Source organism: Pseudomonas sp. GZD-222, from assembly GCF_049310525.1.
In the GTDB taxonomy this organism is placed as follows: Bacteria; Pseudomonadota; Gammaproteobacteria; order Pseudomonadales; family Pseudomonadaceae; genus Aquipseudomonas.
On record NZ_JBMOWO010000054.1, the window covers coordinates 1 to 110,261 of the forward strand.

Genomic DNA, 110,261 nt, shown 5'->3' on the forward strand with positions numbered 1-110,261 from the left:
AAGACATGGCCAAAACCTCTTAGACTCAACGAGTGAGAGAACTTTGGCTTGGCCCACGCTTGTGATTCGAGATTTGGCCCTCATCCAACTGTTCGGGCTCTCGCCAAAGTGGAACGGTGAATGGCAGCTTGTGCTCCTACACGTGCTCTAGGCACCCCGGATTAGCAACTTGCCATTCACCGCTCTCACCTCAGATTCTATTCCTACCTCAAGACACAAGCGGATTCACCGGGACGCCGGACCGCCGCGATGGACTGCGTAGCAGTCCCGATTTTTAGGGCCGCGCTGCGCCCCATCGCGGCGGTCCGGCGCTCCGGTGAATCCTACAGTCAGCCCGCAGCTTCACGCCCATCTTCGAAAAACGCCTTGCGTCCATCTACCTGACTGGACGCCCTGGGCAGGTTGGCTGCCTCTGCGTTCGGCTTCTCCACATACCAATAGCAATGCTTGGCCGCACGCGTAATGGCCACATAAGCCAGACGCAGCACCTCATTCTTCTGGGCGTTATCAAACGCCAGCGGATCGCCCGCACGCCCCAGACCCGCCTGACGGTACACCTGGTTCTTGTACGGCGAACTGGTCAGGTGCTGACAATCACCCAGCATGAATACCGCGTCTGCCTGCAGTCCTTTGGCACTGTGGTAGGTCAGTTGACGGAACCGCCGCTGACCGGCCGGCAGCCCCGCCTCATGATTAACGAGTGGCTTTATATGCTCTGAAATCAATAGCTTATCGCTACTTTTTCGAAACAACATCATCACCGACTCACCACGCCGGTAGTGTTCCATCAGCGTTTCTGCCAACGCCGCTTCATCCCGCTCCAGCACTTTGACCGGTATCGGCTCCTCGGCCGCCGGCCCGCAGGCCTTGGCCTTCTTGCCACTGATGGCCGGTGCCGACTTCACGATATGTTCGGCCGCATCGATGATGTGCTGATGACTGCGGTAGTTGTCGGCGAGCATCACCCGGGTAGTGCTCGGCGCCACAAACTCCTTGTTGAATTCCATGAAGTACTTGGGCGAACTGCCCCGCCAGCCGTAGATCGACTGCCAGTCATCGCCCACACACAACAGCGACGAATGCTGGGCTACCCGTCCGACGTTCAGGGCCGGGCCGCGTCGGCGGATCTCGCGCAGGCACGCCCGTAGCCAGGAGACAATCTGCGGCGAGACATCCTGGAACTCGTCAATCATCAGGTGTGCCAGCGGGCGCAGCAACGGATCAGGCAGCAGGCGCAGGTTCTCCGGATTGTTCTCGCCGAACAAGGCGAACATGCGGTTGTAGCTCATGATCGGCGGCGACTGGCCAAGCAGGTGCGCCTCCAGCGCTTTCCAGTACAGGCTCAGGGCTTCGAAGAACTGCGCATCGCTGTCACCTGCCGGGAAACTCATGGCGCCCACGGCCTTGTTGACCTCAAGCCCGAGGTTCTCGATAAAGCCTGCAGCACCGACAAAGGCATCGAGCAGCGGCACCGCCGACAGCTCACCTTTGACCTTGTAATCAAACCCCGGCCCGGCCACCGCATCGCCAGCCAGAGAAGATGTCAGGCGCTTGGCTGCAGCATAATTTTCCAACCAAATCACAGGCTTATCGCAGAAAGCTTGAAACAGAGTGCGCTTTATCACCCACTCCGCCCAGACCGGCAGCTTGGCCCCGGGGCGCTTGTACTGCTGGTTTTCACCAGGGTCGAAGCCCAGCACAACCCAGGCGTCCAGCTCGGCGATATGGCCATGGAAGTGGAAGCGCCTGCCGTTGATCTCGACCGTCTCCCGACTCGGCTCGATGCCCTTGATCGGCCAGGCACCGGCAGCGAACCAGAGGTCCTCGAGGGTGTCGCACAGTTCTTCGTCACGGCTGGCCGATAGCTGGGTCACGGCTACGCGCTTTTGCACATCAGGGTGATCGCGATCCAGCGCCTTGAGCTGCAGCGCCTCGCGGCGCAGGCCGGCGATCAGCTCGGCGAAACGCGGGCTGTTCTTGAGCAGGTCGCGGTAGCACAGGTTAAGTTGCTGGCGCTGGGCGTCGTTGATGCGCAGGTCAAAAGGATTGCTTTCAGCGTTGGCCTCGCTGCCCCCTGGCATCTCGCTGCCCAGGGTCTCGAACGCGCGCACCTGACTGAAGCCCGGCAAGCTGCGTACCAAGGGCAGGATGCGCGAGTGGAAGGTACGCACCAATTCGCGGGCCTGGGCGGGATTCAAGGCAAGCTGCCAGAGGCTGAAGACCTGCACCAGACGGGCAATGAAATCCTTGCGCGACTCGCGGGTGAAGGTCACCACGGTCATGGCGTCCAGCTCAAAGCCCAGGTAATGACGCAACAGCAGGATCCGCAGCACCAGCGAGGTCGACTTACCGGCGCCGGCACCGGCGATGACGCAGGTGGACGGCGTATCGCTGAAGATCATCTTCCACTGCGCCGCGCTTGGCTGCGCATGCGCCGGCAGGCGCTGGGCAACGTCAGCCTTGAAGCGTTTCTTCAACTCGGCGGTCAGCGGCAGGCGCCAGTCGTCGAACAGGTGGTCGTCCTGGCCGGGCACGCCGTGGCCGTCAGGGCGGGTGTCACGAATCACCAGGACCTGACGGCCTGCTTCATAGCCGTCCACCCGCCCTTCTTCGTAGCCTTCACGCAAACCGTCGGCATGCCCGGTGCGCTGGCCACTGGCGTGGCCCTGAAACCAGGAGTCACGGTGCTGGGCCTGCAAGCGGCTCAAGCCACGGCCGAGCATGCGCGCCACCAGGCGCCGGACCCAGGGCATTTGCGCAGGCGGAGTCAACTCCGGGGGTAGCTTGGGACGCTCTTCAGACACACCGACTCCAACAAGAAAAAACCTGCGCTCATGTTCGCTCCATCAGACAAAAATCACCAGCTGAATGCTTGAAGATCAGTGAATTAGACGATGAAACGCATAAATCACCCTAGCTAGATACATCCACTATTTCGATTGAAATCAGCCGAAATTTACGCTTATTTTCGATTATAGATTCAGCGATGATCGCTCCATCAACCGACTCACCAGGAGAGCCCATCATGCTGCAACTGCGCCCTTTCAAGAGCCTTGGCCATGCCAATCATGGCTGGCTCGACGCCCACCATCATTTTTCCTTTGCCGAGTACTACGACCCGCAACGGATGCACTGGGGCAACCTGCGTGTCTGGAATGACGACCTGATTGCTGCCGGCAGTGGTTTCCCGCCGCATCCGCACCGCGACATGGAAATCATCACTTATGTCCGCGAAGGCGCCATCAGCCACCAGGACAACCTCGGCAACAAAGGCCGTACCGAGGCCGGTGATGTGCAGGTGATGAGTGCAGGTACCGGCATCACCCATAGCGAGTACAACCTGGAAAAGGTCGACACCCGGATCTTCCAGATCTGGATCGTCCCTGAGCGCGTCGGACAAGCACCGTCCTGGGGCACCCGGCCGTTCCCGAAAGGCGAGCGCGGTGAAGGCTTCGTGACTCTGGCCAGTGGCCGTGCGGGTGATGAGGACAGTCTGCGCATTCGCGCCGATGCGCGTCTGGTCGCGGCCGCCTTGCAAGCGGGAGAAACCGCCGAGTACCGCTTTGAAGCCGGTCGACGCGGTTATCTGGTACCGGCCAAGGGGTTGGTCGAAGTCAACGGCTTGCGCGCCGAAGCGCGCGACGGCATAGCAATCGAGGATGAGCAGGTACTGCGGGTGACAGCGCTGCAAGACAGCGAGATCGTCTTGGTCGACGTCGCCTGACACCAACTTGGCACCCAGCCGCGTTGGGGAGGGTTCCAAAACGCCCTCCCCCCGGCACGGCTCAGGCAGAAGCCCGGGGCTGAAACGGAATGTGGCTTTGCGCCAGACTTTTTTCTTCGCGCACCTGCGCAACCAGCGCAGCCAGTTCGTGACAGCTGGTCAGGCTGTGCACACGAATGCCGGTAACCGTGAGGCAATCGTCCAGGCTGTCACCTTGCCCCAACTGAATGGTCAGGTGTTGACTGTCGGTGCAGGACACCACACAGCGGTCAGGTAAAAACGCCTGCTCGATGAGCTGGCATAACTCTAGGTCGGAAACGCCAATCAGTAGCATGTTGCGATCCTCCTGTCAGAAGGCCCCACTCTCCAGTTACTCCTGAACGAGCCTTCGCGGCCAATTGAAATTACTGATGCGTCGGCGTTTCCTCCATGCAGCGCACCAATCAGCATGGACGGTCATATAGATGAGCCCCTTGCCAGCGGCAAAGTTCAAGGCAGCATGACCCGGTGCAGATGAACGGCGAGGCTCGACCGCTCGTCCCTCACCGGCAAAATTTTTCAAACTTTGCCCGCCACCCCTGCCTCCCACTCTGTGTAGGGCAAATGCCTTGCAAACATTGAAAAGAGGAAGAGAATCATGGCTAACAAAGACACTTCGAATCCTGGAAATTCCACCACCGACAGACAGAAAGCCTCCGACGCCGCCAAGAAAGGCGGTCAGGCTTCTGGTGGCCAAGCGGGCAGTCAGCCGCGTAAACCTGACATGGATAAAGACCAGGCCCGCAAACCAAGCGGTGGCGGCCGTAGCTGATGGACGAACGACCGGCGCACCCTGGGTGCGTCGGCCCTGAGGCCCTGCAATGACTCAGCACGTCATTCATTTCCATTGCCAGATCGACCAGGACACCACAGAACGCTTTCGTGACCGCTGCCTGCAAGCCGTCGATGAAGGCGCTACCTCGCTATTGCTGTTCTTGTCGACTACCGGTGGCAGCACCAACTTCGGCTTCTCGATCTACAGCTTTCTCAAGTCCTTGCCGGTGCCTCTGTGTGCGGTCAATGCCGGCAACATCGAGTCCATGGGCATCATCATGTTCCTGGCCGCCGCCGAGCGCATCGCCGCGCCCCATTCACGTTTTCTGATCCATCCCATGACCTGGCACTTCAGCCAGAGTGCAGTCGACCATTCGCGCCTGCGCGAGTACCTGTCGAGCCTGAACAATGACCTGGAGCGCTATGTGCGTATCTTCGAACTGGAAACCGCTCACGCCGAGCGCAAACTGGACATTTTCCAATGCCTGTCGGCCGAAGAAAAAGTCATCCCGGCCTACGAATCGCTGGCCTGCGGCATTGCCCACCGGCTGGAACAGGTGGTGTTCGCACAAGACGCTCGCCACCTGACGGTAAGCGGCGCGCATTGACGGTTGAAATCCGATGGAATTTTTCCAGCCTTGCAAGACTCACTAAGAACATTGAAGGGATGTTCTCGGTCATGCACTGAAAGGATCTTTTAGCCCTATGAACAACGCAAAACTTTTCATCATCGATTACCTGCTGCACGGTGAGCACAAGTCGTTCATCATCCGCGCCGAAATGATGGACAACACCGAAGCCTGGCACTGGGCAAGCTGCGACGCTGGCGTTGGCCGTATTGGCCGCTACGGGCGCGAGAAGGTGAAAAAAGTCAGCAAGCCTCTGGCGGAACGCTATGGCATCACCGAAGTGAGATGGCGCCAGTCCAGCTGATTCAGCTCAGTGATGCCCATAGGTGCTGGGCAGCATAGGCGCGCCATGGGCGCCAGGCTAACGCTCTGTCTGCCAGTTTCACTTCCGGCCCCTCCAGCACGCGCAACGCTTTGATCAGGGCTACGTCCCCCAACGGCAAGGCATCGGCGGCACCCAATTGTCGCAACGCCAGGTAGTGCGCGCTCCAGGGGCCAATGCCGCGCAACAGGCACAGGCGAGCCACCCAGCTGTCCAGGTCAGCACCGGGACGCAACAAATGCGGTTCATCCAACAGCGAGCGCGCCATGGTCGACAGCGTCGCAGCACGTGAACGCGGCATGCCGAGGCCGCTCAAGTCCTCCTCGACCAGGGCGCCAGGCGTCGGGAACACATGGGTCAACCCCGTCCCCTCGGCCACCTGCGACGCAAGCGGCTGGCCATAACGAAGCACCATGCGTGCTGCCAGGGTCATCGCCCCGGCGACGCTGATCTGCTGACCCAGCACCGTGCGCATGGCCTGCTCGAAAGCGTCCCACCCCTGAGGAACGCGTAACCCCGGCCGAGCGGCGATCAGCCTGGCCATCAACGGATCACGGCCCAGTTGCGCCTCGATCCGACCGGGCTGCGCATTCAGGTCGAACACCCGACGTACCCGAGCGATCAAGCCGGGGAGCGCCGTTGACGGCACACCGGTAACGGTCAGCATCAAGCGGTGGCCACGCATCGCCCGCACCCGAACAACGCCGTGATAACCACCCACGACGACACTGCGCGTATACACCCCGCCCTGCACTGTTTCGATGCCGGCAATGCACCGTGCAGCCAGAAACCCCAGCAACGATGGCCAGTGCAAAGGTGGCTGATAGCTCAGCCAGAAGGTCAACAGGCGGTCGGGGCGCACGCTGCGCCGGTAGCCGTGCAGGGCAGAAACATGAGTCATGGCCTGATCATCGCCTGATTGCGCGATACGATGCCAGTGCTACTGCAGCGATCGAGAAACAGAGAAACGAAAACGGCCGGGCTGCACAAGCACCCGGCCGTCGATCAACAAACGCGCTTACTTGCCGTTGGTGAGGGTGTTGTAGCTGGTGATCAGGTTACGGTAGTCCGGGATGTGGTTGGAGAACAGGGTTCCCAGACCTTCGATGTCGTTGCGCCAGTCGCGGTGCAGCTCACAGGCCAGGCCGAACCAGGTCATCAGCTGCGCGCCGGCTTGCGACATGCGGTCCCAGGCCGAGTCACGGGTCAGGGCGTTGAAAGTACCCGAGGCGTCGGTCACCACGAACACTTCAAAGCCTTCTTCCAGCGCCGACAATGCCGGGAACGCCACGCACACTTCAGTCACCACGCCGGCGATGATCAGTTGCTTCTTGCCAGTGGCCTTGACCGCTTTTACGAAGTCTTCGTTGTCCCAGGCATTGATCTGGCCAGGACGGGCGATGTATGGCGCGTCCGGGAACTGCGCCTTGAGCTCTGGCACCAGCGGGCCGTTGGGGCCGGTTTCAAAGCTGGTGGTGAGGATGGTTGGCAGCTTGAAGTACTTGGCCAGGTCGCCAACGGCCAGGACGTTGTTCTTGAACTTGTCCGGATCGATGTCACGCACCAGCGACAGCAGACCGGTCTGGTGATCCACCAGCAGGACAGCAGCGTTGTTCTTGTCCAGACGAACGTAGGGCTTGCTCATGGTGTTACTCCTTGCGTGGGTAGGCCGGTGCCCTGTGGCACCGGACATGAGGGATCAGCGTGCGGAATCCAGTTGTTCGTTTTCGTTGACGACCTGTTGCGCCTTGAGGTAGCTCTCGATCAGCAGTTGGTAGTGCGGGAACACGGCGCTGTAGGCCTCGGCCCACTGCTGGGCGTCCGGACGGTTCCAGGTGCGTTGGACTTCCCCGCACACGGCTGCGGTGTCCATCGGCACCACTCCGGCCTGAACCACTCGTGCCAGGGTGACTTCCTGGGCCATCTTCGAATAGGTGCCGCTGGCGTCGATCACGGCAAAGACCTGGTAGCCGGCATTGACCGCACTGATGCTCGGGAAGGCCATGCACACGCTGGTAATGGTGCCGGCGATGATCAGCTGTTTTTTGCCAGTAGCTTCTACTGCCTTGACGAACTCCTCATTGTCCCAGGCGTTGATTTCACCTTTGCGAGCGACGTACTTGGCATGTGGCGCGGCTTCGTGAATTTCCGGAATCAGTGGGCCATTGGGGCCCTGAGGCACAGAGGCGGTGGTAATGACCGGAATCTTGGCCAGGCTGGCGATCTTTGCGAGGGTCACGGCATTAGCCCGCAACTCGGTCATGGGCATGTCCTTGACCGTTTGGAACAGACCGCTCTGGTGGTCGATCAGCAGCATCGCGACATCATTGGGATCGATACGCGGGACTTGGCCATTGAGGTTGGCAACGTTGGCAAATGTACTCATGACACATTCTCCTTGAGGTCAGGCTGCAAGTTGTGCTCGCAGCCAGGTCGAAGGTCACCCGCCGGGCGACCTTCGGGTTATTGATACTAGTTGTCGTGGCGAGAACCGCCCGACCCTTTCATCTGGCCAAAACGGCCCGCCCGGAAGTCGTCGAAGGCTTCGGCAATTTCGGCGTCGCTGTTCATCACGAACGGGCCGTAACCTACGATCGGCTCGTCCAGCGGCTCACCGCTGAGCAGCAGCACCGACACGTCGGTCTGCGCTTCGAGCAACAACTCGTCACCGGCACGGTCGAACAGCACCAGCTGCGCCGCACCGACCGCACGCTCGCCATTGACCAGCAGCTTGCCGCGCAGGACCACCAGCGCGGTACTGCGCCCTGCTGCGCTAGGCAGGCGAACCGGGGCGCCAGGCTTGAGCTGCAGGTCCCAGACGTCCATGGGCGAGAAGGTTTGGGCGGGGCCTTTATGGCCGCGGTACTCACCGGCAATCACCCGCAGGCTGCCGCTCCCGGCCCCCAGAGGCACCACCGGGATATCCGTACTGAGCAGCGTCTGGTAACCGGCCGGTGCCGATTTGTCCTTGGCCGGCAGGTTGACCCACAGCTGGACCATCTCCAGGGTGCCACCCTTGGCGGCAAACGCCGGGGAATGGAATTCCTCATGCAGGATGCCGCCGGCTGCAGTCATCCATTGCACGTCGCCCGGGCCGATCAGACCACCCGCTCCGGTGGAGTCGCGGTGCTCCAGTTCGCCCTGGTAGACGATGGTCACGGTTTCAAAACCGCGATGCGGATGCTGGCCGACGCCGCGACGGGCTGTAGTCGGGCTGAAATCGTGGGGACCGGCATAGTCCAGCAGCAGGAACGGGCTGATGTGCTGGGCCAGGTTGTCGTAGGTGAACAGGCTGCGTACCGGGAAGCCATCGCCGACCCAGTGCGGGTTGGGGCTGCTGTAGACGCCTTGGATCTTTTTCATGAGATGTCTCCTCTCGTGGATGGCTATAACCATACGAGCGCAACGACATCGGCGGTAGATCAGTTAAACTGCCCTCAGCGTTCCATATGGAGAACACTGGTGGAAGACCTCAACGACCTGTACTACTTTGCCCAGGTGGTCGATCACGGCGGCTTTGCCCCCGCTGGCCGCGCCCTGGACATGCCCAAATCCAAACTCAGCCGACGCATTGCCGGGCTGGAAGAACGTCTTGGCGTGCGCCTGATCCAGCGCTCGACCCGGCACTTTTCCGTAACTGAAATCGGCCAGGCCTATTACCGTCACTGCGTGGCCATGCTGGTCGAAGCCGAGAGCGCTGCCGAGCTGATCGAGCGCAACCGCGCAGAACCCCAGGGCATCGTGCGCCTGAGTTGCCCGACAGCGCTGCTGGATTTCTGGGTGGGCGAAATGCTGACCCGCTTTATGGTGCAGTGCCCGCTGGTGCAGCTGCACATTGAAAGCACCAACCGCCAGGTCGACCTGATTCAGGAAGGCATCGACATCGCCCTGCGGGTGCGGGTGCCACCGCTGGAAAGCAGCGACCTGGTAATGAAGACCCTGGCCCACAGCACCCAGCTCCTGGTGGCTTCGCCTGAGCTGCTCGAACGCCTGCCAACGCGCCCGGTGCCGGCAGACCTCAATACCCTGCCGAGCTTGCACTGGGGCAAGCCGCAACGCGACTACCACTGGGAACTGGTGGGGCCGGATGCGGCGCGCGCCAGCCTGCGCTACCAGCCACGCCTGGTCACCGACGACCTGCTGGTATTACGCCAGGCAGCGGTCGCCGGTGTTGGTGTGGTGCATGTGCCGCTGGTGGTGGTACGCGACCAGCTGGATAACGGCCAACTGGTCAGGGTCACCCCCGACTGGGCGCCGGAATGCGGAGTGGTGCATGCGGTGTTCGCTTCGCGCCGCGGGTTGTTGCCGGGCGTGCGCAGCTTGCTCGACTTTCTGGCAAAAGAGTTCGAGGTCAGTGATATAACCTGATTGGCATCAAACCTGTTGCAGCATGAAAGCCTCCACCCGCTCACTGCACGCCACCGGATCTTCCTGCATGAAGCAGTGACCACCCGCCACCTGAGTTGCGCTGACCTGGCGGTTGCCTTGGGCCCAGCGCTGCACTGACTGCGGCACGAAGGGATAGGTGTGTTCGCCATAGAGCACCAGTGTCGGTGTTTGCACTTTGGTCAACGAAGCCCACATACGCCGCGGGAAGGAACTGAAAATCTCCACCTCGCGGCTGGGCCGGCACTTGAGCACCACGCCTTCGCCACACTCACCGATGGCATGCTCGATGTACGACTGCAGGGCGGTCTCGCTCCAGCCCTTGAAGATCCCCCTGCCCTCCAGCGAAGCACGCGCGGCACCACGATCCGGCCAATGGCTGCGGCGGGTGGCAGCCTTGCGGGCCAGGGCATGGTGGCGGTGCAGGCCAACCAGAGCGGCGGCCCCCATCATGCCCATCATCGAGCGACTGAACAGCACCGGATCGAGCAACACCGCACGCTGAAACAACTGCGGCTGTTGCGCCAGCATCAACGCGCTGAGTACCCCGCCAAAACTGTGGCCAACGGCAAATCGCGGTACGTCAGCGTACTCCCCACGGCCCGCCTCGAACGCCTCGATGGCCAGTTCTGCCGTGCGGTTCCAGCCCTGGAACGGACCACCATGATCGCTATCACCATGGCCCTGGACATCACACAGCCAGAGGTCGAAATGTTCCGCCAGGCGCGCCAGCATTGGTTGGTAGACCAGGCTGCAAAAGCCGTTACCGTGGAGAAAATGCAGCAACGGTTTGCCGCTGGCGGGTGACCGCCAGCCGCGCAAGGTAAAGCCGGCACTTGTGTCGTGGGACCAGGGAATCAACTGCATGTGCCAGCTTTCTCATTCAGGAAAAGCTCGATTCTACAAACAGCAGCGGGTAAAGGGATATCACCAGCAACGCCGCCATCAGGACATTGAACAGCATTAACCAGCGCGGATTCTGCAACACCGTGCGCAAAGCACTGCCGAACATCACCCAGACACACACGCTGGGCAGGTTGACCAGGGCGAACACCGTGGCGATGACGATCACGTTGGTGACATAACCCTGGGCAGGCGTGTAGGTCGTGATTGCACCTACTGCCATTACCCAGGCCTTGGGGTTGACCCATTGAAACGCCGCCGCGCCCCAGAAGCCCAGAGGCTTGCGGCTTTCAGAATTGCTGACCGACAACGGGCCGGAGGTGGCGATCTTCCACGCCAGGTACAGCAAATAGGCCGCCCCCACATAGCGCAATACCGTGTAGATCGGCGGGTAGGCCTTGAACACCTCGCCCAGACCAAAGCCCACCGCCAGCACCATGACCATGAAACCCACACTGATACCCAAGGCATGGGGAATCGAACGGCGCACACCGAAGTTCACCCCGGAGGCCAGCAACATGGTGTTGTTGGGCCCCGGGGTGATCGAAGACACGAAGGCGAACAGCACGAAGGCGGTTATCAGGTCGATTGAGCTGAGCATGGCAGGCATCCAGGTTTTTCTTGTGGGCTGCAATGACACTAACGGAGTCCTGATCCACCTCGACCATACAGTTGTAGGAAATATTACCGCTACACCTGACTGTCCTGCTTAACCCAGTGCCTCGACGACAAACTCCAGGCGATCCTGGCCAAAGAACATCTGCTCGCCGACAAAACAGGTCGGCGCGCCGAAGACTCCACGGTGCACGGCTTCTTCGGTGGCCTCCTTGAGGACGGCCTTTACCTGTGGGTCTGCGCTCCAGGCCTGATACTGCTGCGGATCGAATCCGGCCTCTTGCAGCACCGCTGCCAGTACCTGCGGGTCGCCAAGGTTGCGTTTGTGCACCCACATGGCCGGGAACACGGCATTGAGGTAGGCCTCGAAGCGTTCGGGTTGAAACAGTTGTACCGCAACGGTACCGCGCATCAGGCCCAGGGTGTTGATCGGGAAGCCCGGCGGGAATGCCAACGTCACGTCATAGCGTTTGGCGTAGCGCTGAAAGTCGGCAAACACATAGCGGGCCTTGGCCGGCACCATCGCCGGCGACGCGTTACCGGTTGCCTGGAATACCCCGCCAAGCAGCATCGGTCGGTACACCAGTTGCGCATCGTGGCGCTCGCACAGTTCTGGCAGTTGGGTCCAGGCCAGGTAACTGGCCGGGCTGCCTAGGTCAAAGAAGAATTCGACGGTCTTGCTCATTGCTTGATGTCCTTGTTGTTATGAGAGGCTTACCAGCGTTCCATCCACGGCCGCAGATCAAGCTCGAAGGTCCAGGCGTCACGCGGCTGTGCGTGCAAAAACCAGTAGCTGTCGGCAATGTGCACAGGATCGAGGATGCCGTCGCGATCCTTGAGCGCATAGCGTTCCGGGAAGCTGTCACGGATAAACGCGGTGTCGATGGCACCGTCCACCACCACGTGAGCGACATGAATATTACGCGGCCCAAGCTCGCGGGCCATGCTCTGGGCCAGGGCGCGGATGCCATGCTTGGCCCCGGCGAACGCGGCAAAACCCGCCGCGCCGCGCAGGCCGGCCGTAGCCCCGGTGAACAGGATGGTTCCGCGCTCACGGGTTACCATGCGCCGCGCCACCGCCTGGCCGGTGAGAAAACCTGCGAAACAGGCCATTTCCCAAATTTTGAAATACTTGCGCGCGGTTTCGTCGAGGATGCTGCAGGGGACGTTGGCGCCGATGTTGAAGACGAAGGCCTCGATGGGCCCGTGGCTGCTTTCGATCTGTTCGACCAGCGCCGCCACCTCCTCTTCTTTGCGCGCATCGGAGGCAAAGCCATAGGCCTCGCCACCCGAGGCACGTATCTCGTCCACAAGCGGCTGCAGCTTGTCGGCGCTGCGCCGGGTAACGCAGGCGATATAACCCTCGCGGGCAAAACGCTTGGCAATCGCACCGCCGGTGGCATCGCCGGCCCCCACTACCAACACCACTTTCTTGCCCTGGGTCATCCATCGCCTCCATTGGTAAACGATCATTTAGTAAACGAACGCTATGCTATGATCCAGGCTTCGTCAAGTCAGTGATTCGGAGAAGGTTGGCGTGCGCTACTCCACCACCCACAAGGAACAAACCCGGCAGAAACTGCTGGAAAGCAGCGGCGCCCTGGCCAAACGCGGGGGCTTCAATGCCACCGGCGTTGCCGGTTTGATGAAAGCCATTGGCCTGACCGGTGGGGCTTTCTACAACCATTTCCCGTCCAAGGACGATCTGTTCACCGAGGTGGTGCGCCGCGAGTTGTCGCTGAGCCCCATGGCCCAGCAACCGATGAACCGCCAACGCCTTGAACGTTGCCTGGAGCACTACCTGAGCCTGGCGCACGTCCACAATCGCGAAGGTGGCTGTGCCATCCCGGCCCTGGGCGCCGAGATTGCCCAGGCGCCGCTGCCGGTGCGTGAAGAAGCCGAACACTGGTTGCGCACCCTGCAGCGCGCCTGGGCCGAGACCCTCGAAGATCCCGACCTGGCCTGGGCCCTGCTCAGCCAGTGCGTGGGCGCGCTGCTGATCGCGCGCATGCTGGCCAATGAATCAAGTCAGCAGGAAGTGCTCAACGCCTCCCGTGAGTTTCTCGCCGGGGCCCTGCATGAAAGTCGTTGAAACGCTGCTGCTCGGAATTGCCCTGCTCGCCCCGCTCCCCGCCATCGCCGCCTGCCCGGTGGGCCAATATGAAATCTGCCTCGGCAGTTGCATCTGTTCGCCGGTCGACCCGGGCCAGGCCGGTATCATGCTCGACGACCTTGGACGCATGGCCAGCAATTCGTTGGCCCTGGCCCTGCAACAGGCGCGCGATACCGCTGCCGCAGGCACCGTACTGCCTATCCCGCTGCATATCCGCGCCCAGCTTGAGCCGTATTACGACTTCCAGGTGCTCGACGCTGTGCGTTACAAAGTCGGTGACCAGCAGGCCCTGGACAGCGCCAACGCGGTGTTGCAGAACCCCGATGTGAATGCCGTGACCCTGATCGACATCATCGTCTTTCGCAACGAAGCCGATGCCCAGGACAACGTCGCGCTCTGGGCCCATGAGTTGCACCATGTGCAGCAGTACCAGCAATGGGGGGTGGCCGAGTTCGCCCGGCGCTACTCGCGCGACTTCAATGCGGTTGAAGAACCCGCCTACGAAATCCAGACGAAAGTCAGCAAGGCCCTGCGCGAGCGGGCTTCCGGCCAGGCACGCTGAACTACACTTAATAGTTGCCTCACGACAAATGGCCCGAGGTCGTCGCCCACAGTGGCGGCCCCGTTGACGTTGGACTTCTTGCAGGAGAACACGCAATGGACGAAGCCAAGCTAAACGATTTCATGGGCAAACTGGTCAACGACATGGGCGCTGCCGCGCTGCTGGCCAACTTGATTCTCGGCGATGAGCTGGGCTTGTACCGGGCCATGGCCGACAGTCAATTCATCACCCCCGACGAACTCGCACAAAAGACCGGCTGCAATGCCCGGCTGCTGCGCGAATGGCTCAGCGCCCAGGCCGCCTCGGGCTATATGGAGCACCAGGACGGTCGTTTCTGCCTGCCGGAGGAACAGGCCATGGCCCTGGCCATCGAGGACTCACCGGTGTATGCCGCAGGCGGCGCCTCCGTGATTGCCGCGCTCTACCATGACAAGGACAAACTGGTCGCGGCCATGCGCGGTGACGGTGGCTTGCCGTGGGGCGATCATCATCCATGCATGTTCAGCGGCACCGAACGCTTCTTCCGGCCAGGCTATCGCGCCCATCTGGTGTCCGAGTGGCTGCCAACACTGACCGGGGTGATCGACAAACTGCAGGCCGGTGCCAAGGTCGCCGATGTCGGCTGCGGTCACGGTGCTTCGACAGTGATCCTCGCCCAGGCTTTTCCAGCCTCGCAGTTCTACGGTTTCGATTACCACAGCCCGTCGATCACGGTGTCCAGTCAGCGAGCTGCCGAAGGCGGCGTGGCCGAACGCGCGCAGTTCATCCAGGCCAGCGCCAAGGACTTTCCCGGCCACGACTTCGACTTGATCTGCTATTTCGACTGCCTGCACGACATGGGCGATCCGGTCGGCGCCGCTCGTCATGCCTACAAGGCACTCAAGGATGACGGCACAGTATTGCTGGTCGAGCCTTTTGCCAACGACAGCCTGGAAGAGAACAGTACGCCGGTAGGCCGTTTGTTCTACGCTGCCTCGACTTTTATTTGCACGCCCAACTCGTTGTCCCAGGAAGTCGGTCTGGGCCTGGGTGCGCAGGCAGGCGAAGCGCGTTTACGCGCAGTGTTCGAGGAAGCCGGCTTCAGACACTTCAGAAGAGCCACAGAGACACCGTTCAACCTGATTATCGAAGCGCGTAAGTGATTGCCAGGCAGCCAGCCCCGGAGTCGACGTACTCCGGCCTGGCGCGCCGGTTCAGGTCGGCTGCTGTTGCAGCAAACGCTCCATCAGCAGCCTGGCGTTATCGCTGCAGGCGCGATCCTCGGGGCGGTTTTCAATACTGTCGATGGCCACCAGCAGTTGCGCGCGGTTCTGTTCCAACTGTTGTTGCAGCACTTCAATCTCGGCGACCTTGCGCTTGAGCCCGGCAAGCAATTCGTCGTGTTGCCAGCCCTCAGCACTGGTCGGCAGCAGCTGGCGGATCTCGTCAAGCGTGAAGCCCGCGCCCTGCGCGCTGGCGATGAGCTGCAGGGTCCACAGCGCCTGCGCCGTGTAGTCGCGATAGCCGTTGGCCGTGCGCGCCACCGATGTAATCAGACCACTGGCCTCGTAGAAGCGAATTCGCGAGGCACTCAGTCCGCTGCGTTTCGCCAGTTCTCCTATTCTCATAGCTCGCCTTCAGTACGGCATGGACCTTGAACCTCACTTTAACCCCGGCGTCGGATCGCGGCAAAGCTTGTGCGGGCTGCGGCCGACCCCAAGCAGCACGTTACGCAAAAACCCCACCACAGAGGAGCAACGAGCATGGCATTCGTTACGACCAAAGATGGCGTTGAAATCTTTTACAAAGACTGGGGCCCGCGCGACGCCCAGGTGATTTTCTTCCACCACGGCTGGCCGCTCAGCGGCGACGACTGGGATGCGCAAATGCTGTTCTTCCTGAGTCAGGGCTATCGGGTCATCGCTCACGACCGCCGCGGCCACGGGCGCTCAAGTCAGGTCTGGGATGGCCATGACATGGACCATTACGCCGACGATGTGGCCGCGGTAGTCGATCACCTGAAGGTGCGTGGCGCGGTGCATGTCGGCCACTCCACCGGTGGCGGCGAAGTCGTGCACTACCTCGCCCGTCACGGCCAGGACCGCGCCAGCAAGGCGGCGATCCTCGGTGCGGTGCCGCCGCTGATGGTGCAGACCGCCAGCAACCCCGGCGGCCTGCCCAAGTCGGTGTTCGACGACCTGCAGGCGCAACTTGCCGCCAATCGTGCGCAGTTCTACTACGACATTCCCGCGGGCCCGTTCTACGGTTACAACCGTCCAGGGGCAGAACCGTCGCAAGGGGTGATCTGGAACTGGTGGCGCCAGGGCATGATGGGCTGCGCCAAAGCTCACTATGACGGCATCGTCGCCTTCTCGCAGACTGACTTCACTGAGGATCTCAAACGCCTCAGCCTGCCCGTATTGGTGATGCACGGTGATGACGACCAGATCGTGCCTTACGAAAACTCGGGGCTGCTGTCCGCCAAGCTGCTGAGCAATAGCACCCTGAAAACCTACAAGGGCTTCCCCCACGGCATGCCCACCACCCACGCCGAGACCATCAACGCTGACCTGTTGGCCTTCATACGCAGTTGATATGTGGGATGGGATGGGATGTTGAGGCTGCGAGCTTATCCATTTGCTGTGGCATCGCCACATGAAATGGATAAGCTCGGCAAGGTCATAGCCCCCAGCATCTAACGAAGAGACTGAAAATAGCCTGTTGACATTAAACTTAACTTTAACGTTATGGTGTTGAACACGATCAATCGAGGTACCCCCCATGAACGTGTTCGCCCCCCTGACACTGCCCAACGGCAGCATAATTCCCAACCGCCTGGCCAAGGCAGCGATGGAAGAAAATATGGCCGACGCCGACCAGGCCCCTTCCGGGAATCTGATGCGCCTGTACCAGGCCTGGGCCGAGGGTGGTGCCGGCCTGTTGATCAGCGGCAACGTGATGGTCGACAGACACGCGATGACCGGCCCAGGAGGTGTGGTACTAGAGGACGACAAACAACTGGCCAAGTTCCAGCGCTGGGCCAGCGTCGGTCGCGCCCACGGTGCGCAGTTCTGGCTGCAGATCAACCATCCCGGACGGCAGATGCCGGCCAATCTCGGCCAGCAGACCTGGGCGCCCTCGGCAGTGGCCTTGGACCTGGGCACGATGTCCAAGCACTTCAAGCCACCGCAGGCGATGACCGTAGAGGTCATCCACGAAGTGATCCAGCGCTTTGCCCGTACCGCCCAACTGGCGGAACAGGCCGGTTTTACCGGGGTGGAGATCCATGCCGCGCATGGCTACCTGCTCAGCCAGTTCCTGTCGCCATTGAGCAACAAACGCAGCGACGCCTGGGGCGGCTCGCTGGAGAACCGCGCACGCTTGCTGCTGGAGATCGTCAAGGCGGTTCGCGCTGTGGTGGCGCCGCAATTTGCCGTGGCGGTAAAGCTCAACTCCGCAGATTTTCAGCGCGGCGGCTTCAGTGCCGAGGATGCCCGCAACGTGGTGAAGTTACTCAATCCCCTGGGCGTCGACCTCGTCGAGTTGTCCGGCGGCAGCTACGAAGCGCCGGCCATGCAGGGTGATGCTCGCGACGGACGTACCCTGGCCCGGGAAGCCTACTTCCTGGAGTTCGCCCGTGACCTACAGAACGTGGCCAGCATGCCGCTGATGGTCACCGGCGGCATCCGTCGCCTGCCAGTGGCCGAACAGGTCGTGCAAAACGGCGTGGCTATGGTCGGCATCGGTACCGCCCTGGCCATCGACCCCAACCTGCCCCGCGACTGGCAGTCGGGCCAGGGCACTGCGCCGCAGCTAGCGCCGATCACCTGGAAGAACAAAGCGCTGGCGTCGCTGGCGAACATGGCCGTGGTCAAGTTCCAGTTGCGCAAGCTCAGCCTGGGCAAAGCCCCCAAACCACAGGTGTCGCCGCTCCGGGCGCTGCTTGAGCAACAACTGGGCAACACACTACGCGCACGTCAGTACCGTCGCTGGATAGAAGAGCGAGTCGGAGGCTGAAGCGGATCATCTGCAACCTAGAAATCGACTGACAGCGCTCAGCACCGCGTCAGGCGCTTCACGATGAGGAACATGATGGCAGCCCGGCAGAATCAGGCACTCGCTGGACCCGTTCGACAGCGTGGCGATATGCTCAGGATGCAGCACCGAACCGTATTCATCATGCTCGCCATGCAGGACCAGCGCCGGGCAGTGAATTGCATCGATTGCGCTCTCGATGGTCCAGTCGCCGAACGCTTCGGCAAGCCAGGTTCCGGTCCACGCCCTGAGGACCCAGGGGGCTTTATCGCCATGATACTTTTCCAGGCGCGCCATGTGCTCGGGCTGCGCGAACTGTGCCTCGGCCGTGCGAATACCCTGCAGCGTGCGGTCTTCAACAAATGCCTGGGCCGCGATGGTCACCAGCGCCGTGCACTGCTGCGGATACACCGAGGCGCAAGCGGCCGCCATGGCGCCGCCTACGCTATGCCCCAGGGCGACAAAGCGGTCGATCTGTAACGCGGCTTTCAGGTGTACAAAGAAGCGCTCGGCTTCGTCGCGGATAAACTGCCGCGGCAATAGCCCTGGATATACATCGGACTGACCGAAACCGAGCCGGTCATAGGCAATCACTTCACGTCCGGTAGCGTGGCTCAAGCGCTGCGGGAAATCGCGCCACAGGGCAATACAGCCCAGCGAGTCGTGGAAGAGGATGATCGGTGGCTGTTGCGGTTTTTCCGGCAGAAACTGCGGGAACCAGCGACAACAGAACAAACGCCCCTGCGGTGTGTCGATCCAGAGTGTTTCGGTATTGATAGACAATGACATGCAAGACCTCAACTGACCGTTCAGCTCGCTGACAAAAATCCCAGAGTATCAGTTGTAAGCTCAATCCATTGACAGTCGGTACTGCAAAGGAGACCTGGCATGGACACACTCACCGGTGGCTGCCTTTGCGGCAAGGTAAAAATCGAGGCGCGCGGACGCCCTTACCGGGTCGGCCTGTGTCACTGTCTGGACTGCCGCAAGCATCATGGCGCGCTGTTCAACGCGTCGGCGATATATCCTCAGGACGCAGTGACGATTACGGGCGAGACACGCGACTACGCCGGGCGCTTTTTCTGCCCATGCTGCGGCTCCTCAGTCTATGCCCGCAGCGCTGACGAAATCGAAGTGCACCTGGGCGCCCTGGATGCCCCCGATCAACTGATACCCACCTACGAAAGCTGGATCGTGCGGCGCGAATCCTGGTTGCCGGTGTTTCCGCTTGGCCGACGCTATCTGCGCGATCGTAACGCCAGCGGACGCTTTGAAGACGAGGATTAGTTCATAGTCGCGCTCTTGCAGCCTGATAGGAAAAATCTCTTGTACGAACCCCAGGCCACAAGCAGATCGTGAGAATAGCAACCTGCTTGACTGAGGCCCGGACCATGAACTCACGCCCGCGTTGCACAGCCTTCCATGAAGCAGGTCATGCCCTCGCCTTCTGGTGGAATGGTCAACGCATAAAGCGTGTCACCGTGCGTACCCGCGCTGAAGCGCAGATCGGCCCGATGGTCGATCTGCGTGGCAACCTGCAAGCGGTCAAGGGCCTGGTAGAAGCCGAATACTGCGTACCGCTCCCCGCCTTCGAGCCCTCAGGTATCGCTGAATACCTGCCGTCGATGATCGAATTGATTGAACGCGACCTGATCCACTGCTTCGCCGGCCCCGTGGCCGAGGCGATCTACCGGCACCGCCCGTCCGACCGCTGCATTACCCGTAGCGGCGCCGGTGACCGGCAGCGCGCCATGGAGCTGATCAACCTGCTACCGGCACGCAAGGTGCTGGATGCGGAGCCGCGGGCCATCGCCCGTTCCTATTGCCTGGTGCGTCGTTACTGGACGACGCTGAGCGCTGTAGCACAACTGCTCCAGGCGCAAGGCGAAGTGAATGGTGAAATGATCAGTGCGCTGTGTTGCGAGCTCACCGGGGAGGCGCCTACGCGACTCGGTAATGTCCTGACGAGCCTTGATGGCCGCAGCCCTCGTACTGTCGGTTCGGCCTGGGCAGGGCTCGCTGGCTAGTGGTTGATGGCCGTTGAGCGGACCGTCGCTACCACCCGATTACGGCCTGTCTGCTTGGCGTGATAGAGGTTTTCGTCGGCGCGCTTGAGGATCGCCGCCGCTGTCGAAGTTTCTTCGCTCAGCCAGGCGACACCAATGGAAATCGTCAGTGGCCCGCTTGGCACGATCTGGGTGGACGCAATGGTCTGGCGGATACGTTCGCCAATGCTACTGGCAGCCTGCGCGTCGGTTTCCGGCAGGATCAACGCGAACTCCTCGCCCCCTGCGCGACAGGCCAGATCCTGCTCTCGGGAACACTGGGCGATGATCGTCGCGACCCGTTTCAGGGCTTCGTCGCCGACATCATGGCCAAAGGTATCGTTGACCCGTTTGAAGTGGTCGATATCCAGCGCCAGCACTGCGTAAGGGCGCTGTGCCTGAGTGAGGGTCTGTAACGCAGCGTCCATGGCGCGGCGGTTGGCCAGGCCGGTCAAAGGATCGCTCTGTGCCTGATGACTGAGGCTGCCAAGTTTCTGCTGAAGTAACTGCACGCCGCTGAGTAGTGCGCGGCGGATAGCGGCCGCTTCGGCGTACCAGGTGTTGATGGCTTGCAACTGTGCGCTGGCTTGCGGCGCCGACAGGTGCTCGGCACTCTGCGCCAATTGCCGTAAGGGTCGGCTGATCAGCATCGTCGCCAGCAGGATCACCAGCAGGCCGACCAGGCCGGCCGGAATCACCTTGATGAACATATCGCGCAACAATTGCCCAAGCGGCGCCAGCGCTTGCTCGCGAGGCTGTTGTGCGATCACGGCCCAGTTGGCATCGGCAATCTGGGCATATCCGGCGAGCATGGCAATACCCCGGGAGTTGATGGTCTCCATCGAACCATGCTCGCCGCGCAACGCGGCATCGACCGTCGCGCTGACGGTCAGCACTTCACCAATGCGGTGGTGATCGGAATGGTACAGCAGGCGCCGGTTTTCATCGGTGACGAAGGCGAAGGTGCCGTCCTGGTGAAAGTGATTGCTGATCAACGCATGCAAGATGCCCTGCTGGCGAATGTAGATCGACGCACCGATGATGCCGAGAAATTGCCCCGAGGGGCTGAACACCGGTTGCGAGATGAACACGATCAGGTTGCCTGCCGCGCTCTCATATGCACGACTGACCAGTGGACGCTGCGCCTGCAACGCTTGCAAGACCTCCTCGGAGGTCAACGTGGTGCCGACCAGATGAGCGTTATCGGGATAAATTTGCAGGGCTCTGGCGTTGGCATCAACGATCAGCACGGCGTTGAAAGCCTTGTCTTCGGCCTGTAAACGCACGACTTCTTCCCTGAGCAGTTGCTGATTAGTGAAGTCGCGGCCCAACAACTGGCTGCTGTAGCTCAAGCGACTATGCGCGGACTTGAGGAACTGGCCAATGCTCGAGGCCACCTTGGAGGTGTAGGCCTGATTGGCCTGCAGCGCCGAATGCACCAGCGCATCACGTTGCACCCCATAGGCCACCCACAAGCTGTTGCACAGCGTGGCCAGGACCGCGAGAAATACAAGCAGCAAAATCAGGCCGCGCAGGCCGATGGACACAGGATGGCGTCTGTTCATGAACCCTGCCGTTGGTTTTCTTCCCTGCACTGATGAAGCACTGCAGTTTGGCGACTGACTGCAGCGGGTGATAGATGACACCACCCGCTGCATCTGTAGCGTAGTCGCTTTTGCGCTTCATTCTGGCGGATTGCAACCGGTACGGCAGCGTCCTCCCGCTACCACTTCAGAAACCCAGGGTGGCCGACACCAGGTAGGTCCTTGGCGTAGACAAGGTCAACCCTGCCTCGCTGTCATCGGAGGCGCCCGCCGAGGCCCAGTAGCGATCATCCAGCAGGTTCTCGACGCTGGCACGCAGGGTGATGTCCTTGCCGTCGACCTTGAAGGCATAGCGGGCTCCGGCATCAAAACGCTCCCAACCGTCGATCTGCTTGCTGTTGGCCTGGTCCAGGTACTGCGAGCTGGAATGAATGCCGCGGGCAGTCAGGGTCAGCCCGGTCACCAGCGGCACGTCCCACTCGGCGCCAAGGTTGACGTTGTACTCCGGCGTCGCCGGGGCGCGGTTGCCGTCGAAGCTACCGCCGACGGTGTCGGTCAGCTTGCTGTCGATGTACATAACCCCACCAAGCAGTCGAAAGCCCTTCAGTGGTTCACCGAACACGCTCAGTTCAACACCCTTGTTCTCGCGCTTGCCGTTAGGTCCGAAGACCCGCGTCGTGGTGTTGGTCTCGTAGGCCGGTTGGCGGATGCGAAACGCGCTGGCGGTCAGGGCGAACGCACCGAGGTCATACTTGGCCCCGACCTCTACCTGGCGGCTGATGAACGGCGGAAAAATCTGGTCCTCGTTGATCGAGGTTGAAGGCGCGATCTTGCCCTGGCTCAGGCCTTCCATGTAGTTGGCATACAGTGACAATTGGTCGGTGACCTTGTACAGAATCCCGCCCGACGGTGAGACCTTCTCTTCGTCATAGTCTGTGGCACCTTTGACGTTGTCGCTCCAGTCATCCACCTGGACCCGCTGCCAGCGGGCACCCAGGGTCAGGAGCAAACGCTCGTCGAAGAAGCCGAGGGTGTCGGCCAGCGCCACACCGGTAAAGCGGTTCTCGGTGTACACCTTGGCGTCCTGGCGCGTGGGGGTGCCGGGGGTTGGCGTTGGACGCGGGTTGTAGAGATTGCTTGGCGCCGCGGCATAGCGGGCACCGCCGTTCTCGAAGTCCATATAGAAGTAGCTGGCCGCCAGATTCACTTCATGGCTCACGGAACCGGTGTTGAACCAGTTGCGCAGGCCGGCCGTGGCGGTTTTGACATTTTCATCGCGGGTGAAATCACGTGGCTGGACGCTGAAATCACCGGCATCGTTGGAGATCGGCACGTTGTGCCGGAGGAAGTCGTGATCGCTTTTCCGCGCGCCGACCGCCGCATAGGCCATCAGCGAATCGTTGATATCGAACTCACCATTGAGGGTGCCAAAGGTGTCGTTGGTACGCGCCTTGCTCCAGGCCTGGGCGTAGTTGCGCCGCACATCATCGGCATCCGGCACCTTGGCGTTGGCGCCGACGATTACCCGTTCCTGAGGCGCATCGGTATCACGCTCGGTGTGGCCAAAATCTGCCGACAGCCGCAGCCGCTCACCACGAAAATCCAGGCCCAGCACGGCCATCTCGCGCTCGACGCTCTGATGGTCCCATTCGGTGTCACCCGATTGCTTGACACCGTTGAAGCGCAGGCCGAACTGGTTCTGGTCACCGAAGCGGCGGCCGATGTCCACCGCCCCGCCGACCTGGCTGTCCGATACATAGCTACCGGTGAATTCGCTGATCGATGTGTCACCCGCGCGCTTGGGCACGACGTTGATGCCGCCGCCGACACTGCCGCGCGGCGAAATGCCATTGATCAACTGGCTCGGGCCTTTGATGATGTCCACGCGGTCGGCCATTTCCATGTCGATCGAGTAGGTCGGCAAGACACCGTACAAACCGTTGTAGGAAACATCACTGTTAAACAGGCTGAAGCCGCGGATGGTGAACTGCTCGAAGCGTCCACCCGCGGGGTTGGTTGCACGCACCGAAGGATCGCTGGCGATCAGGTCGCCCAAGGTCCGCGCTTGCTGGTTCTGGACCGCCTCACTGGTGTAGGTGGTCATGCTGAAGGGGGTTTCCATGAAATCCCGCGAGCCCAGCATACCTTGCGAACCACGGCGGGCCACCTGCCCGCCGGCATAACGTTCGCCCGCAAGGTCAGCACCGCCGTGACTACCGAGGATGCTGGTCGGCGCAATTTCCAGAGCATCGGAGCCCTCGGGTACGGGCACCAGGGTGTAGGCGTCAGCCCCAACCGGCTGAAGTTGCAGGCCACTGCCCTGCAGCAGCCGGGCAAAGCCCTCATCAATGTTGTAGTTGCCCGAAAGCCCCGCGCTACGCCGGCCACTCACCAGGCCCGGCTCCACCGAGACACTCACCCCGGCCTGGCCGGCAAAGCGGATCAACGCCGAACCGAGGTCACCGGCGGGGACTTTGTAGGTGCGTTGTTCACTGTCGGCGAAGGCCAACGGCGCTGACATCGTGCCGAAGCCGAGCATCAGGCTCAGGCACAAGGTGGAACAGGAAAACGAAGGCGCCAGCGGGGCTCGTCGGCGTGTCAGTGCGGGCATTGTTGCGCTCTCAAATGGATTCACTTGCCCTAGATGACAACCGAGCGGAAGAAAGGGGACAGGCTTTGTGCGATTTTTTCAGCGCATGGCCCGCACACTACTCCCTGTCCTTGAACGAACGGATCAGATTATCGCGCAGCTTCACTACCGCACCCTGAACCTGGGTGAACTCTTCCGATGTCAGACCGGTAGCTTCAAACAGGTCCACGTCCGAGCCCTCCTCGCGCAACTGCCGGCCGCTGTCGGTCAGACGGATGCATACCTGACGCTCATCTGCAGGGTCGCGCTGGCGTTGTACGTAGCCCATGTTTTCCAGCTTTTTCAGGATCGGCGTCAGGGTGTTGGATTCGAGAAACAGCTTTTCGCCCAGGCTGCCGACGGTCTGGTCGTCCAGTTCCCAGAGTGCCACCAAGGTGATGTATTGGGTGTAGGTCAAGCCCAGACGCTCAAGTTTCGGCTTGTATGCCTTGCCGAACGCGAGGTTGGTCGAATAGACGGCAAAGCAGAGGAATTCAGAAAGTTTCAAATCGGCAGGTTTCATAGATATCCCTTCCTGAGCAGAGAACGATGCATGCGCCAGCCAGGCGAGCGTGAAAACGCTGACCTGGCTGACGCAGCTTTAACATCATGCGATTTAATCGTATGCGACCAAGCTGATAATCCTTTCCCGGCTCTTTGCTGTCAAGACGGCGTCTGCCCGCCCACCTGCGCTATTACTCGGTGATCGCCTTCAAGGTCACCTCGATATTGCCGCGGGTAGCCTTGGAGTATGGGCACACCTGGTCAGCCGCATGCACCAGGGCGTTCGCCACTTCAGGGTCCAGGCCTGGCAGGCGCGCGGTCAGTCGGGCCTGGAGGAAGTAGTCCTTGCCGGTCTGGCCAAGGTCAACCTCGATGTCGACCGCAAGCCCGGCAGGCAGCGCCACTTTCATTTCCTTGGCAACAAGCTCCACCGCGGCGATGTAGCAGGCCGACCATGCCCCGGAGAACAGCTGTTCGGCGGTTGGATGCGGGGCAATGGCGTTGAATTCGTAGGCGGGCTTGCTGGCACCCGGCGCCGACAGCTGGATGTCCAGGCCGCGCGCAGTGCTACCCGCGACACTGAGGGTGGTATGGGTCTTGCCGGTCAACAGGACTTTTTCGATCTTGCTCATGGGGATTTCCTCGGGGTTCGATTTTTTTAATCGCTAACGATTAGATCGCATGCGATAGATAAATAATCAACCAGGCAGGCCTCGACGTCAACAGCGACTGTGTGCTGCTGCGACAAACGGTTCCGTTCGCTTGAATGCGTCAGAGTGATGTGTTACCACGCAACACGGTTTGTTCACGCCTCAATCAGGCACAGGGAACTACACATGCTTTTGAACCTCCCGCAGCCCATTACCTGCTTCATTGGCGATGCGCTATTGCTACCCGACGAAATCGGCGAGTCGCCCTGCGATGTCTACCACTTCAGCCGTGGCAACGAGCGATTCTTTCTGAAGACCTGCCCGCCGCAATTTATTCCCACCACCTATAGCGTGCAGCGCGAAGCGCAGGTGCTGCAATGGCTGGAGGGGCGCCTGAGCGTGCCGGAAGTCGTGGCGCTGGGCGAAAGCGGCGACGGCGAGTTCATGATCACCCGCGCCGTACCTGGCGAGTCGTTGCAACGGCGGATCGAGCAAAAGTTGCCAGTACTGGAGCTGTTTCGCGAAGCCTTGCACCAGGTGCAGTCAGTGCTTATCGCCGACTGCCCATTCGACTCCAGTGCGACATTGCGCTTGCGCGAACTGGAGTACCTGATGGCTCAAGGCCTATGTGCGGATGATTTAGACCTGCAACCCTGGCCGAACCTGCATACCCCAAAGGATCTGCTGGCTCACCTGCAGGCCACTGTCGCGCTTGAAGATCGGGTGTTCAGCCATGGTGACCTGGGCGACAGCAACGTGTTCGTCGATGCCCGCGAGCAGTTGCACTTCATTGACCTGGGTCGCGGCGGTATCGCCGATCGCTGGCTGGACATCGCCTTTGTCCATCGCAACTTGCGCGAAGAGGTCTCGGCAACGGTAGCGGCGGAGTTTCTGGCAGGCGCCAGCGCGTTCGACAACCCTGCCAAACGTGAGTTTTTCGAGCAGTTGGACGAGTTATTCTAAGCGACGCCCGAGGTGCAGGTTACGCCCGCCTCATCACGAGACGCCCGCTCTCCCACCGCAACATCCACCCACTGTGCATTGACCAGCGCAGCCATGTGCTCGGGCTCGATGCGCACGGCGGCATTCGGCGCGCCGCCTGCGGGAAACACAACGGGGAAATCCTTGAGCGAGATATCGCAAAACACCCGCAGCGCACCGGGCAGGCCAAACGGACAGACACCACCAACGGGATGACCGGTCTGTTCCTCGACCTGCGCGGCATCGAGCATCCGCGCCTTGACCCCGAAGTGTTGCTTGTACTTGCGGTTGTCCAGGCGCGCATCACCACGGGCGACCAGCAGAATGACCTCCTCCCCCACCCGCAGCGACAAGGTCTTGGCGATCTGGCCCGGCTCAACGCCCAGGCCTTCGGCGGCCAAGGCGACAGTGGCGGTGCTGGTATCCAGTTCCAGCACCGAAATCTCCGGTGCGTGCTGGGCGAAGAAGGCCCTGACAGACTGTAAGCTCATGCTCAACTAGCTCCTTGTATAGAGGATTTGCGGCCTCAATGGAACATGCCCGGGTCATGCTTGGCAAGCGTGCAAGCCCGCGATCAGTGCACCGCCCGGGTGACCAGATAACTCAGCAGTTCAGGCTCGTCATCCAGTTCAATGGTCCGTACCGGCCGAGGCAGGTTGTCCAGCACCGCGCGCCAGAAGGCCTGGGCGGTTTCGTCCTGGTCATAGAAACGCACCAGCCAGTCGCTCTCCCCGCTCATCAGCACCTGGCTGGCAATTGCCCGGCCGATGCCTTTGCGCCGGTAACGCTTGAGGATGAACAAGTCAGCCAGTTCCAGGGCATTGAGTGCTGCGAACTCGCTACGCTCGATCAACAGGAAGCCGGCGATAAAGCCATCGACCAGGATCAGGTTGGCGCTCCACTGTGGCTCCTGCCAGTAGCGGGCCAGGTGCTCTTCGTGGATATAGAAACGGCCATCCACTTCCACATCCTCCTGCTCCCAGTCCGAGGACTCATAGGCATAGAACTGGTACAGGTTGCGAATCAGCTCGGCTTGGTCCGCGCCGGTTTGCAGCAGTTCGACAGTGAAAGGGATCGAAGGCATGGGAATCTCGGTCAATAAACAGGTAGCGCGTTTTTCGCGGGCGCTATTGTTTACAAAAGCCGTGGCCAATGCCAGCAGCAGGAGACCAAGCCATGACCTACAGCGAACCCGGTCGAGACCCAGAACCGATGTCGCGGCGTACGGCGGTGGCCTATGCGCTTGGCCTGCCCCTGGCGTTGCTGGTGTTGATCTTCCTGCCCGCCGGCAGCCTCGCCTGGCGACCCGGCTGGATTTTTCTTGGCGTGCTGGTGCTGGCTTTTGCGTTATCGGCGCTGCTGCTCGCCCGCGTCAATCCAGTGATTTACCGTGCACGCAGCCGCTTTCAGGCCGGCACCAAAGGTTGGGACAAAGCGCTGCTGGCATTCATGCTGCCAGCAATGGTTGCCGTTTTACCCGTGGCCGCCCTGGATGCCGGACGCTTTCATGATTCGCTAGTGCCCGGTTGGCTGGTGCTGCTGGGCTATGGCGCGGCGCTGGCCGGCATCGCGGTGACCGCCTGGGCGCAGGCGGTCAATCCGTTTTTCGAGCCAGGTGTTCGCATTCAGTCGGAGCGCCACCAGCGAGTGATCGACAACGGCCCTTATCGTTTCGTCCGCCACCCCGGCTACATCGCCGCTCTCTGGCTATTCTTCGGCATGGCGCTGGCGCTCGGTTCATTCTGGGCACTGCTGCCTGCGGCGGTGGCAGCGGCGCTGCTGGTCGTGCGTACAACCTGGGAAGATCGGCTATTGCAGGCCGAACTGGACGGTTACGCCGAGTATGCCCGGCGCGTGCGCTACAAGCTGGTTCCCGGAATCTGGTAAATCTCCTACGCTAAAGGCGGTTGCTTCAGATCCGCGCCAGCGCCTGGGCCAGGTCCGCGCGGAGGTCTTCGACGTCTTCCACCCCTACCGACAGGCGCACCAGCGCATCGCCGATACCCAGCTGCGCCCGGGTTTCAGCCGGGATGCTGGCATGGGTCATGATCGCCGGATGTTCGATCAGGCTTTCCACCCCGCCCAGGCTCTCGGCCAAGGCAAAGATACGCACGCTTTCCAGAAAACGCCTAGCCCCGGCCAGGTCGCTGTTCAGATCCAGCGAAATCATCCCGCCGAAACCATGCATCTGCCGCCGTGCCAGACCATGCTGAGGGTGGGACACCAGCCCCGGATAGTAAACCCGCGCCACCTGCGGCTGACGCTCAAGCCAGTGCGCCAGTTCCAGCGCGTTACTGCAGTGGCGCTCCATGCGCAGGGCCAGGGTTTTCACTCCGCGCAAGGTCAGAAAGGCGTCGAACGGCCCGGCAATCGCCCCTACCGCATTCTGCAAAAAGCCCAGGCGCTCGGCCAGCTCGGGGTTGCCGACCACGGCAATCCCACCGATCACATCGGAGTGGCCATTGAGGTATTTGGTGGTCGAGTGCAGAACGATGTCGAAGCCCTGCTCCAGCGGCCGCTGCACCCAGGGGCTGGCAAACGTATTGTCGGCGACACAGAGAATGCCGCGCTGACGACAGATGTCAGCAACAGCAGCCAGGTCGGTGAGACTGAGCAATGGGTTACTGGGCGTCTCGACCCAGACCATGCGCGTATCGTCCTCCAAAGCCTCTTCAAAAGCCTCAAGGTCGGTCAGGTCGACAAAGCTGAAACGGTGGCCAGCACTCTGCCGGCGAACCTTGTCGAACAGACGGAACGTTCCCCCGTAGAGGTCATTGCCAGAAACGATGTGCGAACCCGCGTCGAGCAGTTCCAGGACATTGGCGATGGTCGCCAGCCCCGAGGCAAAGGCGAAAGCCTGGATCCCGCCCTCAAGATCGGCCACGCAACGCTCCAGCGCCCAGCGCGTGGGATTGTGCGAGCGTCCGTAGTCCAGGCCCTTGTGCACGCCGGGGCTCTGCTGGGCATAGGTGGAGTTGGCGTAGATCGGCGGCATCAAGGCCCCGGTGGACGGGTCCGGGGTTTGTCCGGCGTGGATCACGCGGGTGGCGAAGGCGCGTGGCGCGGTAGTTTCGTCGTGCTGACTCATGGCAAGGACCTGCGCAGGTGGTTGAGCATGTCGACGCGGGTAATCAGGCCATAAAAGCCCGAGGCATCAGCGATGATCGCCACCAGCCCACGGTCGAGTTCCGCTTGCAGTGTAGTCAGGCTGGCACTGGGTGGCAGGGTTTGCAGCTTGTCGGTCATGGCGCTGGCGACAGGCAAACGAAAATGCGTCGGGTCGGCGTGCATGCCGACAAGAATGTCGGACTCGTCGATCACCCCGACCAGCCGCTGGCCGTCCTCAAGCACCGGTAACTGCGAGACATCGGCCAGGCGCATGCGCTGGAACGCGGTGAGCAAGGTATCGCCTGGCCCGACGCTGATCACCCGGCCATCCTCGAAACGCCGGGCAATCAGGTCACGTAAATCGCCGTAGTGCTTGAACTGCAACAGGCCCTGGTCGGTCATCCACTGGTCGTTGTAGACCTTCGACAGGTAACGGGTACCGGTGTCGCAGACAAAGCTCACCACCCGCTTCGGTTCGGTCTGCTCGCGGCAGTAGTGCAGCGCCGCAGCCAGCAAGGTACCGGTCGAGGATCCGCCCAGAATGCCTTCGGCGCGCAGCAACTGGCGAGCATGGTCGAAGCTGTCCTCATCGCTGATCGAATAGGCCTGACGCACACTGGACAGATCCGCGATCGAGGGCACGAAATCCTCGCCGATGCCCTCCACCGCCCAGGAACCGGGGGTGCCCAGGACACCGCTGCGGCTGTACTCGGCCATCACCGAGCCAACTGGATCGGCCAGCACCATCGCCAGGTCCGGCTGCACCCGGCGGAAGAAACGGGTCAGGCCGGTGAGTGTGCCGGCCGAGCCGACGCCGACGACAATGGCATCGACGTCATGGTGCATCTGCGCCCAGATTTCCGGCGCGGTACTGCACTCATGGGCCAGGGGATTGGCCGGGTTGTTGAACTGGTCGGCGAAGAACGCCTCGGGTATTTCTGCGGTCAGGCGCGCCGCCACATCCTGGTAATACTCCGGATGCCCTTTGCCGACATCGGAGCGGGTGATGTGCACTTCGGCGCCCATCGCCTTGAGGTGCAGGACCTTCTCGGTAGACATCTTGTCCGGCACCACCAGTACCACCCGATAGCCTTTGGCCCGACCGACCAGCGCAAGGCCAAGGCCGGTATTGCCAGCGGTGGCTTCAACGATGGTACCACCGGGACGCAAGCGGCCATCGCGTTCGGCGGCATCGATCATGGCCAGGCCGATACGGTCCTTGATCGAACCGCCAGGGTTCTGCGATTCAAGCTTGAGGAACAAGGTACAGGGACCGGTATCGAAGCGGGAGACGCGTACCAGCGGCGTATTGCCAATCAGTTCGAGTACGGCTGGGCGGGAATCGTTGGACATAGGCTCACCTCGCAGCGGGACTGGGTGCGGGTTGAACAGCGGCCTATGGTCCAACCCGGGCGACGCTTCGATTGGACCATAGGCCGGCCTGGCGCCCACCGCAACCGTTCACGGCCAGCCGGTAGTTTCCTCCGTTTGTCAGGCGCCGCCGCGAAAACAAGAGATACCCCAGGCCGTCAACTTGAATGGCAGGTGGTAGTGCTGGCCAGGGTCGGCCACCCCGAAGCGGTAAACCAGCTCATCAAGGAACGGCACTGCAGGAAGCTCCATGCCCTGGGCCCGATAAAAATCAGCTACCCGGAGCCTGACTTCATATACGCCAGGGGTACAGCGACCGGCCTCACGCTCCAGCTCTGCCAGCACGCCGTTGCTGGCAATACGACCCTGGCAGATCAGTTCCTGCTGAGCGCCTTCCAGGCGCACCAGCCGAACGTCCAGCCCTTGCGCCACACAGCCGCTGGCAACATCGACGATATGAATGGAGATGCCCGCATTCATGACCAGAAACCCTTGTGCGCTTCAGCCGCTTCCGCTTCGAGCATCGGCCCCAGGACACTGACCTGACGTTGCCCGCGGGCAAACACTTCGCGACACGGCAGGGAGAACGTCGGGTTCTCCGGGTGATCGCCGGTCAGCCCCAGCAGCGCGTGTTCAGACAAGGCGTACACCACCCGGCCGATGCCGGTCCAGTACACGGCACCGGCGCACATGCAGCAAGGTTCGGCACTGGTGTACAGGGTGCAATCAGCCAGCGCCTCGGGGCTAAGGCACTTGGCCGCCTGGGCCGCGGCAACCAGTTCAGCGTGCTGGGTCGGATCGCCTTCGGGTGGCATCGAGTTGTTGCCGGCCTGGGCGATCACCTGACCATTGCGGTCCGCCACCAGCGCGGCAAACGGATGGCGGCCGCGTTGCCGGGATTGCTCGGACAGCTCAATGGCACGACGCAGCAGTTCAAGGTCGAGCGCGCTGACACCAGCGGGAGTGAGGTTGGTAAAACTGGTCATGTGAAACTCCTTGGCAGTCATAAAAGGGATGCTTCAGTCAGCCAGCTCGGGGTCGCTTGTCAGCGCCTCGGCCGGTTTTTTCTCGTTGTTGAGGAGGATGTTGAGGACAATTGCGGTGATCGCCCCAAGGAAGATGCCGCTTTCGAGCACCAGCTTGAGTGCGCCATTGGCGTGTTCGAACAGCGCCGGAAAAGACATCGGCAACACCCCGACGCTGACCGAAACCGCAACGATGATGCCGTTGCGTGTGCCTTCGAACTGCACCCGGGAAAGCTCCTGGATACCCGCCACGGTGGTCATGCCGAACATGACGATGGCGCAACCACCGAGTACCGGCGTCGGCACAGCGGCAATCAAGGCACCGAGCTTGGGAAACAAGCCCATCAACACCATGATTGCGCCGGCTGCAGCCACCACGAAACGGCTCTTGATGTTGGAAAGGGCAATCAAGCCGGTGTTCTGGGTGAAGGCGTTGTAGGGGAAGCTGTTGAACAGCCCGCCGAGCATGGTCGACAGCCCGTCGGCGCGAAAGGCATTACCCAGGGTCTGCTGACTGGTCGGTTTACCGGTCAACTTGCCGATGGCCAGGCAATTGCCGGTGGTCTCGGCCATGATCACCAGCATCGCCAGGGTCATCACCAGGACCGGCATCAGCGAGAACTCGGGCACACCAAAGGCCATCGGCGGGCTCAGTTCGAACCAGGCCGCCTCCCCCACCCTGCTGAAGTTGGTCATGCCGAAGGCGGCGGCAATCAGGCTGCCGACGAACAGGCCGATGAGCACACTGAGGTTGCCGATAAAGCCGGAAAAGCGGGCATAGATCACCAAGGTGACTGCTACCGTGGCCAAGCCCAGCAGCAGATTGGCCGGCTTGCCGAAATCATCCGCCCCCGGATTACCACCGCCCAGCCAGATTGCCGCCGCAGGCATCAGGGAGATACCGATAATGGTGATCAGGCTGCCGATTACCACCGGCGGGAAAAACCGCAGCAAGCGGCTGAACACCGGCGCCAGGGCGATGGTGATCGCACCGGCGGCGATCACCGCACCAAAGATCTGGCTGAGGCCGAACTCCTTGCCGATCATGATCATCGGCGCCAGGGCAATGAACGAACAGCCCTGGATCATTGGCAAGCGCGCGCCGAACTTCCAGAAGCCCAGGGTCTGGATCAACGTGGCGACACCGGAGGTCAGCAAGTTGGCATTGATCAGCATGACGATCTGCGCCGAGGTCAAGCCCAGGGCGCTACCGAGAATCAAGGGGACCGCTACGGCGCCGGCATACATCACCAGTACGTGTTGCAGGCCGAAGGTGAACAACTGGCGCAATGGCAGGATTTCGTCCACCGGATGAACCCGTTTTATGCTCATGTCGCGTGTCTCCTGAAGGTGCAGCTTTTATTGTTGTTAAGGCTGGCCGGCACAGGAATGCTTGACCCGCGCTGATAGTTACCCGGCGCAGGCGATGGAACAAGTTAGTAGCTATCGTTTTGTTCGATGGATGAAACCTTGCGTAGAGGACGTTGGCAGGCGAGGATTGGCCCGCATCTTCACCCGCCCAAGGAGCCGTCACCTTGCGTTTCTCACTGGATCAACTGTCGATGTTCGTCGAGGCGGTGAAGACCGGCTCGTTTTCAGCCGCCGGGCGCAAGCTGGGTAAAACCCAATCGACCATCAGCGCCGCTATTGCCAACCTGGAAACCGATCTGGGTGTGGAGCTGTTCGACCGTTCCAGCCGCAATCCGGTGTTGACCGCCAGCGGCCAGAAAATGCTGGTGCAAGCCGAGGCGATACTGGAGCGCTGCCTGACCCTGGAGGCGCACGCCGACTGCCTGAGCGAGGTGATCGAACCGAGCCTGACCCTGGCCATCGAAACGCCTTACGGCCCACTGTTGCCGGTGCTCAAAGCGTTCGAGCAGACCTTTCCCTATGTCGACCTGCTGATTCGCCATCCGGTGCATGGCGACGTCAGTGAACTGGTGGCCAAAGGCGAGGCAGTACTGGGGGTGGCGTTTTCGCAACCGGGTTATGTACAGGAACTGGCATTCCAGCAGTTGGGCAAGCTGATCATGCTGCATGTGTGCCACCCGCAGCATCCTTTGGCGCACACCGCCAACCTCAGCTTCGATGACCTGCATGTGCATCGGCGCCTGGCCTTCAGTGCTCACGCCAGCAAGCTGCCCAGCAGCGAATACCTGCGCTCGACCCAGGTATGGCAGGCCGAGAGTTACCTGGCGTTGCTGGAAATGGTCCGTGCCGGCCTGGGCTGGGCCACGCTGCCGCGCCAGTTGATCCAGCGCGAACTGGCCAGCGGCGAACTGGTGGAGTTGCAGCTCTCGGCCTATCCGTATACCGACTGGCAGGTGGGTGTCGACCTGCTGTGGTCACGGCAACGGCGCTTGGGCAAGGCCGAACGCTGGCTCAAGGAGCGCCTGCAGGCCAACAAGGTGTTTGAGCTGGACCGCAAAGGGCAGACCACCACCTTGTGAAGATGAGGTCTGCCCTGCCCGCCAGTGACGCTGTGCTGATCAGTAAGTGCCACGCAGGGTCAGCATGAAGTTGCGCGGGTCGCCATAGTAGTTGCCATAGGTCGAGGTGCCGACGGTCTGGTAGTACTTCTTGTCGAACAGGTTGTTGCCATTGAGGGTGAGATCCCAGTGTTCGTCCAGTTTGTAGTCCACCAGTGCACTCCAGGTGGCGTAACCACCCTGGCTGAAGTCGAACGGCACATTGCTCTGGGTCACGCTGCCATCGGCGTTGAAACGCGTGGCGGTTCCTGACACGTAGGTAGCGCTCTGGACCTGCACACCGCCGCCGACCTTGAAGTCCTGCAACATGCCTGGCAAACGGTAGGTGGTGTAGAGCTTGAACAGGTGCTTGGGCATCACCGTGCTCAGCGGCGAGTCGGCACTGCGATTGCGGTTGAGGTTGAAGGTGTAGCCACCGATCAACGTCCAGTCTGGCAGCAGCTCGCCCGACGCTTCGATGTCCACGCCCTTGCTGACCACCTTGCCATTGCTCAGGTAGCAGCAGCTGCCGGCAAACAGGTTGCTGCTGTCGGTATAGCCTGGATCCCGGACCGCTTCGTTCTCGCGGGTGGTGTAGTACAAGGCGATGTTGGTGTTCAAGGCACCGTCGAACAATTCGCCTTTAAGGCCCGTTTCGTAAGTCTTGCCGATCATGGGCTCGAGCGGGCTGCCCGGCTGTGGCCCGGAGAGTTTGTTGGACTGTGGCTTGTAGATTTCCGAGTAGCTGGCGTAGGCCGACCACTCATCGTTCAGGTCATAGACGATGCCGCCAAAGGGCGTGACTTTGGTGCCGATACGTTGATCGACATCGGACACTGACGTCCACTGGGTACCGCTGCGAGTCTGGTAAGTCTGGTTGAAGTGATAACGCTGGGCCCGTGCACCGAGGATCAGGTGCAGCGGCTCGGCCAACTGCAGGCGCAAGCTGGAATAGAGGCCGTACTGGCGCTGAGCGTTGGGGTTGTAGTCGCGGCTGTAGTCGGTGTGGTTGGCCGGTTCGTCCCAAGGTGTAGCATCAGGGTCAAAGACGTCCACCGGGCCGCGAGCCCCCGGATGCGGCGCGGTACCCAGCCAGCGGCTGTCGATGCGTTGATAGTCAGCGCCGACTACCAGTTGGTGGTCCAGGCCAAAGGCCTGGAAGTTGCCGGCCAGGTTGACGTCGTACAGGTGCTGCTCGTTTTCCTGGCGGCTCTGGGTGCCATACCAGACCACCCCGGTATTGGTGTTGGGGTCCACTGCATTGAGGGTAGAGGCAGTCTTGAACCAGGACACGTCCCAGATGTTGGTGTACGACAGGTTGAGTTTCCAGTCGTCATTGAAGCGGTGGTCGTACTTGGCAAAATACTCGCGCGCCGTGGTGTCGGCGAACGCCCAGTTCTGGGTCAGGCCAGTGTGGCGCGGCAGGCCGAGATCGGCACCGTTGCTATAACGTGGCACCGAACTCTGCGTGCCGTTTTCATGGGATTTGTTGTAACGCACGCCGAAGGTGAACATGTCGTCGTCGCTCACGTCAGCTTCCATCACCCCGTACACCAGAAGTTTTTCCGTGCTGCGCTTGTCGACGAAGTACTGGCGGTCGGTGTTGGCCACCACCAGCCGCCCACGCAGTCGTCCGTCCCAACCCATAGGGCCGGTGATATCCAGCTCCTGTCGGTAGTTGTCCCAGCTGCCGGCACTGAGGGTCAGCTTCATCTGGTTGTAAGCCATCGGCCGCTTGCGCACCAGGTTGATGATGCCACCCGGGTCACCCGAGCCACCGAACAACGCGGCAGAGCCGCGCAGCACTTCAACGTGGTCGAACTCGGCCAGGTCGAAAATGTTCGAGGAGTAGAACGAACCCATCGCGGTGCCCAGCGCTTGAGGTGCAGCGCCATCGATCTGCAGGTTCTGGATGGAGAAACCGCGCGAGATGAAATCCTGGATACGGAAGGTGGTGCTCTGGGTGATCACCCCTGGGGTGACCTTCATCGCTTCGTTGATGTCGGTCAGTTGCTGGTCTTCGATCAGCTGGCGGGTGACCACCGACACCGACTGCGGCGTTTCACGCAGGCTGGTCGGCGATTTCGAGCCGACGCTGATCAGCCCCGGCGCGTAACTGCCGGTGTTCTCGGTGCTCTCGCCCATGCCTTGCCCGGCGACGGTGGTCACGCCCAGTTCGAGGGGTTGTCCGGCTTGCGCATCGGCCACCGGCAACAGCACGAAACCGTTGTCGCTCTGACTGACGCGATAGCCGCTGCCGTCGAGCAAGGTGGCAAAGCCGTCCTCCACCGTGTAGGTGCCAATCAGGCCATGGCTGCTGCGACCCGCCAATTCGTCCGCCTGGAATACCAGCGCAACGCCCGCCTGTTGAGCAAAGCGGTTGAGGGTGCTGCTGAGCGATCCTGGCGGGATATCGTAGTGCTGCTGGGACTGGGCCATGACCAGTTGCGGCATGGCCACGGCAACACCGGCACAGGCCAGGTGAATGCACAGCGCAATGGGACTCAGGGTCGGTGAGGCAGCAAATCGACGCATGGGAAAACGGCTCCTGTTTTAATCATGTTGGCCTCTTGCTTGACGGGCCACGCTGACAATGCGGAACCATTGGGAATGATTATTTTTCAGATGCTGTACGTTCAATGCGGGTCCACAGCGGTGTGTACTGCTGCAAACGAATCGGCAAGGCCTGGGCCAGCAGTTGCAATGCGCGCTCAGTGTCGTCCAGCGGCAGTACGGCGGAGACATTGAGGTCGGCCAATGCACTGGCATCAAATTGCAGATGGCCGCGGCGCTGACGCCCCAGCGCTTCAAGCACCTGTGGCAGCGGCACCTGATCGACCACCAGTTGATGACGCTGCCAGGCCTGTTCAAGGCTGGCCGGATCGATGTCGGGCAAGCGCCCTAGCGCATCGCGGCGCACCCAGGCACGCCCACCGCGTTGCACGTCCAGGGACTGGCTGCGGTCGGCGCTTTGCACCGCGACAGTGGACTGCAGCATGCTCAGTTCACTCTGCCCTTCCCCGTGGCTGACAACAAAACGCGTGCCCAGCGCCTTGAAGCTGCCGTCGCTGGTGACCACCACAAAAGGCCGCGACGGATCGTGAGCGACGTCCACCAACACCTGGCCGCGCCGTAGCTCGACACGCCGTTGAGCGGCATCGAACTGCAGGTCGATGGCACTGTTGCCGTACAGGGTGATGCGCGAACCGTCTTCCAGCGTACGCGTCTGCCATTGGCCAGGCGTGGTATGCAAGTCGGTGAACAGGTCGTCGGCACGGTAGCCGCTCAGGCTCAGGACCACGCCCAGGCTGGCCAGCAGCACGCCAATACCGAGCAGGTGCCGGGCCTTGATCCGCCGCTTGACCGGCACCTGTAACGCGGCCCTGACTGGAACTCGTTGCGAACGCAGGCTGTGCAATTGCGCAACCACGCTGCTGATACGCTCGAAGGTGGCCTGATGACGGCTGTCGAGGTTACACCAGCGCTCGAACGCCTGGCGCTCCTGCGCGCTCAACTCGCCTTCGCTCAGGCGCAGTACCCATTCGGCTGCCTGGGCTTCGATGCTGTCCTCAGTGCCCATCGACTTCACACATCCAGCGCCTGGTTGCAATGCATCAGCGCCTGCAGCAGGTACTTGCGCACCATGCGCTCGGAGACCTCGAGGCGTTGGGCGATCTGCACCTGGGTCTGTTCGTCCAGGTAGTAATCGACGAAGGCCTGACGCACTTTGTCATTGAGGCCTTCGAGGACAAAGGCGATCTGTTCCAGCGCTTCCAACGTCGCGAGGATCTGTTCCGGCGACTGGTGACCTTCGAGCACATCGACAGTCAACGCCAACTCACGCAGGTAAGCGTCCTCGATGTGCTGGCGGCGCGCCTTGTCGATGATCAGGCGTCGCGCCGTGGTGCTGAGGAACGCCCGTGGCTCGCGGATACCGACCAGCGAATCGCGCGAACCGAGAATCCGCAGGAAGGTGTCCTGCGCCGTATCGGCGGCGTTCTGCGGGCAGCGCAGCTTGCGCCGTAGCCAACCGAACAGCCAGCCGTGGTGCTCGCTGTACAGTTCATGAAGCGCACGCTGGAAAGTCGGCTCGACGGCGGACATGAACACACCCGGAACGTGTAAGTGAGAATTGTTCCGAATAGTATCGGCTCGCCCGTCTACTGCGCAACCTCTGGCGCTTACGCCCGCTGAAAGCCAGGCGTTCAAAGAAGGCAATTTGCTGGCCCCCTGCCGCTTCCTTCGTTGGCAAACTTGCTTTCCTTTCAACAGCTTAGGTTGACACTATGCGGGCTTATGGATTGACCCTTGCAACGTTTTTTCTTGCCACTTTTGCCCTTGGTGCACAGGCCAAAGCGCTGGGCAAGAATGATCGCTATGTGTGCAGCTGGGGATCGGATATCGCCGCTGGCGCACAACAATCCAAGCTGTCTGGCGTGACCTTGTACTCGGCACGCAAAAAACTTCAGGTGCGCAAATTCCCCAAACCATGGATGCGTATGACTGCCATGGGCATCACCGAGCAGACCTACAACAGCCAGTCGCGACTCAAGCCTGCGGCCATCAAGCAGACCTATTATGAGCAGTGTGTCCAGCATGCGGTCGCTCAGCGCTAGCGCATTGGCGCGTGTATGATCTTCGGCTTTTCTGACCTGGGCGCTTCAACGGATGGATAGCACATCGGCGTATCACGGCAGTTGCCTGTGCAACGCCATCACTTTTTGCATTGAAGGGCCGATCAAGGCCGTTACCCATTGCCATTGCAGTCAATGTCGCAAGGCACATGGCGCGGCGTTTGCCAGCTATGGCAGCGTGCCTGGCACGCAGTTGAAGGTTAGCGATACCCAAGGGGCGATACGGGTATTCGAGTCGTCGCCGGGGGTCAGTCGCAGCTTCTGCTCAACCTGTGGCGCCACGCTGTTCTGGCGCAAGGCGACGGGGGATTATGCCGATTGGGTAAGTGTCGCGCTGGGGACACTGGACACACCGTTCGTGCCTGGGCGGCAGAAGCATGTGCATGTGCAGTCCGGGCTGTGCTGGCTGGACTGGCCAGCGCCTACAGGTGTAGGAGCGGATTTATCCGCGATGGACGACAAAGTCGTCCCCACTCCCAGTGATAGGGGACGCTACGCGCCCCATCGCGGCGGTCCGGCGTCCCGGTGAATCCGCTCCTACAGTTTGCGGTGTTCCAAGATCCTCAAACCCCAAACAGCTCCCCCATGCGCTTGAGCTTCTTCTTGTACTGCTGGCGCGCCGCCAGGGCATCATCCAGCGACACTTCACGAAAGCGCGCTTTCTGGTTCGGTTGCATCTGCCCGACCAGGTCCAGGTCGGCGCTGATCACCGTGCCGATCATGGCGTAACCTCCTCCGGACACGGCGTCGCGGTGCAGGATGATCGGTTCGAGTCCCGCCGGAACCTGGATCGAGCCAATGGGATAGCAGCTGTCGACAATGTTCGACGGATCGGAGCCGGCACCGAAGGGTTGTTCGCGAGGCTGAAAGCTCAACGCGCTGCCACCCTTGAAGCGGTAGCCGATGCGATCGGCTTCAGAGCCAACGGTCCACGGCTCGGCAAAGAAACTCGCCGCTGCCGAGGGTTGCAAGCGCTCATAGTACAGCCCCGGTACCACCCGTAACTCGACCTCACCACCCAACGACTGACGCAAGGCCATGGGCAGACTGGCGCCCACTTTGCCCCTGCCGCTCGGGATGCCGACCGGCAGTTCATCCCCCGCCAGCAAGCGCCGTCCGTTGAAACCGCCCAGGCCACCCAGGGTGTAAGTCGAACGGCTGCCGAGCACCACCGGCACATCAATCCCGCCGGCCACCGCCAGGTACAAACGCGCACCGACCTTGGGGTAGCTCAGGCGCAACACCTGTCCGGCGCGGACCTGGAAGGCCGTGTCCGGTGGCACCTGTACGTCATCCAGCAGTGCCGCCATGTAAGCACCGCTGAACGCCACCAATGTGTCTTCAGTGAATTGCAGCTCCGGCCCGAGCAAGGTGCATTCCAACGCCGCCGCCCCTGGCTCGTTGCCCACCAGCAGGTTGGCTGCGGTAAGGGCGTACTGGTCGAGTGCACCAGAGGGCGGGATGCCCAGGTGATAGTAGCCTTCGCGGCCCAGGTCCTGGACGGAGGTGGCCAGGCCCGGTTTGAGTACCTTGATCATGCCAGCACCTCCTGCAAGGTCTTGGGATAGTTGACCGGGTCAGCGAGAAACGCATCCAGAGAGAAATCGACCGCACGGATACGCAGATCGAAGGTCCCGGCCTCCACTTCAGCCACCGCCTGGTCGTAGGCCTGGCGGTCGATCGGTTTAAACTGGACGATATCGCCCGGGCGGAAAAACACCATGTGTTCTTTCAAGTACTCAAGGCTCTGCTGCGGGTCATAGATGGGTGCCGGCGTCACGCCGAACATCTGGTAGCCGCCGGCGCCGCGCACCGAGTAAATGCACCCGAAGCAGCCGCCATGACCGAGGGTCAACTTCGGTGTATCGGTGCGTGGACGCAGGTATTTGGGTACCTGCAACTGACGCTCGCGCTCGACCATCTGAAACATGAACGGCAAGCCCGCGACAAAGCCGACCATCGACACGAACCAGGGCGCGCCACTGTGTGCGGCGATGAATGCCTCGACATCGGCCAGGCCGTTGATCCGCGCCGCGTACTCGAGGTCGGTGGCACTCGGGTCCTGGTGGCGGTCACGAAAACGCATCAGCGTTTCATGGGTCCAGGGATCGTTGTACAGCACCGGAATCTCGATGATCCGGGTGTGCAGAGTGCGCTCGGCCACGGCCTTGACCTCGACGGTCTTGACCACGTCGAGCAGGGTTTGCGGATCGATGCGCTCCGGGTCGAAACGCACCTGGAACGAGGCGTTGGCCAGACAGATATCGAGCACACCTTCGAGGTCGAGCTTTTCCAGGGCGCGGGTGATAGCCATGCCGACAAAGAAAGCTTCCAGCGACATGCTCTCGCTGACTTCGGCGAACAGGTGCTCGTCGGCACCAAAACTGTAGCGGATCGGACGGTTCATGACGCATCTCCACAGCGCTGCCGGGCCGGATCGGCCAGCCAGGTTTCCAGGGTGCCGGTATTGAACTGAGCGTTGATCAACCAGGGCTGCTCCAGCAGTTCGGCGTGCAGCGCCAGGGTCGTGGCCATGCCACTCAGGGTCGTTTCAGCCAGAGCCTTGCGTGCTCGCTGCAGCGCCTGTGCACGATCATTGCCATGCACGATGATTTTCGCCAGTAGCGAATCGTAGTACGCCGGCACCTTGTAGCCGCTGAACAGATGGCTGTCGACGCGCACGCCCTCGCCCTGCGGCCAGTTCAGGCTTTGCACCAGCCCTGGACTGGGGAAAAAATCCCGCGCCGAGTCCTCGGCGTTCACGCGCATCTCAATCGCCGCGCCACGCAGGACGATATCGCTCTGACGCAGGCCCAATGGCTCGCCCGAGGCAATGCGCAGCATGGCCTGGAGCAGGTCAATGCCGGTGATCATCTCACTGATCGGATGCTCGACCTGAATACGCGTGTTCATCTCGATGAAGAAGAACTCGCCACTGACATCGTCATACAGGTATTCCAGCGTACCCGCGCCGCGGTAGTTAAGGGCCTGAGCCAGTTGCACCGCACTGCTGCACAGGGCCTCACGTTGCACCGGGCTCAGCGCTGGCGAAGGCGCCTCTTCGAAGACCTTCTGCCGGCGCCGCTGCAACGAACACTCGCGCTCGAACAGGTGCACTGCGTGCTGGCCGTCACCCAGCACCTGCACTTCGATATGCCGGGCCTGGCGAATGAAACGCTCCAGATACACAGCGCCGTTGCCGAACGCAGCCTGGGCCTCACGTTGCGCCTTGGGGAACTCCAGCTCGAATTCGGCCAGGTCGTTGGCCAGGCGAATGCCACGTCCGCCGCCACCGGCACTGGCCTTGATCAGCAGCGGGAAGCCAACCTGTTCGGCTACCTGCAGCGCGCTTGCCAGGTCATGCAGTTCATCCGCCGAACCGGGTACCACCGGTACGCCTGCCTGCATCGCCGTACGCCGGGCGACCGCCTTGTCGCCCATCTGGCGAATGGTCTGCGCGCTGGGGCCGACGAAGATCGCCCCGGCCGCTTCCACCGCTTGGGCGAAGTCGGCGTTCTCCGACAAAAAGCCGTAGCCCGGGTGCACAGCATTGGCGCCGCTGGCCTTGAGCGCAGCCAGCACCGCCTCGGTGTTCAGGTAGCTGCGGTCGGCACGCGCCGGGCCCAGCACCTGGACTTCATCGGCCAGTTGCGCGGCCATCGAACCGACATCGGCCTCACTGCAGGCAGCGACAGTAGGAATACCCAGAGCCTTGGCGGCCCGAATGATGCGCACCGCGATCTCGCCACGGTTGGCCACCAGCAGTTTGCTGATTACCTGAGTCATGTGCGCCCCCTTACTCTGCGTCGATGGTGGCGATGACCTGGCCAGGTTCGACCGGATCGCCATCTTCCACCTGGAAGTCGGCGAGGATGCCACTGACCCCGGCGGTCAGTTCCGAGAACTGCTTCATCACTTCGATCAAGCCGATAACGGTATCGGGCCTGACGCTGGCACCCGGCTCGACGAAGCATGGCGATTCGGGGGTGGCTTTACGGTAGAAGGTCCCTGGCAGCGGGGTGACTACGGATTGCTCGGCCATGACTGTTCCTTTTGAAATAGTTGTAGAAAGGCAGGCGTAAATTTTCACTGGCGGGCACGCACCTGAACGCGCGGCCCGGCTATCAATCACTCAAGGGGTGCAGACCCGGATGCCGGCGGCATCCAGCGCCGCCCGGGTGGCCTGGACCAAAGCCAGGGCGCCCGGGGTGTCGCTGTGCAGGCAGATGGAATCGAATTCGATGGCCAGGTCTTGACCTTCCACCGTGGTCACCTTGCCTTGCTGGCAGGCCCGTACCACACGGGCGGCGACTTCCTGCGGGTCGAGGGCACGGACTTTGCGGGTGAAGACAATCGAACCGCTCAGGTCATAGTCACGGTCGGCGTAGAATTCGCGCACGGTCGGCTGGCCCAGTTCCTGGGCAGCGCGCCAGGTCGCCGAGTTGGGCATGCAATACAGCAACAAGGCCGGATCGAGGCGATGCAGGGTTGCAACGAAGAGCCGCGCCGCCTCTTCATCGCGGGCCAGGTGCATGTACAGCGCACCGTGGGGCTTGATGTGCTGCAGGTTCAGGCCCTGGATCCGGGCCAACTCACGCAGGGCACCAAGCTGGTAGAAGATGTCGTCGACCAGTTCCTGGGCCGGGGCATTGATGTGCCGACGACCGAAACCGACCAGGTCGCGAAAACCCGGATGGGCACCAACCGCAACGTTCAACTGCTTGGCCTGCTCCAGGGTGCGGCGCATGGTGCCGGGGTCGCCGGCATGAAAACCGGTGGCGATGTTGGCGGAGCTGATATAGGCCATCAGTTCGGTGTCCACCCCATCACCGATGGTCCAGGGGCCGAAGCTTTCGCCCATGTCCGAATTGAAATCGACTGCGTGCATCAAGGGCTGCTCCCGTTCATTCGCGTGATGGCTGAACAGTAGAATTCCGCTTGCCCCTTGGGAAGATCTATTATCAGATGGTAGGTATTCTGAAAAACAGATACCTCAAGGTGCAGCATGTCCCTCACATTGCGGCAGGTCCGCTACTTCGTCGCCACCGCCGAGATCGGCCAGATCTCGCAGGCGGCGCTTCACCTGAACATCTCGCAGTCGGCGGTGACCACGGCGATCAAAGAGCTCGAAGCCCTGCTCGGTGTCGCCTTGTTCCTGCGCTCGGCCCAGGGCATGAGCCTCACCGACGCCGGTCGGCATTTCCTCAACCGCGCCTATGTGATTCAGCGCAGCGTCGAGGACGCCCTCAACAGCCCCCTGCCCGACTACCGCGCCAGTGGCCAGTTGCACCTGGCCGCCAGTTATACAGTGATCGGCTATTTTCTCCCGCACCACCTGCAGCGCCTGGGGCATTGGCACCCGGACGTGACCATCGAGGTGCATGAACAGGAACGCCAGGCCATCGAACTGGGCCTGCTCGAACATCGCTACGACATGGCCGTGGTGCTCACCGCCAACCTCACCCACCCGGATATCGTCTCCGAGACCCTGTTCAACTCCGAACGCCGCCTGTGGTTGCCCGCCCATCATTCGTTGTGCCAGCGCACCGCCGTGAGCCTCGCCGATGTCGCTTGCGAGCCGTACATTCTGCTCACCGTCGATGAGGCCGAACAAAGCGCCATGCGCTACTGGGAACATGCTGGCCAGCAACCCTCGGTGCGGGTCCGCACCAGTTCGGTGGAGGCGGTACGCAGCATGGTCGCCAATGGCAGTGGCGTGGCCATTCTCTCCGACCTGGTGCACCGGCCCTGGTCGCTTGAAGGCAAGCGCATCGAAACCGTGAGTCTGAGCGACCCGGTAACGCCCATGAGTGTTGGCCTGGCCTGGCATCGCGAGCGCACCTTTACCCCGGCGATGCAGGCGTTTCGTGATTACTTTCACGAGGCGTTTCTGACCCCGCAGCAGTCGCTGGCGCGCAAATAGGCGCGACCCCGGACATTGGACAAGCGCACAAAGCCCACCATACTGACTTGTCACTGCAAGCGAACACGCAAGCAGCGTACCCAGGCTTATCTGCGAAATAAGGAGTTCACATGGCAGGATGGTTCGAGTTGAGTACCAGCAGCGACGGTCAGTACCGCTTTGTACTCAAGGCGGGGAATGGCGAGACGATTCTTACCAGCGAGTTGTACAAGGCCAAGGCCTCAGCCGAAAGCGGCATTGCCTCGGTCCAGGCCAACAGCGGTGCGGATGAACGCTACGAGAAGAAAGAGGCCAGCAATGGCAAATTTCATTTCAACCTCAAGGCCGCCAACCACCAGATCATTGGCACCAGCCAGATGTATGCCAGCACGCAGTCGCGTGATGCCGGCATTGCCTCGGTGAAAGCCAATGGCAGCACCAAGACCGTCAAGGACAACACCTGATCGCGAGGCACTCCTGGCGTGCGCCGGGCGCGGCAGTCTTTGACGCTACACTGAAGACAGCGCCCAGCCACCCTGCGTGATCGCGTTGCCCCGCAGTGCGCGCAATTGCGTGTTGATCCTCAAGACCAGGGCAATTGCCTTTTGCCCAAGGCCTGGCCTATAGTCGCGGTCGGCGTCATCCACGCCACCCGTCCGCGGAAAGGGCTGCGCCCAGGACAGTACTCCAGGAATTCTCACTACGACTCCCGGCCTGACAGCGGACAAGGCTCGCACAAGGAGTTCGTATGTCCGCACGACTGTCGTCGCCGTCTCATGATGGGCGCATCAACCTCGAACAACAGCGCAAGCGCGCCAAGGAATTGCTCCAGCGCCTGCGCTTGGGCAGCGCACCAGAGCAATTGGCGTTACTCAAATCTGCGCCCGCCGCACCACGCCTGGCCGATGCCCAATGGCTGATCGCCCGCGACCTGGGATTTGCCAGCTGGCCAAAGCTCAAGGCCCATATCGACGCCATCGACTTTGCCGCGCGCCACCCGCAGTTCATCGCCGACGATGAGGCGCGTACCGAGCATTGGCGCTGTGGTAATGACATCGGCCACAGCTTGCAGCTGGCGGGGTTCACCGGTGCCTTTCAGATGCTCACCGATCCGCTGTGCATGGGCCCGGTACGTGACCTGCCGAACGAGGCCTATCAAGCGATGCGCATCGACTACATCTGCCAGGCGTACGGCCTTGAACCGGCCGACGCGCAGCGCAGGATGGTGGATGAGTACCGACACTTGGCGACAATTGGCGATAGCACGCGGGCCGTGCTCTGGTGCGAAGCGGACGCCTACGATCAGCTGTTCCTGATTCGTTTTTTGTCAGGTCTTGAGCGGCTGCCGGAGCGTCTGGAAGTGATCCAGATCGACCATATGCCCGGTGTCGAGCTCTTTATCGGCATCGGCCAGCTGGCGCCGGATGTTCTGGCCTGGCTGTGGCCGCAACGCCAGGCCGTCAGCGAACCGATGTTGGCGCTTGCACGACAGGCCTGGGCGGCCTACTGCGCACCCTCGCCCGACGCCTGGGCGCACCTGGCGCACCGCCGGGACCTCGCCCTGCCCTTGCTCGCGCCTGCCCTGTTGCGGCAGTTGCAGGAGCTACCGGGTATCGACGATGGCTTGTCGCTGAGTGAGCGACTGTCGTTGCAGATTATCGCCGAGTTTGGCGAAGTCCTGTTCGGCCGGGCATTTGCCGAGCTGATGGCTAAACGTGAACCACTGCCCTACCTGGGTGACATGATGTTCCATGCGTTATTGCGTCCGCTGATCGATTCACCGACACCGTTGATTGCCGAAGCCCGGCCAGACCTGGAATGGCTCAAACGGCCGCTGACTCTGACCGCGCTGGGCGAGCGGGTATTGGCGGGCAAGGCTTACTGGCTGGATCAGCAGGCGCCCGAACGCTGGGTCGGCGGTGTGCGTTTGCTGGCCGGCGAAGGCCATTGGGCAGTGGACAGAAATCTGTGGCCTGTGTGGCGATAAGCTCCCACATAGACATCCCCCACTAAATCCAGGTCTCAAGCAGCATCCTGTTGCGGCACCAACGTGATCCAGTAGCGGCTGCGCGATTGCACCTTCACCGGCAGGCTGGCGGCCAGCAAGGAAAGAATCCTGTCGGTGTCGTTCAGCTGAAATGTGCCGGTGACTTTCAGCGACTCCAGTGCCGGCTCCCAACGCAGAATCCCCGGCCGATAGCGGGCGACTTCACGCAAGAACTGGCCCAAGGGCTGGTTCTCGACACTCAGCACACCGTCGCGCCAGTCGGGCATATGCGGATCGAAGCGCCCCATGGCGCCACTGCCATCGGCGTACAAGGTCAGTTGATCGCCATAGTGCAACGCCAGCGCCGAACCCTGCTCGGGCTGCACCTGCACCGTACCGTGCAGCACCGAGACCCGACAGCTGTCGGCATCGCGACGCAGGCAGATCTGCGCTTGCCCTGTGGTGACCCGGCCCAGGCCAAAATCCACCTCAATCGGCTGGGCGCGATTGACGCTGAGGGCGATCTCGCCCTCGATCAGGGTCAAATGATGCTGCGCCATATCCAGATCCACGGCAGTGCCAGTATTCAATTGCAGCATGCTGCCATCCGCCAGGCGCACACCGCGCCGCTCACCGACGGCGGTACGCAAATCTGCACGCCACACCGCCAGCGGCAGCTGCTGACTGAGTAACCAGCCGCTGGGCACCAGCACGGCCAAGGCCAGGCCACGCTTGAGCAAGGTGCGGCGACTGGTCTGCGGCCGGTCCAGACTGGCCATGGCCAAGGCCTGCGGCACTGCCTGGAAACGCTGGCGCAGGCCTTCGGCGCGTTGCCATACCTGTTCATGGCGCGGATCGGCCGCGCGCCAATGATCAAGGCGCTGCAGGTCTTCGGCACTGGCCCGTCCTGAGTCGAGCAAGGCCAGCCAGGCAGCTGCGGCACGCGCCAGTTGGCGCGCCTCGGGGTTGCTCGCGCGGTTCATAGTTCAGCCAGCAGGCAATGCTCGTAGGCTTGAGCCATGTAGCGTTTGACCGTGCGTTCGCTGACCTGCAGGCGCTCGGCAATCTGCGCATAACCCAAGCCTTCGAGTTGCGACCAGAGAAAGGCCCGACGCACCTGCGGCGCCAAGCCATCGAGCACTTCATCCAGGGCTTGCAGGGTTTCCAGCAGCAGCCAGCGCTGTTCCGGTGACGGCATGAGCACTTCGGGCAGGCTTGCCAGCGCCTCGAGATAGGCGTGCTCTAGGCTGCGACGCTTGTAGAAATTGACCAGCAGGCGCTTCCCGACGGTCAGCAGGTAGGCCCGCGGCTCATGGAGTTCGTCGAGCACCTGCGGGCTGGCAAGCACGCGCAGGAAAGTATCCTGACTGAGGTCGGCAGCATCCCAGCGATTACCCAGGCGCCGGTGCAACCAGCTTTCCAGCCAACTGCGGTGATCACGGTAAAGACCGTGCAGCGTCTGCTCGGAAAGGCCCAGCGCTTCGCTCATCTCAACGCACCTGCAAGGGAAATGAATCAAATGAGATTGATTCTAATTAATACCCTTGAACAAACCAAGTGCTGTCGTTGGCTCTGCTGACTTTTATCGCGAGATGCAGCAGCGGCGTTCCCTCACCGCTGCCGAGGGTGTTATCGCGTCGCCTGGAACCGCGGGCACTGGCCTTCGAGCTGATAACGCATTGTTACCAACTGGCCGGACGAGTCCTCGTAGGTCATCAGCATCGGCGCCGCTTCACAGCCGCGGGTCATGGGGGTCTGTTCGATGAGCCTGGCGACATCGATCGATGTGCCGTAGCGGTAGTCCTGAACAGCCGGGACGGTTTTGCCGGTTCTTGCCGCATAAGCCTGCACTGCCCGCTCATGGGCAACCAGACGCGCATCCTTCACTTCTGGTGCCGAGGCCAGCGCGCTCTGGCCGGCCAGCAGCAACAACGCTGCCACTACCAAACCTTGCTTGCGCTTCATTTCGCCTTACCTCACAGGTGATGGAACGAACTGCCGGGTCATACCGTTTCGAGCTTACGCCTGCTTGGGGTGAGCGGCTACAAGGCGATGTCCAGCGCCTTGCGCAGTTGTGCGCCACGGCTGTCGGAAGCGGCGCTGACCAACGCATAGTTGTAGTCGCCGTGAGACCAGTAGCGGGCCTGCAGTTGGCCGTCAGTGCGCTCACCACTGGGCATGCGCGCGAAATGCTCGCCCGGTGAGCGCAGGAACAGACTGACACGCTGGCCCTGGGCATCCTCGAACACCAGTAACGCGGCGGGGCCCTGCTCGTTGCTCAACAACCGCGCGCCCAGTGGAGTGAAGCCATAGGCCGACAAGTCCGGTACATTGCCGGCATGCTCAAAGTGCTGCCCCAACCAGGCCTGCAAACGCGCTGGATCACTGGCGCTCAGGTCCAGGGCGCTGGCATCGGCAAACAGCTTATGGGCCTGTACGGCATCCGCCATGGGCAGGTTATTGGCCATCAGGCTGGCTTCACGCACCTGCCATCCGCCCAGCCCGCCGATACCCAATGTCACCAGGAGCACCGCAGCGCTGGCCCAGCGACGATGCCGACGTCGACGTAGTTCACGGCGCACATGGGCTGGATCCAGCCGCGGATTAGCGGCCTGCCCGGCGAAACCTGACAACGCCGCGCGCAGTTGCCTTGCATCGCGGCGCCAGCCTTCGACCCGCATGGCCTGCTCGGGGTTGGCGGCCAGGTACAGCTCCACCGCCCGCCGACGCTCGGGGTCCAGGCATTCGTCGACATAGGCGTGTAGCTCGTCTTCTGACGGGATCAACTGACTCATTTCAACCTCCGCAACGCCGGGGACGCGTGAGTGCCCTCGGCCAATTCTCGCAGCGCAGCGCGTGCCCGCGACAAACGCGACATCACGGTGCCGATGGGCACCTCCAACGCCTGGGCGGCCTCCTTGTAACTCAGGCCCTCGACGCTGACCAGCAACAACAACGCCCGCTGTTCGGTCGGCAATTGGGCAAACGCCGCCAGGCCAGACTGGGCCAGGACAATGTCTTCGGTGGCGTTGCCCGCATCCTCGCCCCGCCCGAACCAGGCCAGCCAACGGGCATGACGGCGCTCACGACGCTTGCCGTCAATAAATTGCCGATAAAGGATCGAGAACAGCCAGGCACGCAGACTGTCATGCTCCCGTCGCTGGCTACCGCGGTTGAGGGCGCGCTCGACAGTGGCCTGGACCAGGTCGTCAGCACTGCTGGCTTCGCGAGTCAGCCACAGGGCGAAGCGGCGCAGGCGCTCGAGCATCTCGCGCAATTGGTCGTCGTCTAGTTCGTTCATTGCCAGGGTCTTGGCCTGTAAGCCATCAGTGTACGAGGCAGACGCTGCAGAGAAAAAATTATTCCATGACGTAGGAATAAAATCTTTGCCCAGACGTCGTACCGGCTCATTCACTGACCCGGATCGCCGCCATGAGCACTCCGTTACACGGTCGTCCCCGCGCCCTGCGCCTGGCTGCAATCGGTCTGGGCCTGAGCGCCCTGGCCGCAGGCTTTGCCTATGCCGCCGGCTGGATCGGCAGCGAACGCCTGACGCCAAAACGTATCATCGACACCTTCGAGGCCCAGGCCGGACACTACCCCGGCTACCGTAAGAATCACGCCAAGGGCCTGTGCGTGAGTGGTTACTTCCTCAGCAGCAATCAGGCCGAAGCACTGTCTCGGGCACGGGTGTTCAGTCAGCAACGGGTGCCGGTGATTGGTCGCTTCGCCATTGGCGGCAGCAATCCTTACAGTGCCGACACCAGCGTGCCGACGCGCAGCCTGGCGCTGCAGTTGACCAGCGACGATGGCCAGGTCTGGCGTACCGGCATGAACACCCCGCCCGTGCTCGCGGTGAGCACCCCTGAAGCCTTCTACCAACAAGTGCTGGCAATGACTCCGGACCCGGCCACCGGCAAACCGGACCCGGCACGGGTCCAGGCCTTCTTCGCCGCCCACCCGGAAAGCGCCGCGTTCCGCCAATGGGCCAAGGATTACAAAGCCCCGGACAGCTTTGCCAATTCCAGCTTCAACAGCATCAATGCCTTTGCCCTGATCGACCGCGGCGGCAACACCCGCTACGTGCGCTGGAGTCTGATACCGCAAACGCCGTTTGCCGCCTTGCAGGGGCAGATCGACGACCGCGATTACTTGCAGCATGACCTGCAACAGCGTCTGAGCCAGGGACCGTTGCGCTGGACCCTGCGCCTGACCCTGGCTGACGCCGGTGATCCGGTCGATGATCCGACCCAGCCCTGGCCGGCACAGCGCCCCACCGTCGATGCCGGCACCCTGGTGGTCGAACGCGTCGACGGGCCCGAGCAAGGTGCCTGCCGTGATCTCAATTTCGACCCGCTGATCCTGCCGAGCGGCATCGAGCCCTCCGCCGACCCCATCCTCGCTGCCCGTTCGGCCGCGTATGCCGAATCCTTCAACCGCCGCAGCCACGAAGCGGCCGAGTCGGGAGCACGACCATGAAACCTGCCCCTGTTGCTTTCCATCCCTTGGCACGCCTGCTGCACTGGCTGATGGCCGTGCTGATCCTGGCCATGCTGTTCGTTGGCGTGAGCATGATCACCGACCTGTCAGCGCGCCACACCTGGCTGCTGAGCGCACACAAAGCCATTGGCCTGGCCCTGTTGTTGTTGGTGCTGGTGCGCATCGTCTTGCGCCTGACCTTGCCCCATCCGCCGCTACCCACCGACATACCGGCGCCGCAACGCCTGGCCGCCGGCGCATCGCACCTGCTGTTGTATGCACTGATGCTGGCCATGCCGCTGATCGGCTGGGGCATGCTCTCGGCCGGTGGCTACCCGCTGCCCTTGCAGCTCCCCGCCCTGCTGCCCCATGACCTGACGCTGTATTCCGCACTGCGCCAGGCCCATGGGGTATTGGCTTACGTGCTGTTTGCGACGGTACTGGTACACCTTGGCGCGGCGCTGGTGCATGGTCTGGTGCGGCGCGATGGGGTGTTGCGCAGCATGTGGCCCGGACGCCGTTAGTTGGGGCTCCTAAGCAGTCGAGCGACAGGGAGCGGGTAATACGGCAACGTCAATACCTCGCTCCTGTAGCCGCTTACGCATCCAGTGCAATCGTTCGATAGTCTCCTCTCGCCATTTCTCGCCAATGACAAGACGCCAGCAGCTACTGAGTACATCGGGGTGGGCCGCAAAGAATCGGCGTAGATCACTGTTCCTGTCGAGCTGCAAACTCAGATAGTCCAAGGCATTTTTGGCCAGAACGTACTGCTGTTCCCGATCCTCCATGCCCTCGAGCAACTTCAACAGCCTTTGCTTGTGGGGTTTTGAATACAGCGCCGAACTTTCGCCGCGCAACAGTTCCAGGCGCGGTGACAAGGCGTCTTCGAGGCTGCACAGATGGATCGCATTGGTAGCGGTGAACAAACCAACAGCATCTTCAACCGCTGCGCTGGCCGTGACTGCATACACACTTTGTACGATCGGCAGCATGCTCGAGGGCCCCTGCCCCTTTATCTCGTAGGCTTTACAGCGGTAGAAGAGCGCGACCTGATCCTGGCAACGCTCTGCCACCGCATGCATCATCCAACCTTCGATACAGCGTAGCCAGAGTTCATCAAACGGACAGTCCGGCCTTGCGAAGCGCGCAAATAGATCGAGCATTCGAATACCAAAACTGACTTGGGCAGCCGCCTTGTGCAGATGGCCTGCGTCGCCCGCGTGCAACAGCCCCCAGAGAAAGCGGGCAGCTTGCTCTGCCTGGTTCAACCTGTGGTTATGTTGTGCGATGAACTTTTGCTCGGACATTCGCTGAATACACAGTTCATAGTGATCCAGTGACAGATCCAGCAACTTCAGCGCGACCTGAGACTCGCTCGTGGACGCCGTTTCGCAAGCGTATTCCAACGCCACAACCAATAGCCGATTGTCCTGGGACTGATCCCAACTCTCGACCAGCTCGAGAAACTCTTTCTGGGTAAAACAAGGGTCCCGCGTGCTGAGCAACATCTCTGAACGGATCTGCTCAGGGGTATCAAAGGTACGCAGCCCCTGCAGTTTGACAATCAGACGGCTGTATCGAGTAAACCCCTCGCTACCCTGTTTGAAACCTGATGCGGCGATTGCCCGCAAAAGCAGTTCCGTCGCCTGACTTTTATGTTCTTGACTGAACGCCAGTGCCAAAGTTGGCACTCCTTTACCCAGCAACTTTTCTTCGACAATCTCGGCACATTCCGGAACCTCACGCCGTAGCAAGGTCTGGAGGATGATCGCTTCCCACTTCAACTCGTCCTGGCCATGGCGCAACGCGACGTCTTTAAGACTGCCCAATTCCCGTGCGATGGTGCGTATCAGGCGGGGATTGTCTGGAAACCATTCGGCTGCGTTGGCTCTGGGTTGCTCTGGAATGAAGGCGCAGTACTGCGCCAGGGTGTTGGCCGCAAACTGGGCTGACACGTTACGGGGCAGCGCCTTGAGTTCGAAGTCGAAATCTATGATTTTGTCGAGAAACGCTTGGCGAGAAGAGGAAAACGCCCGGGAGTAGGCCTTCAGTGACCGGGTGATGATGGTCTTGTCGAATGCCAGGACGAAAGCGAAGCCGGGTATGTCGAGGTATTCACGCAGTGCCATCAGCGTTTTTGGCAAAATCACCGGGTCTGCTCGATCGAGATCATCGATAAAGACAATGACTTGGTGCGCCTTGAGCAAGGCTCGCAATTGCTTGAGGTCATTGGCATCAAGCTGCAGCCTTTGCTGAACGACATCGGCAACCGATCCGGTCAGCGTAGCCCCCATGGTGACCATCGACCCCAGATCATTATCTATTTTGCCGGCTGCCTGTCCGGTCATCTGAGACAGGTTTGCCACCCCGGACGAGGTCTTTGCAACCCAGTGCCTCCATTTCAGGTACCAGGGTTGTGCAATCTTCAAGGACTTCACCTTCACCCTCATCGCCTGGCTCAACGAGGTCACGAAGCTGTCCGCATCCACAGCTCGCCAGGCGGAGACATGGACGACCACATCATCGCGGGCTTGGGCGATGTCACTGAGGAAGTTGAGCACGGTGGTCTTGCCAGCCCCCCATTCCCCATACAAGCCGATACGCGTGGAATACCCCGCAGGCGTAGCCTTTATCGTGCGATACATCGACTTGGCGAGCGACAAACGATCCAGGCCATCCTCTTCATGGCTGGACCTGGCCGCATCATGACCTGCCTGAGTGTTGGCCAACTCCGCATCTACGACTCTGGGTTCGTCTGCCCTCGCGCCCCGGAAAACCCGCATGCTGAATGTCATCCTTTCCTGTCAGGTTAAAACCAAAACGCCAGCATACCCAACCGCCATTCGATGTGAGGCAAAAATACGTAATTGCGCATTATTTACCCCCCATCACGTTCAGCTCGCTCGCCCCTTGCGGCACAATGACTAACTTGTAACCACTGCCTTGGAAAGCCATGAACAGCGCGCAGGACTCTGCCCAATCCGCTCCCCTCGCCGCCACCGGGAGCGGTTTCGATTTGCGCCCGCTGCTGATCGCAAACATGGCCTGTACCATGGCGATGATGGCATTCGTTTCCTTGATCGGTCCGATTGCCCGCACCCTTGGTCTGGCCACCTGGCAGGCCGGGGCAGCGGTGACCGTTGCCGGGGTGATCTGGATGTTACTGGCCCGGCCCTGGGGCCAGCTCAGCGATCGCCTCGGGCGGCGTCGAGTGCTGTTGCTCGGTACCGCCGGTTTTGCCGTGGCTTACTGGGCTTTGTGCCTGTTCATCGATACCGCCTTACACCTGCTGCCCAGCGCCACCCTGGCGTTCATCGGCTTGATGATTGGGCGCGGTTTGATCGGCGCCTTTTACGCGGCCCTGCCCGTGGGTGGCGCTGCGCTGATCGCCGACAATGTCGCGCCACAACACCGCGCGCGGACCCTTGCATCGCTTGGCGCGGCCAACGCTATCGGCCTGGTGCTCGGTCCGGCTCTGGCCGCGCTGCTGGCACGCCACAGCTTGAGCCTGCCCTTCTATGTAATGGCATTCCTGCCGATGCTGGCTTTTGTGGTGCTGTTGCGCAAACTCAAACGCCAGGAATTGCACCTCAAGCAGCCACCGCGTCCGGTGCGCCTGACTGATCCGCGCTTGCGTCGGCCGCTGCTGGTGGCTTTCGTGGCCATGCTCAGCGTTTCGGTGGCGCAGATTACCGTAGGCTTCTTCGCCCTGGATCGCTTGGGGATGAGTCCGGCCGACGCGGCACAGACTGCGGGCATTGCCCTTACCATGGTGGGTGTGGCGCTGATCCTGGCACAGTTGATTGTGCGCAAGGTGCAGTGGCCACCACTGCGCATGATCCGTGTTGGCGCCACCCTGTCAGCCCTGGGCTTTGCCGCTGCCGCGTTTGCCCCCAGCGCAGAAATGCTATGGGCCAGCTTCTTTGTCTCGGCCTGCGGCATGGGTTGGGTGTTCCCGGCTTTTTCGGCATTGGCCGCTAACGCCATGGACGCCTCGGAACAAGGCGCTACAGCCGGGTCGATGGGCGCGGCACAAGGCCTGGGGGTGGTAATCGGTCCATTGGCAGGGACCTTGATCTACGCCGCCGATCCGCGCCTGCCGTACCTGATTGTCGCCGCCCTGCTGCTACTGGTCGGCCTGTGGCCACATCCTCGTCAGCCGTCCGTACAGGCAGGCCGCTAAAGCATCAAGGAATGTGCTTTAATGCTCCGCCAAAAAATTTTCGATATATAAGGCGGCTATGGACACGGGGACACGACTCAAACTGGTGCGTGAACGCAACAAACTCTCCCAGCGGGAGCTGGCCCGTCGTAGCGGGCTGACAAACTCGACGATTTCCCAGATCGAGCAAAATCGCGTCAGCCCCTCGGTCAGTTCCCTGAAAAAACTGCTCGAAGGCATTCCCATGTCACTGGCAGAGTTCTTCAGCTTTGACGAGCCGCCGCGCGAAGAGCGTTTCGTCTTCCGCTCCACCGAACAGCCTGACCTGGGCAACAGCGGCCTGCGCATGCTCCTGGTCGGCGCCAGCGTCGAAGGCCGGCAGATGCGCATGCTGCGCGAACTGTACGCCCCGGGTGCCGACTCCGGTGATGAGCCCATCGTTCACTCCGAAGGCGAAGAATGCGGCCTGGTAACCCGTGGCACCATCGAACTGCGCGTGGACGGCCAGGTAAGTGTCCTCAACTCCGGTGACGGCTACTACTTCCCGACCACCCTGCCCCACAGTTTCAAGAACATCGGCCAGGACGAAGCAGAAATCATCAGCGCCAACACCCCGGCAAACTTCTGATCACGCTGACAAGCAGAAGCGGGCTTACTTTTTTGACTGAAAAAATAAGCCGCCAGTGGGAGCGGGCTTGCCCCGCGATGCGATGTGACGGGTATATCGCTATCGCGGGGCAAGTCGAGTCGTCGCACCGCCGCTCCCACCGGTAGTTACCGCCCCTTTGCGCCTACATCCACCCCAACCAGTGCCACCAGGTCGCCGCGAACACCAGCATCAACAGATAGCCGATCACCGTCACCAGAATCCCCACCCGGGCAAACTGCTTGGCATTGAACGTCTCCGTCCCCAGGCAGACCATATTCTGCGGCGCATTGATCGGCAGAATAAACCCGTAACTGACCACAAAGCCCAACGCCATGGTCATCCCCAGGCGACTGAAATCCCCCGGCAAGGTCTGCAGCACTGCGATCAGGATCGGCAACAACGCCGAGGTCAGCGCCGTCGCACTGGCAAACCCCAGATGGATCAGGATCAGAAACGCCGCCAGGATCGCAAACACCCCCAGCGTGCCCAACTGATCCAGTCCGGTATTGGCCACCACCTGCGCGCCCAGCCACTGCCCGGCCTGCGTGGTCAGCAAGGTAGTCCCCAGGCTGATCCCGACCCCGAAAACAATTACTGTGCCCCACGGAATCCGGGCTTGCACATCCTTCCAGGTCATCACCCCGAAGCGCGGCAACAATAGCAACACCAGCCCTGCATAGGTGGTCGAGGTGGTATCGAAGGCGTGCAGCTTGCCCTCGGTGGCCCACGCCAGCAGCAACAGCACCGACACCCCGAGCAGGCGCTTCTGCGCGCCGCTCATGGGCCCAAGCTCGGCCAGCGTCTTGTTCACCGCCTCTTTACCGCCGGGAATGCTGTCACTCTCTGGCGGCAACAGCTTGAGCACGATAACAATCAGTACCGCCGACATGATCACCGCCCAGGGCGCGCCAGCGATCAGCCAGTCGATCCACGACACCCGCGCCCCGAGCATCTTGTCCATAAAACCCACGGTCAGCAGGTTCTGCGCCGCCGCGGTCTGGATACCGATGTTCCAGATGCTGGTGCCCTGGGCGACGATGATCATGATCCCGGCGGCAATGTTGGAGCGCTTGTCGACACCGAATGCAGCGATCACCCCCATCATGATCGGCACCACACAAGCGCTGCGGGCGGTGGCGCTGGGCACCACCAGACTGAGCAGGATCGTCACCACCACCGCGCCGAGCAAAATGCGCCGGGTACTGACCCCGACGCGGGACAGGGTCACCAGGGCGATACGTCGGTCCAGTCCGGTGTGGGTCATCGCCGCGGCAATGAACAAAGCCCCGACCACCAGCGCCAGGGCGCTGTTGGAAAACCCGGTAAGGGCCAGGCTGATGGCCGCCGATGAACCATAGGTCACCGAGGGGTCGGCCACCGTCGGCGCCGTGCCGAGCAGAAACGCCATCAGCGAAGTGATCATGATCGCACTGGCTTCGTACGACACCGCCTCGCTGATCCACACCACCACGGCGAAGGCCAGGATCGCCAGCACTCGATGACCGGCCACCGGCAAGTCGGCGGGTAACGGCAGCAACAGCACGCCAATCAGGGCAGCGATCCCCAACAACAAACCAATCGGAACCTTGACCGGGGTGGATTGCGCACCCGGTGCGCTAGCCGACGAACTCATGAGAATCTCCCTGCAATACATGAATGTTCATGATCAGACGTTTCCTACACGGTCGAACTGATACGCATCAACACCAGGGAAATCGAGCATTGTCAGACAAAATGTAGTGCCAGAAAAAAATCACTACAAAACCTATTGACGCCATTCGTCGGCCCTTGCATGATGAGGCCGTCTCCCCGATCGGGGACACTGGCAAGGGTGTTCCAGGCAGCTCGAAGGATCCATGAGCTGTATGCGGATGGGTACTGCCCAAAAGGCAGCGGGTAAAAGCCCCCAGTTGTGACGCTGCTGTAGCAGCTTTCTTTCAACGCTACATGACGTGCGCCGAGTTTGAACTCAACTACGAATGGTCTAGGGGGCTTTATGATGAATCTGAACAATCAACCGACTGTTGACGAATTGGCCCGGCTGTTCGCCGCGCGCAAAGACACACTCGACAGCCACATCCTCTGGGTATGCGATTCGGGTGAAGTCCACCTGGAAGGCCTGGGGGCCCGCACCGATGAAGCGCAATTCGAGCAGACCACGCCGAACCTGCGCGCGCGGTTGAAGATGTACCGTCGTGGCCAAGGCTATGTCGGCAAGAAAGCCGCCGCCGACACCCAATATGTCGGTCGCGTTCTGCAGACCCTGCAACATGAGTGGGCCGAGCTGCAGAACAAACCAGGCGTAGCGGTGATCGACCGCCTCTGCTAAAAACAACACAACGCAACAGGCAATACATTGAAGCCCGGTCCGTAAGGATCGGGCTTTTTTCATTCACGCCCTACCCGGCTACAATGCCCGCTTTTAGCCAGGAGCCCACGCATGAACAGTCCCGCATTCGGCACCGGCGATGCCTCTTACCAAGCCGCAGGCGGCATCGATGGCCTGCGTCGGCTGGTCGATGATTTCTACCGGTTCATGGATCAGGATCCGGGTGCCCGCACAGTGCGTCAGATGCACCCGGACAACCTCGACAACTCACGGGACAAACTGGCCTGCTTTCTCAGTGGCTGGCTCGGCGGTCCGGCGCTGTTCAGTGAGCGCTATGGGTCGATCGCCATTCCGGCCTTCCATGCCCAATGGCCGATCGATGAAGCCCATAGTGAAATCTGGTTGAGTTGCATGGCGCAGGCCATCGCCCTGCAAGGTTACTCAGCGGAGTTTGCCGAGTACCTGTTACGCCAGCTGCGTGTGCCGGCCCAGCGCATTGTCCAGGCCAGCCGCAACCGCCACCCTCAGGCCTGACGCCGCAACGGCGCCTGCTCCACGGGGAAGTCTCCGGTGAGCAGCGCTCTGGCGCGGTTCACGCCCCAGACCATGGCGCGGCTCATGGTCTCGCCCGGACGGCTCTGGTAGTACTCCTCCACCATCGCCTTGCCATGACTGGCGTAAACGCCGAGGAACAACTGCGTGGCGCCGGTGCGCGATAACCTGACCTGTACATCGATGTTGGTGCCGTCACTGAGCAGTTCGTCGTGGCTGCGGCTGTGCAGTTGTGCATCCGCCCACTCCCAGTATGTTTCTTCCCTGATCCGCATCGATTACCCCCTGTAGTGATAGCAGCCGGACAAGTAAGACACACAAGCGCGCTTCAGGCGAGCGCCCATGCCTCAACCGTTGAGCAAGGTCAAACAATGCAGAAAAAACCCCGCAACTGAGGGCGGGGTGATGTGAACCGGGTCACTTTTTCACCGGAATCCTGGGCATGAAGCGGCCCTTCTTGGCGCGCTGCAAATGGCTTGGCCGTGCGTGCTCGGCGTCATCCCGGGTCATGTGGGCAAAGCCCAGGCGGAAAGCCGCCTGACCGCAGCGTACCTGGCTGTTGATCGGAAATTCGTCGCCGTTGTCCTCGAAATAGGATTCGAACATGCCCTGTCTCCCTCTGACAGTGGGCCGATACCGGCAAGCAGATGATTGCCCAGGAAGTACCGGACCAAGTGATTCTGAGACTAGCCGGTCATTTATGGACCGGACAGGCAAAAAAACAAAAAGCCCGACCAATGGCCGGGCTATTTTGTCGCACCTGAAGGCTTACCTGAGTTTGACCGCGGTGCCTGTGACGAATACCACCACCATCCCGCCGCGGGCCGACGGCATGCTGATCTCGTAATCCAGGCCTATCACGGCGTCGGCTTGCAGGCTCCTGGCGCGGGCCTTGATTTCGTCGGTGGCTTGTTCGCGGGCTTCTTTCAAGGCGCTTTCCAGAGTTTGCGAACGGCCACCGAAAAAGTCGCGAAAGCTGGCGAACACGTCGCGCACCACGTTGATGCCCTGGACCGACTCGGCGCTGACCACGTCCAGGTAGGCGGCGATTTGCCGACCTTCGACAGTGCCTGTGGTGGTGATGATCATGTTGCTCTCCTTCGCTCTTGCAGGTTGTACGCCACGGACTGTACAGGCCGCGGCAAAAGAAGAGGATGGTAACAAAAGCCGCAACGCGTCCACCGGCTATTTATCCAAGCATAAGTTTGTGTAATACAGAAGGCGCACCTAGACTGTCAGCCACTGACACCACCTTGCGAAGGAGCCGCGCATGTCGTCCACCTCAACACCCCCGAATGCTTCATGGGCCGAATTGCTGAAGGGACGCAATGCCCTGCGTTCAATTGCCCTGGCCGGTGGCGTGGCACTGCATGCGATCAACGTCTACATCGTCACCACGATCCTGCCAACGGTGATCGCCGATATCGGCGGGTTGGCCTTTTATGCCTGGAGCACCACGCTGTTCGTGGCCACCTCGATCATCGGCTCGACCCTCTCGGCACGCCTGCTCGAACGCCTCGGCCCGAGGCGCGCGTTCCTCCTGGCACTGGCCATTTTCGCAGCGGGATCAGCCCTCTGCGCCGCCGCCCCGAGCATGCCGGTGCTGCTGGCCGGGCGCAGCGTCCAGGGCTTGGGCGGCGGCATCCTGTTTGCCCTGAGCTATGCCCTGATCCGCCTGGTATTCGATGAGCGCCTGTGGCCGCGGGCCATGGCCATGGTCTCGGGCATGTGGGGGCTGGCAACGCTCTGCGGTCCTGCCATCGGCGGCATGTTCGCCGAAGGCGGGCATTGGCGCTGGGCGTTCTGGACCTTGCTGCCGGTGGTGGGGTTGCTGGCCGTTATCGTCATCAGCCAACTGGGCAACACCCTCACCCACGCCGCTACGCGCACTCGCCCGCCCTATGGCTTGATCGCTTGCCTGGTGCTCTCGGTGCTGGCTATCTCGGCAGCGAGCCTGTCGAGCAACCTGCTGTGGAATCTGTTCGGCATTGTCGTGGGCCTTGTCATCGCCGTGGTGATCGCGCGCCTGGATCGAGATCCCGAACGCCGCCTGTTGCCCACCGGTGCCTACTCGCTGGGCAGCCGCCTGGGTGTGCTGTACGCGGTCATGTGCCTGTTGATAGCGGCGATGACCACGGAGATTTTCGTGCCCTATTTTCTCCAGCAGATCCATGGCCTTGGCCCCCTCGCCGCGGGTTACATGACCGCCGCCATGGCCGCTGGCTGGACCCTCGCCGCCCTGATCAGCGCCAGTCGCACGGGTGAAGCCGCCGAGCGCCTGATCCGCTTGGGGCCGGCGGTGATCGTCGCGGCGATGCTGGCGCTGGCACTGATGACCGCGCAAACGCACTGGCTGACCAGCGCAATCGGCGTTGGCAGTTACTGCCTGGCCCTGGCCGGGGTCGGTCTGGGCATTGGCCTTGGCTGGCCGCACCTGTTGACGCGGGTACTGAGCGCCGCACGCCCCGGCGAAGAAAACCTGGCCTCGGCGTCGATCACCACGGTGCAGTTATATGCCACCGCCCTCGCTGCAGCACTGGCCGGGCTGGTCAGCAACAGTGCCGGATTGGTTGACCCCGGTGGCGTGATCGGAGCTCAACATGCGGCCATGTGGCTGTTCGGCGTGTTCGCGCTGGCGCCGCTGCTGACGCTGCTCCTGGTCCGGCGCATCACCGGCGCCAAGGCCCTTGCCCTGGCCTGATACCCTACGCCGAGCGGCTTTTTCAGCGCTCATTCACTACAATCCGGACCCTTCCACCTGTATGGCGACCGCCTCTACATGACCCCGACTGCCACTGACGCCAGCAACTCCACTGCCGAGCGCATCCTGTTTCTGCTCAAGACCCGCGGCGCGCTGAAGACCACCGAGCTGGCCGCTCTGCTGCAGATCAGCTTCGAGGCCGCGCGCCAGCACATCCAGAAACTGCAGGCTGCCGAGCTGATCAGTGGCATCAGTGCGTCGGCCAACGGTGCAGGCCGTCCCTCACAGAAATGGTTGCTGACTGAGACTGCGCAACGGCGCTTTCCGGATGCTCATAGCGTGCTCACCCTGCAACTGATCGAGAGTGTCGAGGAGGTGTTTGGTACCGACGGTGTCGAGCAACTGATTCAGCGTATGGAAACCACCAACCGTAACGAGTACCAACAGGCCTGCAGGCAACTGCACAGCCTGGAAGACAAGGTGCGCACCCTGGTGCAATTGCGCGAACAGGCCGGCTACATGGCCGAAACGCAGGCCAGCGACAACGGCTGGCTGATCATCGAGAACCACTGCCCGATCTGCGTCGCTGCCAGCCGCTGCCAGGGCTTCTGCCGTTCGGAGCTGCAGGTTTTTCAGGCAGTGCTTGGCGAGCAGGCGCTGGTAGAGCGCTGCGAGCATCTGCTTTCAGGCCAGCGGCGCTGTGTGTATCGGGTCACTCCCCGGTAATCGCCCGATAGACGAAACTTATCAAATGGTCACTACAAGCAATTTGACGCGTCAGCTCCTTCTCCCTACCCTCGATAAGATCACCCATCAGGTTTAGCGAGAGGCAGTCGCCACCGTGAGTTCACGCGACACAACGCTGGTCGACAGTTTCAGTCGAACAATCGATTACCTGCGCATGTCGGTGACTGATCGCTGCGATTTCCGTTGCGTCTACTGCATGGCCGAAGACATGCAGTTTCTTCCGCGCCAGCGCATTCTCACCCTCGAAGAGCTGTACCAGGTGGCCGAGCGCTTCGTCGCCATGGGCACCCGCAAGATCCGCCTGACCGGGGGTGAGCCGCTGGTGCGCAAAGGCATTGTCGAACTCTGCGCACGGGTCGCCGCCTTACCGGGCTTGCGCGAGCTGTGCATGACCAGCAACGGCTCGCAACTGGGACGCCTGGCCGCGCCGCTGTTCGATGCCGGGCTGTCGCGCCTGAACATCAGCCTCGACAGCCTCGACCCGCAACGCTTCAAGGCCCTCACCCGCACCGGTGATCTGCACCAGGTCATCGCCGGCATCGACGCGGCCCGCGCTGCAGGCTTTCGCCGGACCAAACTCAATTGCGTGGTGCTCAAAGACCGCAACGACCACGAAATCAATGACCTGGTGCGCTTTGCCATCGAGCGCGAACTGGACATTTCCTTTATTGAAGAGATGCCCCTGGGCGTCATCAGCGAGCACCAGCGCAGCGAATCCTACTGCTCCAGCGATGAAGTGCGCGCGCGCATCGGCGAACAGTTCACCCTGATCGAGTCGGCCGAATCCACCCAGGGTCCTTCGCGTTACTGGCGTGTCGCCGAAGCGCCGCAGATCCGCATCGGCTTCATCTCGCCCCATAGCCATAACTTCTGCGACAGCTGCAATCGTGTGCGGCTGACGGTCGAAGGCCGCTTGCTGCTGTGCCTGGGCAACGAGCACTCCAGCGACCTCAAGCAAGTGCTGCGCGCCCACCCCGGCAACAACGAGCGCCTGGACAAGGCGATTCGCGACGCCATCGCGCTCAAGCCCCACCGTCATCACTTCGACGTGCATGGCGAGGTGCAGATCCTGCGCTTCATGAACATGACCGGCGGCTAGCCAACCGCGCTTGCCCCCTGCCCCGTCCTCTGAATGACCGCTGAAAAGTGACCGCCCGAGTGAGCGGCGCAATTTCCGCACACCCACTTGACTGTATTTGTATATACATGCTCATATCTGTGAACGTTGCCGCCCCTGCGTCCGGCCGGCGACTCGACCGCTCGACAACAACAATATGCGGAGATCCACAGCAATGACTCAGGCCAGCGCCTCGCGCAGCAAGCCCCTGATCGAGCGCCGCTCGATCGACTACATCCCGGAGAACGAGCGACACGGACGCCTCTACAGCCAGTTCACCTTGTGGCTGGGTGCCAACCTGCAGATCACCGCAATCGTCACCGGGGCCCTGGCCGTGGTGCTCGGGGGTGACGTGTTCTGGTCGCTGATCGGTTTGCTGATCGGCCAGCTGGTCGGCGGTGCGGTCATGGCCCTGCATGCCGCCCAAGGGCCAAAGCTGGGGCTGCCGCAGATGATCTCCAGCCGCGTGCAGTTCGGGGTCTATGGCGCGGCCATCCCGATTGCCCTGGTATGCCTGATGTACCTGGGTTTCACTGCTACCGGCACGGTACTGTCGGGCCAGGCCATCGGCCAGTTGCTCAGCGTCAGCGACAGTACCGGGATCCTGATCTTCGCCGGGGTGATCGTCCTGGCCACGGTGTTCGGCTATCGCATGATCCACTGGATCGGCCGCATCGCCAGCGTGCTCGGCATCATCGCTTTCGTCTACCTGTTCAGCCGCATCCTGGTCATCAGTGACATCGGCCAGCTCCTGGAAAACCGCCATTTCACCTGGGCATCGTTCCTGTTGGCGGTATCGCTGTCAGCCTCCTGGCAGATCTCCTTCGGGCCGTATGTAGCGGACTATTCGCGCTACCTGCCGAGCCGCACTTCGTCATTCAAGACCTTCCTGGCCGCCGGCCTTGGCTCGGTGGTGGGTGCCCAGGCATCGATGGTCCTCGGCGTGTTTGCCGCTGCCATTGCCAACGGCCAGTTTTCCGGCCGTGAAGTGGCCTACATTGTCGGCCTGGGTGGCACCGGTGCCACCGCCGCGCTGCTGTATTTCAGCATTGCCTTTGGCAAGGTGACCATTTCTACCCTCAACTCCTACGGCAGCTTCATGTGCATCGCCACGATCATCAGTGGCTTTCGTGGACACATCGAAGTCAGCCGTCGCCAGCGCCTGGTCTTCGTCCTTGCGATTGTCGGTGCCGCGACCCTGATCGCCCTGCTCGGCCAGCACTCGTTCCTCACCGCGTTCAAGTCGTTCATCCTGTTCCTGCTGACCTTCTTCGTGCCCTGGAGCGCGGTCAACCTGGTGGACTACTACTTCATCACCAAAGAGCGCTATGACGTACCTGCGCTGTCCGATCCCAAAGGCCGTTACGGTCGCTGGAACATGCCAGGCATCATCGTCTACACCATTGGCGTGCTGATCCAGATGCCGTTCATTTCCACCAAGCTCTACACCGGCCCGATGGTTGCCCACCTGGGCGGTGTCGATGTGTCGTGGATCATCGGCCTGGTGGTACCGAGCGTGCTGTATTACCTGGTGGCCCGTGGCAAGGCCGCCCAGGCACCGGCCCGGATGATCCTGCCGGAAGCCGTCAAACCCTGAGCGGATAGCAGCACTTGCCCACCGTCTTGACGGTGGGCAAGCACCGTTCGGCGCCCAAACCAATAACGACATATTTTTATGCTGTAATTGATCTTGTAGGCCACTTCACCCGTCGAGGGTACTGCCATGAAGATCAGATTGCCGGTTGTGCTGCTGCTTGCAGCCTTGTGTGCGCTTCCCAGCTTGAGCCCTGCGGCTCAAACCCCTCCCCCTCAAGCCGAATCCGCCGCCCTGACTACCCGCCTGGCCCTGCGTGATCTGTGGGTCGAGCATATGTTCTGGATTCGCAATTACGCCATCGCCAATCAGGCCGGAAATCGCCAAGCAGCGGATGTCGCCAGTCAGGAGGTGGTCAGCAATGCCACCGCGATTGCCAACAGCATCGCCCCGCTTTACGGCCAGCCTGCCGCCGACCAGCTGTTGAAACTGCTCGGCGGTCACTGGGGTGCGGTCAAGCAATACAGTGACGCCAGTGTCAGCCAGTCGGCGTCCGGCAAACAGGCGGCGGTCAATGACCTGACCAACAATGCCAAGGCGCTGGCGAAGTTCCTCGCCACGGCCAACCCGAACTTGCCGGAGGCAACGCTCAACACCCTGCTGGCCGCCCATGGCGGGCACCATATCGCGCAGATCGACGAACTCGGGAAAAAGGATTACAAGGCAGAAGCCGCCACCTGGAAACACATGCGCGAGCATATCCTCGGTTTGGCCGACGCCTTGACGGCAGCGTTGGTCAAACAGTTCCCGGACAAGTTCTGAGCGAGGTTCATTGATGTTCGAAGGCCTGGGACGTACCCAACAGGATCTGCTTTCGGCCTTGCTGTACCGGGCCGCCGGCATGAGCATCGAAGAACTGGCCAGCCAGCTGGCGGTCACCCGCACGGCGGTGCGCCAGCACCTGGCTGCGCTGGAACGGGACGCTCTGGTGGTGCGCGGCGATCTGCGCGCCACCGGCCGCCGCCCGGAGCAGTTGTACCGGCTCAGCGAGCACGGCAGGGAGTTGTTCCCACGCCACTATCACCTGCTGGCCAACCTGCTGATTGATGAAGTGGCCAGCCTGATCGGCCATGAGGCCCTGGTGAAGCTGATGCGCAGTCTGGGTGAGAAAATGGCCGCAGACCTGAGCGCTACCCGCCTGGATGAGCAGCAGATCGCTGCCCATATGAAAGTGGTGGGTTATGAATCCGAAGTGTTTTTCCGCTCCGGTGAGCCGGCGCAAATTGTCGCCCATAACTGTGTGTTCCATCAGCTGGCCGAAGCTCACCCGCAAATCTGTGAGCTCGACCTGGCGCTGATTGGCAGCCTGGGTGGAGGGGACGTGCAGCACCTGGAATGCATGCTGCGCGGTGGACAGGTGTGTCGCTTTCAACTGACGCGCAACACCTCATAGCTTGGCGATCGACACCTCGGTGGATTTCACGAAGGCAATCACTTCACTGCCTACCCGCAATTCCAGCTCGTGCACCGAGCGGGTGGTGATCACCGAGGTGACGATACCCGCCGAGGTCTGCACATCGATTTCCGATACCACCGGCCCTTCGATGATCTCCTTGACCGTGCCCTTGAACTGATTGCGTACGTTGATCGCCTTGATGGTCATGCTCTGCTTCCTCGTTCGGGGTTGCACTGCCGCGCAGTGCTTGAGGTGCAGAGTGCGCTGGATCAAATAAAATTAAAAAGAATAAATATTTACTTAATTAGATCTTTATTGAATATAAAACAGGCATATCGAAAGATCTATAAGTTATTTATTTTAGATTTTTTAGATCATTTAGCATCAGTTCATCTCTCATCGTTCAAGTGAGCGCAGCCTTGCACATCCCCCCCAACACCCCGTTGCAGACAGCTCGGGCCTTGGCCAGCGAATTTGCCCGCACGGTAGTCGAGCGCGACCGTGAAGGCGGCACCCCAAAAAATGAGCGCGACGCCATTCGCCGCAGTGGCCTGCTGGCCTTGAGCATCCCTCGTGAGTTCGGCGGTCTGGGCGGCAGCTGGACGCAAACCTTCGAGGTGGTGCGCGAATTTGCCCGGGTCGACAGCTCCCTGGCCCATGTCTTCGGCTTTCATCATTTGATGCTGGCCACCGTACGCCTGTTCGCCACCCCGGCGCAGTGGCAACCCTGGTTCGAACTGACCGCGCGTAAAAACTGGTTCTGGGGCAATGCCCTCAACCCGCTGGACGCGCGCACCGTGGTCAAGGATCGCGGCGGCTTTCGCGAGTTCTCCGGCAAGAAAAGCTTCTGCTCCGGCGCCAGCGACTCACAGATGCTGATCGCATCGGCCGTGGACGAAAGCGCTGGCGGCAAGCTGTTGATTGCGGCCATTCCCAGCGGTCGTAGTGGCATCACCTTGCATAACGACTGGAACAACATGGGCCAACGCCAGACCGACAGTGGCAGCGCCACTTTCGAGCGGGTGCGGGTCGAGGAAAGTGACCTGCTGCTCGATCCCGGCCCGCTGAGCACACCCTTTGCCTGCCTGCGACCGTTGATTGCCCAGTTGCATTTCGCCCATGTGTTTCTCGGCATCGCCGAAGGCGCCTTCGAAGAGGCGCGCCATTACGCCCTGACGGAATCGCGGCCGTGGTTCAAGTCGCAGGCTGAGCACAGTAGCGCCGACCCTTATGTGCTCCAGCACTTCGGCGACTTCTGGGTACGCCTGCAAGGCGCCAAGGTGCTGGTCGAACAGGCTGCCAACGCGCTTGATCAAGCCTGGGCCAAAGGCGCGGCATTGACCGCCGAGCAACGCGGGCGCCTGGCCGTGAGCATCGCTACCGCCAAGGTCGCGGCCAACCGCGATGGCCTGGCCATTTGCAGCAAGGTCTTCGAAGTCACCGGTGCACGCGCCACCCAGGCGTCGGTCGGGCTCGACCGCCACTGGCGCAACCTGCGCACCCAGAGCCTGCACGACCCGCTCGACTACAAGCTACACGAACTCGGTGAATGGGCCCTGCGCGGGCAATTGCCGACTCCGACCTTCTACTCATAGTGTGAACCCCATGCAATTGCTCACCCTACCGCCGTCACCGGCCCTGGCCACTTCGATCCGTGCCACCGCACAAGTGTTCGAAGACCCGAAATCCCAGGCCCTGCTGGCGCACCTGCAGCAGGTTGCGCCCAGTGAAGCCAGCGTGCTGATCATCGGCGAGACCGGTACCGGCAAAGAGCTGGTGGCCCGTCACATCCATAACCTCAGCGGACGCCGCGACAAACCATTCGTGGCGGTCAACTGCGGAGCGTTCTCCGAGTCGTTGGTGGAGGCTGAACTGTTCGGCCATGAAAAAGGCGCCTTCACCGGTGCCCTCAGCGCCAAGGCCGGTTGGTTCGAAGAGGCCAATGGCGGCACCTTGTTCCTCGATGAAATCGGCGACCTGCCGATGGCCATCCAGGTCAAATTGCTGCGCGTGCTACAGGAGCGCGAAGTGGTGCGCCTGGGCTCACGCAAAAGCATCCCCATCGATGTAAGGGTACTGGCGGCAACCAACGTGCAGCTGGAAAAAGCCATCAACGCCGGGCATTTTCGCGAGGACCTGTATTACCGCCTGGACGTGGTCAACCTGGAGCTGGTGCCGCTGCGCGAACGCCCCGGCGACATCCTGCCGCTGGTGCGCCACTTCATCCAGGCCTACAGCCAGCGCCTGGGCTATGGCCAGGTCAGCCTCAGCGCGCAAGCCGAGGCGAAGCTGCGCAGCTATGGCTGGCCGGGTAATATTCGCGAGTTGGAAAACGTCATCCATCACACCCTGCTGATCTGCCGTGACGGCGTGATCCGCGAAGAGGACCTGCGCCTGTCGAACATGCGTATCGAACGCGCCGACGACAGCAGCGGCGCTGACGACTCGGCGGAAGGGCTGCTTGAGCGGGCGTTCCAGAAGCTCTTCGAGCAGGCGCCGGGGGCACTGCACGAAAAGGTCGAGGATGCTTTGCTGCGCGCAGCCTACCGCTTCAGTCACCACAATCAGGTACACACAGCCAACCTGCTGGGGTTAAGCCGCAACATCGCCCGCAGCCGTTTGATCAAGATCGGCGAACTGGCGGTCAACCGCCGTCAGCCGGCTGCCAGCTCGCAGGGTGAGCGGATGCTTAACCTGTCGATCTGACTTGTAGGAGCGGATTTACCGGGACGCCGGACCGCCGCGATGGGGCGCGTAGCGGCCCCAAAAATGGGCCAGCTACGCAGGCCATCGCGGCGTTCCGGCGTCCCGGTAAATCAGCTCCTACACAGATCGTCTCAGCGATAGATCTCCCTGCCCGCCTCCGGCGCCAACCGACGAAACACCAGGGCCGAGGCCATGCACACCACCCCGCAGACACCAATCACCGTCGCAATATCGGCCACCCCAACCTGCTGCTCGCCCTTCACACTCATCAGCAGGCTGAGCAACGACGCCGCCATACCCACCGACACGCTCATGGTCAGTTGCGTGGTTGCCGCCGACAAACTGCTGGCACGGCTGTGCAGTTCAGCCGGTACATCGGCGTAAGTCAGCCCGCCCATGGCGCTGAACTGCAGGGAACGGATCAGGCCACTGCAGAACAGAATCAGCACCACCAGCCAGTACGGCGTCTCCAGGTTGAAGGTGGCGCAGGCCAGCAGGCTCAGCCCAGTCAGCAGTGCGTTCAGGCTCAAGGTACGGCGAAAGCCCAGGCGCCTGACGATGCGCACCGCCAGCAGTTTGACCACAAAGGCGCCGACGCCACCGGTAAAGGTCAATAACCCGGCCTGCAACGGGCTCAGGCCAAAGCACAGCTGGAACAGCAGCACCATCAGGAACGGCTGCGCCGCCGTACCCAGGCGAAACAAGGTGCCGCCCCAGAAGTTCACGGCAAAGCTGCGCACCCGCAACGACGAAAAATCCAGCAAGGGCTGAGGGCAACGCCGGGCATGACGCAGGTACAGGACTGCGGCAATGGCACCGACCAGCAGCATCAACAACCCCCAGCGCCGTTCCAGCAAACCATGGCCCAGGGTTTCGAAGCCGAACACCAGGGCGGCCAGGGCGACACTGCTGAGCAGCAGGCCGCGCACATCCAGCGGCTGCTTGCCGACACCGGGATAGTCGGGGATGTAGCGGCGCACCAGGTAGATGCCGAGCAGGCCGATCGGCAGGTTGACCAGGAATATCCATTGCCAGGACAACAGGGTCACCATCAAGCCGCCCAGCGGTGGCCCGAGCATCGGCCCGATCAAGGGTGGAATGGCCAGGAATGACATGTTGCGCAGCAGGTCTTCGCGTGACGACCAGCGCAACAGGATCATCAACCCCACCGGCACCATCATCGCCCCGGCCGCCCCCTGGCACAGCCGCGCCAGACACAGCTGCAGCAACGACCCGGCCAGGGCGCAGGCCAGCGATGCCAGGGTGAACAGCACCATGGCCAGTACGAACAGGCGCCGCGGGCCGAAGCGGTCGGCCGCCCAGCCGCTGACCGGCACCGCCAGCGCGGCGGCGAGCATGTACAGCGACACCACCAGGTTCATGCGCACGCTGGCGACCCCGAACTCAATGGCCATCTGCGGCAAGGCCGTCATCACCACGGTGGCGTCGATCAGCTCCATCAGAAACGCGCAGCCGATAATGATCGGTACCCGTCGTGATTGATTGACCTGTTGCGTCAGCGGCGCTACCTGTAGCGTGCCCAATTCAGAACAGCCCCGAGGTCGGCGGTGGCGTACCGGTCAGTTGCCAGTTGCCCACCGCGGCGGCTTTCCAGTGCCGCGGGTTATGGTTGGCCACGGTGCGGGCGTTTCGCCAATGGCGGTCGAGGTTGTGACTGCGGCCGGTGGTCGAGGCACCGCCGACATCGAAGAGCAATTCAGCGGCCTTGAGCGCGGACTCGGCGGCGATATATTGCGCCTGGGCCACGTCGATGGCGGCCTGATCGACCTGCTGCGGGTCAAGGTCCGCCGCCCAGGCGCGGTCGATCGAAGCAGCGGCGCGCAACACCACTGCTTCGGCGGTAAAGGCACGGGCGGCGATCTCACCCACGCTCAGTTGCACATAGGGATCGTCCACCGAACGGCTAGCGCTGCTGTGTTTGATCGGTCGCGCATGCTCGCGGGCAAAGTGCACGGCATCGTCCAGCGCATTGCGGGCGATACCGGCCTGCACCGTGGCCAGGAACAACTGCAGGAATGGCGTGACGACGGTGCGCTTGCCCTCCTCCACCGTCCGCGTGCGGATCTCGTCGGCATAGACCCGGACGTCATTGAGCCGGGTCGTACCGCTGGCGGTCAGGCGCTGGCCCATGGCGTCGAAATCATCGAGCAGCTCCAGGCCCTGACGGTCCCGTGGCAAGACGAAGGATACCGGCTGCTCGTCTTCATCCAGGGCCACCGCACTGATCCAGTCGGCATACAGCGAGCCGGTGCTGTAGTACTTGCTGCCACTGGCCCGGTAGTGCTCACCGTCACGCACCAGACGCGCACTGATCGCGCCATTGGCGCCGCCCACTTCCCAGCCGGCATTGCCCAGCACTGCCCCTTGCAGGTAGCGGGCGAACCAGCGCTCGCGCTCGGCCTCGGCCCCTTCAGCGCGCGAGGCCAGCAGCCCTTCGACAAAGCCGAAGCCGGGGCGCAGCGCCTGGGCGACGTTGGAATCCACCGAGGCGATGCGCAGCAGCAAGGCAATGACATCGCTGACACTGCCGCCCGATCCACCATGGGCCTGAGGAATACGGCAGGTGTAGAGTCCCGCCTGCGCCACCTGGCGTACTGCTTCATAAGGCAACTGGCGCTCCCGTTCGCGCTGCGCGGCACCGGCAGCGATGAGCGGCAACAGGTTATCGATATTACCCTTGATGTCGTCCAGGTGACGGCGTTCACGGCGTGGTACTGCAGATAAACCAGGCATAAAGCATCCTTGTGTCAGTCAGGCGGATCAGATCGCTAAGCGGAGAAATTCGAAGCTCGTGCGCCGTCCGCTTTCCAGGTGCGGGATGGCGTCGAGCAACGCGCGGGTATAAGGGTGTTGCGGGCGGTCGAAGACATCGCGCACCGGGCCGCTCTCCACCGCCACGCCGTCTTTCATCACCAGCACCTGGTCGCTGACATGGTTGATCACCCCCAGGTCGTGAGAGATGAACAGGCACGCCAGGCCCAGGCGTTGCTTGAGGTCGTCGAGCAGCTCCAGAATCTGTGCCTGCACCGACACGTCGAGGGCCGACACCGGTTCGTCACAGACCAGAATCTGCGGTTGCGCCGCCAATGCCCGGGCAATAGCGATGCGTTGGCGCTGCCCCCCCGACAGCTCGATCGGACGGCGCGACAGGAGGCTTTCGTCGAGGCGCACCAGCTCCAGCAGTTCCAGTGCCCGGGTGCGCCAGCTGGCGCGCAGGTGGCCGGCCACTTCCAACGCCTCGAACAACACACGCTGCACGGTGTAGCGCGGATCGAACGAGCTCAGCGGGTCCTGGAACACCACCTGGATACTGCGCCGCAGCTGACGTTTTTCATCCTCGCCGAGGTTCAGCCAGGGCCGGCCCTTGATGTGGATCTCACCGCTGTCGGGGGTTTCCAGGCCGAGGATCATCCGCGTCAGGGTGGTCTTGCCTGAACCCGACTCGCCGACAATGCCCAGGGTGCGGCCCTTGTACAGCTCCAGTGAAACGCCATCGACCACGGTGCGCCGCTGACCATCCGGGCCCTTGAACGCCTTGGTCAACTGCTGCACCTGCAACAGCGGCGCGCTGATTTCCTTTGCCGGCGCGCTGACCGCCGCCAGCGCGGACTGCTGCGGACGGCGAAAATGCACGGCGGCTCCGGCCTTGAGCAGGTACTGGGTATAGGTGTGTTGCGGGTCCTGCAGCACCGCTTCGACACTGCCTTGCTCAACGATGACACCGTTGTGCATCACCGCCACCCGGTTGGCCAGGCGTGAAACCACCGCCAGGTCATGACTGACAATCAACATCGCGGTGCTGTCGCCACGCAGCGATTCCAGCAGGTTGAGCACCTGCGCCTGGACGGTGGCATCCAGCGCCGTGGTCGGCTCATCGGCAATCAGCAGGCGCGGATTGCAGGCGATCGCCGAGGCGATCAGCGCACGCTGGCGCAGGCCGCCCGACAACTGCCAGGGATACTGACGGGCGCGCAACTCGGGCGCAGGCACGCCCACTTGACGCAACAAGTCGAGTACCCGCGCCTGACGCTGGTCGCGGTTCAACCTGGTGTGCAACTGCAGCGGTTCGGCGATTTCCTTGCCTACCGGGCGCAACGGATCAAGCGACCCTAGCGCGTCCTGCATGACGAAGCCGATTTGCGCACCGCGCACTTGGCGCCAGGCGCGCTCGTCGAACTGGCGCAGGTCCTGCCCCGCGAAGGCCAGGCGCTGGGCCTGAACCTGGGCATGGGCGCCGGTGAGCCCGGCGAGGGTACGCGAGGTGACGCTCTTGCCGGAGCCCGACTCGCCCACCAGCGCCAGGCATTCACCCGCCTGCAGGCTGAAGCTGATGCCCTTGAGCACCGCTGCACCCTGGCCGAAACGGACCTGCAGATCATGGACATCAATCAGCGGCTGCGAGGATTGGGTAAAAGCGTTCATAGGTGTTTACCTTCATTACGGCGCAGCAGTTCACGGCCGATGGCGGTGATCGAAACCACCGTAAGGGTGATCGCCAGGGCTGGCCAGGCCACCAGCCACCAGGCGTTGGCCAGGTAGTTGCGACCGATTGCGAGCATGCCGCCCCACTCCGGCTCAGGCGGTGGCGCGCCGAAGCCGAGAAAGCTCAGTGCCGCTCCGGCAACGATGGTGCTACCGATGCCGATGGTGGCGAGGATCAAAATCGGCTTGATGGCGTTGGGCAGCACATGCCGCCAGATCACCTGACGACGAGGCAAGCCGAGGGTAGTGGCGGCCTCGACATAGCCGGCGCCGCGTACCACCAGGGTCTGCGCCCGCACCAGGCGGGCATAGCGCGGCACACTGGCAATGCCCACGGCGATGATGGTGTTGAGCGTGCCCTGGCCGAAGAAGGTGATGATCACCAGTGCCAGCAGCAGGTCGGGAAACGCCAGCAGCACGTCGACCAGGCGCATCACCGCACCATCGACAAACCGCGGCCCCAGGCCGGCAGCCAGCCCCAGCACTGTCCCCAGCAGCAGCCCCAAAGCCGTGGCACTGAGCCCCAGCACCAGCGACGGGCGCACGGCATGCACCAGACGCGCAAGAATGTCGCGACCGTTCTCGTCGGTGCCCAGCCAGTGCAGACTGCTGGGTGGCTGAAACGCCTGACGCGCACTGGCTTCCAGCGGATCGGCAGACACCAGCCAACCCGGCTGCAGCGCCGCCAGCACCAACAGCACGACAAACACCGCGGCCAGTATCAGCCCGGGCCGCCAGGCCAGTTGCTGCAGGCTGCGGCGCCAGCTGCCGAAGCGTCCTTGAAGGTGAATAGGTGCGGGGCTCGGCACAGCCAGCACCGCTGCTGTTGTATTGATCGGCGCCATCGGGCACCTCCACGGGCTAAAGGTTGTCGTTCACGGCGCCGGATTGGGGAACTGCCGATGGATCTGCTCGATGCGCGCCAAGGCCTGCTCATCGAGCTTCACCTCCAGTGCCCCGAGGTTGTCGGCCAGTTGTTCCAGGCTGGTCTGCCCGGTCAGGGCACTGCTGACAAAGGGCTTGCCGATGACAAACGCCAGCGCCAGCTGTGCCGGGCTCAGCGACAGCTCGGCCGCCAGCGCCACATAGGCGGCAATGGCCTGCTGGGCGCCGGGGCTGTCGTAGCGATTGAAGGTGCGGTACACCGCTGACAGCCGCGAGCCTTCAGGCAAGGCGCCGTTGAGGTACTTGCCGGTCAGTGTGCCGAACGCCAGGGGCGAATAGGCCAACAGGCCCAGCTGTTCACGCTGGCTGAACTCCGACAGACCGCCCTCGTACAAACGGTTGAGCAAGCTGTACGGGTTCTGGATGCTGACAATCCGCGGCAATCCCTGTTCACGGGCTTCACGCAGGAACTCGGCCACACCCCAGGGCGTTTCGTTGGACACACCGATGTGGCGAATCTTGCCCGCTGCCACCTGCTCGGCCAGCACCTGCAAGGTTTCGCCAATGCTCACCGCCTCGGCATCATCGGCGCCATAGGGATACTCGCGCTGGCCGAAAAAGTTGGTGGTGCGATCTGGCCAATGCAACTGGTAAAGGTCCAGGTAGTCGGTCTGCAAACGCTTGAGGCTGCCGTCGAGGGCAGCAACGATGTTGGCCCGGTCATGGCGGCTGCGGCCGTCGCGAATATGCGCGCCGGCACCGGGTTGACGCGCCGGGCCGATGATCTTGCTGGCCAATACCACTTCGCGGCGCCGGCCGCTTTTGGCCAACCAGCTGCCGATGAAGCGCTCGGTGCTGCCCCAGGTCTCGCCATGAGTCGGCGTGGGGTACATCTCGGCGGTGTCGATCAGGTTGATACCGGCTGCCACGGCAGCGTCGAGCTGGCGATGGCTATCGCCTTCGCTGTTCTGGTGGCCCCAGGTCATGCTGCCAAGGCCGAGCACGCTGACCTGGATGTCGCTGTTGCCTAGTGTGCGTTTGATCATGCTGTGTCCGTCTTCGATAGGGGAAAAATCAAACCGCCGCGGCGGCGCGCTGGTACTGACTGGCGGGGTATGGCAGGCCAAGGTGATCGCGCAAGGTGCTGCCCTGATAGTCGTGGCGGAACACCCCGCGCTCTTGCAGCAACGGCACCACCTCATCGACAAACACTTCGACCCCGGACGGGAACATGTCCGGCATGATGTTGAAGCCGTCAGCGGCGCCAGCGCGGAACCAGTGTTCAAGCGTGTCGGCGACCTGTTCGGGAGTGCCGACGATCAGGCGGTGGCCGACCAGAATTCGCCGCGACAGCTCGCGAATGGTCAGGTTCTCGCGGCGCGCCAGGTTCAGCTGAGCTTCAAGAAAGCCATGGGAACCGCGTTCGAAGGCATTGACCGGGCCGATGCGCTCCCAGGGCAACGGTGCGTCCAGCTCCAGTTCGTGCGCCGCCAGACCGACCCGCGCCGCCACCTGGTTGATCAAGCCCTCTTCGCCGTAATAGGCGTTGAGCTCATCGAAGCGCGCCTGGGCTTCAGCCTCGGTACTACCGATTACCGTCGACAGCCCCGGCATGATCTTCAGGTGCTGTGGGTTGCGGCCCCATTGGCGGGCGCGCTGTTTCATCTCCTGGTAGAACGCCTGGCCATCGACCAGAGTGGTCTGGGTGGTGAAAATGGCGTCGGCATACCGCGAGCCCAGGGCCTTGCCGCCTTCGGAGGAGCCCGCCTGAACCAGCACCGGGCGGCCCTGAGGTGAACGCGGCAGGTTCAAGGGCCCCTTGACTGAAAAGTGCTGGCCGACAAAATCGATGCTGTGGACCTTGGACGGGTCGGCAAAACGCCCGCCCTGAGCATCGCCAATCACCGCGTCATCCTCCCAGCTGTCCCAGAGTTTCAAGGTGACGTCGATGAATTCGTCGGCCCGGGCATAACGGTCAACGTGGCGCGGCGCGCCGGCCAGGCCGAAGTTCTGCGCGGCCGCGTCACCGGCATTGGTGACCACGTTCCAGGCCGCACGGCCGCCACTGATATGGTCCAGCGAGCTGAAGCGCCGGGCCAGGTTGAACGGATCGTTGTAACTGCTCGACGCCGTGGCGATCACGCCGATGTGCTGGGTCGCCAGCGCTACAGCGGTGAGCAGCACGGTAGGCTCCAGGCGCCCGGCCGGGTGCTCGGCGATGTCACCGACCAGTGCCGGGCCATCGGCCAGAAAGATCGCATCGAGTTTGCCGCGCTCGGCGATGCGGGCAATGTTGCGGTAGTACTCGACATCCAGGTAGGCATCGGCCGCCACCTCGCCCTTGCGCCAGGCGCTGGCGTGGGCGCCGAAGCCGAGAATGTTCATGCCGATGCTCATCGTTGGGTTGGGCTGGTTCATGGCAACTCCTCAGTGATTGGCTTCAAACGGCGCTGGCTTCATCGCGGGCGCCTGCGTCTTCCTGGTTCGCGTGCTGCGCGTGCAATTCACGCCACGCCGCGCCCGGGCTGACGCCGTTGAGGTAGTAATGGCCGAGGGCACGCTCGCGGAAGATCGCCGGGTTGTGCGACGCCAGGGTGCGGGCGTTGCGCCAGTGCCGGTCCAGGCGTCGGGCCTGGCTGGTGGCCGAGGCGCCGCCGACTTCAAACAACAAGGTGGTGGCTTCGAGCACCTGCTCCAGAACGATCTGCTGCGCCTGGTAGGTGCGGATGTCGGCTTCGACGTAATCGGCTTCAGTGACCGTGCCGTCGAGCTCGGCCTGGTGCACCTGCTGCAACACCTCGGCGACGCCCAGCACCAGAGTCTGGGTGGCATAGGCCAGGCTCGACAGGCGGCCAATCACCCGCTGTACCAGCGGATCGTCCTTGGGGCTTGATTGCCCGGGGATGCCGAACGCGCGGGTACGGCCCCGGACGAATTCCGTGGCATCGCGTTGCACGGCACGGGCAATGCCGGCCAGGGTTGCCAGGTGGAACAATTGATAGAAGGCCGAGAGATACGACTCCGCGCGCAACTCGCCCGGTTTGAAGCGCCGCAATACCTGCTCCGGGGCCACCGCCACCTGGTTGAAGCGGGTGGTACCGCTGCCGCTGAGGCGCTGGCCAAAGCCGTCCCAGTCATCCTCCAGGCTGACGCCAGGGGCCGTGGTCGATACCACGACACTGACAAAATCCTTGTCCTCCATGGCCACGGCCGCCACCCAGTCGGCGTAGATAGCGCCGGTGCAGTAGTACTTCTCGCCCTGCAGCAACCAGCCTGCCTCGGGGGCCTGGGCATCCACCGCACTGAGCTGAACCGTGTTGCCGGTGCTGTCGGTGCGCTCGGCCATGGCCGCGCCCCACAACTGCCCCTCCACCACCTTGGTCAGCCAGTAACGCTGGGAGGCGGCATCGCCACTGGACAACCGGCCTTCGACGAAACCGAAGTGCGCGCGAAAGATCTGCGGCAGGTTGGAGTCGGCTTCGGCGAGGTCGATCAGCAGGCGGAACAACACCGGCAGGCTGACCTGCGCGCCTTGCAACGCTTGCGGTACTCGCAAGGCGCCAAAGCCGGCCTCGCGCAGCCAGGTCACCGGCTCGTGAGCCAGTTCGCGCTGCTGTTCGCGGGCCACAGCGGTCTGCGCGATACGGGCGAACACCGGAGCAAAGCGCGCCTGCAGCTGTGAGTAGTCCAGGCCAGCGCTGGTCGCGGCCAAGGGTGATTTCAGGTCATGGGCACTCATGGCTTGTCCTTGCAAGGGGTCACACGCGGGTACTGCGTGGATCGACCCAGTGGTTGATCAGGTCGACGAGAAAATTGACGACCACATAAATGGCCGCTGCCAGCAGAGTGATCCCCAGCAGCAACGGCATGTCCTTGGTCACGGCGGCGTCGAGCATCAGCCGGCCGATTCCCTGACGGGCAAAGAGCATTTCGATGATTACCGCGCCACCCAGCAGGCTGGCGAAGACAAAGCCCGACAGCGTCACCAGCGACACCAGGGCATGGCGCAAGGCGTGCTTGAGGCGCACGCCGAGCTCCGACATGCCGCGCGCCCGCGCCATGGCGATAAAGGGCTGTTCGAGGATGTCTTCCAGCTCCTGGCGCAGCACCTGAGTCAGCACAGCGGCAATCGGCAAGGCCAGGGCCAGGCTCGGCAGAATCAATGCCTGCCAACTGTTGGAGCCGGACGGCGGGAGCAAATGCCAGCCGAAGGAAAACAGCAGCAACAGGACAATGCCGATCACGAACGAGGGCGCCGATGACAGCACCAGCTCGCTACCCGATACCAGCGAGCGCACCCAGCGCGGCCGGTTGGCACTGAGCACGGCGCAAACCACTGCCAACAGCACCGACAGCAGCGCCGCGGCCAGCGACAACTGCACCGTCGCCCCCAGTTGCGAGGCGATCACCTGCAGCACCGGGCTGCGCAAGCGATACGACTCACCCAGATCACCCTGAGCCAGACGCCCCAGGTACTGGCCGTACTGCACCAGCAGCGGTTGGTCGAGGCCGTACTCGGCACGCACCTGGGCAATCAGTTCGGCGCTGGGCATCGCGTCAGGGCCGCCGAGGATTGCCAGGGCCGGATCGCCGGCACTGAGATTGATGGCCAGAAAGGTCAGGGTCGCTGCGCCCCAGAGCACGCCCAGACCCGCCAATAAACGCCAGGCTATTCGCTGAATGCTGTTCATTTGCTCTCCTGGTCAAGCCAGACGCTGGTGAAAAACGGCGTGTTGTGCGAGGTGTCGAAAATCAGGCCCTTGACCTGTTTGCGGTAGGCCAGCAGCACATGGCTTTCGAACACCGGCACCGCCGGGATGGTCTGCGCCAGGCGCTCCTGGGCGGTGCGATAAAGCTCGGCCAGCGCTGTCGGGTCGGTGGTGAGTCGCGCCGCACTGAGCGCCCGATCCAGCTCGGCATCACGGAAACGCCCGACGTTCTGGCCGATCAGCTTCGCGGTGCTGATCGACTGGCTGTGGTAGAGGATGAACAGGCCATCGGGGGTGTTGGTGTGCCAGTAACCGCCGCCGATGGCCTGAAAATCACTGGCGTAACGGCGTTGGGTGACCTGGGCCAGGGGCAGCAGTTCGATGTCGATCTCGAAGCCGACTTTCTTCAGATCGGACTGGATGGCCACGGCGATGCTGCTCGGATAGGCGGCGGTCTCGTAGGTCAGCAACTGGGCCGCCAGGCGCTGGCCGTTCTTGACCCGATACCCCTGGGCATCGCGCTGCTGCCAGCCGGCCTGGTCGAGAATGCGGTTGGCCGCGGCGACGTCATAAGCCAGGGCATCCTTGAACGCCGGGTCGTAGTAACGGGTGTTGGCGGCGAGAAAATCGCCCTTGGCCAGGTACTCGCCAAAGCCGGTGATCCAGGCCAGGCCATCACGGTCGATGGCCTTGGCCACCGCCCGACGCACTTCAATGTCATCGAAGGGAAAGCGTTCGACGTTGAAGGTCAGGCTGCGAAACGGATTGGCCTTGCGGATGCGGCTACGCAGTTCCAGTTCGGGATTTTCGCGAATCGCCCGGGCGTTCTGGGTCGGGGCATCGACAGTGAAATCCGACTGCCCCGACTCCAGGGTGCTGAAGCGGATCATCGGCTCCGGAACAATGCTCAGCTCCAGCCGGTCGAGATAGGCTTCGCCCTGGTGCCGGGTTACCGGTGGCGCCCAGTTGTAGCCTTGGCGTTTGACGAACGTTGCGCCCTGGTCGCGGGTATAGCGTTCGAGCACGAACGGCCCCGAGCCGATCGGGTGTTCGGCAATACTCTTGGGTGCCTCGATGATCTGCCGCGGCGAAATCATGCTCAGCCAGGACTGCGCCAGCACGTCGAGAAACGGCGAGTAGGGCTCACGCAGATGCGCCTCGAAGGTGTACTCGTCGACGATGCGCCCGTCCACATAGGGTGCGATGTAGGCCGCCGCCAACGGCGATTTGGTCGCCGGGTCACGCATGTGCTCAAGGTTGATCTGTAGCGCCCGGGCGTTGAATTTTTCGCCGTCGCTGAAGGTCACGTCATCGCGCAGGTGAAAGGTGTAGGTCTTGCCGTCGGCAGAGATCTCCCAGGACTTGGCCAGCCATGGCGAGATGTTACCCTGCTCGTCTTGATACAACAGGCAGTCGAACAGGATGCGTCCCAGCCACTGCACGTTGCCGTGGGAAATCGAATGCACGTCCAGCGTGGTGGTGTCCGAGGCCGTGGACACCCGCAAGGTGCCGCCGGACTTACCCGGTGCGTGTTCAAAATAGTCCTGGGCGGCGTAGCTCAGGGTGCCGTTGCTGAGCGTGCCATCGATGGCACTGCCCTGCCCCGGCGCCTGGCTGCCGGCCGGCTTGCAGGCCGCCAGGGCCAGCAAGGCGCCCAGCACCGTCAGGCTGCCGAGCCGTGTGATTACACTCATGTCGATCTCCCGCAGGTGCCGCATGCACGGCACCCGCCCCTGGCTCAGAAGTTGTAGGCAATACCGGTGAAGGCACCGAAGCCGTCACCCGGATACAGCGACGCTGTGTCCTGGCCCCTGGCGTTGTAGGTGGGCAGTACGGCAGTGACGTAGTCCTTGTCGGCGAGGTTTTTCAGGTCCAGGTACACCTGCCATTTGTTGTTCGGCGCGTCATAGCCCAGGCGTGCGCCCCAGAGGGTGTAGGACGGTGCATAGAAGGTGTTGGCGTAGTCCACCGCGGTGCTCGACGCCGAACGCACGTTGATGCCGGCGTAGAAACCATTGGCGTACTGGTAGAACAGTTCGCCCTGGTAGACATGCTTGGGCAGCCCCGGCAGTTCGTTCTTGCTGAACAACGGGTCGTTGCGGTAGTGGAAGTCGTTGAGGGTGTAGGCCTGGCGCCAGCTCAGCACATCGCCGTTGTCACGCTGCCAGAGTTTGGTGGTTAGTCCGGCCTCGACACCCTGGTGGATGGTCGGGGTGGAGTTGTAGGTGGACACCACCGCAGCCGAGGTGTTGGTCGCCGGGATGATCTCGACGTTGAGCAGTTCATCCTTGATCCACGATTTGTACAGGGTCAGGCTGCCATCGAAAATCTCCGAACGCCCGCGAACACCCACTTCCACGGTATTGGCACTTTGCGGCACGAGGTTCTTGGCAAAGTTGGTGGTCACCCCGGAACCGGAACTGGACCAGGAGCTGGGCGGATCAATGGAACGGCTGACGTTGCCGAACACTTGCACGTCCGGGGTCAGGTAGTAGCGCAAGCCCATCCGTGGCGCCAGCTTCCACTCCTGGTAGCGATAGTGGCTGGGGAAGTCGCTGGTGTTGGCGCGGTCGCTGAAGGTCACGTCGACATTGCGCTTGACCTCAATGGCCGAGACCCCGGTGGACAGGTACAGGTTGTCGGTCAGGCCGAGGTCGTTGCCGAGCGAGAACACATGGTCGAACGAGCCATCGTATTCGACCTGCTTCTGCAGCACGCCGAGGTCCTTGTCACCCTTGTAGGTGCGCACTCCGGCGCGTATGTGCTGGGTACTGCTCCAGCCGGCGGTGGTGGTGCTGGACAGGCCGAACAGTTCATCGCTGCGGCTGTACTTGAGCGAGTAGTTGATATCGCGCCAATCCCAGTAGTTGGGGTTGACCGTACTCTTCTTGCTGAGGATCTGCGGATAGTTGTGATAGACCAGCCCGGCGACCAGGGTCGAATCGTCGTCGAAGGTGTAGGTGGTCTTGCTGCCCACCCAGGTCGAGCCTTCCTTGGTTGAGTCGGCACGGGTTGCGCGGGTGGCCGCGTTGGTCTGTGAGGAGTTCTTCTTCAGCTGTGCCAGGGTCAGGGTGCCGGAGTTCTCGTGGTACTCCTCGCGGTAACGGATGTAGAGGCGGGTCTCCAGTTTCGGATTGAAGCGGTAGCCGAAGTTGCTGACCACGCCCTTGGCTTTGGTGAAGGTGAAATCCTGATAACCATCACGACGGGTATTGTCGACGCTGATGAAGTAGTCTCCCGCGCCCGCCACGCCACCGGTACTCAAGGTCTGCTTCTGCCAGCCGAAGCTGCCGCCTTCGACCTTGATACGGTTGCCCGGCGCAGTGAGGCCCGAGTTGGTCACAAAGTTGATCGCCCCGCCCAGGGACAACGCGCCGTATTCAAAAGCGTTGGCCCCGCGCAACACTTCGGTGTAACTCAGGCCCTGGGTGTCGAGCAGCTCATAAGGCGTACCACCGGCACCGGTCAGAGCCAGGCCGTCGAAGAGGAACTTGGTGCCTTCTCGGAAATAGCCGGGCGAAGTGTTGGCGCCCGAACCACGAATGGAAATCTTGATCGCATCGTTGCCACCCGCGGCCTGGGCATACACACCCGGCTGATAGGCCAGGGTGTCTTCCAGGGTCGCCGAGCGGCCCTTCTCCACTTCAGCCTGGTCTACCAGCCCGGTGCCCCCGGGGATCTCGTCGAGTTGCCCTTGCGCTTGCTCCACCGGGCTGATTTTCGCGGCCTGGACCGTCACGGTCTCCAGGCGTTGTTCGGTTTGTCCGTTGTCCTGGGCCTCGGCCAAGGGGGCCAGGGTCAGCAGTGCGGCGCCAACACCGGCGAGTGTCCAGTCTCTCCCTACTACTTTGGTCGAATGAGTACGTATTGCGGTTGTTACCCGAGGCACGAAATTCAAGGTCTTGCTCCCCACCTGATTAAAAAAATAGGCGAGTTTCTATTGGTATAGTCAATCTCACTGAAGGCTATTGCAGTGACCGTGCCAATCTGAAAAACCTCGATATTCCGGGCACTTGGCGGAAAAAACCGGGTTAAACAATTGTTCGAAATCGCGGTATCTGTGGATCTGCTGTTGCCTGGCAAACAGTTGCACGGTCGATAGACACCGCTGCGGATAATCAGACACCGATAGAGCCCATCGATAGGCTCATCGACACACTTGATTAGCCCATACATTCCGTACGGGAATACACTAGCGCGCATCCGCATTACCTGAGCCTTGCGCTAGACAAGGCCTGCAACCAATCGTGACCTCATCCCCAGCCAACTGCGCTTGCGACGCCTTGTTGCCGGGCATGCCTATGCCCGCTGCTTTGTGCAGCCACCAGAATAAGGAGATAACCATGGGACTTGGCAGACGTCAGTTCTTCAAGCTCTGTACCGCCGGTGTTGCCACCGCCACCTGCGCGACCCTGGGCTTCGCCCCCGGCATGGCCCAGGCAACCCAGTCGCGCCAGTACAAGTTGTTGCGCGCCAAGGAAACCCGTAACAACTGCACCTACTGCTCGGTGGGTTGCGGGATCCTCATGTACAGCCTCGGTGACGGCGCGAAAAACGCCAAGGCGCGCATCTTCCACATCGAAGGCGACCCGGATCACCCGGTCAGCCGCGGTTCGCTGTGCCCCAAAGGCGCCGGCCTGGTCGACTACGTGCACAGTGAACAGCGCCTGCTGTTCCCCGAATACCGCGCACCGGGTTCGGACAAATGGCAGCGCATCAGCTGGGACCATGCCATCGAGCGCATTGCCCGGCTGTTGAAGGACGACCGCGACGCCAACTTCATCGAGAAGAACGTCAAGGGCACTACGGTCAACCGCTGGCTGAGTACCGGCATGCTCTGTTCTTCGGCCGCCAGCAGCGAAACCGGCTCGCTGGACCAGCGTTTCACCCGCGCCCTGGGCATTCTCGGCACCGACAGCCAGGCCCGCGTCTGCCATGCCCCGACCGTCTCGGCGCTGGCGCCGACCTTTGGCCGTGGCGCCATGACCAACAACTGGGTCGACATCAAGAACGCCAACGTGGTGTTGATCATGGGCGGCAACCCGGCCGAAGCGCACCCGGTGGGCTTCAAATGGGTGATCGAGGCGAAGATCCGCAACGGCGCCAAGGTCATCGTCGTCGACCCGCGCTTCAACCGCAGCGCCGCGGTGGCCGACATCTACTCGCCGATCCGCGCCGGCTCCGACGTGACCTTCCTGATGGGCGTGGTCAACTACCTGATCAGCCACGACAAGGTCCAGCACGAATACGTGCGCCACTACACCAACGCCAGCCTGATCGTGCGCGAGGACTACCACTTCGACGACGGCCTGTTCAGCGGCTACGACGAGAAAAAACGTAGTTACGACCGCAGTTCCTGGACCTACGAGCTTGACGCGAAAGGCTACGCCAAGCGCGACCTGACCCTCAGCCACCCGCGCTGTGTGTGGAACCTGCTCAAGGCTCACGTCAGCCGCTACACCCCGGAAGTGGTCAGCAACATCTGCGGCACACCCAAGGATGATTTCCTGCAGATCTGTGAGATTCTCGCCAGCACCTGCGTGCCGGACCGCACCGCCACCTTCCTCTACGCCCTGGGCTGGACCCACCACACCAATGGCGCACAGATGATCCGCGGTTCGGGCATGATCCAGCTGCTGCTGGGCAACATCGGCATGGCCGGTGGCGGCGTCAACGCCCTGCGCGGTCACTCCAATATCCAGGGTTACACCGACCTCGGCCTGCTGTCGCTGCGCCTGCCGGGCTACATGAACCTGCCCTCCGACGAGCAGACCACGCTGGCCACCTACCTCAAGCAGACCACGCCGACGGCGCTGCTGGAGGATCAGGTCAACTACTACAAGCACACGCCGAAGTTCTTCATCAGCCTGATGAAAAGCCTCTGGGGCGACAAAGCCACGGCCGACAACGACTGGGGCTTCGACTGGCTGCCCAAGTGGGACGACAGCTACGACGTGCTCAACTACAGCAACCGCATGTTCGAAGGCAAGGTCAACGGCTACATCGCCCAGGGCTTCAACCCGGTGGCGGCGTTCCCGGACAAGAACAAGGCCCAGGCAGCACTGGCCAAGCTCAAGTTCCTGGTCATCATCGACCCGCTGGCCACTGAAACTTCAAGCTTCTGGCAGAACCACGGCGAGCAGCACGACGTCGATACCGCCTCGATCCAGACTGAAGTGTTCCGCCTGCCCTCCTCCTGCTTTGCCGAAGAAGACGGCTCGATCGTCAACTCCGGGCGCTGGCTGCAATGGCACTGGGCCGGCGCCGCGCCGCCCGGCGAGGCCTGGCACGATGGCAAGATCCTCGGCCACCTGTTCATGAAGATTCGTGAGCTGTATGAAAAAGAAGGCGGCGCCAACCCGGCTCCGGTCCTCAACATGGCCTGGGACTACGTCGACCCCTACGACCCGAAACCCGAAGAAGTGGCCAAGGAATCCAACGGCCGCGCCCTGGCTGACCTGCACGACGAGCAAGGCAAGCTGATCCTGCGCAAGGGCCAGTTGCTCGACGACTTCTCGCAGTTGCGCGATGACGGCAGCACCCAGTGCTTCAACTGGATCTTCGCCGGTTCCTGGACCGAACAAGGCAACCAGATGGCCCGGCGCGACAACGCCGACAGCGGCCTGGGCTGCACGCCGGGTTGGGCCTGGGCCTGGCCGCAGAACCGGCGCATTCTCTACAACCGCGCCTCAGCCGACCCACAAGGCAACCCATGGGACCCGAAACGCAAGCTGATCGGCTGGGACGGCCAGCGCTGGAGCGGCGTCGACGTGCCCGACTTTGCCGTCACCGCCGCGCCGGGTGGCAAGGTCAACCCGTTCATCATGCTGCCTGAAGGCCTGGGCCGGCTGTTCTCGGTCGGCGCCCTCAACGACGGTCCGTTCCCCGAACACTACGAACCGACCGAAAGCCCGCTGGCGCACAACCCGCTGCACCCGAAGGTAACCTACAGTCCGACGGCGCGCGTGTACGAAAGCGACCGCAAACGCATGGGCAAGCGCGAAGACTTCCCTTACGTCGCAACCACCTACTCGATCACCGAGTTGTTCCGTCACTGGACCAAGCACGCGCGCCTGAACGCCATCGTCCAGCCCGAGCAGTTCATCGAGATCGGCGAAAAGCTGGCCAATGACAAAGGCATCGTCCAGGGCGACACCGTCAAGGTCAGCACCCAGCGTGGCTACATCAAGGCCAAGGCCGTGGTGACCAAGCGTATCCGCCGCCTCGCGGTGGACGGCCAGGATGTCGACACCATCGGCATTCCCTGCCACTGGGGTTACGAGGGGGCGACCCGCAAGGGCTTCCTGGCCAACACCCTGACTCCGGGCGTCGGCGACTCGAATACCCAGACGCCGGAGTACAAGGCGTTTCTCGTGAATATTGAAAAGGTCTGAGGGCGAAACCATGTCCATGCAATCCCAAGACATCGTCCGCCGCTCGGCCACCAGCGTGCTGACCCCGGCGCCACACACCCGCGATCACCAGGCCGAAGTCGCCAAGCTGATCGACGTGAGTATCTGCATTGGCTGCAAGGCCTGTCAGGTAGCCTGCAACGAGTGGAACGACCTGCGTGACGAGGTCGGTCACAACGTCGGCGTCTATGACAACCCGGCGGACCTGTCCGCCGAAACCTGGACGCTGATGCGTTTCGATGAAGTCGAAGACGAGAGCGGCAAGCTCGAGTGGCTGATCCGCAAGGACGGCTGCATGCACTGCGCCGATCCCGGCTGCCTGAAAGCCTGCCCGCAACCGGGGGCGATCATCCAGTACGCCAACGGCATCGTCGACTTCCAGTCCGAGCACTGCATCGGCTGCGGTTACTGCATCGCCGGTTGCCCCTTCGATGTGCCGCGCATCAGCCAGAAGGACAACAAGGCCTACAAGTGCACCCTGTGCGTAGACCGCGTCTCGGTCGGCCAGGAACCGGCCTGCGTCAAGACCTGCCCCACCGGCGCGATCAATTTCGGCAGCAAGCAGGACATGCTGCATCAGGCCAGTGAGCGGGTGACCGAGCTGCAGGGCCGCGGCTTTGCCGGGGCCGGCATCTACGACCCGCAAGGCGTTGGCGGCACCCATGTGGTGTACGTATTGCAACATGCCGACAAGCCGCAGCTGTACCACAAACTGCCCACCGACCCGCGCATCAGCAGCGCTATCCAGGGCTGGAAAGGCTGGATGAAACCAGTGGCCGCCGCGGCGTTTTTCGCCACCCTGGCCGGCACCCTGTTCCATTACATCGGCACCGGCCCCAACGAGGTCGACGAGCAGGACGAGAAACGCGAGGAGGACACCCACGCATGAACAACGACAAACTGATCCTGCGCACCCGCTTCATCGACCGCGCCTGCCACTGGTTCATGGTGATCTGCTTTTTCGCCGTGGCCTTGTCGGGGCTGTCGTGGTTCTTCCCCTCGTTCAACGGCCTCAACGCCGTGTTCGGTACGCCGCAGCTGGCGCGTATCCTTCACCCGTTCTTCGGCGTGGTGGTGTTCGTGTTGCTGATGTTCCTGTTCGTGCGCTTCGTGCGCTACAACCTGCCGGAGCGCGAGGACCTGCAGTGGTTCAAGAACCTCAAGCAAGTGCTGGCCGGCAAGCATGACCCGGCGCTGAACATCGGCAAATACAACGCCGGTCAGAAGGTGCTGTTCTGGGGCATCATGAGCATGATCACGCTGTTGCTGCTCAGCGGCGTGGTGATCTGGCGACCGTACTTCGCCCCGCTGTTCTCGATCCCGACCATCCGCATCGGCTTGCTGGTGCATGCGCTGGTCGGCATCAGCCTGATATTGCTGATCATCGGCCATGCCTACCTGGCGTTCTGGGTCAAAGGCTCGATCCGCGGCATGGTCACAGGCTACGTCAGCCGCGCCTGGGCCAAGACCCACCATGACCGCTGGTTCCGACAGATCAGCAAGCAGGACAAACCCGGGAGCAAGCCATGAGCAGTATCCAGATGACCCCGGTGCAGACACCCACAGGCGGCGTCAACGAAATCACCCCGGTGCTGCTGCCCTCGCTCAAGGTCCGCTACAGCAAGCGTGCTGCGCGCCTGCGCCAACTGGCCGAAGCGCATGCCATGGGCGACTACCTGGGCTTTTGCGCGCAGTTGGCCGACGCCCAGCACGCGCTGCTGGAACGTATACCGTTGCCCGTGGCACTGGTCGCCGGGCTCGCTGAGCGTCTGAGCAATGGCCAGGCGCCGCTGGCGACGGTTGACTACCCGCGTGACCGGTACTGGCAGCAACTGCTGCAGGGCTTGGCCGAACAGCTGTACCCCGAGGCCAACCCGAGCGTACGCATGACCCTGGACGCCCTTCGCGAGCACACGCCCGCGCAGCTGGAACAGCTGGCCAGCGCCTTGCTGGCCGGTGGCTACGAACAGGTCGGCAGCGGCCAGGCATTGTTCCTCTGGGCGGCCCTGTCGCTGTACTTCACCCAGTTGGCCAGCGCCCTGCCCGCTTCGGCCAGCGCCGCACTCGGCGAACAGCGCCAGCACTGCCCGGTGTGCGCCAGCGCGCCGGTGGCCAGCGTGGTCATGACCGGCCCTCAGGCGGGCTTGCGCTACCTGCAATGCAGCCTGTGCGAGTGCCGCTGGCACATGGTCCGGGTCAAGTGCAGCAACTGCGAAGCCACCGGCGCGCTGGACTACTGGTCGCTGGAACGTCAGGATGCCGCGGTCAAAGCCGAAAGCTGCAACGATTGTCACAGCTACCTGAAAGTCTTTTACCCGGAAAAGGACCGCGACCAGGAACTGCTGGCCGACGACCTGGCCACCCTGGCGCTGGATGCCGAGGTGGAACGTGAAGGTTATGGGCGCAGTGGGGTCAGCCCGTTTCTGTTTCCTGGCTGACCGCGACGGGGTGTGTAGGAGCGGATTTATCCGCGATGGACTGCGCAGCAGGCCCATTTTTGGGGCCGCTACGCGCCCCATCGCGGATTAATCCGCTCCTACAAAAGAGCGTAATCACCGACTAATCACGAGAATCCTCATGGGCCTGAAAAAATCCTCCGCCGAACTCAAGCGCGACCTGAAAAGCGTCGCCTCCAACCTGGAACGCACCGCCGGTGAAATCAGCAAACTGGCCGAACGCATCGACGGCGTCGATGTGGTCGCCGTCCTGCACCTGATGAACCGCCTGTACAAAGACTCGGACAAGCTGCATGCCTACGCCGACGAGATCAAGAGCGGGCGCATCGTGCGCGCCAAGGCCGATTGATCAGCTGCGACCGGCAACAATAAGTACGCCGATCTGTTCGGCCAGCTGCAATACCTGTAAATACGCCGCACTGTCCTGCAACAGGCTGCGCGCCTGACCCTGACCTGCCAGCGAACTGGCAACCACGCGGTCACCAAACAACATCAGCGCCCGTGCACTATCGTCCTGCCGCGACGTCCAGCACAGGCCCTGAACATCCGCGCGCTGACGATGGATGGCTTCGGCCCATTGCCGCGTCAGTGGGTATTGGTCCTTCTCGGTATCGATCAACGCCTTGCGCGCCACCCCGAGCTTACGCAATGCTTTGCTGCCCAGGTCAACCAGCAGCAGGTCCTGACTACAGTGCAGCAAGGCGTGCTGCTGGCCGGCCAATTTGCCCTTGTCGTAAGTTTTGAATCCGGCAGCAAAGGGCACGTCGTGGAACACGGTTTCCATCGCTGCACAGTCGAAACTGGTACCGCCGTAGAGCGTCGGGATCGGTTGGCCGTTGGCGTCGCGGATCGGACTGAAGCGCGCATTGCCGTTGAGGCCGGGGTTGAACTGGCTGGCACCATAACGTTCAAGGTGCACCCGGTGAATCGGCGTACCCGCCGCCCAGATCAGCGTCGACAACTGCAGGTTGCCCTCCGGCTGCGGGGTATCAGCCATGCATGGCAGCCTGCAGCTCGTCTTCAGCGGCCGCCAGCACGCGATCCGGATCGCTGTTCAGCAGGTCCAGTGGGCGCTTGCCTGCGAGGAAGCTGTTGACCGACATGAACCAGTAGGCCAGGCCCCAGCTGTCCTTGCCGTGTTTCAACCGTGCAAGTACCGGCGCCATGGCCTTGAGTGGCCGGTAGCCATTGGCAGCGTCCAGACCATAGGCAGGGAAATAGTCCACGCCATGATGGCGCAAGGCAAAAATGGCCCCCTCGCGCTTCCATTTGTTCGGCTGGGCACTGGGATTGCTCGGACTGAACCCGGCCAGCCCGGCGATCTGTGCGGCGGTCATCCAGTCGCCACTCTCCAGTACTGCGGTGCGGGCCTGGGCGAGCATGGCCGCCTCTTTGAGCGCTGTCGGGGTTGGCGGCACCTTGGGTACCAGGGCTTCGACAATGGACTCCAGGGTCTGCTGGTGCTGACGCCCGACCAGGTCTTTGACGAAGGTAGCAATGCTGGCAAAAGTTTCGGCGATGGCATCGGCCTCGCGCGGGCTGGCATGGGCCAGGGCCACCGCGACGACTTTCTCGGCCTGGCGCAGGCTAAGTTGTTTCTGACTATTTTGACTCGATGCGCGGCTCATGGAACCTCCGCCTAATTAGACTGGATATCGTTAAAATAGGGTAATCCAAATAACCATACAATGCCATCCAGGCCCACCCGAGCCGACAACCGGCGGACAAATCGCGCCAGCAGACATACACTTCAGGGAGTTCCACCCTAACTGCATGGAGTGCAACACAATGCCAAGCCTGGATTTTCTCGTCACTTCGCTGATTGTCGTGCTGATACCCGGCAGCGGCGTGATCCTGACCATCTCTACCGCCCTGGTGGCAGGCAAGCGCGCCAGCCTGTACACAGCGCTGGGTTGCACCGCAGGGATCGTCCCGCATCTGCTGGCTTCAATCCTTGGCCTGTCGGCGATCCTGCACACCAGTGCCCTGGCCTTTCAGGGTTTGAAATTCGCCGGTGTCGCTTACCTGCTGTACCTGGCCTACGCCACCTGGCGCGATCGTTCGGCCTTCGCCATCGACAGCAACTCCAGGGTTGGCAGTGCGGGCAGCCTGATCTTGCGTGCCTGCCTGCTGAATATCCTCAACCCCAAGCTGACGATTTTCTTCCTCGCCTTTCTGCCCCAGTTCATCAACGCCCAGAGCGGCTCGGTGACCGGGCAGATGTTGAGCTTGAGCGCTGTTTTCATGTTGATGACCTTTATCGTGTTTGTGCTGTACGGCCTGCTGGCCAACCTGTTTCGCCGCGCGGTGATCGAGTCGCCGCGGGTGCAGAACTGGTTGCGCCGCAGTTTTGCGGCATCCTTTGCCGGCCTGGGCCTGAACCTGGCGTTCGCCCAGCGCTGAGGAGCGCGTGCGATGAAGCGCTGTGAAGTACTGATCATTGGCGCCGGTCCGACCGGCCTGGTACTGGCGTTGTGGCTGAGCAAACAGGGCGTCAGCGTACGCATCATCGACAGAACCACCGGCCCTGGCAGCACCTCCCGGGCCCTGGCGGTGCAAGCGCGAACGCTGGAACTGTATCGCCAGCTGGACCTGACTGCGGCGGTCATCGAGCGCGGCCACCAGGTCCAGGCCGCCAACTTGTGGGTCAAGGGCGAGGCGGTAGCACGCTTACCCTTCAGCACCATCGGTGGCGACTTTACCCCCTACCCGTTCCTGCACATCTATCCCCAGGATGAACACGAACAACTGCTGATCGAGCGTCTACAAGCCCTGGGTGTCGAGGTGGAACGCGAAACCGAGCTGCTCGGTTTCACCCAGGATAGCCACGGCATCAGTGCCAAACTGTGTCACGCCGGCGGCCTGGAAGAACACTGCGAAGCCAGCTACCTGGCCGGCTGCGACGGCGCTCGTTCGACAGTACGCAAAGCGCTGGGGGTCGGTTTTCCCGGCGGTACCTACCAGCAGGTGTTCTATGTCGCCGATGTCCAGGCCTCAGGCCCGGCCCTCAACGGCGAATTGCACGTCGACCTCGACGAAGCCGACTTCCTCGCCGTCTTCCCTCTGGCCGGCAGCGGTCGCGCGCGGTTGATCGGCACCGTGCGCGACGAACGCGCCGAACACCCGGACCAATTGCGCTTCGAAGACGTCAGTCAGCGGGCCATCGAACACCTGAAAGTCCAGGTACAACAGGTCAACTGGTTCTCCACCTACCGCGTGCACCACCGGGTGGCCGAACATTTCGGCCGCCAGCGCGCCTTCCTGCTTGGCGATGCGGCGCATGTCCACAGCCCCGCCGGTGGCCAGGGCATGAACACCGGTATTGGTGACGCCATCAATCTGGCCTGGAAGCTGGCCAGCGTCCTGCGTGGCGAGGCCCAGGACAGTCTGCTGGCCACCTATGAAATCGAACGTAGCGCCTTTGCCCAGCGACTGGTGTCCACCACCGACCAGATCTTCAACTTCATCACCGCCGACGGCCGTCTGGCCGCCCTGCTGCGTACCCGCCTGGCACCGCGCGTGCTGCCCCGGCTGATTGCCTTCAGGTCAGCCCGGGAATTTCTCTTTCGCACGGTCTCGCAGATCGGCCTCAACTACCGCTACATGCCATTGAGCGCCGGCAACGCCGGGCCGATCCAGGGCGGTGACCGCCTGCCCTGGGTCGCAGAAGGCGGACGCGACAATTTCAGTGGCCTCAGCCGCATTTGCTGGCAAATACAGGTTTACGGCGCGGTCAGCGCCAGCCTGGTGCAATGGTGCAGTAGCCGCGGCATACCGGTGGACGTGTTCATTTGGAGTGAAGCCCATGAGGCGGCAGGGCTGGTACGCGATGCGGTCTACCTCATCCGCCCGGACACTTACATCGCGGTGGTCTGGAGCAATGCAGATGCAGACGTGCTTGAAGCTTATTTCGATGAACGCGGCCTCAATCTGCGATCGGGTAAACAGAAGTACTGAGCAACCGTCACGCAGGGCTCAATGCCAATAGAACATCGCCTTGGCCAGCACCACGATCAACAGCATGTGCCCGAGGATACTGCAGCGAATCCAGCGCGCACGGGCCTCGCTCAGGCGCTGGCGCTTAAGCCAGTACGCCAGCAGCAGGTAATGCCCGATGATGCTCAGCGCGAGGATGATTTTCAGGCTCAGCAGACTGGCAAAACTGCTCGCCAGCGGCTGGCTCAAGGCGCCGCGATGGTGCCAGGCCAGGCCGATGCCTGCGCTATACAACACCAGCACCACACCATGCAGCACTGTGCGTGAACGCGAGGCGATCGCCTGATCGGAGGCCGTCCGGGTAGCCTCCGGCACCTGCCGGCGCGCCGCGTACCAGATGAACACCTCGAAAAACAGCGTACCGATAAAGGCAATCGCCGCCAGTAAATGGATAACCAGTAAGTAGGGATAGAACATCGCCAGCCTCCTGCGCTTGCGCCGTTATCCTGGATGCCCGTCAACCCGGGCGCGCATCAACATCGGTGCATAACGCCAGGCATACAGGGCAAAGGCCAGCGTCCAGCACGCTGCCGCCAACCACAGGCCGGCCAGTGGCAACCAGGGCACCAGCAGCACCCGACTGACGCCACCAAGATTGAGCAGAATGAATGCCAGGGTCATCCCCGCAGGTGGCTGCAGTGCCCGTCCCGTATGCCCCAGGCTGACGCGGGCGATCATCGCCAGAATCAGCCCGCCCATGGCCCCGACCGTCAGGCAGTGCACTGCCAGGCTGGGGTTGAGGCTCACGCCGAAATGCCACAAGGCCATGCCCAGGCACGCCAGCGCCAACCAGGCGTAGGCCAGGTGCAGCGACCACAACAAAGGTACCCGCCACAGCCCGCGATCATGCCAGCGCCACAAGCGCACCCCGTGCCCAACGGCCAGTACCGCGAACAGCAGACCGATCCAGGTATTCACCGACAATGCAGGGCCAGCGGCGTACAGCAACGCGACCAGCGCGGAAGCAGCCAGTAACAGACGATCAAGCCAGGGCCAGGGCGCGACGGCTTCGGTCCGACCCAAGCCACGCTGGGTGAAGAATGGGATGACCCGGCCACCGATGAGCCCCATCATCGCCGCCACCAGCCAGATGCCGCTGAGCACACCCTGGCGCTGCCAGCCTTCATGCCCTTGCAGCAAGCCATACACGGCCAGCGCGTCTGCCGCTGCGAGCAGGAGCAACACCGCTACCACCGGGTAATTGCGCTTCTGCCGTACCCGCCACAAGGTCACCGCCATCAGCAGCGCCACGATCACCGGGAACGCCAGCTCCAGCAAGGCCAACAGCGGCCAGGGCAGGTTCGCCAGCCAGGCCACGCGCGCGGCCAGCCAGAGCAGCGCCAGCGCCGCCAGCGGTGTACCACTGAGGCCCGGCTGGCCGGTCCAGGTCTGCACGGCGGTGAGCAAGAAGCCGGCGATGATCGCCAGGCCAAAGCCGAACAACAGTTCATGGCGGTGCCAGGCCAGCCAGCCACCCGCAGGTTGCCAGTCACCCAGAGTGCCGTTCAGCGCCGCCAGCCACAGCGGCACCGCCAGCAACGCCAGGCCGCAGCCGCCGAGGAAGAAGGGTCGGAACGCCAGACGCAACAACGGCACGATGGCCAGCGCTTTACGGCGGTCAAGTACTTGCATGAAACCACTCCTTTACCGTGTTGCCGGGCCCGCACAGGGTGAACCGCTTCCCGGCGCCATCATCTGCGATTTGCCGAGCCGTGCCGTTGTCGCACATCAAAGCCTGCTGGCGACAACCACGTAAGCTGCCCATCGCTGTTGATTCAGGTTGTGCAAGAGCCGTGCCCCACCGGGTTTGCTGGCCCATTGCAGCAGCATGGCGCGCAATCAGGGTGAAAATGACCCTTAGAAGGTACTTTTGACCCTTTTGCATAGGGTTATATTTACCCTTTTGTTTGAGGAAGCCAGAAAGCACGGGGGCTTGGGCCTGGTCCGACTCTTGCTGAACAGCAGCATCCGTCATCCCGTTTGGAGTTCACATGAGAAACATCATCCAGCCACTGGCCTGGTTTGCCGCCCTGGGCTCGTTCATTGCCGTCGCCAGCAGCGTCGCCCTCGGCCTTGTCTGAGACACCCCTCTTATTCAGCCTGAGGATGAATTCCCATGGTGCTTCATCGTGTCCATCACCAGATTTTGCGTAGCCATCACCTGTTCGAGCCGTTGAATGACGAGCAGCTGGACGAGTTGATGGCTTCCAGTCACCTGCTCAGTGTCGACAAAGGTGAGCCCCTGTTCCACCAGGGAGAACCCGCCGAAGCGTTCTATTTTGTGATCGCCGGCGCGGTGAAGATCTATCGCTTGACCCCGGACGGCCAGGAAAAAGTCTTTGAAGTGATCGGCCCGCGGCAAACCTTCGCCGAAGCGATGATGCTGATGGACACACCGAACTATGTGGCCTCGGCCGAGGCGATCGGGCCGTCGCAGCTGTACCGGCTGTCGACCAGCACTTACATGCGTCTACTGCAGAACAATAGCCGCCTGACCTTCGCCCTGCTCGGCAAGTTGTGCGTGCGCCTGCACCAGCGGGTCAACGAAATCGAAACCCTGTCACTGAAAAACGCCACGCACCGGGTGGTGCGTTATCTGCTGACGCAACTGATGCAGACTCAGCCGGTCGAGCGCCAGTTCGAGCTGCCGATGGCCAAGCAACTGATTGCCGGCCACCTGGCGATCCAGCCGGAAACCTTCTCGCGCATCATCCGTCGTTTGATCGATGAAAAGGTCATCACCCAGGACGGCCGGCGCATTGTCATTCTCGATCGCTCACGGCTGGAGCAGTTCGAATGAAAGCCCTGCCCGTCTGCCTGTACTGCCAACACAGCAACCCGCTGCACGGCGTCACTTGCGAACAGTGCGGCATGCCCCTGCCGACCTCCCCGGCCCATGCCGCGGCCCGGCAGCAGTTGCGTTTTCTGTGGTTCTGCATCGGCCTGACACTGTTCTGCGTAGTGATGGTGTTGTGGCTGCCGCGCTAGGCGCGGCTTAAGGCTGCGTCAGCTGTCGATACAGTTGCGGCAGACGCAGCGGCAACTGTTCGGGCTGGCGGATCAGGCTGAAGCCATTGCTGCCGAACATGTACGGCAAGTAGTCAGCCGCCGTGCGGTCGATGGTAATGCAGAACGGAATCAACCCCTGGCGCCGCGCTTCGCGCACGGCCTCGCGGGTGTCTTCGACGCCATAGCGCCCCTCATACAGGTCCAGGTCATTGGGCTTGCCATCGGTCAACAGCAGCAACACCTTGCGCCGCCGCTTACTGGCGCCGAGCAGGCGGGTCGCCTGGCGAATGGCGGCGCCTATGCGCGTGTAATAGCCCGGAGTGAGGGCCTGGATCTTGCCCCGGGTACTGTCGTCGTAACGCTGTTCGAAGGTCTTCAGTGCCTGCAGGCGCACCTGTTGACGGCGCAGTGAAGAGAACCCGTACAGGGCAAAATCATCACCAAGGGTGGAAAGCGTTTCGCCAAACAGCAACAGGCTGTCGCGGATCACTTCAATCACCCGCTGCTCATCGTTCAGGTGGGCATCGGTGGACATCGACACATCGGCCAGCAGCAAGCAGGCCAGATCGCGGCGCGTCGGCCGCTGGGCCATGAACAGGCCGCGCTCGGAGCATTGGCCATGGCTGCGCTCGACGTGAAAGTCGAGCCAGGCCTGCAGGTCCAGCTCACCGCCCTGAGGCTGCTGGCGCAACCACTGCCGGTCATTGCGCAACTGCTCGAACTGCCGCCGCAGCTGCCGCGCTGCCGGCTGCAGGCGTGGCGGCAAGGGTTGTGCCTGACTATCGCGCGGTTCGAACATCTGCAGGTTGACGAAGTGTGGCTGCAGTTGCCCTTTACGATAGTCCCACTCCGGCAGTTTGATGCCCTCGCCGAGGGGAATGTCGTCGACTTCGGCGGGCGGTAAATCCAGGTGCAGCTTGAGGCCGCCGCCCTTGCACAGGCGGGTGCGCGACAGGGTCAACTGATCGAGATCATCGGCAACCCGGGCGGCGTCCGGGTCTTCGCTGTCGTCGGTCCAGCGGTCGAGATCGACATGTTCGGTCCAGCTGAACAGGTTCTCCAGGCGCACCACCAGCAGTCCGCCTTCGCGACGGGTTTCATCGATGCGGGTGGCGCGTTTGCGGCCACTGCGCTGTTCGCCGGGCGGTGTCGCCAGGTACTCGTCAGTCTCGTCCAGCTCTCCCGCCGGGGCGCCTGGCAAGTTCAGCGGCGGGTACAGCCACAGCGGCATCGGCCAGGCCGCCCGCTCACTGCGGGGAAATTCGCTGACACTGCCGGGCTCGCGCAAGGCCTGGCACAGCGCACGCTCCAACGCCGCTTCAGCGGGACGCAAGGTTGCCGGGTCTGGACGCAGAGGCAGATGGGCTTCGACCAGACGCTGGTATCGCCCGGTCAACGCCGGATAGCGCTGCAGCAACGCCTGGGTCCAGCGCTGGTTGTCCCGGCCCCAGTGGCGCATCGGCCCCGACTGTGCGGCCAGCACAGTCAGCCAGCGATAGAGTTCCTCGTTGAGCCCGGCGTCGGCAAACACCGCCAGGTGGCCGGGCAAGCGCAGGTTGCGTCCGTCACACCAGGCCAAGGGTACCTGCTTGCAGGTACCGGCGATCTGCTGCAGCACGCTGCGGCGCAGCAGCAGATCACGCTCACTGGCCGCCTCCACCCCTTGGCTGGCGGCGCCGCCCATGGCCCGGAACAACAGGGCCAGGGCGCGCTGACGCGGGGCCAGGTCGATGCTCGCCTGAGGAAAGTCCGGGCTGGCGCGACGGGTGATGAAGCGGTGCCAGGCACTCCCGACCCATTCTTCCAGTTCAAGGCTGATCGCCATGTTGCCTCCTGCCACGTTTCAAGACGGCACCACCCGTGCCGGGGCCCGCAATGCGGCGCGGCCGCGCTGGCGGAAGCTCAGCAGGTAGCACAGCAAGCCCGCCATAAAGCCCAGGCCACTGACCAGACGCGCCCAGAACAGTCCGCGCAAGTGCTCGGTGGTGGACATGAACGGCAAGGCGCTGCCGTCTTCGGCCCAGCGTTGCAGCAACACCTGGACGACACCGGCGGCGGTGAGCAACAGAGTGATCATTACCATCGACAAGGTCATCAACCAGAAGCCCCAGACCTCCAGAGTCTGCGCACGCTCATCGGCCGCCTCGCCGAGCCCACGCAAACGCGGCATGGCGTAGCTGATCAGGGTCATGACGATCATCGCGTAAGCGCCATAGAACGCCAGGTGGCCGTGGGCTGCGGTCAATTGCGTGCCGTGGGTGTAGAAGTTCACTGGCGCCAAGGTATGCAGGAAACCCCACACCCCGGCCCCGAAGAACGCGGTCACGGTAGTGCCCTTGGCCCACAGCGTCGCGGCGCGGTTGGGGTGTTGCCGCCGACGGTTGCGCACCATGCTGAAGGCAAACAGCACCATGGCCAGGAACGGCAACGGCTCCAGCGCCGAGAAGATCGAACCGACCCACAGCCACACCTCGGGTGCACCGATCCAGAAGAAGTGGTGACCGGTACCGATAATGCCGGTGATCAGCGCCATGGCAATGATCACGTACAGCCACTTCTCCACCACTTCCCGGTCGACACCGGTGATCTTGATCAGCACGAAGGCCAGCATCGAGCCCATGATCAGCTCCCACACCCCTTCCACCCACAGGTGCACCACCCACCACCAGTAGAATTTGTCACGGGCCAGGTTGCCGGGGTTGTAGAAGGAGAACAGGAAGAACACCGCCAGGCCGATCAGCCCGGTCATCATCACCATGCTGACCGTGGTCTTGCGGCCTTTGAGCAAGGTCATGCCGATGTTGTAGAGAAAGCCCAGGCACACCACCACGATGCCCATCTTGGTGATGGTCGGCTGTTCGAGGAACTCGCGGCCCATGGTCGGCAGCAGTTCGTTGTGGGTCAGCCTGGCAAGGCCGGCATAGGGCACCAGCAGGTAGCCGAGAATGGTCAGCACTCCGGCGGTGGCGAATACCCAGAACAGTACAATCGCCAGTTTCGGGCTGTGCAGCTCGCGATCAGCCTCCTCCGGCACCAGGTAATAGGCCGCGCCCATGAAGCCGAACAGCAACCAGACGATCAGCAGGTTGGTGTGCACCATGCGCGCCACGTTGAAGGGAATGGCCGGGAACAGGAAGTCGCCGACCACGTACTGCAAACCCATGATCAGACCGAACAGCACCTGGCCGAGGAACAGCATCAGGGCAAACACGAAGTAGGGTTTGGCAACGGCTTGCGAAGCGAATTTCAGATGGGGATTGGCACTGCTCATCACTCAGCCCTCCTTGTTTGGCGGCCAGCCGTTGGTGTTGATGTTCGAGCTCCATTTGAGGAACTCGGCGATGTCGTCGACTTCCTGCTCGCTCAGGTTGAACTGCGGCATCGCCCGACGGCCCGGTACGGCCAATGGCTGCATCTTCATCCAGGCGTGCAGGAAGGGTTTGAAGCCTTCCTCGCCGCCGCGGCGCTGGAACACGTTGCCCAGCTCCGGCGCAAAGTACGCGCCCTCGCCCAGCAGCGTGTGGCAACCGATGCAGTTGTTCTGCTCCCAGACGGTTTTGCCGCGCACCACGGCGTCGGTCAATTGCGTGGCATTGGTTCGCTCGGGAAAGGTCTGTTCGGTGTGGTAGGTCAAGGCCAGGAAAATCAGGAAGAAAAACACGCTTCCCCCGAAATAGATGTTCCTGGCCATGCCCTTGGTGAAGGTCTCTGACATGGTCTCGTCCTCATGGCTTGGCCTGGCCATGATAGGAAGCGAGGGCTGAAAACCTGCTTGATGGCAATCAAGAAATGCCGATGGTTTTACTCGGGTATTAATGGCGCAGGTGGAGGCTGATGCCTACCACCAGCGCCAGTACGCCAGCCCATGCCAGCAGCAGGACGCGCCAGCGCCACGGACCATGACGCAGCTCCATGAAGCCGTCGGTGATCAACCAGGCCTTGAGTACCGCCAGCAACAGGATCGCGCCACTGCTCACTGCACCCTGTGCCAGCCCCACGGTGGCCAGGCTGAGCAAGGCCAGGGCCAGCCAGCAGCCCAGCAAGAACCTCGAAGCGAGCATGCGCACCTCCTAGCCCAGCAGGTAGACCAGCGGAAACAGCACCACCCAGACCAGGTCGACCATGTGCCAATAGAGCACCCCGGATTCGAACCCGCTGCAGTGGCCCGCGCCATAGCGACCACGGCGACAGCCTGCGGCCAGCCAGGCCAGGATCAGCATGCCGAGCAGCACATGGAGAAAGTGGAAACCGGTGAGGATCCAGTACAGGGTAAAGAAGGTGTTGTACTCAAGCCCCAGTCCCAGGCTGAGCAGGTGCTGGTACTCGCCGAGCTTGAGCAGCAGATAACCGCAGGCGACCAACAACGCCAACAGCAACAACCCTGCCGCCTGAAGTGTCTGCGCCCGGCGCACGCGCTGCTGGGCCAGCGCCGCCAACAGCCCGGCACTGAGCAGGCTCAAAGTCATCGCCAGGCCAGTGGAGGTGTCGAGTAACTGCCGGCTGTCAGCGAACAGCTGTGGCTTGAGCACCTCAGTTACCGCGAACGCCAGAATCAGCAGGGCAAACACCGACAGCTCGGCGAGGATAAACAACCACATCGCCAGATCGCCCGGCAAATGCCGCGGGGCTACAGCCGTCTCAGCCGAAATGGACATCGACCACATCCATCAGCGCGGCCACTGTCACCGGGTCGTCACTCAAGGGCTCGGCCAGGCACGCCAGGCAGGCCTCGCGCGGGTTCATGCCGGCACCGATCATGCGTGCGGTGAAGATCAGCAGACGGGTCGAGGCGACCTCCTCCAGGTCGTGCTGTTCCAGGCGGCGCAAAGCCTGCCCCAGCCTGACCACTTGCTCTGCCAGCGCCGCATCAACCCCGGCCTCGCGCCGTACGATCCGCGTTTCTTCAGCGGCAGGCGGGTAGTCGAAGCGCATCGCCACAAACCGCTGGCGCGTGCTGGGTTTCATGCCCTTGAGCAGGTTCTGATAGCCGGGGTTGTAGGACACCACCAGCATGAACGAAGGCGGCGCCTGCAACACTTCGCCGGTGCGCTCCAGGAACAGTTCGCGGCGGTCATCGGCCAGCGGGTGCAAAACCACCACGGTGTCCTGCCGCGCTTCGACCACTTCGTCGAGGTAGCAGATGCCACCTTCACGCACCGCACGGGTCAGCGGCCCGTCCTGCCACCAGGTGCCCTGGGCACCGATCAGGTGGCGACCGACCAGGTCGGCGGCACTCAGGTCGTCATGGCAGGCCACGGTATGCAACGGCAGGTTCAGGCGCTGGGCCATATGCTGGACAAAGCGGGTCTTGCCGCAGCCGGTAGGCCCTTTGATCAGCACCGGCAGGCCGTGGCGCCAGGCCTGTTCGAACAGGGCTTGTTCATTGTGTTGCGGTTGATAGAAAAATTCGGTTGGAGCGTCACACACAGGCATGAGGGTCATGCGGCACCTGGCTCGGCAGCGGGTTCAACGACCACGCTAAAGGCGCAGGCAACCCACTGACAAGCACGCTGCGGAGCAAACTTGATCGCCGTCAAGCCGGCTCAGACGGTGCGCGAAAACTGCCCCTTGCGCCCGCCGCCGAGGTAGGCGTCAAAGGCCATGGCGGTGTTGCGCATCATCAGTTGCCCCTGAGGCAGCAACTGCAATCCATCTTCTTCGAGCGCCAGCAGATGGTCTTCCACCTGTTCCGCCAGTTGCTCCAGGGCCTCGGCGAAGTAGTCACTGAAACGCACACCGTGAGCGGCCTCGAACTTGCCGAAGTCGATCCGGCCGTGGCACATCAGCTCGTTAATCACCTCACGCCGCAACAGGTCATCGGCGTTCAGGCGGTATCCACGCTGCACCGGCAACAGGCCTTGATCGAGCCGTGCGTAGTACTGCGACAGCAGCTTGACACTCTGGCTGTAGCTGTCGCCTACCTTGCCGATCGACGACACGCCAAGGCCGATGAGGTCGCAGTCGGCGTGGGTCGAATAGCCCTGGAAATTGCGTTGCAGGGTACCGTTGGACCGGGCCAGGCTCAGTTCATCCTCCGGCAAGGCGAAATGGTCCATGCCGATGTACACATAACCGGCCTCGGTCAGGCGGCGAATGGTCAGTTCCAGCAACTCCAGCTTGCGCCCGGGCGGAGGCATGTCCTCGGGCCGGATCATCCGCTGTGCGCGTACCAGCTCGGGAAGATGCGCATAGCTGTAGGCGGCAATACGGTCCGGACGCAAGGCGATGATCTTGCTCAGGGTGACATCGAAACTCTGCACCGTCTGCAACGGCAGGCCGTAGATCAGGTCGACGCTGACCGACTTGAACCGCGCCTGGCGCGCGGCAGCGACCAGGGCATAAATCTGCTCCTCGCTTTGCTGGCGATTGACCGCGGCCTGCACATCCGGATCGAAATCCTGCACGCCGAAACTCAGGCGATTGAAGCCCAGGCCGCGTAGCAACTGGATCTGCTCGGTATTGATGGTGCGCGGGTCGACCTCGATGGAAAACTCATGGTCATCGCTGTCGTCGAGGTTGAACGCCTGGTGCAGGCTGTCCATCAACTCGGCCAGTTGCTCGCCACTCAAATAGGTCGGCGTACCGCCGCCCAGATGCAACTGGGTCAGCCTGCGGCTGCAATCGAACAGCGCCCCTTGCATGGCGATTTCGCGCTTGAGGTAGTCCAGGTATTCAGTCGCACGGTGGGTCTTGCGGGTGATGATCTTGTTGCAGGCACAGTAGTAGCAAAGGCTCTGGCAGAACGGGATATGGATATAGGCCGACAACGGCTTGGGCTTGGCTGCCTGGTTGCTGGCTTGCACGGCCTGCAGATAGTCATCGACCGCGAACGCCTCATGAAACTGCGGCGCGGTGGGATAGGAGGTGTAACGCGGCCCCGGACGGTCGTACTTCTTGACCAGGGCCTGGTTGAATTCAAAGGCTGGCATCATGATCGATCCACTCATGGTCACAGGAAAGCACCGAACTGATCGCTCCCTGTTCGAACAGCTGACAAATGGCATCCACTTCCAGACGACCAGCAGGCAGTATGCTGAGGTAGTCCTCACTCAGTTCGACCAGCCCGGCGCGGCTCATGGCCTCCAGCTGCCGCCAGGCCGCCGGGAAGTACTGCTGAAAGTTCAGGCCGAAGCGGGTTTCGATGGCCAGGATATCCAGCTCCAGATCACAGCTTAGGCGCTCCACCACCCGTTGCCTGACCTGATCGCTGTCCTCGCAGCGCCAGCCGCGACAGGTCGCCAGCTGCCCTTGCTGGAGTTTTTCCAGGTAGTGGCCAAGCACCTCGGTATTTTGCGCGTACAAGCTGTCGAGCTGGCTGATCGCCCCCAGACCGAAACCGACGTGATCGCAGTAGCCATGCCGGGTAAACCCCTGGCAGTTGCGGCGCAGGCGCCCGCGTTCCTGGGCAATCGCCAGGTCGTCATCGGGGCGGACAAACTGCCCGAGACCGATGTGCTGGTAGCCTGCAGCGAGCAAGTACTCGAAGCACAGACGCCGCATCAATGCCTTGTCCTGCTCGCTGCTGGCGGCACGGCGAGGGCATTGCGCATAGCGCTGAGGCGCATGGGCATAGTCAAACACCTGCAGCCGGTCAGGCTCCAGCTCAATCAGCGTGGTCAGCTTCAGGGCAAAGCTTTCCGGCGTCTGCCAGGCGTGGCCATAACCCAGATCGACACTCACCGAGCGATAGTCAAAAGTGCGTGCCGCATCGATCAGCGAATGAATCGGCGCCGGGTTCTGATAGCAAGTCACCGACAGCTCACTGCTGCTGCCGATTTCCGGTACACCGATGCTGACATGGTTGAAACCCTGGTCACGCAGCAAGCCCATGGTCGCCCAGCTGGTGTGGTGCAAATCGACATCGGCGCTGTAGTCGCCGCTTTCGTGGGTAAGAAAATTGAAGCGCTTGTGCAGTTGCGCCATCAGCCGCTGCAGTTGCGCGGGCTGCGGGGTTATCCCCCCCAGATGAAACTGCTCGACCCGTTGCTGCGTGCCCAGGTGACAACCGACCAGGTCGATCTCCTGGGCCAGGCACTGCAGGTAGGTATCGAGGGACGGACCGGCGGCATGCACACTGGCCGGCATTTGCAGGTTCAACGACAACGGACGTTGATGCTGGCGGCTGCTGCGCAAACCGCGCAACACATCCAGCGAACCGACACCGCCATGAAACTTGCGAATGTCGATGTAACAGTTGGGGTCAAGTGTGCCCTGATCGTGTTGAACGACCTGCTCGTTGCGGGAGTGGAGGACATCGAGCATGACAAGGCTCCGAGGCGGACTGCGGAGTTTCAGTGTCCGCCTATAACGCCCGGGGGGCCTTGATTTGTATCAAGCGCCGGTGGGGTACTTACCAGGTCAGGTAGAACATGCCTTTGGCCAGCAACACAATCAGCACCATATGGCTGAACACACTGGTGTGGATGAACTTCACCCAGCGGGCAGTCATGCGACCGGTTTTGAACAGCAGCATGGCGCCGAGAAAGTGCACGAGCACGCTGCCAGCAAGCACAATCTTGGCCAGCAGCAAGGTGCCGAACGACGAGCTGAGGGGTGATTCAAGCAACGGCAGATAACGCAGCCAGACCATCCCTGCCCCGGCACCGAACAGTACCAGCAACACCCAGGGCATCAGTTGCCGGGCGCGTTGACCGATGGCCTGTTCGAGCAACAGCATCAGCCTGGCGGGTAGCTGCTTGCGGATGCGTTCGAGGAACAGTACTTCGAAGAAGACTGTGCCGATGAAGATCAGGGCGGCGAACAGGTGCAAGGTCAACAGTACTGGGTAGATCATTGGACCCTCTTGGCTCGCGTCCTGGATCAGGATTCGAGCCTACAGGGCTGGGGGGTGGGTGTGATTGATGGTGATCAAGAAAGTAAGGGGGCGTGTTGACCAAGCGCCCCCTTGCAAACGGATCTGTTCACCCAGACAGGAGCAGCCTCACCGCGGCCGCAAAATCAACACCCCCAACGGCGGCAGATTCAACCCCAGCGACAACGGTTGCCCATGGCTGGCCACCGCCTCGCTCACCACCTCCCCGAGGTTGCCATAGTTGGACCCGGCATACCCTTCGGCATCGCTGTTCAGCACCTCAACCCAGCGCTCCCCGAACGGCACCCCGATGCGGTACCCCTCACGCGGCACCGGGGTAAAGTTGGCCACCACCAGCAGTGGTTCGCCACTGGCACTCCAGCGCAGCCAGGCGTAGACACTGTTGTGCGCATCATCGCCAATCAACCACTGGAAGCCTTGCGGCAGGCAGTCCTGTTCGTGCAGGGCGCGCTCTTCGCGGTACAGCCGGTTGAGGTCACCGACCAGGCGCTGAACACCCAGGTGCTCGGGGTATTTGAGCAGGTACCAGTCCAGTTCGCTGTCGTGGTTCCACTCCCGCCACTGGCCGAACTCGCAGCCCATGAACAACAGTTTCTTGCCCGGATGCGCCCACATGAAGGTCAGGTAGGCACGCAGGTTGGCGAATTTCTGCCAACGGTCCCCGGGCATTTTGTCGATCAGCGAATGTTTGCCATGCACCACTTCATCGTGGGAGATCGGCAGGATGAAATGCTCGGAGTACGCATAGATCAAGCCGAAACTCATTTCGTTGTGATGGTAGGTGCGGTGGATCGGGTCGTTCTGGATGTAGTGCAGGGTGTCGTGCATCCAGCCCATGTTCCACTTGTAGTTGAAACCCAGGCCGCCCTGCTGGGTCGGCTGGCTGACGCCGGGCCAGGCCGTGGACTCTTCGGCGATGACCATGGCGCCAGGCGCTTCGATGGCGACGACGTCATTGAGGTGGCGCAGAAAGTCGATGGCTTCGAGGTTCTCCCGCCCGCCATGGCGGTTCGGCACCCACTCGCCGGCCTTGCGCGAGTAATCGCGGTACAGCATCGAGGCGACGGCATCGACACGCAGGCCGTCGATATGAAAGTGTTTGAGCCAGTGCAGCGCCGAGGCCAGCATGAAGCCGTGGACTTCATTGCGCCCGAGGTTGTAGATCAGGGTGTCCCAGTCTTGGTGAAAGCCTTCCAGCGGGTTCTCGTATTCATACAGCGCGGTACCGTCGAACCGCGCCAGGCCATGGCTGTCGGTGGGAAAATGCGCCGGCACCCAGTCAAGGATCACGCCGATGTTCGCCTGGTGGCAGGCATCGATGAACGCGGCAAAGTCTTCGGCCGAGCCGTAGCGCGCGGTGGGCGCGAACAGCGACAGCGGTTGATAGCCCCAGGAGCCACCGAAGGGGTGCTCCATGATCGGCATCAGTTCGATGTGGGTGAAACCCAGCTGCTGGATGTAGGGCACCAGGCGCTCGGCCAGTTCGCGCCAGTTGTAGAAGCGCGCCACTTCGCCGGTGTCGTCCAGCTCGCATTGCCAGGAGCCGGCATGCAGTTCATAGATGGACAGCGGCGCAGTGGTGGCCTGACGTTCGCCACGTAATTGCATCCAGTGCTGGTCTTGCCAGTCATGCGCCAGTGGCCCTGCCACTTTTGACGCGGTGCTCGGCGGCAACTCGGTGGCCCGTGCCAGGGGATCGGCCTTGAGCGGGAGGATGCCTTCGCGGCCCAGCACTTCGTATTTGTACGCTTCACCGGCCTGCAGGCGCGGCACGAACAGCTCCCACACACCCGAGGCATGGCGCAAGCGCATCGGATGCCGACGGCCGTCCCAGTTGTTGAAGTCGCCGACCACCGACACCCGCCGGGCATTGGGCGCCCACACGGAAAAACGCACCCCGTCGATGCCGTCGATCTGCACGGGCTGCGCGCCCATGCTGGCGGAAAGATCACGGTGGTTGCCCTCGGCAAACAGGTACAGGTCCATGTCACCCAGCAACGGGCCGAAACTGTAGGTGTCTTCGCTGATCTGCTCGCCACTGGCCCACTGAATCCGCAACACATAGGGTTGCTGTTCGGCCAGATGAGCGATGAACAGGCCCGGTACCGATTGCTGCTCCAGCTCACCCAGCAGGCGTCCGTCGTCGCGGGCCAGGGCCTGCACATTCAGGGCATTGGGCAGATAGGCGCGGACATACTGGCCGCCCGCACCATCAGGGTGCGGACCAAGCACAGCGAACGGATCAGCATGTTCGGCCCTGACCAGGGCGTCGATGTCACGCTGATCCAGCCCGCCTTCCTCGCGCTTGCGTTGTTTCATTCAGCTTTCTCCCCAGGTACTTGTCAGGCCATGGAGGCCATGCAAAGGCACGGCCAACCAACTTGGGCGGTTTTCGGCTTCATACAGAATTTCGTAGGCGGCCTTTTCCAGGCTGAACAGTTCCAGTGCCGCACGCTCGCCGTCGGCATGTTCCCAGGCATGGGGCATGGCCGCGGTGGCCAAGCCATAGGCCTCGACAAAGGCATGTCGGGCCTGGTGCAGATAACGCCTGGCGACTCGCTGACGGGCCTGGCGGGCATTGTCCGAGAGGTCGACACTGGAGGCACTGCGCAGCACCATGGCAGCAGCATAGTCGAAGGAACGCAAAACGCCGCTGACATCCTTGTAGGGGCTGTGCCGGGCCCGACGCTCGTCCAGCGGCCGGGCCGGTTCACCCTCGAAGTCGATCAGGTAGGCATCGCCCTGCACCACCAGCACCTGGCCTAGATGCAGGTCGCCGTGCACGCGCATCAACAGGCCGCCCTGGACTTGTGCACTGAGGGTGCTGATCGTGGCAAGCAGGTCCTGGCGTTGCTGTTGCAGGTCGTCGACCAGGACCTGGCTGTCACTGTCGAGCTCGGCGCGATGGGCTTGGAGCAGGTCCAGGGCGCGGGTCAGTTGGGCGCTGATAGCCTTGCCCCAGGCCTGGCAGTCATGCGCGGTGCTGGGCCGTGGCCGGAACGCCGGGTCTTTGGTCGGGGCCGCCAATAACAAGTGCATTTCGCCCAGCCGCTGGCCCAACATGCTGGCAAACTCGGCCAGGTCCTGGAGGGCATCGGTATGAGCTTGCTGCGCAGAAGTTCCGGGTTCGAGTTCGTCGCGGATAGCCCGCTCCAGGTTGTTCTGGGTCCAGTCCCAGGCGTCGCCCTGATTGCTCAGGTAGCCTTGGGCAATCATCAGCAGGTGCGGTTGGTCCTGGCTGTCCACCCGGCTTACCCACCCCAGTAATGGCGAGATATTGGTGTAGCCGGCAGCGGTCAGGTAGGCGCTCATCTCCAGCTCCGGGTGAACCCCGGGATTGACCCGGCGAATCAGCTTGAGCACCAGGCTGCCGCCGACCACCACCGAGCTGTTGGACTGTTCGGTGGAGAGGTAGCGCACCTGGGCATCGTCCGCCAGGTTCAGGGCGGCTAGCTGTTCGGTGGCGTGAAAGCGCAGCTCGCCTTCGGCACACGGCAAGCGCACAGCGTCCCGACAAGCAACCAGCAACGCATGGATAAAACTGTCGAGGACGAAGCCGTCGGTGATCAGCCCTACCTGGCGCCCGCGCCGCACCCGTGCCAAGGCCAGTTGCTGAGGGGCTGCGCTGTTGATCTGGTCCTCACCGACAAAGCCGAAGGGTAACTGGTAACGGCTGCGCTGGCCGCCGCTGGTGACCTCGATCTCACTCAGCAATACCGGGCGCGTGGCGGTACCAAAGCGCACACCATAGGCAATTTGCACCTGCTCGATGCCCGCCTCCTTGCCGGCAAACCAGCGCCGCTTGGGCAGGTACTGGGGCAGGATACTGTCTTCCAGGGTGCTGCGCGCCGGCGCTTCAAGCAGTTCCTCCATACGCTTTTTCAGCACCAGGGTGGTGAACTCCGGCAGGCTTTGCGCCGGTTCCACATGCCAGCTGGGCATCTGGTCCTTGGCGGCCAGCAGGAACCAGTAGAACCCATAGGGCGCCAGGGTCAGCAGGAACGGCAACTGGCCAATCGGCGGGAAGGCACTGCCGCCGAGCATCTCCACCGGCACGCTGTCGACGTAGGGCGACAGGTCGAGTTCGGCGGCCTGTGCGGTGCGCGAGACATTGGCCACGCAGAGGATGATTTCGCGCTTGCCATCGCTGCCGGTGTACTCGCGGATGTAGGCCAGAATCCGCCGGTTGCTTGGCGAAAGCATGGTCAGCGTGCCGCGGCCAAAGGCTTTCTGTTGTTTGCGCACCGCCAGCAAGCGCCGGTTCCAGTTCAACAGCGAATGCGGATCGTGGGCCTGGGTTTCAACATTGACCGAGGCAAAGCCGTACAGCGGATCCATGATCGGCGGCAGCACCAGACGCGCCGGGTCGGCGCGGGAAAAGCCACCGTTGCGGTCGATCGACCACTGCATCGGCGTGCGCACACCATCGCGGTCGCCCAGGTAGATGTTGTCGCCCATGCCGATTTCGTCGCCGTAGTACAGGGTCGGCGTGCCGGGCATCGACAGCAGCAGGCTGCTGAGCAACTCCACCCGCCGCCGGTCGCGTTGCAACAGCGGCGCCAGGCGTCGGCGAATCCCCAGGTTGATTCGCGCCCGGCGGTCTTCGGCGTAGTAGTTCCACAGGTAGTCACGCTCACGGTCGGTGACCATCTCCAGGGTCAGCTCGTCGTGGTTGCGCAAGAAGATCGCCCACTGACAGTTGGCCGGGATGTCCGGGGTCTGACGCAGGATGTCGGTGATCGGAAAGCGGTCTTCCTGGGCCACGGCCATGTACATGCGCGGCATCAACGGGAAGTGAAAGGCCATGTGGCATTCGTCGCCCTGCCCTTCGCCGAAATACAGCTGGGTGTCTTCCGGCCACTGGTTGGCTTCGGCCAGGAGCATGCGGTCGGGGTAGTTGGCATCGATCTCGGCACGAATCTGCTTGAGCACCTGGTGGGTCTCGGGCAGGTTTTCATTGTTGGTGCCATCGCGCTCGATCAGGTACGGGATCGCATCCAGGCGCAAACCGTCGACACCGAGGTCGAGCCAGTAACGCATCACGTCGATGACAGCCTTGAGCACCTGCGGATTGTCGAAATTGAGGTCTGGCTGATG

110 protein-coding genes (1 of these 110 running past the window's edge) are annotated in these 110,261 nt (G+C 62.1%); 43 read left to right on the forward strand and 67 right to left on the reverse strand.

Annotation, left to right across the window (positions count from 1 at the left end):
• Positions 1-329 precede the first annotated feature (329 nt).
• Positions 330-2,753 (reverse strand): UvrD-helicase domain-containing protein, encoded by a 2,424-nt coding sequence (locus tag ACO6VD_RS09955; protein WP_422418830.1) that lies wholly within the window; start codon positions 2,751-2,753, stop codon positions 330-332.
• A 272-nt stretch (positions 2,754-3,025) separates the two neighbouring features.
• Here ACO6VD_RS09955 and ACO6VD_RS09960 point away from each other — a divergent pair, with 272 nt between their 5' ends.
• Positions 3,026-3,724: a pirin family protein gene (locus tag ACO6VD_RS09960; RefSeq protein WP_422418690.1), complete on the forward strand. Its 699-nt coding sequence runs from the start codon at positions 3,026-3,028 to the stop codon at positions 3,722-3,724.
• Between the two features lie 61 nt (positions 3,725-3,785).
• Here the strand turns inward: ACO6VD_RS09960 and ACO6VD_RS09965 are convergent, their stop codons facing one another.
• Positions 3,786-4,058 (reverse strand): DUF1652 domain-containing protein, encoded by a 273-nt coding sequence (locus ACO6VD_RS09965; RefSeq protein ID WP_422418692.1) that lies wholly within the window; start codon positions 4,056-4,058, stop codon positions 3,786-3,788.
• A 303-nt stretch (positions 4,059-4,361) separates the two neighbouring features.
• Here ACO6VD_RS09965 and ACO6VD_RS09970 point away from each other — a divergent pair, with 303 nt between their 5' ends.
• The 3 genes from ACO6VD_RS09970 (at position 4,362) to ACO6VD_RS09980 (ending at position 5,470) form a co-directional block, all read left to right on the forward strand.
• Positions 4,362-4,535 (forward strand): KGG domain-containing protein, encoded by a 174-nt coding sequence (locus ACO6VD_RS09970; RefSeq protein WP_422418693.1) that lies wholly within the window; start codon positions 4,362-4,364, stop codon positions 4,533-4,535.
• A gap of 49 nt (positions 4,536-4,584) precedes the next feature.
• Positions 4,585-5,145: an ATP-dependent Clp protease proteolytic subunit gene (locus ACO6VD_RS09975; protein WP_422418694.1), complete on the forward strand. Its 561-nt coding sequence runs from the start codon at positions 4,585-4,587 to the stop codon at positions 5,143-5,145.
• Between the two features lie 97 nt (positions 5,146-5,242).
• Positions 5,243-5,470, forward strand: coding sequence for a DUF6555 family protein (locus ACO6VD_RS09980; RefSeq protein WP_422418695.1), 228 nt, complete (start codon positions 5,243-5,245; stop codon positions 5,468-5,470).
• Between the two features lies 1 nt (position 5,471).
• Here ACO6VD_RS09980 and ACO6VD_RS09985 read toward each other — a convergent pair whose 3' ends face one another.
• The 4 genes from ACO6VD_RS09985 to ACO6VD_RS10000 form a co-directional block, all read right to left on the reverse strand.
• Positions 5,472-6,389: a DNA-3-methyladenine glycosylase family protein gene (locus ACO6VD_RS09985; RefSeq protein ID WP_422418696.1), complete on the reverse strand. Its 918-nt coding sequence runs from the start codon at positions 6,387-6,389 to the stop codon at positions 5,472-5,474.
• A 117-nt stretch (positions 6,390-6,506) separates the two neighbouring features.
• Positions 6,507-7,133, reverse strand: a complete 627-nt coding sequence (gene ycaC / locus ACO6VD_RS09990) for an isochorismate family cysteine hydrolase YcaC (protein WP_400173976.1) — start codon at positions 7,131-7,133, stop codon at positions 6,507-6,509.
• A 54-nt stretch (positions 7,134-7,187) separates the two neighbouring features.
• Complete coding sequence (locus tag ACO6VD_RS09995) at positions 7,188-7,874, reverse strand: hydrolase (protein WP_422418697.1); 687 nt, start codon at positions 7,872-7,874, stop codon at positions 7,188-7,190.
• 86 nt (positions 7,875-7,960) lie between these two features.
• Positions 7,961-8,851 (reverse strand): pirin family protein, encoded by an 891-nt coding sequence (locus ACO6VD_RS10000; protein ID WP_422418698.1) that lies wholly within the window; start codon positions 8,849-8,851, stop codon positions 7,961-7,963.
• A 96-nt stretch (positions 8,852-8,947) separates the two neighbouring features.
• Here ACO6VD_RS10000 and ACO6VD_RS10005 point away from each other — a divergent pair, with 96 nt between their 5' ends.
• Entirely contained in the window at positions 8,948-9,856 is a 909-nt protein-coding gene (locus ACO6VD_RS10005; RefSeq protein ID WP_400173987.1) for a LysR family transcriptional regulator, read from the forward strand.
• A 6-nt stretch (positions 9,857-9,862) separates the two neighbouring features.
• On the opposite strand, the gene ACO6VD_RS10010 is transcribed toward ACO6VD_RS10005, so the two are convergent.
• The 4 genes from ACO6VD_RS10010 to ACO6VD_RS10025 form a co-directional block, all read right to left on the reverse strand.
• Entirely contained in the window at positions 9,863-10,741 is an 879-nt protein-coding gene (locus tag ACO6VD_RS10010; RefSeq protein WP_422418699.1) for an alpha/beta fold hydrolase, read from the reverse strand.
• 16 nt (positions 10,742-10,757) lie between these two features.
• Positions 10,758-11,387 (reverse strand): LysE family translocator, encoded by a 630-nt coding sequence (locus ACO6VD_RS10015; RefSeq protein WP_422418700.1) that lies wholly within the window; start codon positions 11,385-11,387, stop codon positions 10,758-10,760.
• Positions 11,388-11,486: 99 nt separating this feature from the next.
• Positions 11,487-12,077, reverse strand: coding sequence for a 2-hydroxychromene-2-carboxylate isomerase (locus ACO6VD_RS10020; RefSeq protein WP_422418702.1), 591 nt, complete (start codon positions 12,075-12,077; stop codon positions 11,487-11,489).
• Positions 12,078-12,106: 29 nt separating this feature from the next.
• Positions 12,107-12,838 (reverse strand): SDR family oxidoreductase, encoded by a 732-nt coding sequence (locus tag ACO6VD_RS10025; RefSeq protein WP_422418704.1) that lies wholly within the window; start codon positions 12,836-12,838, stop codon positions 12,107-12,109.
• Between the two features lie 91 nt (positions 12,839-12,929).
• Here ACO6VD_RS10025 and ACO6VD_RS10030 point away from each other — a divergent pair, with 91 nt between their 5' ends.
• From ACO6VD_RS10030 to ACO6VD_RS10040, 3 genes are all read left to right on the forward strand, one after another.
• Positions 12,930-13,484: a TetR/AcrR family transcriptional regulator gene (locus ACO6VD_RS10030; RefSeq protein ID WP_422418706.1), complete on the forward strand. Its 555-nt coding sequence runs from the start codon at positions 12,930-12,932 to the stop codon at positions 13,482-13,484.
• A complete protein-coding gene (locus ACO6VD_RS10035) occupies positions 13,471-14,067 on the forward strand; it encodes a DUF4157 domain-containing protein (protein ID WP_422418708.1) in 597 nt (198 codons plus the stop codon). Before ACO6VD_RS10030 ends, ACO6VD_RS10035 begins: the two co-directional genes overlap by 14 nt.
• Positions 14,068-14,162: 95 nt before the next feature.
• Positions 14,163-15,209, forward strand: coding sequence for a class I SAM-dependent methyltransferase (locus tag ACO6VD_RS10040; RefSeq protein ID WP_422418710.1), 1,047 nt, complete (start codon positions 14,163-14,165; stop codon positions 15,207-15,209).
• A gap of 51 nt (positions 15,210-15,260) precedes the next feature.
• Here the strand turns inward: ACO6VD_RS10040 and ACO6VD_RS10045 are convergent, their stop codons facing one another.
• Positions 15,261-15,674: a MerR family transcriptional regulator gene (locus ACO6VD_RS10045; protein WP_422418711.1), complete on the reverse strand. Its 414-nt coding sequence runs from the start codon at positions 15,672-15,674 to the stop codon at positions 15,261-15,263.
• A 135-nt stretch (positions 15,675-15,809) separates the two neighbouring features.
• On the opposite strand from ACO6VD_RS10045, the gene ACO6VD_RS10050 reads away from it, so the two are divergent.
• Together ACO6VD_RS10050 and ACO6VD_RS10055 are read left to right on the forward strand one after the other, a co-directional pair.
• Complete coding sequence (locus ACO6VD_RS10050; RefSeq protein WP_422418712.1) at positions 15,810-16,640, forward strand: alpha/beta fold hydrolase; 831 nt, start codon at positions 15,810-15,812, stop codon at positions 16,638-16,640.
• A 187-nt stretch (positions 16,641-16,827) separates the two neighbouring features.
• The gene (locus tag ACO6VD_RS10055; RefSeq protein WP_422418713.1) at positions 16,828-18,063 is read left to right on the forward strand and encodes an NADH:flavin oxidoreductase/NADH oxidase family protein; all 1,236 of its coding nucleotides are present in this window, start codon (positions 16,828-16,830) and stop codon (positions 18,061-18,063) included.
• A 6-nt stretch (positions 18,064-18,069) separates the two neighbouring features.
• Here ACO6VD_RS10055 and ACO6VD_RS10060 read toward each other — a convergent pair whose 3' ends face one another.
• Positions 18,070-18,870, reverse strand: coding sequence for an alpha/beta fold hydrolase (locus ACO6VD_RS10060; RefSeq protein WP_422418714.1), 801 nt, complete (start codon positions 18,868-18,870; stop codon positions 18,070-18,072).
• 99 nt (positions 18,871-18,969) lie between these two features.
• Between ACO6VD_RS10060 and ACO6VD_RS10065 the strand changes: the two genes are divergently transcribed.
• Complete coding sequence (locus tag ACO6VD_RS10065; RefSeq protein WP_422418715.1) at positions 18,970-19,368, forward strand: GFA family protein; 399 nt, start codon at positions 18,970-18,972, stop codon at positions 19,366-19,368.
• 104 nt (positions 19,369-19,472) lie between these two features.
• On the forward strand, positions 19,473-20,108 hold the full coding sequence (locus ACO6VD_RS10070; protein ID WP_422418716.1) for a hypothetical protein: 636 nt from the start codon (positions 19,473-19,475) through the stop codon (positions 20,106-20,108).
• Here the strand turns inward: ACO6VD_RS10070 and ACO6VD_RS10075 are convergent.
• The 4 genes from ACO6VD_RS10075 to ACO6VD_RS10090 all read right to left on the reverse strand — a co-directional run bounded on the left by ACO6VD_RS10075 (position 20,105) and on the right by ACO6VD_RS10090 (position 25,435).
• Positions 20,105-21,691: a diguanylate cyclase gene (locus ACO6VD_RS10075; protein WP_422418718.1), complete on the reverse strand. Its 1,587-nt coding sequence runs from the start codon at positions 21,689-21,691 to the stop codon at positions 20,105-20,107. The genes ACO6VD_RS10070 and ACO6VD_RS10075 overlap by 4 nt on opposite strands.
• Before the next feature lie 166 nt (positions 21,692-21,857).
• Positions 21,858-24,281, reverse strand: a complete 2,424-nt coding sequence (locus ACO6VD_RS10080) for a TonB-dependent siderophore receptor (protein WP_422418719.1) — start codon at positions 24,279-24,281, stop codon at positions 21,858-21,860.
• 97 nt (positions 24,282-24,378) lie between these two features.
• Entirely contained in the window at positions 24,379-24,822 is a 444-nt protein-coding gene (locus ACO6VD_RS10085) for a MarR family winged helix-turn-helix transcriptional regulator (protein WP_422418720.1), read from the reverse strand.
• A gap of 172 nt (positions 24,823-24,994) precedes the next feature.
• Complete coding sequence (locus ACO6VD_RS10090) at positions 24,995-25,435, reverse strand: Ohr family peroxiredoxin (protein ID WP_422418722.1); 441 nt, start codon at positions 25,433-25,435, stop codon at positions 24,995-24,997.
• 204 nt (positions 25,436-25,639) lie between these two features.
• On the opposite strand from ACO6VD_RS10090, the gene ACO6VD_RS10095 reads away from it, so the two are divergent.
• A complete protein-coding gene (locus ACO6VD_RS10095) occupies positions 25,640-26,416 on the forward strand; it encodes an APH(3') family aminoglycoside O-phosphotransferase (RefSeq protein WP_422418723.1) in 777 nt (258 codons plus the stop codon).
• On the opposite strand, the gene ACO6VD_RS10100 is transcribed toward ACO6VD_RS10095, so the two are convergent.
• Complete coding sequence (locus ACO6VD_RS10100) at positions 26,413-26,925, reverse strand: YbaK/EbsC family protein (RefSeq protein WP_422418724.1); 513 nt, start codon at positions 26,923-26,925, stop codon at positions 26,413-26,415. The two genes, ACO6VD_RS10095 and ACO6VD_RS10100, sit on opposite strands and share 4 nt — an antisense overlap.
• 83 nt (positions 26,926-27,008) lie before the next feature.
• Positions 27,009-27,518: a GNAT family N-acetyltransferase gene (locus ACO6VD_RS10105; RefSeq protein ID WP_422418726.1), complete on the reverse strand. Its 510-nt coding sequence runs from the start codon at positions 27,516-27,518 to the stop codon at positions 27,009-27,011.
• A gap of 92 nt (positions 27,519-27,610) precedes the next feature.
• On the opposite strand from ACO6VD_RS10105, the gene ACO6VD_RS10110 reads away from it, so the two are divergent.
• Entirely contained in the window at positions 27,611-28,321 is a 711-nt protein-coding gene (locus ACO6VD_RS10110; protein WP_422418727.1) for a methyltransferase family protein, read from the forward strand.
• Between the two features lie 25 nt (positions 28,322-28,346).
• Here the strand turns inward: ACO6VD_RS10110 and ACO6VD_RS10115 are convergent, their stop codons facing one another.
• The 5 genes from ACO6VD_RS10115 to ACO6VD_RS10135 all read right to left on the reverse strand — a co-directional run bounded on the left by ACO6VD_RS10115 (position 28,347) and on the right by ACO6VD_RS10135 (position 33,270).
• Positions 28,347-29,522: a cystathionine gamma-synthase gene (locus ACO6VD_RS10115; protein ID WP_422418729.1), complete on the reverse strand. Its 1,176-nt coding sequence runs from the start codon at positions 29,520-29,522 to the stop codon at positions 28,347-28,349.
• Complete coding sequence (locus ACO6VD_RS10120; RefSeq protein ID WP_422418730.1) at positions 29,519-30,895, reverse strand: pyridoxal-phosphate dependent enzyme; 1,377 nt, start codon at positions 30,893-30,895, stop codon at positions 29,519-29,521. Before ACO6VD_RS10120 ends, ACO6VD_RS10115 begins: the two co-directional genes overlap by 4 nt.
• A 138-nt stretch (positions 30,896-31,033) precedes the next feature.
• A complete protein-coding gene (locus ACO6VD_RS10125) occupies positions 31,034-31,393 on the reverse strand; it encodes a hydroxyisourate hydrolase (protein WP_422418731.1) in 360 nt (119 codons plus the stop codon).
• Positions 31,390-31,899 (reverse strand): nucleoside deaminase, encoded by a 510-nt coding sequence (locus tag ACO6VD_RS10130; RefSeq protein WP_422418732.1) that lies wholly within the window; start codon positions 31,897-31,899, stop codon positions 31,390-31,392. Before ACO6VD_RS10130 ends, ACO6VD_RS10125 begins: the two co-directional genes overlap by 4 nt.
• 33 nt (positions 31,900-31,932) lie before the next feature.
• Positions 31,933-33,270, reverse strand: a complete 1,338-nt coding sequence (locus ACO6VD_RS10135; RefSeq protein ID WP_422418733.1) for a nucleobase:cation symporter-2 family protein — start codon at positions 33,268-33,270, stop codon at positions 31,933-31,935.
• Between the two features lie 203 nt (positions 33,271-33,473).
• On the opposite strand from ACO6VD_RS10135, the gene ACO6VD_RS10140 reads away from it, so the two are divergent.
• Complete coding sequence (locus ACO6VD_RS10140) at positions 33,474-34,388, forward strand: LysR family transcriptional regulator (protein ID WP_400171560.1); 915 nt, start codon at positions 33,474-33,476, stop codon at positions 34,386-34,388.
• 39 nt (positions 34,389-34,427) lie between these two features.
• Here the strand turns inward: ACO6VD_RS10140 and ACO6VD_RS10145 are convergent, their stop codons facing one another.
• From ACO6VD_RS10145 to ACO6VD_RS10155, 3 genes are all read right to left on the reverse strand, one after another.
• Positions 34,428-36,845, reverse strand: coding sequence for a TonB-dependent siderophore receptor (locus ACO6VD_RS10145; protein ID WP_422418832.1), 2,418 nt, complete (start codon positions 36,843-36,845; stop codon positions 34,428-34,430).
• A gap of 175 nt (positions 36,846-37,020) precedes the next feature.
• Positions 37,021-37,986: a FecR family protein gene (locus ACO6VD_RS10150; RefSeq protein WP_422418735.1), complete on the reverse strand. Its 966-nt coding sequence runs from the start codon at positions 37,984-37,986 to the stop codon at positions 37,021-37,023.
• Between the two features lie 5 nt (positions 37,987-37,991).
• Positions 37,992-38,510, reverse strand: a complete 519-nt coding sequence (locus tag ACO6VD_RS10155; RefSeq protein ID WP_400171557.1) for a sigma-70 family RNA polymerase sigma factor — start codon at positions 38,508-38,510, stop codon at positions 37,992-37,994.
• Positions 38,511-38,692: 182 nt separating this feature from the next.
• Here ACO6VD_RS10155 and ACO6VD_RS10160 point away from each other — a divergent pair, with 182 nt between their 5' ends.
• Together ACO6VD_RS10160 and ACO6VD_RS10165 are read left to right on the forward strand one after the other, a co-directional pair.
• Positions 38,693-39,022, forward strand: coding sequence for a hypothetical protein (locus tag ACO6VD_RS10160; RefSeq protein WP_038611755.1), 330 nt, complete (start codon positions 38,693-38,695; stop codon positions 39,020-39,022).
• A 52-nt stretch (positions 39,023-39,074) separates the two neighbouring features.
• On the forward strand, positions 39,075-39,569 hold the full coding sequence (locus ACO6VD_RS10165) for a GFA family protein (protein ID WP_422418737.1): 495 nt from the start codon (positions 39,075-39,077) through the stop codon (positions 39,567-39,569).
• A gap of 34 nt (positions 39,570-39,603) precedes the next feature.
• Here the strand turns inward: ACO6VD_RS10165 and ACO6VD_RS10170 are convergent, their stop codons facing one another.
• The 5 genes from ACO6VD_RS10170 to ACO6VD_RS10190 all read right to left on the reverse strand — a co-directional run bounded on the left by ACO6VD_RS10170 (position 39,604) and on the right by ACO6VD_RS10190 (position 43,928).
• Complete coding sequence (locus ACO6VD_RS10170) at positions 39,604-40,578, reverse strand: biotin-dependent carboxyltransferase family protein (RefSeq protein WP_422418739.1); 975 nt, start codon at positions 40,576-40,578, stop codon at positions 39,604-39,606.
• Positions 40,575-41,447: a 5-oxoprolinase subunit B family protein gene (locus ACO6VD_RS10175; RefSeq protein WP_422418741.1), complete on the reverse strand. Its 873-nt coding sequence runs from the start codon at positions 41,445-41,447 to the stop codon at positions 40,575-40,577. Before ACO6VD_RS10175 ends, ACO6VD_RS10170 begins: the two co-directional genes overlap by 4 nt.
• The gene (locus tag ACO6VD_RS10180; RefSeq protein WP_422418743.1) at positions 41,444-42,826 is read right to left on the reverse strand and encodes an acetyl-CoA carboxylase biotin carboxylase subunit; all 1,383 of its coding nucleotides are present in this window, start codon (positions 42,824-42,826) and stop codon (positions 41,444-41,446) included. The genes ACO6VD_RS10175 and ACO6VD_RS10180 overlap by 4 nt, the downstream gene beginning before the upstream one ends.
• 10 nt (positions 42,827-42,836) lie before the next feature.
• The gene (locus ACO6VD_RS10185; RefSeq protein ID WP_422418745.1) at positions 42,837-43,082 is read right to left on the reverse strand and encodes an acetyl-CoA carboxylase; all 246 of its coding nucleotides are present in this window, start codon (positions 43,080-43,082) and stop codon (positions 42,837-42,839) included.
• Positions 43,083-43,172: 90 nt separating this feature from the next.
• Positions 43,173-43,928, reverse strand: coding sequence for a 5-oxoprolinase subunit PxpA (locus ACO6VD_RS10190; protein WP_422418746.1), 756 nt, complete (start codon positions 43,926-43,928; stop codon positions 43,173-43,175).
• Positions 43,929-44,045: 117 nt separating this feature from the next.
• On the opposite strand from ACO6VD_RS10190, the gene ACO6VD_RS10195 reads away from it, so the two are divergent.
• The 3 genes from ACO6VD_RS10195 to ACO6VD_RS10205 all read left to right on the forward strand — a co-directional run bounded on the left by ACO6VD_RS10195 (position 44,046) and on the right by ACO6VD_RS10205 (position 46,929).
• Positions 44,046-44,963 (forward strand): LysR family transcriptional regulator, encoded by a 918-nt coding sequence (locus tag ACO6VD_RS10195; protein WP_422418748.1) that lies wholly within the window; start codon positions 44,046-44,048, stop codon positions 44,961-44,963.
• Between the two features lie 110 nt (positions 44,964-45,073).
• Complete coding sequence (locus ACO6VD_RS10200) at positions 45,074-45,406, forward strand: YegP family protein (RefSeq protein WP_422418750.1); 333 nt, start codon at positions 45,074-45,076, stop codon at positions 45,404-45,406.
• A 284-nt stretch (positions 45,407-45,690) separates the two neighbouring features.
• On the forward strand, positions 45,691-46,929 hold the full coding sequence (locus tag ACO6VD_RS10205) for a DUF1835 domain-containing protein (protein WP_422418752.1): 1,239 nt from the start codon (positions 45,691-45,693) through the stop codon (positions 46,927-46,929).
• A gap of 35 nt (positions 46,930-46,964) precedes the next feature.
• Here ACO6VD_RS10205 and ACO6VD_RS10210 read toward each other — a convergent pair whose 3' ends face one another.
• The 5 genes from ACO6VD_RS10210 to ACO6VD_RS10230 all read right to left on the reverse strand — a co-directional run bounded on the left by ACO6VD_RS10210 (position 46,965) and on the right by ACO6VD_RS10230 (position 50,230).
• On the reverse strand, positions 46,965-47,912 hold the full coding sequence (locus ACO6VD_RS10210; protein WP_422418754.1) for a FecR domain-containing protein: 948 nt from the start codon (positions 47,910-47,912) through the stop codon (positions 46,965-46,967).
• Entirely contained in the window at positions 47,909-48,418 is a 510-nt protein-coding gene (locus ACO6VD_RS10215; protein ID WP_422418756.1) for a sigma-70 family RNA polymerase sigma factor, read from the reverse strand. Before ACO6VD_RS10215 ends, ACO6VD_RS10210 begins: the two co-directional genes overlap by 4 nt.
• Before the next feature lie 140 nt (positions 48,419-48,558).
• Positions 48,559-48,894 (reverse strand): DUF2790 domain-containing protein, encoded by a 336-nt coding sequence (locus tag ACO6VD_RS10220; RefSeq protein ID WP_422418757.1) that lies wholly within the window; start codon positions 48,892-48,894, stop codon positions 48,559-48,561.
• Positions 48,895-48,971: 77 nt separating this feature from the next.
• On the reverse strand, positions 48,972-49,724 hold the full coding sequence (locus ACO6VD_RS10225; RefSeq protein ID WP_422418758.1) for an anti-sigma factor family protein: 753 nt from the start codon (positions 49,722-49,724) through the stop codon (positions 48,972-48,974).
• The gene (locus ACO6VD_RS10230) at positions 49,721-50,230 is read right to left on the reverse strand and encodes a sigma-70 family RNA polymerase sigma factor (RefSeq protein ID WP_422418760.1); all 510 of its coding nucleotides are present in this window, start codon (positions 50,228-50,230) and stop codon (positions 49,721-49,723) included. Before ACO6VD_RS10230 ends, ACO6VD_RS10225 begins: the two co-directional genes overlap by 4 nt.
• A gap of 131 nt (positions 50,231-50,361) precedes the next feature.
• Between ACO6VD_RS10230 and ACO6VD_RS10235 the strand changes: the two genes are divergently transcribed.
• Complete coding sequence (locus ACO6VD_RS10235; protein WP_422418761.1) at positions 50,362-51,408, forward strand: catalase family peroxidase; 1,047 nt, start codon at positions 50,362-50,364, stop codon at positions 51,406-51,408.
• Positions 51,405-51,932, forward strand: a complete 528-nt coding sequence (locus tag ACO6VD_RS10240; protein WP_422418763.1) for a cytochrome b — start codon at positions 51,405-51,407, stop codon at positions 51,930-51,932. Before ACO6VD_RS10235 ends, ACO6VD_RS10240 begins: the two co-directional genes overlap by 4 nt.
• 9 nt (positions 51,933-51,941) lie before the next feature.
• Here the strand turns inward: ACO6VD_RS10240 and ACO6VD_RS10245 are convergent, their stop codons facing one another.
• Positions 51,942-54,137 (reverse strand): KAP family P-loop NTPase fold protein, encoded by a 2,196-nt coding sequence (locus tag ACO6VD_RS10245; RefSeq protein WP_422418765.1) that lies wholly within the window; start codon positions 54,135-54,137, stop codon positions 51,942-51,944.
• A gap of 224 nt (positions 54,138-54,361) precedes the next feature.
• On the opposite strand from ACO6VD_RS10245, the gene ACO6VD_RS10250 reads away from it, so the two are divergent.
• Positions 54,362-55,591, forward strand: a complete 1,230-nt coding sequence (locus ACO6VD_RS10250; protein WP_422418767.1) for an MFS transporter — start codon at positions 54,362-54,364, stop codon at positions 55,589-55,591.
• 58 nt (positions 55,592-55,649) lie between these two features.
• Positions 55,650-56,198 carry a cupin domain-containing protein gene (locus ACO6VD_RS10255; protein WP_045183137.1) on the forward strand — a complete coding sequence of 183 codons (549 nt, stop codon included), beginning with the start codon at positions 55,650-55,652 and terminating at the stop codon, positions 56,196-56,198.
• 163 nt (positions 56,199-56,361) lie between these two features.
• Here ACO6VD_RS10255 and ACO6VD_RS10260 read toward each other — a convergent pair whose 3' ends face one another.
• A complete protein-coding gene (locus tag ACO6VD_RS10260; RefSeq protein WP_422418769.1) occupies positions 56,362-57,852 on the reverse strand; it encodes a DASS family sodium-coupled anion symporter in 1,491 nt (496 codons plus the stop codon).
• Between the two features lie 366 nt (positions 57,853-58,218).
• Here ACO6VD_RS10260 and ACO6VD_RS10265 point away from each other — a divergent pair, with 366 nt between their 5' ends.
• Both ACO6VD_RS10265 and ACO6VD_RS10270 read left to right on the forward strand, forming a co-directional pair.
• Positions 58,219-58,548, forward strand: coding sequence for a hypothetical protein (locus ACO6VD_RS10265; RefSeq protein ID WP_422418771.1), 330 nt, complete (start codon positions 58,219-58,221; stop codon positions 58,546-58,548).
• 111 nt (positions 58,549-58,659) lie between these two features.
• Positions 58,660-59,082, forward strand: a complete 423-nt coding sequence (locus ACO6VD_RS10270; RefSeq protein WP_422418772.1) for a group II truncated hemoglobin — start codon at positions 58,660-58,662, stop codon at positions 59,080-59,082.
• Here ACO6VD_RS10270 and ACO6VD_RS10275 read toward each other — a convergent pair.
• From ACO6VD_RS10275 to ACO6VD_RS10285, 3 genes are all read right to left on the reverse strand, one after another.
• Entirely contained in the window at positions 59,073-59,375 is a 303-nt protein-coding gene (locus ACO6VD_RS10275; protein WP_400171535.1) for a hypothetical protein, read from the reverse strand. The two genes, ACO6VD_RS10270 and ACO6VD_RS10275, sit on opposite strands and share 10 nt — an antisense overlap.
• A gap of 142 nt (positions 59,376-59,517) precedes the next feature.
• Complete coding sequence (locus tag ACO6VD_RS10280) at positions 59,518-59,706, reverse strand: hypothetical protein (protein ID WP_422418773.1); 189 nt, start codon at positions 59,704-59,706, stop codon at positions 59,518-59,520.
• Positions 59,707-59,868: 162 nt separating this feature from the next.
• Complete coding sequence (locus tag ACO6VD_RS10285; RefSeq protein WP_400171533.1) at positions 59,869-60,189, reverse strand: YbjQ family protein; 321 nt, start codon at positions 60,187-60,189, stop codon at positions 59,869-59,871.
• Positions 60,190-60,370: 181 nt separating this feature from the next.
• Between ACO6VD_RS10285 and ACO6VD_RS10290 the strand changes: the two genes are divergently transcribed.
• The 6 genes from ACO6VD_RS10290 to ACO6VD_RS10315 all read left to right on the forward strand — a co-directional run bounded on the left by ACO6VD_RS10290 (position 60,371) and on the right by ACO6VD_RS10315 (position 66,652).
• Entirely contained in the window at positions 60,371-61,801 is a 1,431-nt protein-coding gene (locus ACO6VD_RS10290) for an MFS transporter (protein WP_422418774.1), read from the forward strand.
• A 78-nt stretch (positions 61,802-61,879) separates the two neighbouring features.
• The gene (locus ACO6VD_RS10295; protein WP_422418775.1) at positions 61,880-62,527 is read left to right on the forward strand and encodes a helix-turn-helix transcriptional regulator; all 648 of its coding nucleotides are present in this window, start codon (positions 61,880-61,882) and stop codon (positions 62,525-62,527) included.
• A 115-nt stretch (positions 62,528-62,642) separates the two neighbouring features.
• A complete protein-coding gene (gene moaA / locus ACO6VD_RS10300; RefSeq protein WP_422418776.1) occupies positions 62,643-63,647 on the forward strand; it encodes a GTP 3',8-cyclase MoaA in 1,005 nt (334 codons plus the stop codon).
• 193 nt (positions 63,648-63,840) lie between these two features.
• A complete protein-coding gene (locus tag ACO6VD_RS10305; RefSeq protein WP_422418777.1) occupies positions 63,841-65,262 on the forward strand; it encodes a purine-cytosine permease family protein in 1,422 nt (473 codons plus the stop codon).
• Positions 65,263-65,388: 126 nt separating this feature from the next.
• Positions 65,389-66,021, forward strand: coding sequence for a hypothetical protein (locus ACO6VD_RS10310; protein ID WP_422418779.1), 633 nt, complete (start codon positions 65,389-65,391; stop codon positions 66,019-66,021).
• A 13-nt stretch (positions 66,022-66,034) separates the two neighbouring features.
• Positions 66,035-66,652, forward strand: a complete 618-nt coding sequence (locus tag ACO6VD_RS10315) for a helix-turn-helix transcriptional regulator (protein WP_422418781.1) — start codon at positions 66,035-66,037, stop codon at positions 66,650-66,652.
• Here ACO6VD_RS10315 and ACO6VD_RS10320 read toward each other — a convergent pair.
• Positions 66,647-66,862: a TOBE domain-containing protein gene (locus ACO6VD_RS10320; RefSeq protein ID WP_010227092.1), complete on the reverse strand. Its 216-nt coding sequence runs from the start codon at positions 66,860-66,862 to the stop codon at positions 66,647-66,649. The two genes, ACO6VD_RS10315 and ACO6VD_RS10320, sit on opposite strands and share 6 nt — an antisense overlap.
• A gap of 212 nt (positions 66,863-67,074) precedes the next feature.
• On the opposite strand from ACO6VD_RS10320, the gene ACO6VD_RS10325 reads away from it, so the two are divergent.
• Together ACO6VD_RS10325 and ACO6VD_RS10330 are read left to right on the forward strand one after the other, a co-directional pair.
• Positions 67,075-68,250, forward strand: coding sequence for an acyl-CoA dehydrogenase family protein (locus tag ACO6VD_RS10325; RefSeq protein ID WP_422418783.1), 1,176 nt, complete (start codon positions 67,075-67,077; stop codon positions 68,248-68,250).
• Positions 68,251-68,260: 10 nt separating this feature from the next.
• Complete coding sequence (locus tag ACO6VD_RS10330) at positions 68,261-69,361, forward strand: sigma-54 interaction domain-containing protein (protein WP_422418784.1); 1,101 nt, start codon at positions 68,261-68,263, stop codon at positions 69,359-69,361.
• Positions 69,362-69,492: 131 nt separating this feature from the next.
• Here the strand turns inward: ACO6VD_RS10330 and ACO6VD_RS10335 are convergent, their stop codons facing one another.
• The 10 genes from ACO6VD_RS10335 to ACO6VD_RS10380 form a co-directional block, all read right to left on the reverse strand.
• The gene (locus tag ACO6VD_RS10335) at positions 69,493-70,821 is read right to left on the reverse strand and encodes an MFS transporter (RefSeq protein ID WP_422418834.1); all 1,329 of its coding nucleotides are present in this window, start codon (positions 70,819-70,821) and stop codon (positions 69,493-69,495) included.
• Positions 70,822-70,906: 85 nt separating this feature from the next.
• Positions 70,907-72,115 carry an acyl-CoA dehydrogenase family protein gene (locus ACO6VD_RS10340; protein ID WP_422418785.1) on the reverse strand — a complete coding sequence of 403 codons (1,209 nt, stop codon included), beginning with the start codon at positions 72,113-72,115 and terminating at the stop codon, positions 70,907-70,909.
• A 27-nt stretch (positions 72,116-72,142) separates the two neighbouring features.
• A complete protein-coding gene (locus tag ACO6VD_RS10345; protein ID WP_422418786.1) occupies positions 72,143-73,804 on the reverse strand; it encodes a dipeptide ABC transporter ATP-binding protein in 1,662 nt (553 codons plus the stop codon).
• Complete coding sequence (locus tag ACO6VD_RS10350) at positions 73,801-74,709, reverse strand: ABC transporter permease (protein WP_422418787.1); 909 nt, start codon at positions 74,707-74,709, stop codon at positions 73,801-73,803. Before ACO6VD_RS10350 ends, ACO6VD_RS10345 begins: the two co-directional genes overlap by 4 nt.
• A 30-nt stretch (positions 74,710-74,739) precedes the next feature.
• Complete coding sequence (locus ACO6VD_RS10355) at positions 74,740-75,795, reverse strand: NADP(H)-dependent aldo-keto reductase (protein WP_422418788.1); 1,056 nt, start codon at positions 75,793-75,795, stop codon at positions 74,740-74,742.
• Positions 75,796-75,823: 28 nt separating this feature from the next.
• Entirely contained in the window at positions 75,824-77,167 is a 1,344-nt protein-coding gene (locus tag ACO6VD_RS10360; protein WP_422418789.1) for an LLM class flavin-dependent oxidoreductase, read from the reverse strand.
• Positions 77,168-77,189: 22 nt separating this feature from the next.
• Positions 77,190-78,488 (reverse strand): acyl-CoA dehydrogenase family protein, encoded by a 1,299-nt coding sequence (locus ACO6VD_RS10365; protein ID WP_422418790.1) that lies wholly within the window; start codon positions 78,486-78,488, stop codon positions 77,190-77,192.
• Between the two features lie 19 nt (positions 78,489-78,507).
• Complete coding sequence (locus ACO6VD_RS10370) at positions 78,508-79,440, reverse strand: ABC transporter permease (protein ID WP_422418791.1); 933 nt, start codon at positions 79,438-79,440, stop codon at positions 78,508-78,510.
• The gene (locus ACO6VD_RS10375; protein ID WP_422418792.1) at positions 79,437-81,152 is read right to left on the reverse strand and encodes an ABC transporter substrate-binding protein; all 1,716 of its coding nucleotides are present in this window, start codon (positions 81,150-81,152) and stop codon (positions 79,437-79,439) included. Before ACO6VD_RS10375 ends, ACO6VD_RS10370 begins: the two co-directional genes overlap by 4 nt.
• Before the next feature lie 44 nt (positions 81,153-81,196).
• Positions 81,197-83,347 (reverse strand): TonB-dependent receptor family protein, encoded by a 2,151-nt coding sequence (locus ACO6VD_RS10380; protein ID WP_422418836.1) that lies wholly within the window; start codon positions 83,345-83,347, stop codon positions 81,197-81,199.
• Positions 83,348-83,801: 454 nt separating this feature from the next.
• On the opposite strand from ACO6VD_RS10380, the gene fdnG reads away from it, so the two are divergent.
• From fdnG to ACO6VD_RS10405, 5 genes are all read left to right on the forward strand, one after another.
• Positions 83,802-86,852, forward strand: coding sequence for a formate dehydrogenase-N subunit alpha (gene fdnG / locus ACO6VD_RS10385; RefSeq protein ID WP_422418794.1), 3,051 nt, complete (start codon positions 83,802-83,804; stop codon positions 86,850-86,852).
• Positions 86,853-86,868: 16 nt separating this feature from the next.
• A complete protein-coding gene (fdxH, locus tag ACO6VD_RS10390) occupies positions 86,869-87,759 on the forward strand; it encodes a formate dehydrogenase subunit beta (RefSeq protein WP_400171566.1) in 891 nt (296 codons plus the stop codon).
• Complete coding sequence (locus ACO6VD_RS10395; protein WP_400171515.1) at positions 87,756-88,400, forward strand: formate dehydrogenase subunit gamma; 645 nt, start codon at positions 87,756-87,758, stop codon at positions 88,398-88,400. The genes fdxH and ACO6VD_RS10395 overlap by 4 nt, the downstream gene beginning before the upstream one ends.
• Entirely contained in the window at positions 88,397-89,308 is a 912-nt protein-coding gene (gene fdhE / locus ACO6VD_RS10400) for a formate dehydrogenase accessory protein FdhE (RefSeq protein ID WP_422418796.1), read from the forward strand. The genes ACO6VD_RS10395 and fdhE overlap by 4 nt, the downstream gene beginning before the upstream one ends.
• A 139-nt stretch (positions 89,309-89,447) precedes the next feature.
• The gene (locus ACO6VD_RS10405; protein WP_400173125.1) at positions 89,448-89,675 is read left to right on the forward strand and encodes a hypothetical protein; all 228 of its coding nucleotides are present in this window, start codon (positions 89,448-89,450) and stop codon (positions 89,673-89,675) included.
• Here the strand turns inward: ACO6VD_RS10405 and ACO6VD_RS10410 are convergent, their stop codons facing one another.
• Together ACO6VD_RS10410 and ACO6VD_RS10415 are read right to left on the reverse strand one after the other, a co-directional pair.
• The gene (locus tag ACO6VD_RS10410; protein WP_422418798.1) at positions 89,676-90,323 is read right to left on the reverse strand and encodes an RES family NAD+ phosphorylase; all 648 of its coding nucleotides are present in this window, start codon (positions 90,321-90,323) and stop codon (positions 89,676-89,678) included.
• Entirely contained in the window at positions 90,316-90,954 is a 639-nt protein-coding gene (locus ACO6VD_RS10415) for a hypothetical protein (RefSeq protein WP_422418799.1), read from the reverse strand. The genes ACO6VD_RS10410 and ACO6VD_RS10415 overlap by 8 nt, the downstream gene beginning before the upstream one ends.
• Before the next feature lie 160 nt (positions 90,955-91,114).
• Between ACO6VD_RS10415 and ACO6VD_RS10420 the strand changes: the two genes are divergently transcribed.
• Positions 91,115-91,729, forward strand: coding sequence for a LysE family translocator (locus ACO6VD_RS10420; RefSeq protein ID WP_400173129.1), 615 nt, complete (start codon positions 91,115-91,117; stop codon positions 91,727-91,729).
• 12 nt (positions 91,730-91,741) lie between these two features.
• On the forward strand, positions 91,742-93,283 hold the full coding sequence (locus ACO6VD_RS10425) for an FAD-dependent monooxygenase (RefSeq protein WP_422418800.1): 1,542 nt from the start codon (positions 91,742-91,744) through the stop codon (positions 93,281-93,283).
• An 18-nt stretch (positions 93,284-93,301) separates the two neighbouring features.
• On the opposite strand, the gene ACO6VD_RS10430 is transcribed toward ACO6VD_RS10425, so the two are convergent.
• Positions 93,302-93,739 carry a CopD family copper resistance protein gene (locus ACO6VD_RS10430; RefSeq protein ID WP_422418801.1) on the reverse strand — a complete coding sequence of 146 codons (438 nt, stop codon included), beginning with the start codon at positions 93,737-93,739 and terminating at the stop codon, positions 93,302-93,304.
• Between the two features lie 24 nt (positions 93,740-93,763).
• Positions 93,764-94,954 (reverse strand): NnrS family protein, encoded by a 1,191-nt coding sequence (locus ACO6VD_RS10435; RefSeq protein ID WP_422418803.1) that lies wholly within the window; start codon positions 94,952-94,954, stop codon positions 93,764-93,766.
• 484 nt (positions 94,955-95,438) lie between these two features.
• Here ACO6VD_RS10435 and ACO6VD_RS10440 point away from each other — a divergent pair, with 484 nt between their 5' ends.
• Positions 95,439-96,122: a Crp/Fnr family transcriptional regulator gene (locus ACO6VD_RS10440; protein ID WP_422418805.1), complete on the forward strand. Its 684-nt coding sequence runs from the start codon at positions 95,439-95,441 to the stop codon at positions 96,120-96,122.
• Complete coding sequence (locus ACO6VD_RS10445; protein ID WP_400173136.1) at positions 96,119-96,310, forward strand: protein DnrP; 192 nt, start codon at positions 96,119-96,121, stop codon at positions 96,308-96,310. Before ACO6VD_RS10440 ends, ACO6VD_RS10445 begins: the two co-directional genes overlap by 4 nt.
• A gap of 7 nt (positions 96,311-96,317) precedes the next feature.
• On the opposite strand, the gene ACO6VD_RS10450 is transcribed toward ACO6VD_RS10445, so the two are convergent.
• From ACO6VD_RS10450 to treS, 11 genes are all read right to left on the reverse strand, one after another.
• Positions 96,318-98,156, reverse strand: a complete 1,839-nt coding sequence (locus tag ACO6VD_RS10450; RefSeq protein WP_422418806.1) for a nitric oxide reductase activation protein NorD — start codon at positions 98,154-98,156, stop codon at positions 96,318-96,320.
• An 18-nt stretch (positions 98,157-98,174) separates the two neighbouring features.
• Positions 98,175-99,602 carry a cbb3-type cytochrome c oxidase subunit I gene (locus tag ACO6VD_RS10455; protein WP_400173139.1) on the reverse strand — a complete coding sequence of 476 codons (1,428 nt, stop codon included), beginning with the start codon at positions 99,600-99,602 and terminating at the stop codon, positions 98,175-98,177.
• A gap of 3 nt (positions 99,603-99,605) precedes the next feature.
• Complete coding sequence (locus ACO6VD_RS10460) at positions 99,606-100,046, reverse strand: c-type cytochrome (protein ID WP_422418807.1); 441 nt, start codon at positions 100,044-100,046, stop codon at positions 99,606-99,608.
• 97 nt (positions 100,047-100,143) lie between these two features.
• Complete coding sequence (locus ACO6VD_RS10465; RefSeq protein ID WP_422418808.1) at positions 100,144-100,392, reverse strand: cytochrome C oxidase subunit IV family protein; 249 nt, start codon at positions 100,390-100,392, stop codon at positions 100,144-100,146.
• Between the two features lie 9 nt (positions 100,393-100,401).
• Entirely contained in the window at positions 100,402-100,986 is a 585-nt protein-coding gene (locus tag ACO6VD_RS10470; protein ID WP_422418809.1) for a cytochrome c oxidase subunit 3, read from the reverse strand.
• The gene (locus tag ACO6VD_RS10475) at positions 100,970-101,764 is read right to left on the reverse strand and encodes a CbbQ/NirQ/NorQ/GpvN family protein (RefSeq protein WP_422418838.1); all 795 of its coding nucleotides are present in this window, start codon (positions 101,762-101,764) and stop codon (positions 100,970-100,972) included. The genes ACO6VD_RS10470 and ACO6VD_RS10475 overlap by 17 nt, the downstream gene beginning before the upstream one ends.
• Positions 101,765-101,874: 110 nt before the next feature.
• Positions 101,875-103,263, reverse strand: coding sequence for an oxygen-independent coproporphyrinogen III oxidase (gene hemN, locus ACO6VD_RS10480; protein ID WP_422418810.1), 1,389 nt, complete (start codon positions 103,261-103,263; stop codon positions 101,875-101,877).
• Positions 103,247-104,593, reverse strand: a complete 1,347-nt coding sequence (locus ACO6VD_RS10485) for a coproporphyrinogen III oxidase (protein ID WP_422418811.1) — start codon at positions 104,591-104,593, stop codon at positions 103,247-103,249. The genes hemN and ACO6VD_RS10485 overlap by 17 nt, the downstream gene beginning before the upstream one ends.
• A gap of 88 nt (positions 104,594-104,681) precedes the next feature.
• A complete protein-coding gene (locus ACO6VD_RS10490) occupies positions 104,682-105,125 on the reverse strand; it encodes a CopD family copper resistance protein (RefSeq protein WP_422418812.1) in 444 nt (147 codons plus the stop codon).
• Between the two features lie 147 nt (positions 105,126-105,272).
• On the reverse strand, positions 105,273-107,483 hold the full coding sequence (glgB, locus tag ACO6VD_RS10495) for a 1,4-alpha-glucan branching protein GlgB (RefSeq protein WP_422418814.1): 2,211 nt from the start codon (positions 107,481-107,483) through the stop codon (positions 105,273-105,275).
• On the reverse strand, positions 107,484-110,261 hold the 3' portion of the coding sequence (gene treS, locus ACO6VD_RS10500; protein ID WP_422418815.1) for a maltose alpha-D-glucosyltransferase. It continues 534 nt past the right edge of the window; 2,778 of the gene's 3,312 nt are visible here — the last part of the coding sequence; the start codon falls outside the window, past its right edge — the gene reads right to left on this strand; its stop codon occupies positions 107,484-107,486.

What these genes read in the sequence shown, in the direction of transcription:
- ACO6VD_RS10230 (WP_422418760.1), bottom strand. Translation starts at nt 50,230, where the DNA reads ATGAACGAACTAGACGACGACCAATTGCGCGAGATGCTCGAGCGCCTG.
- ACO6VD_RS10130 (WP_422418732.1), bottom strand. Translation starts at nt 31,899, where the DNA reads ATGACCAGTTTTACCAACCTCACTCCCGCTGGTGTCAGCGCGCTCGAC.
- ACO6VD_RS09995 (WP_422418697.1), bottom strand. Translation starts at nt 7,874, where the DNA reads ATGAGTACATTTGCCAACGTTGCCAACCTCAATGGCCAAGTCCCGCGT.
- ACO6VD_RS10420 (WP_400173129.1), top strand. Translation starts at nt 91,115, where the DNA reads ATGCCAAGCCTGGATTTTCTCGTCACTTCGCTGATTGTCGTGCTGATA.
- ACO6VD_RS10425 (WP_422418800.1), top strand. Translation starts at nt 91,742, where the DNA reads ATGAAGCGCTGTGAAGTACTGATCATTGGCGCCGGTCCGACCGGCCTG.
- ACO6VD_RS10260 (WP_422418769.1), bottom strand. Translation starts at nt 57,852, where the DNA reads ATGAGTTCGTCGGCTAGCGCACCGGGTGCGCAATCCACCCCGGTCAAG.
- ACO6VD_RS10490 (WP_422418812.1), bottom strand. Translation starts at nt 105,125, where the DNA reads ATGATCTACCCAGTACTGTTGACCTTGCACCTGTTCGCCGCCCTGATC.
- ACO6VD_RS10465 (WP_422418808.1), bottom strand. Translation starts at nt 100,392, where the DNA reads ATGCTCGCTTCGAGGTTCTTGCTGGGCTGCTGGCTGGCCCTGGCCTTG.
- ACO6VD_RS10095 (WP_422418723.1), top strand. Translation starts at nt 25,640, where the DNA reads ATGCTTTTGAACCTCCCGCAGCCCATTACCTGCTTCATTGGCGATGCG.
- ACO6VD_RS10440 (WP_422418805.1), top strand. Translation starts at nt 95,439, where the DNA reads ATGGTGCTTCATCGTGTCCATCACCAGATTTTGCGTAGCCATCACCTG.
- ACO6VD_RS10035 (WP_422418708.1), top strand. Translation starts at nt 13,471, where the DNA reads ATGAAAGTCGTTGAAACGCTGCTGCTCGGAATTGCCCTGCTCGCCCCG.
- ACO6VD_RS10085 (WP_422418720.1), bottom strand. Translation starts at nt 24,822, where the DNA reads ATGAAACCTGCCGATTTGAAACTTTCTGAATTCCTCTGCTTTGCCGTC.
- ACO6VD_RS10310 (WP_422418779.1), top strand. Translation starts at nt 65,389, where the DNA reads ATGAAGATCAGATTGCCGGTTGTGCTGCTGCTTGCAGCCTTGTGTGCG.
- ACO6VD_RS10205 (WP_422418752.1), top strand. Translation starts at nt 45,691, where the DNA reads ATGTCCGCACGACTGTCGTCGCCGTCTCATGATGGGCGCATCAACCTC.
- ACO6VD_RS10145 (WP_422418832.1), bottom strand. Translation starts at nt 36,845, where the DNA reads ATGGCCCAGTCCCAGCAGCACTACGATATCCCGCCAGGATCGCTCAGC.
- ACO6VD_RS10185 (WP_422418745.1), bottom strand. Translation starts at nt 43,082, where the DNA reads ATGGCCGAGCAATCCGTAGTCACCCCGCTGCCAGGGACCTTCTACCGT.
- ACO6VD_RS10210 (WP_422418754.1), bottom strand. Translation starts at nt 47,912, where the DNA reads ATGAACCGCGCGAGCAACCCCGAGGCGCGCCAACTGGCGCGTGCCGCA.
- ACO6VD_RS10350 (WP_422418787.1), bottom strand. Translation starts at nt 74,709, where the DNA reads ATGGCGCCGATCAATACAACAGCAGCGGTGCTGGCTGTGCCGAGCCCC.
- ACO6VD_RS10020 (WP_422418702.1), bottom strand. Translation starts at nt 12,077, where the DNA reads ATGAGCAAGACCGTCGAATTCTTCTTTGACCTAGGCAGCCCGGCCAGT.
- ACO6VD_RS10175 (WP_422418741.1), bottom strand. Translation starts at nt 41,447, where the DNA reads ATGAACCGTCCGATCCGCTACAGTTTTGGTGCCGACGAGCACCTGTTC.
- ACO6VD_RS10025 (WP_422418704.1), bottom strand. Translation starts at nt 12,838, where the DNA reads ATGACCCAGGGCAAGAAAGTGGTGTTGGTAGTGGGGGCCGGCGATGCC.
- ACO6VD_RS10285 (WP_400171533.1), bottom strand. Translation starts at nt 60,189, where the DNA reads ATGATCATCACCACCACAGGCACTGTCGAAGGTCGGCAAATCGCCGCC.
- ACO6VD_RS10280 (WP_422418773.1), bottom strand. Translation starts at nt 59,706, where the DNA reads ATGTTCGAATCCTATTTCGAGGACAACGGCGACGAATTTCCGATCAAC.
- ACO6VD_RS10125 (WP_422418731.1), bottom strand. Translation starts at nt 31,393, where the DNA reads ATGAATGCGGGCATCTCCATTCATATCGTCGATGTTGCCAGCGGCTGT.
- ACO6VD_RS10360 (WP_422418789.1), bottom strand. Translation starts at nt 77,167, where the DNA reads ATGAACCAGCCCAACCCAACGATGAGCATCGGCATGAACATTCTCGGC.
- ACO6VD_RS10070 (WP_422418716.1), top strand. Translation starts at nt 19,473, where the DNA reads ATGAACTCACGCCCGCGTTGCACAGCCTTCCATGAAGCAGGTCATGCC.
- ACO6VD_RS10045 (WP_422418711.1), bottom strand. Translation starts at nt 15,674, where the DNA reads ATGAGAATAGGAGAACTGGCGAAACGCAGCGGACTGAGTGCCTCGCGA.
- ACO6VD_RS10075 (WP_422418718.1), bottom strand. Translation starts at nt 21,691, where the DNA reads ATGAACAGACGCCATCCTGTGTCCATCGGCCTGCGCGGCCTGATTTTG.
- hemN (WP_422418810.1), bottom strand. Translation starts at nt 103,263, where the DNA reads ATGATGCCAGCCTTTGAATTCAACCAGGCCCTGGTCAAGAAGTACGAC.
- ACO6VD_RS10305 (WP_422418777.1), top strand. Translation starts at nt 63,841, where the DNA reads ATGACTCAGGCCAGCGCCTCGCGCAGCAAGCCCCTGATCGAGCGCCGC.
- ACO6VD_RS09970 (WP_422418693.1), top strand. Translation starts at nt 4,362, where the DNA reads ATGGCTAACAAAGACACTTCGAATCCTGGAAATTCCACCACCGACAGA.
- ACO6VD_RS10335 (WP_422418834.1), bottom strand. Translation starts at nt 70,821, where the DNA reads ATGGAGCTGATCGACGCCACCGTGGTGATGACGGCCTTGCCGCAGATG.
- ACO6VD_RS10200 (WP_422418750.1), top strand. Translation starts at nt 45,074, where the DNA reads ATGGCAGGATGGTTCGAGTTGAGTACCAGCAGCGACGGTCAGTACCGC.
- ACO6VD_RS09965 (WP_422418692.1), bottom strand. Translation starts at nt 4,058, where the DNA reads ATGCTACTGATTGGCGTTTCCGACCTAGAGTTATGCCAGCTCATCGAG.
- ACO6VD_RS10470 (WP_422418809.1), bottom strand. Translation starts at nt 100,986, where the DNA reads ATGTCCATTTCGGCTGAGACGGCTGTAGCCCCGCGGCATTTGCCGGGC.
- ACO6VD_RS09985 (WP_422418696.1), bottom strand. Translation starts at nt 6,389, where the DNA reads ATGACTCATGTTTCTGCCCTGCACGGCTACCGGCGCAGCGTGCGCCCC.
- ACO6VD_RS10455 (WP_400173139.1), bottom strand. Translation starts at nt 99,602, where the DNA reads ATGAGCAGTGCCAATCCCCATCTGAAATTCGCTTCGCAAGCCGTTGCC.
- ACO6VD_RS10290 (WP_422418774.1), top strand. Translation starts at nt 60,371, where the DNA reads ATGTCGTCCACCTCAACACCCCCGAATGCTTCATGGGCCGAATTGCTG.
- ACO6VD_RS10165 (WP_422418737.1), top strand. Translation starts at nt 39,075, where the DNA reads ATGGATAGCACATCGGCGTATCACGGCAGTTGCCTGTGCAACGCCATC.
- ACO6VD_RS10255 (WP_045183137.1), top strand. Translation starts at nt 55,650, where the DNA reads ATGGACACGGGGACACGACTCAAACTGGTGCGTGAACGCAACAAACTC.
- ACO6VD_RS10170 (WP_422418739.1), bottom strand. Translation starts at nt 40,578, where the DNA reads ATGATCAAGGTACTCAAACCGGGCCTGGCCACCTCCGTCCAGGACCTG.
- ACO6VD_RS10405 (WP_400173125.1), top strand. Translation starts at nt 89,448, where the DNA reads ATGGGCCTGAAAAAATCCTCCGCCGAACTCAAGCGCGACCTGAAAAGC.
- ACO6VD_RS10160 (WP_038611755.1), top strand. Translation starts at nt 38,693, where the DNA reads ATGCGGGCTTATGGATTGACCCTTGCAACGTTTTTTCTTGCCACTTTT.
- ACO6VD_RS10430 (WP_422418801.1), bottom strand. Translation starts at nt 93,739, where the DNA reads ATGTTCTATCCCTACTTACTGGTTATCCATTTACTGGCGGCGATTGCC.
- glgB (WP_422418814.1), bottom strand. Translation starts at nt 107,483, where the DNA reads ATGAAACAACGCAAGCGCGAGGAAGGCGGGCTGGATCAGCGTGACATC.
- ACO6VD_RS10345 (WP_422418786.1), bottom strand. Translation starts at nt 73,804, where the DNA reads ATGAACGCTTTTACCCAATCCTCGCAGCCGCTGATTGATGTCCATGAT.
- ACO6VD_RS10120 (WP_422418730.1), bottom strand. Translation starts at nt 30,895, where the DNA reads ATGTCCAACGATTCCCGCCCAGCCGTACTCGAACTGATTGGCAATACG.
- ACO6VD_RS10415 (WP_422418799.1), bottom strand. Translation starts at nt 90,954, where the DNA reads ATGAGCCGCGCATCGAGTCAAAATAGTCAGAAACAACTTAGCCTGCGC.
- ACO6VD_RS09955 (WP_422418830.1), bottom strand. Translation starts at nt 2,753, where the DNA reads ATGCCCTGGGTCCGGCGCCTGGTGGCGCGCATGCTCGGCCGTGGCTTG.
- ACO6VD_RS10370 (WP_422418791.1), bottom strand. Translation starts at nt 79,440, where the DNA reads ATGAACAGCATTCAGCGAATAGCCTGGCGTTTATTGGCGGGTCTGGGC.
- ACO6VD_RS10115 (WP_422418729.1), bottom strand. Translation starts at nt 29,522, where the DNA reads ATGAGTCAGCACGACGAAACTACCGCGCCACGCGCCTTCGCCACCCGC.
- ACO6VD_RS10445 (WP_400173136.1), top strand. Translation starts at nt 96,119, where the DNA reads ATGAAAGCCCTGCCCGTCTGCCTGTACTGCCAACACAGCAACCCGCTG.
- ACO6VD_RS10450 (WP_422418806.1), bottom strand. Translation starts at nt 98,156, where the DNA reads ATGGCGATCAGCCTTGAACTGGAAGAATGGGTCGGGAGTGCCTGGCAC.
- ACO6VD_RS10215 (WP_422418756.1), bottom strand. Translation starts at nt 48,418, where the DNA reads ATGAGCGAAGCGCTGGGCCTTTCCGAGCAGACGCTGCACGGTCTTTAC.
- ACO6VD_RS10270 (WP_422418772.1), top strand. Translation starts at nt 58,660, where the DNA reads ATGAACAGTCCCGCATTCGGCACCGGCGATGCCTCTTACCAAGCCGCA.
- ACO6VD_RS10375 (WP_422418792.1), bottom strand. Translation starts at nt 81,152, where the DNA reads ATGAGTGTAATCACACGGCTCGGCAGCCTGACGGTGCTGGGCGCCTTG.
- ACO6VD_RS10355 (WP_422418788.1), bottom strand. Translation starts at nt 75,795, where the DNA reads ATGATCAAACGCACACTAGGCAACAGCGACATCCAGGTCAGCGTGCTC.
- ACO6VD_RS09980 (WP_422418695.1), top strand. Translation starts at nt 5,243, where the DNA reads ATGAACAACGCAAAACTTTTCATCATCGATTACCTGCTGCACGGTGAG.
- ACO6VD_RS10330 (WP_422418784.1), top strand. Translation starts at nt 68,261, where the DNA reads ATGCAATTGCTCACCCTACCGCCGTCACCGGCCCTGGCCACTTCGATC.
- ACO6VD_RS10395 (WP_400171515.1), top strand. Translation starts at nt 87,756, where the DNA reads ATGAACAACGACAAACTGATCCTGCGCACCCGCTTCATCGACCGCGCC.
- ACO6VD_RS10475 (WP_422418838.1), bottom strand. Translation starts at nt 101,764, where the DNA reads ATGCCTGTGTGTGACGCTCCAACCGAATTTTTCTATCAACCGCAACAC.
- ACO6VD_RS10190 (WP_422418746.1), bottom strand. Translation starts at nt 43,928, where the DNA reads ATGCACGCAGTCGATTTCAATTCGGACATGGGCGAAAGCTTCGGCCCC.
- ACO6VD_RS10235 (WP_422418761.1), top strand. Translation starts at nt 50,362, where the DNA reads ATGAGCACTCCGTTACACGGTCGTCCCCGCGCCCTGCGCCTGGCTGCA.
- ACO6VD_RS10000 (WP_422418698.1), bottom strand. Translation starts at nt 8,851, where the DNA reads ATGAAAAAGATCCAAGGCGTCTACAGCAGCCCCAACCCGCACTGGGTC.
- ACO6VD_RS10275 (WP_400171535.1), bottom strand. Translation starts at nt 59,375, where the DNA reads ATGCGGATCAGGGAAGAAACATACTGGGAGTGGGCGGATGCACAACTG.
- ACO6VD_RS10155 (WP_400171557.1), bottom strand. Translation starts at nt 38,510, where the DNA reads ATGTCCGCCGTCGAGCCGACTTTCCAGCGTGCGCTTCATGAACTGTAC.
- ACO6VD_RS10315 (WP_422418781.1), top strand. Translation starts at nt 66,035, where the DNA reads ATGTTCGAAGGCCTGGGACGTACCCAACAGGATCTGCTTTCGGCCTTG.
- ACO6VD_RS09960 (WP_422418690.1), top strand. Translation starts at nt 3,026, where the DNA reads ATGCTGCAACTGCGCCCTTTCAAGAGCCTTGGCCATGCCAATCATGGC.
- ACO6VD_RS10265 (WP_422418771.1), top strand. Translation starts at nt 58,219, where the DNA reads ATGAATCTGAACAATCAACCGACTGTTGACGAATTGGCCCGGCTGTTC.
- ACO6VD_RS10050 (WP_422418712.1), top strand. Translation starts at nt 15,810, where the DNA reads ATGGCATTCGTTACGACCAAAGATGGCGTTGAAATCTTTTACAAAGAC.
- ACO6VD_RS10105 (WP_422418726.1), bottom strand. Translation starts at nt 27,518, where the DNA reads ATGCCTTCGATCCCTTTCACTGTCGAACTGCTGCAAACCGGCGCGGAC.
- ACO6VD_RS10040 (WP_422418710.1), top strand. Translation starts at nt 14,163, where the DNA reads ATGGACGAAGCCAAGCTAAACGATTTCATGGGCAAACTGGTCAACGAC.
- ACO6VD_RS10080 (WP_422418719.1), bottom strand. Translation starts at nt 24,281, where the DNA reads ATGCCCGCACTGACACGCCGACGAGCCCCGCTGGCGCCTTCGTTTTCC.
- ACO6VD_RS10320 (WP_010227092.1), bottom strand. Translation starts at nt 66,862, where the DNA reads ATGACCATCAAGGCGATCAACGTACGCAATCAGTTCAAGGGCACGGTC.
- ACO6VD_RS10195 (WP_422418748.1), top strand. Translation starts at nt 44,046, where the DNA reads ATGTCCCTCACATTGCGGCAGGTCCGCTACTTCGTCGCCACCGCCGAG.
- ACO6VD_RS10065 (WP_422418715.1), top strand. Translation starts at nt 18,970, where the DNA reads ATGGACACACTCACCGGTGGCTGCCTTTGCGGCAAGGTAAAAATCGAG.
- ACO6VD_RS10225 (WP_422418758.1), bottom strand. Translation starts at nt 49,724, where the DNA reads ATGAGTCAGTTGATCCCGTCAGAAGACGAGCTACACGCCTATGTCGAC.
- ycaC (WP_400173976.1), bottom strand. Translation starts at nt 7,133, where the DNA reads ATGAGCAAGCCCTACGTTCGTCTGGACAAGAACAACGCTGCTGTCCTG.
- ACO6VD_RS10150 (WP_422418735.1), bottom strand. Translation starts at nt 37,986, where the DNA reads ATGGGCACTGAGGACAGCATCGAAGCCCAGGCAGCCGAATGGGTACTG.
- ACO6VD_RS10055 (WP_422418713.1), top strand. Translation starts at nt 16,828, where the DNA reads ATGAACGTGTTCGCCCCCCTGACACTGCCCAACGGCAGCATAATTCCC.
- ACO6VD_RS09975 (WP_422418694.1), top strand. Translation starts at nt 4,585, where the DNA reads ATGACTCAGCACGTCATTCATTTCCATTGCCAGATCGACCAGGACACC.
- fdnG (WP_422418794.1), top strand. Translation starts at nt 83,802, where the DNA reads ATGGGACTTGGCAGACGTCAGTTCTTCAAGCTCTGTACCGCCGGTGTT.
- ACO6VD_RS10110 (WP_422418727.1), top strand. Translation starts at nt 27,611, where the DNA reads ATGACCTACAGCGAACCCGGTCGAGACCCAGAACCGATGTCGCGGCGT.
- ACO6VD_RS10015 (WP_422418700.1), bottom strand. Translation starts at nt 11,387, where the DNA reads ATGCCTGCCATGCTCAGCTCAATCGACCTGATAACCGCCTTCGTGCTG.
- fdhE (WP_422418796.1), top strand. Translation starts at nt 88,397, where the DNA reads ATGAGCAGTATCCAGATGACCCCGGTGCAGACACCCACAGGCGGCGTC.
- ACO6VD_RS10060 (WP_422418714.1), bottom strand. Translation starts at nt 18,870, where the DNA reads ATGTCATTGTCTATCAATACCGAAACACTCTGGATCGACACACCGCAG.
- ACO6VD_RS10460 (WP_422418807.1), bottom strand. Translation starts at nt 100,046, where the DNA reads ATGTCAGAGACCTTCACCAAGGGCATGGCCAGGAACATCTATTTCGGG.
- ACO6VD_RS10485 (WP_422418811.1), bottom strand. Translation starts at nt 104,593, where the DNA reads ATGCTCGATGTCCTCCACTCCCGCAACGAGCAGGTCGTTCAACACGAT.
- ACO6VD_RS10435 (WP_422418803.1), bottom strand. Translation starts at nt 94,954, where the DNA reads ATGCAAGTACTTGACCGCCGTAAAGCGCTGGCCATCGTGCCGTTGTTG.
- ACO6VD_RS10220 (WP_422418757.1), bottom strand. Translation starts at nt 48,894, where the DNA reads ATGAAGCGCAAGCAAGGTTTGGTAGTGGCAGCGTTGTTGCTGCTGGCC.
- ACO6VD_RS10240 (WP_422418763.1), top strand. Translation starts at nt 51,405, where the DNA reads ATGAAACCTGCCCCTGTTGCTTTCCATCCCTTGGCACGCCTGCTGCAC.
- ACO6VD_RS10100 (WP_422418724.1), bottom strand. Translation starts at nt 26,925, where the DNA reads ATGAGCTTACAGTCTGTCAGGGCCTTCTTCGCCCAGCACGCACCGGAG.
- ACO6VD_RS10340 (WP_422418785.1), bottom strand. Translation starts at nt 72,115, where the DNA reads ATGCCTGGTTTATCTGCAGTACCACGCCGTGAACGCCGTCACCTGGAC.
- ACO6VD_RS10365 (WP_422418790.1), bottom strand. Translation starts at nt 78,488, where the DNA reads ATGAGTGCCCATGACCTGAAATCACCCTTGGCCGCGACCAGCGCTGGC.
- ACO6VD_RS10410 (WP_422418798.1), bottom strand. Translation starts at nt 90,323, where the DNA reads ATGGCTGATACCCCGCAGCCGGAGGGCAACCTGCAGTTGTCGACGCTG.
- ACO6VD_RS10010 (WP_422418699.1), bottom strand. Translation starts at nt 10,741, where the DNA reads ATGCAGTTGATTCCCTGGTCCCACGACACAAGTGCCGGCTTTACCTTG.
- ACO6VD_RS10180 (WP_422418743.1), bottom strand. Translation starts at nt 42,826, where the DNA reads ATGACTCAGGTAATCAGCAAACTGCTGGTGGCCAACCGTGGCGAGATC.
- fdxH (WP_400171566.1), top strand. Translation starts at nt 86,869, where the DNA reads ATGCAATCCCAAGACATCGTCCGCCGCTCGGCCACCAGCGTGCTGACC.
- ACO6VD_RS10090 (WP_422418722.1), bottom strand. Translation starts at nt 25,435, where the DNA reads ATGAGCAAGATCGAAAAAGTCCTGTTGACCGGCAAGACCCATACCACC.
- ACO6VD_RS10295 (WP_422418775.1), top strand. Translation starts at nt 61,880, where the DNA reads ATGACCCCGACTGCCACTGACGCCAGCAACTCCACTGCCGAGCGCATC.
- ACO6VD_RS10250 (WP_422418767.1), top strand. Translation starts at nt 54,362, where the DNA reads ATGAACAGCGCGCAGGACTCTGCCCAATCCGCTCCCCTCGCCGCCACC.
- ACO6VD_RS10135 (WP_422418733.1), bottom strand. Translation starts at nt 33,270, where the DNA reads ATGAGCATAAAACGGGTTCATCCGGTGGACGAAATCCTGCCATTGCGC.